Source organism: Leuconostoc miyukkimchii, from assembly GCF_019656055.1.
Lineage (GTDB): Bacteria > Bacillota > Bacilli > Lactobacillales > Lactobacillaceae > Leuconostoc > Leuconostoc miyukkimchii.
Genome location: NZ_BPKY01000006.1, coordinates 115,343 through 230,685 on the forward strand (window position 1 = coordinate 115,343; position 115,343 = coordinate 230,685).

The 115,343-nt window shown below is 37.4% G+C and carries 112 protein-coding genes, 1 tRNA gene, 1 other RNA gene and 1 other annotated feature (2 of these 115 running past the window's edge); of the genes, 16 read left to right on the forward strand and 98 right to left on the reverse strand.

Going from position 1 to position 115,343, the window contains the following annotated elements; all coding sequences use genetic code 11:
- The 5 genes from tilS to pth form a co-directional block, all read right to left on the reverse strand.
- A protein-coding gene (gene tilS / locus K5Q13_RS06550) for a tRNA lysidine(34) synthetase TilS (protein WP_220740910.1) crosses the window boundary here: on the reverse strand, positions 1–362 show its 5' portion. Its footprint begins 946 nt before the window's first position; the window shows 362 of its 1,308 coding nt (coding positions 1–362); the start codon lies at positions 360–362; the stop codon falls past the left edge of the window.
- 38 nt (positions 363–400) lie between these two features.
- Positions 401–790 (reverse strand): FtsB family cell division protein, encoded by a 390-nt coding sequence (locus tag K5Q13_RS06555; RefSeq protein ID WP_220740911.1) that lies wholly within the window; start codon positions 788–790, stop codon positions 401–403.
- A gap of 61 nt (positions 791–851) precedes the next feature.
- Positions 852–1,148: an RNA-binding S4 domain-containing protein gene (locus tag K5Q13_RS06560; protein ID WP_220740912.1), complete on the reverse strand. Its 297-nt coding sequence runs from the start codon at positions 1,146–1,148 to the stop codon at positions 852–854.
- Between the two features lie 39 nt (positions 1,149–1,187).
- On the reverse strand, positions 1,188–4,706 hold the full coding sequence (mfd, locus tag K5Q13_RS06565; protein ID WP_220740913.1) for a transcription-repair coupling factor: 3,519 nt from the start codon (positions 4,704–4,706) through the stop codon (positions 1,188–1,190).
- A gap of 58 nt (positions 4,707–4,764) precedes the next feature.
- Complete coding sequence (gene pth, locus K5Q13_RS06570) at positions 4,765–5,334, reverse strand: aminoacyl-tRNA hydrolase (RefSeq protein WP_220740914.1); 570 nt, start codon at positions 5,332–5,334, stop codon at positions 4,765–4,767.
- A gap of 118 nt (positions 5,335–5,452) precedes the next feature.
- On the opposite strand from pth, the gene cbpA reads away from it, so the two are divergent.
- Entirely contained in the window at positions 5,453–6,097 is a 645-nt protein-coding gene (gene cbpA / locus K5Q13_RS06575; RefSeq protein WP_220740915.1) for a cyclic di-AMP binding protein CbpA, read from the forward strand.
- A gap of 32 nt (positions 6,098–6,129) precedes the next feature.
- Here the strand turns inward: cbpA and K5Q13_RS06580 are convergent, their stop codons facing one another.
- The 14 genes from K5Q13_RS06580 to K5Q13_RS06645 form a co-directional block, all read right to left on the reverse strand.
- The gene (locus K5Q13_RS06580; RefSeq protein WP_220740916.1) at positions 6,130–7,017 is read right to left on the reverse strand and encodes a prenyltransferase; all 888 of its coding nucleotides are present in this window, start codon (positions 7,015–7,017) and stop codon (positions 6,130–6,132) included.
- 211 nt (positions 7,018–7,228) lie between these two features.
- Positions 7,229–8,848: a chaperonin GroEL gene (groL, locus tag K5Q13_RS06585; protein WP_220740917.1), complete on the reverse strand. Its 1,620-nt coding sequence runs from the start codon at positions 8,846–8,848 to the stop codon at positions 7,229–7,231.
- 72 nt (positions 8,849–8,920) lie between these two features.
- Positions 8,921–9,205, reverse strand: a complete 285-nt coding sequence (gene groES, locus K5Q13_RS06590) for a co-chaperone GroES (RefSeq protein ID WP_220740918.1) — start codon at positions 9,203–9,205, stop codon at positions 8,921–8,923.
- 139 nt (positions 9,206–9,344) lie between these two features.
- Positions 9,345–10,178, reverse strand: coding sequence for a YitT family protein (locus K5Q13_RS06595; RefSeq protein ID WP_220740919.1), 834 nt, complete (start codon positions 10,176–10,178; stop codon positions 9,345–9,347).
- Positions 10,178–10,555, reverse strand: a complete 378-nt coding sequence (locus K5Q13_RS06600) for a DUF956 family protein (RefSeq protein WP_220740920.1) — start codon at positions 10,553–10,555, stop codon at positions 10,178–10,180. Before K5Q13_RS06600 ends, K5Q13_RS06595 begins: the two co-directional genes overlap by 1 nt.
- 102 nt (positions 10,556–10,657) lie before the next feature.
- Positions 10,658–11,569: a PTS system mannose/fructose/sorbose family transporter subunit IID gene (locus K5Q13_RS06605; protein WP_220740921.1), complete on the reverse strand. Its 912-nt coding sequence runs from the start codon at positions 11,567–11,569 to the stop codon at positions 10,658–10,660.
- A 14-nt stretch (positions 11,570–11,583) separates the two neighbouring features.
- A complete protein-coding gene (locus K5Q13_RS06610) occupies positions 11,584–12,393 on the reverse strand; it encodes a PTS mannose/fructose/sorbose transporter subunit IIC (RefSeq protein WP_220740922.1) in 810 nt (269 codons plus the stop codon).
- A gap of 33 nt (positions 12,394–12,426) precedes the next feature.
- Positions 12,427–13,377 (reverse strand): mannose/fructose/sorbose PTS transporter subunit IIA, encoded by a 951-nt coding sequence (locus K5Q13_RS06615; protein WP_220740923.1) that lies wholly within the window; start codon positions 13,375–13,377, stop codon positions 12,427–12,429.
- A gap of 204 nt (positions 13,378–13,581) precedes the next feature.
- A complete protein-coding gene (gene manA / locus K5Q13_RS06620) occupies positions 13,582–14,562 on the reverse strand; it encodes a mannose-6-phosphate isomerase, class I (RefSeq protein ID WP_220740924.1) in 981 nt (326 codons plus the stop codon).
- A gap of 194 nt (positions 14,563–14,756) precedes the next feature.
- Complete coding sequence (locus K5Q13_RS06625; protein ID WP_220740925.1) at positions 14,757–15,485, reverse strand: phage tail tip lysozyme; 729 nt, start codon at positions 15,483–15,485, stop codon at positions 14,757–14,759.
- A gap of 21 nt (positions 15,486–15,506) precedes the next feature.
- The gene (locus tag K5Q13_RS06630; protein WP_246574210.1) at positions 15,507–17,156 is read right to left on the reverse strand and encodes a hypothetical protein; all 1,650 of its coding nucleotides are present in this window, start codon (positions 17,154–17,156) and stop codon (positions 15,507–15,509) included.
- Positions 17,157–17,361: 205 nt separating this feature from the next.
- Positions 17,362–19,269, reverse strand: a complete 1,908-nt coding sequence (locus tag K5Q13_RS06635; protein WP_246574211.1) for a glycosyltransferase family 2 protein — start codon at positions 19,267–19,269, stop codon at positions 17,362–17,364.
- 8 nt (positions 19,270–19,277) lie between these two features.
- Entirely contained in the window at positions 19,278–20,330 is a 1,053-nt protein-coding gene (locus tag K5Q13_RS06640) for a bifunctional glycosyltransferase family 2/GtrA family protein (protein ID WP_220740927.1), read from the reverse strand.
- 77 nt (positions 20,331–20,407) lie between these two features.
- A complete protein-coding gene (locus K5Q13_RS06645) occupies positions 20,408–20,620 on the reverse strand; it encodes a helix-turn-helix domain-containing protein (RefSeq protein WP_220740928.1) in 213 nt (70 codons plus the stop codon).
- A gap of 157 nt (positions 20,621–20,777) precedes the next feature.
- On the opposite strand from K5Q13_RS06645, the gene K5Q13_RS06650 reads away from it, so the two are divergent.
- The gene (locus K5Q13_RS06650) at positions 20,778–21,167 is read left to right on the forward strand and encodes a helix-turn-helix domain-containing protein (protein WP_220740929.1); all 390 of its coding nucleotides are present in this window, start codon (positions 20,778–20,780) and stop codon (positions 21,165–21,167) included.
- A complete protein-coding gene (locus tag K5Q13_RS06655) occupies positions 21,167–21,595 on the forward strand; it encodes an ImmA/IrrE family metallo-endopeptidase (protein WP_246574212.1) in 429 nt (142 codons plus the stop codon). Before K5Q13_RS06650 ends, K5Q13_RS06655 begins: the two co-directional genes overlap by 1 nt.
- A 38-nt stretch (positions 21,596–21,633) precedes the next feature.
- Here K5Q13_RS06655 and K5Q13_RS06660 read toward each other — a convergent pair whose 3' ends face one another.
- Positions 21,634–22,374 (reverse strand): nitroreductase family protein, encoded by a 741-nt coding sequence (locus tag K5Q13_RS06660; protein ID WP_220740930.1) that lies wholly within the window; start codon positions 22,372–22,374, stop codon positions 21,634–21,636.
- Positions 22,375–22,499: 125 nt separating this feature from the next.
- Between K5Q13_RS06660 and K5Q13_RS06665 the strand changes: the two genes are divergently transcribed.
- Positions 22,500–22,988, forward strand: coding sequence for an FUSC family protein (locus tag K5Q13_RS06665; RefSeq protein ID WP_220740931.1), 489 nt, complete (start codon positions 22,500–22,502; stop codon positions 22,986–22,988).
- Between the two features lie 5 nt (positions 22,989–22,993).
- Here K5Q13_RS06665 and K5Q13_RS06670 read toward each other — a convergent pair whose 3' ends face one another.
- The 16 genes from K5Q13_RS06670 to K5Q13_RS06745 all read right to left on the reverse strand — a co-directional run bounded on the left by K5Q13_RS06670 (position 22,994) and on the right by K5Q13_RS06745 (position 36,659).
- Entirely contained in the window at positions 22,994–23,812 is an 819-nt protein-coding gene (locus K5Q13_RS06670) for an HAD-IIB family hydrolase (RefSeq protein WP_220740932.1), read from the reverse strand.
- Entirely contained in the window at positions 23,809–24,231 is a 423-nt protein-coding gene (locus K5Q13_RS06675; protein ID WP_220740933.1) for a GtrA family protein, read from the reverse strand. Before K5Q13_RS06675 ends, K5Q13_RS06670 begins: the two co-directional genes overlap by 4 nt.
- A 68-nt stretch (positions 24,232–24,299) precedes the next feature.
- The gene (locus tag K5Q13_RS06680) at positions 24,300–25,337 is read right to left on the reverse strand and encodes a lipid II:glycine glycyltransferase FemX (protein ID WP_220740934.1); all 1,038 of its coding nucleotides are present in this window, start codon (positions 25,335–25,337) and stop codon (positions 24,300–24,302) included.
- A 6-nt stretch (positions 25,338–25,343) separates the two neighbouring features.
- Positions 25,344–25,994 carry a redox-sensing transcriptional repressor Rex gene (locus K5Q13_RS06685; protein ID WP_220740935.1) on the reverse strand — a complete coding sequence of 217 codons (651 nt, stop codon included), beginning with the start codon at positions 25,992–25,994 and terminating at the stop codon, positions 25,344–25,346.
- Between the two features lie 161 nt (positions 25,995–26,155).
- Positions 26,156–27,181 (reverse strand): tRNA (adenosine(37)-N6)-threonylcarbamoyltransferase complex transferase subunit TsaD, encoded by a 1,026-nt coding sequence (tsaD, locus tag K5Q13_RS06690; protein WP_220740936.1) that lies wholly within the window; start codon positions 27,179–27,181, stop codon positions 26,156–26,158.
- On the reverse strand, positions 27,178–27,630 hold the full coding sequence (gene rimI, locus K5Q13_RS06695; RefSeq protein WP_220740937.1) for a ribosomal protein S18-alanine N-acetyltransferase: 453 nt from the start codon (positions 27,628–27,630) through the stop codon (positions 27,178–27,180). Before rimI (K5Q13_RS06695) ends, tsaD begins: the two co-directional genes overlap by 4 nt.
- Positions 27,605–28,162, reverse strand: coding sequence for a ribosomal protein S18-alanine N-acetyltransferase (rimI, locus tag K5Q13_RS06700; protein ID WP_220740938.1), 558 nt, complete (start codon positions 28,160–28,162; stop codon positions 27,605–27,607). Before rimI (K5Q13_RS06700) ends, rimI (K5Q13_RS06695) begins: the two co-directional genes overlap by 26 nt.
- Positions 28,146–28,856, reverse strand: coding sequence for a tRNA (adenosine(37)-N6)-threonylcarbamoyltransferase complex dimerization subunit type 1 TsaB (gene tsaB / locus K5Q13_RS06705; protein WP_220740939.1), 711 nt, complete (start codon positions 28,854–28,856; stop codon positions 28,146–28,148). The genes rimI (K5Q13_RS06700) and tsaB overlap by 17 nt, the downstream gene beginning before the upstream one ends.
- A 153-nt stretch (positions 28,857–29,009) precedes the next feature.
- Entirely contained in the window at positions 29,010–30,038 is a 1,029-nt protein-coding gene (locus K5Q13_RS06710; RefSeq protein WP_220740940.1) for an anti sigma factor C-terminal domain-containing protein, read from the reverse strand.
- Entirely contained in the window at positions 30,035–30,514 is a 480-nt protein-coding gene (locus K5Q13_RS06715) for an RNA polymerase sigma factor (protein WP_220740941.1), read from the reverse strand. The genes K5Q13_RS06710 and K5Q13_RS06715 overlap by 4 nt, the downstream gene beginning before the upstream one ends.
- 111 nt (positions 30,515–30,625) lie before the next feature.
- Positions 30,626–32,341 carry a phosphoenolpyruvate--protein phosphotransferase gene (gene ptsP, locus K5Q13_RS06720; RefSeq protein WP_220740942.1) on the reverse strand — a complete coding sequence of 572 codons (1,716 nt, stop codon included), beginning with the start codon at positions 32,339–32,341 and terminating at the stop codon, positions 30,626–30,628.
- 2 nt (positions 32,342–32,343) lie between these two features.
- Positions 32,344–32,613 carry a phosphocarrier protein HPr gene (locus K5Q13_RS06725; protein WP_220740943.1) on the reverse strand — a complete coding sequence of 90 codons (270 nt, stop codon included), beginning with the start codon at positions 32,611–32,613 and terminating at the stop codon, positions 32,344–32,346.
- Between the two features lie 213 nt (positions 32,614–32,826).
- Positions 32,827–33,834 carry an L-threonylcarbamoyladenylate synthase gene (locus K5Q13_RS06730; protein WP_220740944.1) on the reverse strand — a complete coding sequence of 336 codons (1,008 nt, stop codon included), beginning with the start codon at positions 33,832–33,834 and terminating at the stop codon, positions 32,827–32,829.
- Between the two features lie 42 nt (positions 33,835–33,876).
- Positions 33,877–34,875 carry a peptide chain release factor N(5)-glutamine methyltransferase gene (prmC, locus tag K5Q13_RS06735; RefSeq protein ID WP_220740945.1) on the reverse strand — a complete coding sequence of 333 codons (999 nt, stop codon included), beginning with the start codon at positions 34,873–34,875 and terminating at the stop codon, positions 33,877–33,879.
- A 2-nt stretch (positions 34,876–34,877) separates the two neighbouring features.
- Positions 34,878–35,951, reverse strand: coding sequence for a peptide chain release factor 1 (gene prfA, locus K5Q13_RS06740; RefSeq protein ID WP_220740946.1), 1,074 nt, complete (start codon positions 35,949–35,951; stop codon positions 34,878–34,880).
- A 105-nt stretch (positions 35,952–36,056) separates the two neighbouring features.
- Positions 36,057–36,659 carry a thymidine kinase gene (locus K5Q13_RS06745; RefSeq protein ID WP_220740947.1) on the reverse strand — a complete coding sequence of 201 codons (603 nt, stop codon included), beginning with the start codon at positions 36,657–36,659 and terminating at the stop codon, positions 36,057–36,059.
- A gap of 350 nt (positions 36,660–37,009) precedes the next feature.
- On the opposite strand from K5Q13_RS06745, the gene K5Q13_RS06750 reads away from it, so the two are divergent.
- Both K5Q13_RS06750 and K5Q13_RS06755 read left to right on the forward strand, forming a co-directional pair.
- Positions 37,010–38,368: a Mur ligase family protein gene (locus K5Q13_RS06750; RefSeq protein ID WP_220740948.1), complete on the forward strand. Its 1,359-nt coding sequence runs from the start codon at positions 37,010–37,012 to the stop codon at positions 38,366–38,368.
- Positions 38,368–39,099 carry a type 1 glutamine amidotransferase gene (locus K5Q13_RS06755; RefSeq protein ID WP_220740949.1) on the forward strand — a complete coding sequence of 244 codons (732 nt, stop codon included), beginning with the start codon at positions 38,368–38,370 and terminating at the stop codon, positions 39,097–39,099. Before K5Q13_RS06750 ends, K5Q13_RS06755 begins: the two co-directional genes overlap by 1 nt.
- Positions 39,100–39,149: 50 nt before the next feature.
- Here the strand turns inward: K5Q13_RS06755 and K5Q13_RS06760 are convergent, their stop codons facing one another.
- The 11 genes from K5Q13_RS06760 to K5Q13_RS06810 all read right to left on the reverse strand — a co-directional run bounded on the left by K5Q13_RS06760 (position 39,150) and on the right by K5Q13_RS06810 (position 51,796).
- On the reverse strand, positions 39,150–39,329 hold the full coding sequence (locus tag K5Q13_RS06760) for a hypothetical protein (RefSeq protein WP_220741080.1): 180 nt from the start codon (positions 39,327–39,329) through the stop codon (positions 39,150–39,152).
- Between the two features lie 78 nt (positions 39,330–39,407).
- Complete coding sequence (gene kimA / locus K5Q13_RS06765) at positions 39,408–41,252, reverse strand: potassium transporter KimA (protein WP_220740950.1); 1,845 nt, start codon at positions 41,250–41,252, stop codon at positions 39,408–39,410.
- Between the two features lie 174 nt (positions 41,253–41,426).
- Positions 41,427–42,140 carry a gamma-glutamyl-gamma-aminobutyrate hydrolase family protein gene (locus K5Q13_RS06770; RefSeq protein ID WP_220740951.1) on the reverse strand — a complete coding sequence of 238 codons (714 nt, stop codon included), beginning with the start codon at positions 42,138–42,140 and terminating at the stop codon, positions 41,427–41,429.
- A 25-nt stretch (positions 42,141–42,165) separates the two neighbouring features.
- Complete coding sequence (locus tag K5Q13_RS06775) at positions 42,166–43,767, reverse strand: peptide ABC transporter substrate-binding protein (protein WP_220740952.1); 1,602 nt, start codon at positions 43,765–43,767, stop codon at positions 42,166–42,168.
- A gap of 155 nt (positions 43,768–43,922) precedes the next feature.
- Entirely contained in the window at positions 43,923–45,050 is a 1,128-nt protein-coding gene (locus K5Q13_RS06780) for a 5-methyltetrahydropteroyltriglutamate--homocysteine S-methyltransferase (RefSeq protein ID WP_220740953.1), read from the reverse strand.
- A 233-nt stretch (positions 45,051–45,283) separates the two neighbouring features.
- Positions 45,284–46,573, reverse strand: coding sequence for an O-acetylhomoserine aminocarboxypropyltransferase/cysteine synthase family protein (locus K5Q13_RS06785; protein WP_220740954.1), 1,290 nt, complete (start codon positions 46,571–46,573; stop codon positions 45,284–45,286).
- 269 nt (positions 46,574–46,842) lie between these two features.
- Positions 46,843–47,319: an S-ribosylhomocysteine lyase gene (locus tag K5Q13_RS06790; RefSeq protein WP_220740955.1), complete on the reverse strand. Its 477-nt coding sequence runs from the start codon at positions 47,317–47,319 to the stop codon at positions 46,843–46,845.
- A gap of 131 nt (positions 47,320–47,450) precedes the next feature.
- On the reverse strand, positions 47,451–48,575 hold the full coding sequence (locus tag K5Q13_RS06795; RefSeq protein ID WP_220740956.1) for a vitamin B12 independent methionine synthase: 1,125 nt from the start codon (positions 48,573–48,575) through the stop codon (positions 47,451–47,453).
- A 73-nt stretch (positions 48,576–48,648) separates the two neighbouring features.
- A complete protein-coding gene (locus tag K5Q13_RS06800) occupies positions 48,649–49,788 on the reverse strand; it encodes a trans-sulfuration enzyme family protein (RefSeq protein ID WP_220740957.1) in 1,140 nt (379 codons plus the stop codon).
- Complete coding sequence (locus K5Q13_RS06805) at positions 49,785–50,894, reverse strand: trans-sulfuration enzyme family protein (protein WP_220740958.1); 1,110 nt, start codon at positions 50,892–50,894, stop codon at positions 49,785–49,787. Before K5Q13_RS06805 ends, K5Q13_RS06800 begins: the two co-directional genes overlap by 4 nt.
- Positions 50,891–51,796, reverse strand: a complete 906-nt coding sequence (locus tag K5Q13_RS06810) for a homoserine O-acetyltransferase/O-succinyltransferase family protein (protein WP_220740959.1) — start codon at positions 51,794–51,796, stop codon at positions 50,891–50,893. The genes K5Q13_RS06805 and K5Q13_RS06810 overlap by 4 nt, the downstream gene beginning before the upstream one ends.
- Before the next feature lie 472 nt (positions 51,797–52,268).
- Between K5Q13_RS06810 and K5Q13_RS06815 the strand changes: the two genes are divergently transcribed.
- Positions 52,269–52,625, forward strand: coding sequence for a thioredoxin family protein (locus K5Q13_RS06815; protein WP_281420531.1), 357 nt, complete (start codon positions 52,269–52,271; stop codon positions 52,623–52,625).
- 81 nt (positions 52,626–52,706) lie between these two features.
- Here K5Q13_RS06815 and K5Q13_RS06820 read toward each other — a convergent pair whose 3' ends face one another.
- The 6 genes from K5Q13_RS06820 to K5Q13_RS06845 all read right to left on the reverse strand — a co-directional run bounded on the left by K5Q13_RS06820 (position 52,707) and on the right by K5Q13_RS06845 (position 58,763).
- Positions 52,707–53,561 carry a S1C family serine protease gene (locus K5Q13_RS06820; protein ID WP_220740960.1) on the reverse strand — a complete coding sequence of 285 codons (855 nt, stop codon included), beginning with the start codon at positions 53,559–53,561 and terminating at the stop codon, positions 52,707–52,709.
- Positions 53,562–53,614: 53 nt separating this feature from the next.
- Positions 53,615–54,898, reverse strand: a complete 1,284-nt coding sequence (locus K5Q13_RS06825; protein ID WP_220740961.1) for a sensor histidine kinase — start codon at positions 54,896–54,898, stop codon at positions 53,615–53,617.
- A complete protein-coding gene (locus K5Q13_RS06830; RefSeq protein WP_220740962.1) occupies positions 54,891–55,580 on the reverse strand; it encodes a response regulator transcription factor in 690 nt (229 codons plus the stop codon). The genes K5Q13_RS06825 and K5Q13_RS06830 overlap by 8 nt, the downstream gene beginning before the upstream one ends.
- Positions 55,581–55,715: 135 nt before the next feature.
- Positions 55,716–57,023 carry a DEAD/DEAH box helicase gene (locus K5Q13_RS06835; protein ID WP_220740963.1) on the reverse strand — a complete coding sequence of 436 codons (1,308 nt, stop codon included), beginning with the start codon at positions 57,021–57,023 and terminating at the stop codon, positions 55,716–55,718.
- A 4-nt stretch (positions 57,024–57,027) separates the two neighbouring features.
- Entirely contained in the window at positions 57,028–58,029 is a 1,002-nt protein-coding gene (locus K5Q13_RS06840) for a Gfo/Idh/MocA family protein (protein WP_220740964.1), read from the reverse strand.
- Positions 58,026–58,763, reverse strand: a complete 738-nt coding sequence (locus K5Q13_RS06845) for a GH25 family lysozyme (RefSeq protein WP_220740965.1) — start codon at positions 58,761–58,763, stop codon at positions 58,026–58,028. Before K5Q13_RS06845 ends, K5Q13_RS06840 begins: the two co-directional genes overlap by 4 nt.
- A 187-nt stretch (positions 58,764–58,950) precedes the next feature.
- Between K5Q13_RS06845 and K5Q13_RS06850 the strand changes: the two genes are divergently transcribed.
- From K5Q13_RS06850 to epsC, 4 genes are all read left to right on the forward strand, one after another.
- On the forward strand, positions 58,951–60,180 hold the full coding sequence (locus K5Q13_RS06850) for an aminopeptidase (RefSeq protein ID WP_220740966.1): 1,230 nt from the start codon (positions 58,951–58,953) through the stop codon (positions 60,178–60,180).
- A gap of 288 nt (positions 60,181–60,468) precedes the next feature.
- Positions 60,469–61,383 (forward strand): PLP-dependent cysteine synthase family protein, encoded by a 915-nt coding sequence (locus K5Q13_RS06855; RefSeq protein WP_220740967.1) that lies wholly within the window; start codon positions 60,469–60,471, stop codon positions 61,381–61,383.
- Positions 61,384–61,393: 10 nt separating this feature from the next.
- Positions 61,394–62,536: a trans-sulfuration enzyme family protein gene (locus K5Q13_RS06860; RefSeq protein ID WP_220740968.1), complete on the forward strand. Its 1,143-nt coding sequence runs from the start codon at positions 61,394–61,396 to the stop codon at positions 62,534–62,536.
- 10 nt (positions 62,537–62,546) lie between these two features.
- The gene (gene epsC, locus K5Q13_RS06865) at positions 62,547–63,092 is read left to right on the forward strand and encodes a serine O-acetyltransferase EpsC (protein WP_220740969.1); all 546 of its coding nucleotides are present in this window, start codon (positions 62,547–62,549) and stop codon (positions 63,090–63,092) included.
- 68 nt (positions 63,093–63,160) lie between these two features.
- Here epsC and proC read toward each other — a convergent pair whose 3' ends face one another.
- The 29 genes from proC to K5Q13_RS07010 all read right to left on the reverse strand — a co-directional run bounded on the left by proC (position 63,161) and on the right by K5Q13_RS07010 (position 83,706).
- Positions 63,161–63,928, reverse strand: a complete 768-nt coding sequence (gene proC, locus K5Q13_RS06870; RefSeq protein ID WP_220740970.1) for a pyrroline-5-carboxylate reductase — start codon at positions 63,926–63,928, stop codon at positions 63,161–63,163.
- Between the two features lie 85 nt (positions 63,929–64,013).
- Positions 64,014–64,658, reverse strand: a complete 645-nt coding sequence (locus K5Q13_RS06875) for a deoxynucleoside kinase (RefSeq protein WP_220740971.1) — start codon at positions 64,656–64,658, stop codon at positions 64,014–64,016.
- 69 nt (positions 64,659–64,727) lie between these two features.
- Positions 64,728–65,486: a M15 family metallopeptidase gene (locus tag K5Q13_RS06880; protein WP_220740972.1), complete on the reverse strand. Its 759-nt coding sequence runs from the start codon at positions 65,484–65,486 to the stop codon at positions 64,728–64,730.
- 142 nt (positions 65,487–65,628) lie between these two features.
- Positions 65,629–65,701, reverse strand: a tRNA-Lys gene (locus K5Q13_RS06885).
- Positions 65,702–65,811: 110 nt separating this feature from the next.
- Positions 65,812–66,804, reverse strand: coding sequence for a UDP-glucose 4-epimerase GalE (galE, locus tag K5Q13_RS06890; protein ID WP_220740973.1), 993 nt, complete (start codon positions 66,802–66,804; stop codon positions 65,812–65,814).
- A 41-nt stretch (positions 66,805–66,845) separates the two neighbouring features.
- Positions 66,846–67,583: an acyl-[acyl-carrier-protein] thioesterase gene (locus tag K5Q13_RS06895; protein WP_220740974.1), complete on the reverse strand. Its 738-nt coding sequence runs from the start codon at positions 67,581–67,583 to the stop codon at positions 66,846–66,848.
- A 37-nt stretch (positions 67,584–67,620) separates the two neighbouring features.
- Positions 67,621–68,499, reverse strand: coding sequence for a 16S rRNA (cytidine(1402)-2'-O)-methyltransferase (gene rsmI / locus K5Q13_RS06900; protein WP_220740975.1), 879 nt, complete (start codon positions 68,497–68,499; stop codon positions 67,621–67,623).
- 1 nt (position 68,500) lies between these two features.
- Positions 68,501–69,424: a DNA polymerase III delta subunit-related protein gene (locus tag K5Q13_RS06905; RefSeq protein WP_220740976.1), complete on the reverse strand. Its 924-nt coding sequence runs from the start codon at positions 69,422–69,424 to the stop codon at positions 68,501–68,503.
- Positions 69,424–69,753, reverse strand: a complete 330-nt coding sequence (darA, locus tag K5Q13_RS06910) for a cyclic di-AMP receptor DarA (RefSeq protein WP_220740977.1) — start codon at positions 69,751–69,753, stop codon at positions 69,424–69,426. The genes K5Q13_RS06905 and darA overlap by 1 nt, the downstream gene beginning before the upstream one ends.
- A gap of 5 nt (positions 69,754–69,758) precedes the next feature.
- Positions 69,759–70,403 carry a dTMP kinase gene (gene tmk / locus K5Q13_RS06915; RefSeq protein WP_220740978.1) on the reverse strand — a complete coding sequence of 215 codons (645 nt, stop codon included), beginning with the start codon at positions 70,401–70,403 and terminating at the stop codon, positions 69,759–69,761.
- 39 nt (positions 70,404–70,442) lie between these two features.
- Entirely contained in the window at positions 70,443–70,709 is a 267-nt protein-coding gene (locus K5Q13_RS06920; protein WP_220740979.1) for a YaaL family protein, read from the reverse strand.
- The gene (gene recR, locus K5Q13_RS06925; RefSeq protein ID WP_220740980.1) at positions 70,706–71,311 is read right to left on the reverse strand and encodes a recombination mediator RecR; all 606 of its coding nucleotides are present in this window, start codon (positions 71,309–71,311) and stop codon (positions 70,706–70,708) included. Before recR ends, K5Q13_RS06920 begins: the two co-directional genes overlap by 4 nt.
- 39 nt (positions 71,312–71,350) lie before the next feature.
- The gene (gene dnaX, locus K5Q13_RS06930; protein WP_220740981.1) at positions 71,351–73,093 is read right to left on the reverse strand and encodes a DNA polymerase III subunit gamma/tau; all 1,743 of its coding nucleotides are present in this window, start codon (positions 73,091–73,093) and stop codon (positions 71,351–71,353) included.
- Positions 73,094–73,203: 110 nt separating this feature from the next.
- An RNA gene (gene ffs, locus K5Q13_RS06935) (signal recognition particle sRNA small type) lies at positions 73,204–73,297 on the reverse strand.
- 19 nt (positions 73,298–73,316) lie between these two features.
- Entirely contained in the window at positions 73,317–73,835 is a 519-nt protein-coding gene (locus K5Q13_RS06940; protein ID WP_220740982.1) for an HD domain-containing protein, read from the reverse strand.
- Between the two features lie 67 nt (positions 73,836–73,902).
- Entirely contained in the window at positions 73,903–74,406 is a 504-nt protein-coding gene (tadA, locus tag K5Q13_RS06945; protein ID WP_220740983.1) for a tRNA adenosine(34) deaminase TadA, read from the reverse strand.
- Positions 74,384–75,025, reverse strand: coding sequence for a class I SAM-dependent methyltransferase (locus K5Q13_RS06950; RefSeq protein WP_220740984.1), 642 nt, complete (start codon positions 75,023–75,025; stop codon positions 74,384–74,386). The genes tadA and K5Q13_RS06950 overlap by 23 nt, the downstream gene beginning before the upstream one ends.
- Positions 75,026–75,156: 131 nt before the next feature.
- On the reverse strand, positions 75,157–75,522 hold the full coding sequence (gene rplL, locus K5Q13_RS06955) for a 50S ribosomal protein L7/L12 (protein WP_220740985.1): 366 nt from the start codon (positions 75,520–75,522) through the stop codon (positions 75,157–75,159).
- A 38-nt stretch (positions 75,523–75,560) separates the two neighbouring features.
- Positions 75,561–76,121, reverse strand: coding sequence for a 50S ribosomal protein L10 (gene rplJ / locus K5Q13_RS06960; RefSeq protein ID WP_220740986.1), 561 nt, complete (start codon positions 76,119–76,121; stop codon positions 75,561–75,563).
- Positions 76,122–76,148: 27 nt separating this feature from the next.
- Positions 76,149–76,265, reverse strand: a sequence feature (ribosomal protein L10 leader region).
- Positions 76,266–76,306: 41 nt separating this feature from the next.
- On the reverse strand, positions 76,307–76,999 hold the full coding sequence (gene rplA / locus K5Q13_RS06965; RefSeq protein ID WP_220740987.1) for a 50S ribosomal protein L1: 693 nt from the start codon (positions 76,997–76,999) through the stop codon (positions 76,307–76,309).
- The gene (gene rplK, locus K5Q13_RS06970) at positions 76,999–77,463 is read right to left on the reverse strand and encodes a 50S ribosomal protein L11 (RefSeq protein ID WP_220740988.1); all 465 of its coding nucleotides are present in this window, start codon (positions 77,461–77,463) and stop codon (positions 76,999–77,001) included. The genes rplA and rplK overlap by 1 nt, the downstream gene beginning before the upstream one ends.
- Before the next feature lie 128 nt (positions 77,464–77,591).
- On the reverse strand, positions 77,592–78,221 hold the full coding sequence (gene nusG, locus K5Q13_RS06975; protein ID WP_220740989.1) for a transcription termination/antitermination protein NusG: 630 nt from the start codon (positions 78,219–78,221) through the stop codon (positions 77,592–77,594).
- Positions 78,222–78,359: 138 nt separating this feature from the next.
- A complete protein-coding gene (gene secE / locus K5Q13_RS06980) occupies positions 78,360–78,533 on the reverse strand; it encodes a preprotein translocase subunit SecE (RefSeq protein ID WP_220740990.1) in 174 nt (57 codons plus the stop codon).
- 13 nt (positions 78,534–78,546) lie between these two features.
- Positions 78,547–78,696 (reverse strand): 50S ribosomal protein L33, encoded by a 150-nt coding sequence (rpmG, locus tag K5Q13_RS06985; protein ID WP_220740991.1) that lies wholly within the window; start codon positions 78,694–78,696, stop codon positions 78,547–78,549.
- Between the two features lie 54 nt (positions 78,697–78,750).
- Positions 78,751–79,341, reverse strand: a complete 591-nt coding sequence (locus tag K5Q13_RS06990) for a TetR/AcrR family transcriptional regulator (RefSeq protein WP_220740992.1) — start codon at positions 79,339–79,341, stop codon at positions 78,751–78,753.
- 97 nt (positions 79,342–79,438) lie between these two features.
- The gene (locus K5Q13_RS06995; protein WP_220740993.1) at positions 79,439–80,983 is read right to left on the reverse strand and encodes an ABC transporter permease; all 1,545 of its coding nucleotides are present in this window, start codon (positions 80,981–80,983) and stop codon (positions 79,439–79,441) included.
- Between the two features lie 144 nt (positions 80,984–81,127).
- The gene (gene hpf / locus K5Q13_RS07000) at positions 81,128–81,676 is read right to left on the reverse strand and encodes a ribosome hibernation-promoting factor, HPF/YfiA family (RefSeq protein ID WP_220740994.1); all 549 of its coding nucleotides are present in this window, start codon (positions 81,674–81,676) and stop codon (positions 81,128–81,130) included.
- Between the two features lie 81 nt (positions 81,677–81,757).
- Positions 81,758–82,432: a ComF family protein gene (locus tag K5Q13_RS07005; RefSeq protein ID WP_220740995.1), complete on the reverse strand. Its 675-nt coding sequence runs from the start codon at positions 82,430–82,432 to the stop codon at positions 81,758–81,760.
- The gene (locus K5Q13_RS07010) at positions 82,429–83,706 is read right to left on the reverse strand and encodes an ATP-dependent helicase ComFA (protein ID WP_220740996.1); all 1,278 of its coding nucleotides are present in this window, start codon (positions 83,704–83,706) and stop codon (positions 82,429–82,431) included. The genes K5Q13_RS07005 and K5Q13_RS07010 overlap by 4 nt, the downstream gene beginning before the upstream one ends.
- 17 nt (positions 83,707–83,723) lie before the next feature.
- Here K5Q13_RS07010 and K5Q13_RS07015 point away from each other — a divergent pair, with 17 nt between their 5' ends.
- Positions 83,724–84,359, forward strand: coding sequence for a YigZ family protein (locus K5Q13_RS07015; protein WP_220740997.1), 636 nt, complete (start codon positions 83,724–83,726; stop codon positions 84,357–84,359).
- A 294-nt stretch (positions 84,360–84,653) separates the two neighbouring features.
- Here K5Q13_RS07015 and K5Q13_RS07020 read toward each other — a convergent pair whose 3' ends face one another.
- The 6 genes from K5Q13_RS07020 to K5Q13_RS07045 form a co-directional block, all read right to left on the reverse strand.
- Positions 84,654–85,625 (reverse strand): aldose epimerase family protein, encoded by a 972-nt coding sequence (locus K5Q13_RS07020; protein ID WP_220740998.1) that lies wholly within the window; start codon positions 85,623–85,625, stop codon positions 84,654–84,656.
- A gap of 56 nt (positions 85,626–85,681) precedes the next feature.
- Positions 85,682–87,940 carry a glycoside hydrolase family 65 protein gene (locus K5Q13_RS07025; RefSeq protein ID WP_220740999.1) on the reverse strand — a complete coding sequence of 753 codons (2,259 nt, stop codon included), beginning with the start codon at positions 87,938–87,940 and terminating at the stop codon, positions 85,682–85,684.
- Between the two features lie 411 nt (positions 87,941–88,351).
- On the reverse strand, positions 88,352–89,350 hold the full coding sequence (locus K5Q13_RS07030) for a LacI family DNA-binding transcriptional regulator (protein ID WP_220741000.1): 999 nt from the start codon (positions 89,348–89,350) through the stop codon (positions 88,352–88,354).
- 62 nt (positions 89,351–89,412) lie between these two features.
- On the reverse strand, positions 89,413–90,225 hold the full coding sequence (locus K5Q13_RS07035; protein WP_373306370.1) for a sugar ABC transporter permease: 813 nt from the start codon (positions 90,223–90,225) through the stop codon (positions 89,413–89,415).
- A gap of 38 nt (positions 90,226–90,263) precedes the next feature.
- Positions 90,264–91,625, reverse strand: a complete 1,362-nt coding sequence (locus tag K5Q13_RS07040) for a carbohydrate ABC transporter permease (protein ID WP_220741002.1) — start codon at positions 91,623–91,625, stop codon at positions 90,264–90,266.
- Positions 91,626–91,686: 61 nt separating this feature from the next.
- The gene (locus K5Q13_RS07045) at positions 91,687–92,925 is read right to left on the reverse strand and encodes an extracellular solute-binding protein (RefSeq protein WP_220741003.1); all 1,239 of its coding nucleotides are present in this window, start codon (positions 92,923–92,925) and stop codon (positions 91,687–91,689) included.
- Between the two features lie 351 nt (positions 92,926–93,276).
- Here K5Q13_RS07045 and K5Q13_RS07050 point away from each other — a divergent pair, with 351 nt between their 5' ends.
- The 4 genes from K5Q13_RS07050 to K5Q13_RS07065 are packed head-to-tail and all read left to right on the forward strand — an operon-like array spanning position 93,277 to position 99,530.
- On the forward strand, positions 93,277–94,380 hold the full coding sequence (locus K5Q13_RS07050; protein WP_220741004.1) for an ABC transporter ATP-binding protein: 1,104 nt from the start codon (positions 93,277–93,279) through the stop codon (positions 94,378–94,380).
- A gap of 51 nt (positions 94,381–94,431) precedes the next feature.
- A complete protein-coding gene (locus K5Q13_RS07055) occupies positions 94,432–96,216 on the forward strand; it encodes a glycoside hydrolase family 13 protein (RefSeq protein WP_220741005.1) in 1,785 nt (594 codons plus the stop codon).
- A gap of 10 nt (positions 96,217–96,226) precedes the next feature.
- On the forward strand, positions 96,227–97,852 hold the full coding sequence (locus tag K5Q13_RS07060) for a glycoside hydrolase family 13 protein (protein ID WP_220741006.1): 1,626 nt from the start codon (positions 96,227–96,229) through the stop codon (positions 97,850–97,852).
- Between the two features lie 25 nt (positions 97,853–97,877).
- Positions 97,878–99,530 (forward strand): alpha-glucosidase, encoded by a 1,653-nt coding sequence (locus tag K5Q13_RS07065; RefSeq protein ID WP_220741007.1) that lies wholly within the window; start codon positions 97,878–97,880, stop codon positions 99,528–99,530.
- 215 nt (positions 99,531–99,745) lie between these two features.
- Here K5Q13_RS07065 and K5Q13_RS07070 read toward each other — a convergent pair whose 3' ends face one another.
- From K5Q13_RS07070 to rpoB, 10 genes are all read right to left on the reverse strand, one after another.
- A complete protein-coding gene (locus tag K5Q13_RS07070; RefSeq protein WP_220741008.1) occupies positions 99,746–100,717 on the reverse strand; it encodes a Ppx/GppA family phosphatase in 972 nt (323 codons plus the stop codon).
- Positions 100,714–102,846, reverse strand: coding sequence for an RNA degradosome polyphosphate kinase (locus K5Q13_RS07075; RefSeq protein WP_220741009.1), 2,133 nt, complete (start codon positions 102,844–102,846; stop codon positions 100,714–100,716). Before K5Q13_RS07075 ends, K5Q13_RS07070 begins: the two co-directional genes overlap by 4 nt.
- Positions 102,847–102,855: 9 nt before the next feature.
- A complete protein-coding gene (locus tag K5Q13_RS07080; RefSeq protein ID WP_220741010.1) occupies positions 102,856–104,334 on the reverse strand; it encodes a Ppx/GppA phosphatase family protein in 1,479 nt (492 codons plus the stop codon).
- A 28-nt stretch (positions 104,335–104,362) separates the two neighbouring features.
- Positions 104,363–104,968 carry a DNA-3-methyladenine glycosylase I gene (locus K5Q13_RS07085; RefSeq protein WP_220741011.1) on the reverse strand — a complete coding sequence of 202 codons (606 nt, stop codon included), beginning with the start codon at positions 104,966–104,968 and terminating at the stop codon, positions 104,363–104,365.
- An 81-nt stretch (positions 104,969–105,049) separates the two neighbouring features.
- Positions 105,050–106,375 carry a phosphopyruvate hydratase gene (gene eno / locus K5Q13_RS07090; protein WP_220741012.1) on the reverse strand — a complete coding sequence of 442 codons (1,326 nt, stop codon included), beginning with the start codon at positions 106,373–106,375 and terminating at the stop codon, positions 105,050–105,052.
- Between the two features lie 89 nt (positions 106,376–106,464).
- On the reverse strand, positions 106,465–107,025 hold the full coding sequence (locus tag K5Q13_RS07095) for a sigma-70 RNA polymerase sigma factor region 4 domain-containing protein (RefSeq protein WP_220741077.1): 561 nt from the start codon (positions 107,023–107,025) through the stop codon (positions 106,465–106,467).
- A 58-nt stretch (positions 107,026–107,083) separates the two neighbouring features.
- Positions 107,084–107,845, reverse strand: a complete 762-nt coding sequence (rlmB, locus tag K5Q13_RS07100) for a 23S rRNA (guanosine(2251)-2'-O)-methyltransferase RlmB (RefSeq protein ID WP_220741013.1) — start codon at positions 107,843–107,845, stop codon at positions 107,084–107,086.
- Complete coding sequence (locus K5Q13_RS07105) at positions 107,842–108,249, reverse strand: Mini-ribonuclease 3 (protein ID WP_220741014.1); 408 nt, start codon at positions 108,247–108,249, stop codon at positions 107,842–107,844. The genes rlmB and K5Q13_RS07105 overlap by 4 nt, the downstream gene beginning before the upstream one ends.
- A gap of 242 nt (positions 108,250–108,491) precedes the next feature.
- Positions 108,492–112,154, reverse strand: a complete 3,663-nt coding sequence (gene rpoC, locus K5Q13_RS07110; RefSeq protein WP_220741015.1) for a DNA-directed RNA polymerase subunit beta' — start codon at positions 112,152–112,154, stop codon at positions 108,492–108,494.
- Between the two features lie 146 nt (positions 112,155–112,300).
- A protein-coding gene (gene rpoB / locus K5Q13_RS07115; RefSeq protein ID WP_220741016.1) for a DNA-directed RNA polymerase subunit beta crosses the window boundary here: on the reverse strand, positions 112,301–115,343 show its 3' portion. Its footprint extends 572 nt past the window's final position; the window shows 3,043 of its 3,615 coding nt (coding positions 573–3,615); the start codon falls outside the window, past its right edge — the gene reads right to left on this strand; its stop codon occupies positions 112,301–112,303.

A 115,343-nucleotide genomic window follows, 5' to 3' on the forward strand; every position in this document is an offset into this window, starting at 1 on the left:
TGATCATCAGCATGATGTGCGACCACAACTGTTTGTGTGTGATATTTTTTTGCTAACTGTTCAAAAAATTGATAACGGAAATCGCGCGCCTGCTTCTCAACCCCAATATCTGACACCTTAGACCAAGATGTATGCTCAAAAATTGCGTGATATTTCTCTGCTAAATCTCGCACAAAGCTTTCATCGGCATCACTTTCTTCACGCAAATGATAATTAACATGGGCGACAATCAACTTTGTATCTGGTAACTGTTGCCGCAGCGTATGTAACAAGACGACAGAATCCACACCACCAGAAACAGCCACAATAACTGTGGCTTCCCATTTATAAGATTGTAATTGTTTTTGAATTTTTTCAACCATTTTATAGAAAAAACACCATTCAGGTGCTTTGAAGTTTATTATTCATTAGGCAAGTTGTAGATAATTTCGCCTTGTTTCGTGTAACCATATTTATCACGTAGAATTTGTTGCAAATAAGTGGGATCTTCTAAACGTTTTGTATCTGACTTTAACTTTGAATTTGTTTTTTTAGTTGCTATCAAGCGACTTTGAGCAGAAGTCAACATCGCGTTTGCCGTGTGTAATCGGACTTGACTAATGAGTAATTGTACGGCAAAAATTGTGGCAAAAATAGCACCAAAAAAAAGAATCCGCTTCTCACGATTAGCGTGGGCCTTTTGATAGTGACGCTTTGCCTGCATATTAGCTGGCTCAGAATTACGTATAATGCTCTGTATTTCTGGGTTAACGTGTTGTTTATGCGATTGTCTTCTGTTATAAGTCGACATGAATTTACCTATTCCTAGTTTGGCACGTTCTTAGTGTTTTTTCAACAATCTTTAGATTTGTTTAAACATTGGATGATGTATCTTCGTCAGTTGTCCTAAAATCTTGCGCAAAGGTTTCACTAATAATTTCATACATATCAGCTGATGCTTCTTTTTTGGTTGTTTCAACAATTTTAATAACTCTGATACGTAAAGTTTTATTACCAAAACGTACTTCGATCTCATCATTGGTAGACACATTCGACGATGATTTTGCAACCTTATCGTTAATTGAAATTCGTCCCTGATCAGAAATTTCCTTTGCTACTGTTCTTCGCTTAATTAAGCGCGACACTTTTAAATATTTATCTAAACGCATATTTTTTCTCCTTTTACCTTGGTCAATGCGATACTATAACTACACTACAGCTTGTTCATGCGCAATCACAACTAATAAGAAATCACGTAAAATATTAAGCCAGATACTACTTTCAGCAATATCATCTACGGTCAATATGACTTGTAACTTGCCAGTTTCTGTGCGAATTGCTGCTTTTAGCGGAACATTGACTAACGTTTCAAAAATTGTCTCTCCGGCTAACTGTGTTGTTGCATCAGCACTAAACGATAAGGTTAACTGTTTCTTTTGTCTTCTAATGTTTGTAATTTGCGCTTGGTCAGCCAACTGTTTAATTTGTCCAACCAAAAGTAATCTTGCAACTTCGTCTGGCATTTCTCCAAAACGATCGAGCATATCAGATTCTATTTCCTCAAATTCCTCATCTGTTCGAGCTTGGCGAATACGCGTGTATAATTCAATTTTTTGTGCATTATCTGATACGTACTCATCTGGCAAATAAGCTAACACCCCTAAAATTAATTCAGCATCTGTTTCAGGTTGTTGCTTAGTGACATCTGTCGCCCCTTGCTTTTGAGCAACCGCATCTTTCAACATCTGCGTATACATGTCATAACCGACAGAATCAATAAAGCCATGTTGTTGTTTTCCTAACAAATCACCTGCGCCACGAATGCTTAAATCACGCATAGCTATGCGAAATCCTGATCCTAATTCTGTAAAGTCTCTGATTGCTTCAAGTCTTTTTTCTGCTTCCTCACTTGGTGTTCGCGTAAACGGATAAGTAAAGTAGGCATATGCTAAACGAGCAGAACGGCCAACACGACCACGTAGTTGATAAAGTTGCGACAGACCCATATGGTCTGCATTTTCAACAATCAATGTGTTCGCATTTGGAATGTCAACACCGGTTTCAATAATCGTTGTGGTTACCAAGACGTCATAGTTTCCATTCAAAAAATCATACAAAATGCTTTCCAGTTGTGTTTCAGACATTTGCCCATGAATGGCCCCAACATTTGCAGAAGGCACTAAGTCCTCTATTTGACTCACAACACGATCAATATCGGCCACACGATTATGCAGATAAAATACCTGACCGTTACGCGCCAATTCCTTTTCGATGGCATTTCTGACAATTGTCCAATCAGCCTCTAACACATAGGTTTGAATCGGATATCGGTTAACCGGTGGTGTTTCAATCACTGATAAATCACGTGCCCCAACCATTGCCATATTCAATGTTCGTGGGATTGGTGTGGCAGTTAATGTTAGAACATCAACACTATGCCGTAATTGTTTCAAACGTTCTTTGTGTTTTACACCAAATCTTTGCTCTTCATCAATAACCAATAGTCCAAGATCTGAAAACGTCACATCTTTGCTAAGTAAACGATGCGTGCCAACAACCACATCAATTTCATGTTTGCCCAATTGTGAGATAACAGCTTTATTTTGAGCTGATGTCTGGAATCGACTTAAAACACCAATTTTAATATCTGGAAAATCGTTGAATCGTGCTAGCATTGTTTCATAATGTTGTTGTACCAATATGGTAGTGGGTGCCAAAAACGCTACCTGTTTACCAGCATGAACGGCTTTAAAAACTGCCCGCAAAGCAACCTCAGTTTTCCCAAAACCAACATCACCAACTAATAAACGATCCATTGGTTTGATTTTTTGCATATCAGCTTTAATTTCTTCAATAGAACGTATTTGATCTGGCGTTTCCACGTAACTAAAGGCTGTATCAAATTTTAATTGTGCCGTATCATCAGGGGGAAATGCATACCCTTCCTGTGCTTCTCTTTTAGCATACAACGCCAATAATTCATCAGCGATATCTTCAATTTTTGTTGACACTTGGCGCTTTGTTTTTGCCCATTCAGATCCACCTAATTTGTTTAACTTAGGCGCCTTTGCTGCATCAGATGCACCAATATATTTTTGAATGAGATTCAATTGTGTGACAGGAATAAAAATTTTAGCATTTTTTTGATAAGCAACAGATAAGTAATCTTGTTTGCCACCATCAACTGTCATCGTTTGCAAACCTTCGTAACGACCAATACCATGATTAACGTGCACAACATAATCGCCAACATTTAATTCACTATATGATTTCAATCGTTCGGCATTATTAATTTGACGATGTCTAGGTGCTACACGTCGTGCTTGCGTAAACAATTCATGTTCGGTCAAAACTATCAAATGTAGCTTGGGCCATTCAAAACCAGACGATAACTCACCAGCCATTATTTGCACTTGATTGGCTTGTATACTTCTTGTCTCAATAATTGGTATTTTAAAGTCACTTAACGATTCACTAAAACTCTGACGACGTTTCTCATCACCAATGAGTAACACAACTGTTGTGCCAGAATTTTGTGCGTATTCCAAATCAGATTTTAGTGTGTCAATTTGACCATAGTACTGATTAGCAGGCCTTGTTGTCACTTCTTCTATATTTGTAAACTTAATTTTATTCAAACCACGTTGGAAATTGGCTAAATAAAGAACTGAACTTGGCGTTTGATGCAATAATTCTGAAAAATCGGCACGTAAAATTTGATCAGGTAGCAACTGATACGTTGTCAATTGTTTTTCCAACCATTCTTGATCACGCGTCAATTGCTGTAATTGCGTTTCTTTCAGTCGTGTCAACTCATCAACGATTATTAAAACATCGCCACCCATATAATCTAATAGCGTTGTTTGCCTACCAAAAAAATGGGTTGCATAAGGTAATAACTGATTACCACGCTCACGTTCATTTAACACATGTTGTGTTAGGGTGAATCCATCTGTTGCATGCTTTTTTTCGACACCAGTTAACTGCTTACGAAAATGATTAAATGCTAACTCAATTGTTTGTTTAGCATGATCATATTGTGTTTCCGACACAATGAAATCCGTTGCCGGTTCAATTTCAAAATGTTCAAGTATGGCAGTACTTTTTTGAGTTGTAACATCAAAACTTTTTAACTGGTCTAATTCATCATCAAAAAAATCTAGGCGAATTGGTTCTTCACTCGTTAATGGGTAAATATCTAAAATTGAACCACGATGCGCAAATTCTCCAGCACCTTGAACTAATTTGGTAGGCGTGTAACCCATCATCATTAAAGTTGCTTCAATTTCACTTATACGATAAGTTTCCCCAACAGCAATAGACAGATGTGCCTCATCAAGTGTTTCAGGCGTTGGTAATAATCGCTCTACTCCAGCCAAGCTAGTCACAACGATTTTCGCATCACCACGACGTAAAGCTAACAAACACGCGATTCGCTGTAATCGTAAATCAGGTGAACTGATTGCTATTTCGGTTGCTATTGATTCTTCTGCCGGAAAGTTCAACACATTTGTCATGAGCGTAGATAAATCACTATATAGCTGATCCGCATGAACTTGTGTATCCGTGACAAGTAATATTTGACGTGGATTTGATTCATACAAGGCAGCAATACTTGCTGCACGTGCACTGCCATTCACGCCTAAAAGCAACTGAGAAGCATTCTCGGTTGCTTGATGACTCAATTGTTTAATTGTATCTGATTGTGCTAAAAAATGAGTTAGCATGCCTGACTTATATTCCCCTATCAAATCAATAGCTAGTGGCTTTTATGTAGTAGCCATACTAGCCATTATATTTATTACTCAATGTTTCCACATTATCGCCTTGAATCCAGTCTGTAATCGCCAAGGTACTTCGATCAAGCATGCTGTTGACATCTTGAGTCTCAGCCTGTGAAAACTTACCTAAGACATAATGAATGACAGCTTGTTGATCATGATCTGGATGTCCAAGACCGAACTTAAGTCTTAAAAATGTTTGTGAACCAGTATGTGCCATAATCGACTTCAGCCCATTATGACCACCAGCTGATCCTTTTGCACGAAATCGTAATTTACCAAAAGGTAGATCCATATCATCGACTAAAACCATCACGTCACTGTTAATGTCACCACCATAATAATCTAGTACTGCACGTACCGCTTTACCAGAATCATTCATATACGTCGTTGGTTTAACTAATGTTACTTGTTCACCGTCAATTGTTACCTTTGCTATCATAGCAAATTGTTTACTCGGTACAAATGTCACCTTATAGGCTGTGGCAATAGCATCAATTGCCATAAAACCAATATTATGACGTGTTTTGTCATACTTAGGTCCAATATTACCTAATCCAATAATATATTTCATGTTAATTATACGCGCTTCCTTAAAAAATTCTCAATCTTAATTACCAGTATAACAGAATTCTGTGTTATCATGATATATGGCTATTTAATGATAAAAAAACTAATTTTAGGATACGCATATGCTTCATGAAACCTTAATTACTCCAAAAGCAGAACTCACTACCGTGACGGAAAATACAACTATTGCGCAAGTGAATGATTTATTTAATTCACCAAGTGAAGCACATACACGTACAATGCCAATTCTCGATGAATCAGGCAGTCTTTTTAGAGGTAACGTTTATAAGCAACATGTCTACGAACATATTGCTAAAAATGGTGACATGAACCTACCCGTTACAGCAATTATGCGTAATTCCACTAAATTTATTTATACAACAAGTAAGTTTTATGAAGTCTTCTTTGCAATCAGAGATTTACCTTTCATCGCTGTTCTAGACGAAAACCATCATTTTACTGGTATTTTTACGCACGATGCTTTGATGGATTTATTATCACAAAGTTGGTCTGTGCACACTGGCAGCGTCGCCATCTCTGTTGCAACACATAAAGCACAAGGTGACTTGAAGAAAATTTCAAGTATTATTTCTCGCTATTCAAATATCGAATCAGTTTTAAGCTTACAACCATCAAACGACGACATTACATTAATGTTCACGCTACCACTTGCAGTTGATAGTACACAATTACAGCGACTTGTTACTCATCTAGAAAAAAAGCATTTTAATGTTACAAGCATTGAAGACTTACAACGTTTTAAGTAAAAAAATGACCCATTTAACAATGGGTCATTTTTTTATAGCATAATTCCGGCTAATAAAGTGACTGTCAAACCGAGCATAACAATCACTAAATTTTTGATAGCCAGAACAAACGTCTCGCTTTTCACAGGATGATTCACGAATTCACGCGCATAACCATAAATAATTGGGAGCAATATAACTATCGCATAAGTCGTAATAGGTAACCATCCCACAATTGTCACAATAACAATTTCTACAAAAGCGGCTATCGCCCAAAACAGATACATTCTCTTACTCTTTTCAATACCTAAATAATGCACCAACGTGTGCCTTTGGTTTTCCTCATCTTCATCATGATCAGCAATGTTATTAGCGAACATAATTTCGGCAATAAAAATAGTAAGCGGTAGACTAACAATAAACCATTGAAAAAGCACACTGGGTGTTGGTATCATTCGCGTATTAACATACACTTGTGCAATAAAAATAAAATATCCCATGGTGATACCAGAAACAATTTCACCAAACGGTGTATTTGTGATTGGCTTAGGACCGGCTGAATACAAAAAGCCAATCAAAAAGCTCACAATACCGATAATCCAAGTGATATAGTCTGTTCGCAATGCCACGGTAATACCTGCGACTGCTGCAATCACAGTCAATAACTCTGCAACATGTAACACTTGTTTATTGGTGACAACTTCACCTTGTGCCTTTTCACGTAAAAATTCATTAACCTTTTGATGTTTCGCATCTTGATAACGATTGAATGTGTTCACTGCAAGATGGACACTGACCGTTGCAATAACCAATAATAAGGTGTTCAGCCAATTCAATCGTGCATATTGCCACTGACTGTATGCTAAACCAACCAATAAAGGCGCTACACTTGGAATCACTACACGAATTTCAACTAAGTCTAAAAATTGTTTTGGTGTCATTTTAAATTAAACCTCTAATAAGATATTTTACCAGAAAACCGCCCAAAACTGGCTTTTATCTACTACACTAACCAAATCAATTTAAAAGATTCGGCAGCAGTCATTAGATTTCTAACTAATGCTTCAAGTTTGACATAATTTTTTCTTATGATAAATAAAAAGAGTGAATTTCACTCTTTTTATTTTACAAATTAATTTAAAACCAGTTTAATTACATCATACCTGGCATACCACCTTGTGGCATAGCAGGTGCAGCATCATCACTTGGCAATTCAGCAACTACAGCTTCAGTTGTCAACAACAAGGCTGAAACAGATGCAGCATTTTGCAACGCTGATCTTGTCACCTTAGTTGGATCAACAATACCAGCAGCAATCATATCCACCCATTCACCAGTAGCAGCATTGTATCCAAAGCCTTCAACTTGTTCTTTCAACTTGTTAACAATAACTGATCCTTCCAAACCAGCATTTTCAACAATTTGACGAACTGGTTCTTCTAAGGCCTTAATGACAGTGTTAATACCAGTTTGTACATCACCTTCTTCTGACAATGCAGCAACAGCTGAAATAGCATTAACTAGTGCCGTACCACCACCAGAAACGAAGCCTTCTTCTACTGCGGCACGCGTTGCATTCAGCGCATCTTCGATACGATACTTACGTTCCTTTAATTCAGTTTCAGTTGCAGCACCAACATTAATCACAGCAACACCACCAGCCAACTTTGCCAAACGTTCTTGTAACTTTTCACGATCAAAGTCAGAAGTTGTTTCAGCAATTTGTTGCTTAATTGTTTCTACACGTGTTGCCACGGCAGCTTTGTCACCAGAACCTTCAACAATTGTTGTGTTGTCTTTTGTCACATTGACTTTACTTGCTTGTCCAAGCTGGTCAATCGTCACATCCTTTAAGTTCAAACCAAGATCTTCTGTAATAACAGTACCACCAGTTAACACAGCGATATCTTCAAGTTGTGCCTTACGACGATCACCAAATCCTGGTGCCTTAACAGCAACGACATTAAATGTACCACGCATCTTATTCAAAACCAATGTTGGTAATGCTTCACCTGTAATGTCATCAGCAATAATTAATAGTGCACGTCCTTGTTCAACAACACTTTGAAGCACTGGCAAAATTTCTTGAATGTTACTAATCTTCTTATCCGTTACCAAAATGTACGGATTATCCAAGTTAGCTTCCATCTTGTCATTATCAGTTACCATGTATTGTGACATATAACCACGATCAAATTGCATACCTTCAACAACATCTAATGTTGTCTCGATACCCTTTGATTCTTCAATAGTGATGACACCATCGTTACCTACTTTATCCATTGCTTCAGCAATAAGTTCACCAACTTCTTCATTGGCAGCAGAGATAGAAGCAATTTGAGCAATTTCAGCCTTTGTATTGACTGTGTGTGACATTTCATGCAACTTTTTAACGGCTGCAGCAGTAGCTTTTTCAATACCAGTACGTATTCCAACTGGGTTAGCTCCAGCAGTAACGTTCTTCAAACCTTCGGCAACAATTGCTTGTGTCAAAACAGTAGCAGTCGTTGTACCGTCACCAGCAATATCATTTGTTTTTGACGCAACTTCGGCAACTAGTTTTGCACCCATATTTTCGAAATGGTCTTCTAATTCAATCGCTTTAGCAATTGTCACACCATCATTTGTAATCGTAGGGGCACCATATGATTGCTCCAAAACAACGTTACGCCCCTTAGGACCAATTGTTGTCTTAACAGTATCAGCTAACTTATCAACGCCAGCCTTCATCTTTGAACGTGCATCCTCTGAAAACTTTAACTCTTTAGCCATGGTTCAAATACCTCTTTAGAATTTTTATATAATATACTTTTTTACTTTTTATGTGTATTGATAAATATTGTGTTACTCAACGATTGCAACGATATCTTTTTCGTGAAGTGCAAGATAGTCATTGCCGTCAAAGGACACTTCTTGACCTGCATACTTGTCAAATAAAACTTCGTCATCTACTTTAACTGCTAAATCACGAATTGATCCGTCATTTAGAACATAACCTGTTCCTGCAGCAACAATTTTGCCAGTTACTGGCTTGTCCTTGGCATTGCTAGCCAAAACAATACCACCAACTGTTTGTTCTGCAGCTTCTGTTACTTCAATAATCACGCGATCACCTAACGGCTTCAACATGAGATAATACCTCCGAATTTTATTTTTAGCACTCTTTTAAATCGAGTGCTAATTACAACTTTAAGTATATCACGTTGCCATCTATTGTCAATAAAAAAAGTGCATGAAATGCACTTTTATACCCTAAAATTAATTTTTATTATATAAAGGTGCCACCATGCGCCTCACTGATGTCATAAGCAAATATAAAGGCCTTTGGATCAACAACATGTATCCCACGAACTAAGCGATTATACTCTTGATTATCTAGTATAACCATCAACATTTCTCGTGCATCACCTGTATAACCACCACGTACATCCATCATAGTGTAGCTGATATCATTTCTAGTGAGATATTTTTTAATATCTTCAACTTGCGTATTGCTTGTAATATAAACCATCTTTCGACGATCTAATCCAGTTTCAATGTAATTCATAACAAATGCAGTAATCATTAACGAAAACAGTGCTAGAATAAGTGCTTCAAGACCATCCGTTAGTAAGTTTCCAAGAGACACTACTGTATCAATGACTAATAATGATAATGCGGGTGCAATACGGAAGTATTTTTTTAAAATCATAGGTGGTACCGCGGTGCCACCACTAGAGGCATCAACACGATATAAAATCGCAACGCCCACAGCAAATATCGTCCCACCAACTAATACTGCAAAAGTGCGGTCTGATAATACTTGAAAACTTGGCGTCACTTTCAATAATACCGGCAATATCAGGCTACCAAAAGTAATGCGAGCAGTAGTGCCCCAATCTAGAAATACAGCAGCCAGAACAATCATAAGCAAGTTAACTACCAAAACAGTAATTGCTCTATCCAAGCCAGTGATTTCATTCATTAAAATTGCAAATCCAGTAGCACCACCAGCTGCCACCTTAGCTGGTGCATAGAAAAAATTAATACTAATAACCACAATTTCTAATGCGACCACAATAGTCAAATAACGCATAACTTGAAATTTTTTCAATAACCTCATTAAACACCTTTCTTATGCTTCCGTTTAAAGACATTTAACATACGCTTTACGAGCGTTGGATTTTTCAACACCTTATCATTACCAATATGTTCGCGAATCGTTTTTAAGACCCGACCTGATTCTGGCGAAGAAAAATCAAAATTTCCCTTATCTGTCTCAATACGAAAGCGGCGACTTATTTTCTTATTTGATGACACACTAGCATAAACGGCATTAATGTTTTTCCAAGGAATTTGAATAAAATCATCAACATTATTGTCATTAAAAAACTCAAAAGCGTTATCACCCAGCAAAAATTTGCCATACTGTGCACCAATCCCTAAAAAAGAGATTCCTTGTGCTGTCAACTCAACTTGACTATTCAATGATTGGACCATGCTTTGTCCCCTTATTTGTTTTACTTATGAATTATATCACTGTTATGTACAAAGGCGCTCGTCTGATTAGGCGGGCGCACTTTATTATTGATTTATCATCTATTACATGATGTGTAGTACACGCATCAAGATACCAAAGATAAAGATACCTACAATCATAACAATAGGTGAAACCTTTTTCTTAAGTAACCACATAGCAAAGAATGTGAGCAACAAGCCCATCAAACCTGGAATCAAACTATCTAAGTTTGATTGCAATGTGTTAGGTGCCATCTTTGTCAATGAAAGACCAGAGGCTTGATCACTCAAGATTTGTTGCAATTTACCACCAGTGACAGAACCACTAGGGAAATTAATATATGCCCCATCAGCTAATCTCTTAGCTGGTAGTTCAACGGCAAATTTGATAGAAACCCAACGTTCAACCAAGACGGCTAAGATAAACATTCCCAGAATTGAAGCACCCTTGGTAATATCTTTTAACAAACCACCAGACAAATCTTGTGTAATTGCAGATCCAGCTCTGTAACCAAATTCTTGTGTGTACCAAATGAATGATATACGAATCAAGTTCCATAATACGAAGAACAAGATTGGCCCTAGGATATTACCAGATGCAGCTAATGAAGCACCCAAAGCACCCAAGATAGGACGAACAGTGAACCAGAAGACTGGATCACCAATACCAGCCAAAGGACCCATCATACCAATCTTGACACCTTGAATGGCAGTATCGTCAATAGCGGCACCGTTAGCACGTTCTTCTTCCAATGCTAAGGTGACACCAATAATAGGTGAAGCAACATATGGATGTGTGTTAAAGAATTCCAAGTGTCGCTTTAATGCGGCTGTGCGGTCTTCTTTAGTTTTATATAACTTTTTAATTGCTGGTATTAGAGTATACGCCCAGCCCACGTTTTGCATACGCTCGTAGTTCCATGAACCTTGTAAAAACTGTGAACGCCATGCGACAGATAAGCGATCATTACGTGTTAATTCAATCTTTTCAGCCATCATATTGCTCCTTTCTAATATTGGTTCAAAATGTCGCCAACCGGATCACCCGAATTGCCACCATTTGAACCACCGCCACCATTACCACCCATTTTTGATAGGTTGATATAGATCAAGGCAAGAGCAACACCAATTGCACCAAGTGCAATCAACGTTAACTGACTAACCGCAGCCAACGCGAATCCTAGAGCAAAGAATGGCCAAACTTCACGCGTTGCCATCATATTAATAACCATTGCATAACCAACCGCTACAACCATACCACCACCGATAGTCATACCACCAGTCAACCAATCAGGCATAGCAGTCAAAGCAGCTTGAACTGCAGATGCTGGAATAGCAATCAACAATGCAGCCGGAACAGCAATACGCAAACCTTGTAGCAATATACCAACTAAGTGCAAGCGCTCAATTGTTTTATAGTTACCTTCCTTAGCTGCTGCATCGGCACCGTGAGTCAAACCAACGGCAACTGTACGAACAATCATCGTCAAGAACAAACCAGCGACGGCTAGCGGAATGGCTGAGGCAACGGCAACAGAGATACCTGTTGGCGTAAAGTTACCACCCTTAACCATGATGATGGCTGAGGCTACTGAAGCCAAAGCAATATCAGGTGCGACAGCGGCACCAATGTTTGCCCAACCAAGAGCAATCATCTGCAATGAACCACCAAGCATAATTCCTGCTGTTAAATGACCAGTAGCCATTCCAATTAATGTTGCCGAAACCAATGGTTGATGAATTTGAAATTCATCCAAAATACCTTCCATACCCGCGAAGAAGGCAATGATTACGACTAAAATCACTGCGACTATAGACATAGTTTAAACACCTTTCCTAATAAACGTTTCAAATTACTTAACGTTAGCTTTTTTAATCAAATCAAACAGATTTGCATTACTATCATTTGGTACTTTACGTACATCGAATTCAACACCCAAATCACGCAATTTTTCAAATGCTGCAACGTCTGCCTTGTCCATGGATAACACTTTGTTAACCATGGTCTTACCTTCTGAATGCGCCATTGAGCCGACATTAAGTGACTTAATTGGGACACCACCTTCTACTGCGCGTAAGACATCTCCAACTGTTTCAAACAGCAAGAAGGCATCAACACCACCAAAACGGTCATCTTTTGAAACTTCTACCATTTTGCTGATTGGTACGATATTGGCCTGAACACCATTTGGTGCAGCTTGTTGAATCAAGCTTTTACGCAATTCATCACCAGCTACCGCATCAGACACAACAATAATACGATTTGCTTTTGAATCCGGTGTCCATGCTGTTGCTACTTGACCATGTAGTAAACGTGTATCTAAACGCACCAACTTGATATTGATGTGCCCAGGTTTTAGACCTGCTGTAGAATCGGCCTGCTTAGCCACTGCTGCCTTTGGCTCTTCTGCCTCTGGCACTGATCTGACACCGTCTTTAGATACTGGTACTAAATATTTCGCTAAATCAGCTGCGGTGTTCATACCAAGTCGACCGCCATAAGCCTCAATTAGCATTGGTAAGTTTAAACCAGCTACAATCGCCTTGTGCTCTGGATCCTGTTGCTGTATCAAACTTGCGCGGTTAAACGGTGAACCACCCCACAAATCAACCAAAAACAACGTGTCGTCATCATTATCAAACTTAGATAGTGCCGTTTGATAATGCTTATCTAAGTCATCTGGTCCTTCTGTGGGTTGAAATGTAACAACTTCGACGTTCTCTTGCTCTCCGAAAATCATTGAACCTGACATTAAAATGCCTTTTGCAAAGTCACCATGACTGGCAACAATAAGATTAACCATCGATAATCTCCTTCTAAATAAATTGTTTACTTAATGATTATAACTAAGTACCCTCAAATTGTAAACGCTTCCAAGATAACTTTATATTATCCTCTACATTTATTAGTATACGCTAACTATGAAAATAAGTAAACGCTTTCATTACGACTTACACGTTGCTATTAAAAAACCTACAACGCGTTTTCTGAAAACTTCCAATATGGCCTAATTATCTAGGTAAGCCAGCTCCTGCTGATTATAGCTATTTGGTGTCACAAAGCTCACCATCACTTCCCCATGACCATCTAATGTATAGTTAGCGCTATCTTTTAACATAATAAAATTATCACCTTTTTTAAGGTAATAAGTTGTATCACTATCAGTCAATGTTATTTCACCGTCGATAACATTAAATAATTCGTACGGATGATGTTGATTAAAATGGCTTAGCCCACGAACTGATAGTTTATCAATTGTAAATTTAGGTGACGTTAACAGCCTAGTTAAAATGGTATTATCTTTGACATATGTTCGCTGATTCAAAATAGGATCAGTGTGCGGCACTTTAGTCACAGCTATTGCCTCTTTAATTTGTAATGGACGTACTTTATTTGTCTTCGCATCTACTCTGTCAAAATCATAAAAACGATAAGTTGTATCAGAACTTTGCTGAATCTCTAACGCCAGTACGCCTGCCCCTAACGCATGAAAAGTACCTGCCGGCACATAAAAAAAATCACCTTTTTGCACTGGTAATGTTCGCAACAATTTATCCCATTGTTTATCGTCAACCTGTTGCGTTAATTCTTCTCTGTTTTTGGCATGGTGCCCGTAAAAAAGTTTCGCATCAGCAGTCGCATCCAAAATATACCAACTCTCAGTTTTACCAAAGTTTTCTGATGACTGTTTATCATTTGGATGAACTTGAATAGACAAATTATCATGTGCATCAAGTATCTTAACAAGTAATGGAAATTCTTCATTGGCATCGTGACCGCCAAACAACTCCGGTCTCTCATTCCACAATTGTGTTAAAGTCTGCCCTTGGTATCGACCATTGATAATAGTTGACACGCCATTTTTATGTGCTGCTACGACCCATGCTTCCCCGACATGATCAGATGGTAATTCGTAATTAAACTGTTTGAGCTGTGTGCCGCCCCAGATTTTATCATGTAGTTCAGGTTGTAGAATTAAAACTGTCATTGATTGTCTCTCCTCATCACATTGTAACTGTTTTCGTTTTTAATTAAAACGTTTTACTGCATTTAATTGTATGCGCTTTCATTTTACCACATACAAAAGAAAAAGGCTCACTAATATATACACACATTTATCGTGTATATATTAGTGAGCCTCGTTACTTCAGCTAATTCAAATTTTTGAACACATAACTAGATTTAGTATGGTAATGTATCACCCACATATACTAATTTTTGTACTTTTGATACATCCACAGTACCATTCATATTGTTTTTTTGCATATACCGATAAACAAGTTGCGCATTTTTACCTCTTGTTTTTTCTATAATTTCCTTTTTATCTGGTGAAACTTCCCATTCATTATTAAAAATAACAGCATTCTGTACAACGTCTTTATTATTCACTAAGGCGTATTGCTTTAATACTTCGACAAAACTGCCATCTTGGTGTGTCATAAATTCCAACTGACACTGCGCAAGCCACCACTCACCATGATATTTTTGATTCGCAAATGTAATTAACTGTTGCCGCCTCTTTGCAGACCATTGTGCAAAACCTATGTCTTTATCGCCTACTGTATTTTTCTTCGTGTTTTCTAACGATCGGTAACTCCAATCCCCTTGAACCGCAATTGGATCAATACCGGATTCTTGTATCCAATTACCTAGTATGCCAGCTATACTACTGGCTGATAAACCGTATTCATCATGCAAATAAGTATATATTTGCTGAATATATTTTTCATTCCCAATAGTCCCGTCCTTTTCTTGTGTTACTTTCTCATCACTGTCACGACTCTTTTTTTGAAAATTACTACTAGCTTGATGACTATTCTCTCTTGCCTGATTAATAGTTAATCCAATAACAAAGATACAAAGAATCGCGCTGAACATCTTAAAAAAATATGTTTCCACTATTTTTCTCATCAATTCTCCCCAACTACCATGTTAATTTACAGCAACGCTATTTAACAAAAATTTTTTAGTATACATACCCTTTTCGATATTTTTATTAAGGTATTTTCGACTCATGGCTTTAAACGTATAATGTTCATCAATCACCAACACATCATCATATTTTGAAATTAGTCCAATAAACTCTGATCGACTCAGTTGACTTATATCTTCTTTAGCATCGACATGATCAGAATATAAGTAATACTTACCAACATACTGCGTAAAATAGTTATCAATTTGTTCTTGATCTGCACTAATAATTAAATATTTTTTATGATTTAAAGTCATATTATTGCCACTAATTTGTTTGATTTTTTGAGGTATGCTTGTCTGATGATCATATAAGTTATACTTAATACCATTATTTTCCGATAAAATTAATAACGTACTGATAAATAATAACAATATACTTGCATATTCATAACTATACTTATTTTGAAAACTTTTAAATGTTCGAAAGCTCCTCATATTTATACGTTGCTCATAAAATGCTTGATCAATCGCCCTGACAGCAAAAAACGCATAAATTCCTAAACCAAATATTACGACACTAGACGCATAACGATCAAAACCCGCTAAAGATAATGCTTCTTTATTTGGCATTGAAAAAATAAACATTAACAAAATACCAATATAATACAAAATAATTATCACATTCGTGATTAATAAGCCACTGACTAATCTATTTTCCTTATGCTTAATCATATACAAGGAAATAATTGTTACGATAAACAACAAGTTGATCAGTATTACACCTTGAGTTGGCAATGTAGACAAACTCAAAATATGATGCCAAAATTTTTGAATAATATGACTAACAATTTCTGATGTTTTAGACTCGTAAATATCACGATACGCTGCAACACTCACCTCATGCTTCGAAATCTGGTGACCAAATGTGTACTTAATATGCAGCAACCATGAAATATACGGCGCCATACTTAACAAAATTGTGGTAATAATTAATCTGAATTTTTTAAACACAGTCCAGTACTGTTCTTTGTATATAAGCACGGTTATCAAAAAATAAAGTAGCACAATGATAACGAAAAATATGCCATTATTTTTAATAATACCTAAAAATCCTGTTAAAATAACCGTTATCGTTGCCAGAACATACATATTGTTTTTATAAACAAATATCCCAGATATAGCAGCCAATGTGACTAATGGTAAAACAAAATCAACTAATAAGTTATTCATACGTATCGCAGTATTGAAATAGTTAAACAAAGAAATAATCAGGAATATGATTGCAAATGTTAAAACATTATTTTTATCTTTAATTACCGCAACCATGGCATACAAACACGATATAATTAAGCAAAATTGTGCAAATATCATGACGCCCTCGTTGAAACCGATAAAGTTAACAAAGTAGTAACACCAAAGTGATGTCCCAACTGGATAAGATGAAAAACCAATGATATCACTATGGACATTAGGTAAAGATTGCTGTGTAAATAAATATTTAACAATCAGTCCCCAATGTGAAAAGTTGTCATAGTGTAGTAATTTACTCTGTAATAAGGTTATGCCTAATAGCAGGCTGTATGCCAAAAATGACAAAGTAATGATATTAAGTTTCTTTAAAACGATACTGTTTCTTCGCCATTTTTCTATAACAAAGTATACTGCCAATAATAAGCCAATTCTAGGCAGTATTAAACCAAAGAAATATAACAAACCAAGCAAACTAGCTATGTATAATACGATGATTATGCCACTAGTTTCTATTATCCACACCAGGTATTTGTTGCAATTAAGCTTATTTCTCAAAAGGCTAGCATAACCATAATTTGAAAATAACAATAACAAAACTTTTATACTAATAGTTACCACTATGCTATTCCCCACGCCAGTTTTTAAAAATACTGTTCAGTCGAACAATTCGATGATTAATGTTATCAAAAAGCAAATCAAATGTTGTTATCCAGCGATCTCTTTTTTGAGGCAGTTGCTTATTATAACCATCATGAATTATCTGCAATAATATACGGTAGCTTTCTTCATCATTTGTTTTTATATCGAATAAACAATCATTATTACTCATTCTCTGATTAAATTTTGCTTGTAATTTCGCACTATATCGTTCTGTTACAATCGATATATTGTAACTTTCCTTTTTTTTAATAGCGGTTATGTCATTTATATCTAACGCCAGCAGTGATTCATTCATATATTTAATTTCTACATTGTTGTGCATAGGAATGCCATCGACAGTTCCTTCAATATAAAAGTATGGTTCTTCGTATATAGGCTTTCCGATACCCAACAACACAGAAAAAAGACTATTAACAAGATTATTTAATAACCAAAAAGTAATGACACTACCATATAATATTTCTGATCCAAATTTACCATAGTTAAATTTAATCAAACTCACAATTGTTAAAATTAAAATGATCAAATGTGGTAAAACATAAAACCAATCTTTTTTACCACTACCGCTACCATTTTTTTGAGTGACCTTAAACTTAGAATTTTTAATACCTATCGTCTCAAGTATCACTGGTAATACAAGATATGGGGCAAAAAACAATTCTTGTATTTCGCCCCACCTTTGATTTGTAATATCGCCTGAATTATTTTGCTTCACCAACATCAGCAGTAAGTACCCTGGAACCCAAATCATTAATAATAACCAAAAATTACTGTTTACCACACGAAAATTAAATAATGCGAATAATATTGGCGCAAAAACAAACAACAATCTGCCCAAAAACGACCACCAATATAAATAACCATTAAAGAAAATAGTTTTTTGTGCCCATGTTAAGTTCTTATCAGACAACAAACGCAAATTTTTCATACTTTGAATCATGCCACGAGCCCATCTAGTGCGCTGTTTAAAGACGCTACCAATATCAGTTGGCGTCAATCCACTAGCCATAGGTTCTGTTGTTGAAATACTACTATAACCTGCGCTATTAATTTGTACACCCAGTTGAAAATCCTCTGTCAATGTATTAGTAGGAAAGTACCCCGCTTTAATAATAGCTTCTCTCAAAAAAAGTGTATTAGAACCAGTGTATACAGCGCTGTTATAATGTGAGTTCAAAATATTAATTTCTTTAGAAAAAAAATCTTGCTCATTAGGAGTCACCTGGTCTGCATACAAATTTTTTTGGAATATATCTTTATTATAAAAACTCTGTGGTGTTTGAACAAAACCAACTTTTTGACCAATTAATTTAGAATAATGATCAAAAAAATAAGGAACTACTGTCATTAAAAAATTAGAATACGGTATCATATCAGCATCAAACGTTGCTACCAAAGGTGATTGACTTTTTAATAGCGCATTATTAAAGTTCCCTGCTTTAGCATGTTTATTTTTGGTCAAGCCAATATAATTAATTTTAAATTTCTTTGCCAGCATTGCCATTTCAGGTCGATTTGAATCGTCACACAGATAAATATGCACCTTACTTTTATCAGGATATGCCATGAATGTACAAGCATTAATTGTTTTATATAACAAATCAGTTGCTTCATTATGCGTTGCAATTAAGATATCAATATCAGGAAAAACATCTTTCGATGTGATACTGATCTCTGGTATCTTTTTAAAAGTACTTTTATTCCATATCAGTATAAAAGCCGTTAAAGTAGACAATATTTCACTCAGTAATAAGAGAATACCATATATTAATTCAAAAATTGACCTATTAAATGGTAAAGTGAATACACCACGCCATGTTAGATACATAATTGAACAAATTAACGTCACACTATAAACGATTTTTTTCATAGTACTCATCAGTGATCACCACTAAATATCACTTTTTTCTGCACCTGATAGCTAATAATAAATAGACAGGTATCCACGACAACTTTCAATATAGTGACATTGATAACTGTTATATGTTCACTCAAAAGTGTTACGATTAACGAAGAAAGTAATATTTGCACCAAAACCAACAGATAATATTTTACGATACTCATTCTCGTATCATTTTGAAATACTAGTTTTTTATTGATATAGTAGTTAAATATTGAAGAACATAATCTAGAAACAATTGATGCAATAAGTATCATGCCAACTGGAAAATCTTTCAGTAATTTAATGCTTAACATAAAAATAGTAATATCAACAATAAATGAGCCCATGGCAGCAAGTATATATTTAGCGAATATTGTATAAATACTAACCGAATCGTAAAACATTCTAAAGTGTGATGACTTATTTTCTTCTAGATAAATTGTAGTGATTGGCACCTCAATAATGTCAACATGATTGTCTCGTGCTTCTATTATCATATTCATTTCAAACTCAAATCGCTCACCCGCCATATTGGCTAATGCTTTGAAATAATTTCTAGGAATAATGCGTAATCCTGTTTGTGTATCAGATATTTTTACCCCTGTTGCTACTTGTGTCAATTTAGCAGTTAATAAATTACCAAACTTACTACGAAATGGTACATTATTATCAAATGAACGTGTTCCAAGCACTAGTTTCCTACTGTCTTTTAAAAATACAGTTTGACATTCTTTCATGTCATATACAGTGTGCTGACCATCAGAATCAATTGTAATCAAACCAAGTGCATCTGGCAGTTCTGCCATCACATAGTTGATAGCTGTCTTCAATGCCCTTCCTTTACCTAGATTGGTATTGTGCTTTAAAATCGTAACCTTAAACTGTGTTGCAATATTTTCAAAAATATTATCATATGTCTCTGAACTACCATCATTTATAACAATAATTTGTTGCGCAGATTCAATTGTGTCATTTATAAGTTCTTTGATTAATTTAAAAAGTCTTCCGTCCGGATTTAAAGACGGAATAACAATTGGTATACAACTCATTTTGTTTTCCCCTTACCACTACCCCTAGTTAGTTAATCTACTAAGTCTCATCAATTTAGTATCACTTTTGCAAACGCTTATGCAAAAAAAATATCTACTATTTCTACTCTTAGGCCATCAGCTATTTTCTTTGCCGTTGGTGGTGACGGAAATTTTTTACCGTTTAAGTACTCGATCATCAATGAGTAATTAACCTTAATGCGCCTGGAAAAACCTGCAACACTTTCACCCCCCATTGCAATTTTTTCCTTTATATTATCCGGATTACGAAATTTTAACGTCAACGCCATATCTATGTATCTTCCTTTTATATTATTATGTTGTTATTATACATTTAACGTATCACATCGTCAAACACTTTTCGCCATATTTGTTTTACATTTGTTATATGTGTGTTTTATATTTGTATATAGTAAAACATATATTACAACGGAGAACTTTGATACGATGACTACTAAAGAACAATTTGGTTCACAAATTAAAAAAAATCGAGAAAAAAAGCATTTTACAGTGCGACAAACGGCTTTACAAGGTGGTTTTTCTTCAGCTTATTTATCTCAAATCGAAAATGGCAATAAAAATATTCCAAAGGTTGAAACATTATATAAAATAGCTAAGGGGTTACGACTTTCTAAAAATGATATCTTAGCGCTTGCAGGAATAACAGAGCCTGAAAAAAAACCGCTAAAGGATAAAATAGATCTTGGTGAACAGCTAGAAAATAGTGAGTTACTACTTTCATTTGAAGGTAAAGAACTCTCACCTGAATATCGTCATGCTATTCTTTCTATTTTAAAAACGTTACCAGATGCTGACAGTACGTCTTCTAAAAACTAATGCCTATGTGTGCTCATACAACCGTTTTGGATTATCTCGAAGAAATTATACAAATCAATCACATCACATTAATTCACGTATCGGGAACTATATATGACCCTGATGTTGTTAATTCTCAAAAAAGAGTGATCATTATTAATCGTAGCTTTCAAACCAGCTTTAGTTATTACTTTCGAATTGCCCATGAAATTTCGCATTTGTTATCAGATAGGCAACATGACACTTACAATTTTAGTCAATTATCCAAATCAACTGCTGAAAGACAGGCAAACTTACAAGGTATTAAAATTTTAGCTGATTATTATTTCACCGATGAACAATCGCAAAAGGCGTGTTGGGAACGAAGATTCGCATTTATTGAAACATTCAAACTCGGACCACTGACACATCTAGTTGAAAAAGTCTTAAATCCAATAAAAAAGCAGTAGAATTTTCCTCTAATTGAGTCATAAATTCTACTGCTTTTTTATTTTAAGCTAAAACCTTTTTGTTTAGGATACTCACCCAGTTTAGTATAATCTTGTTTACGTGTAAACATTTTAATGTTGTTACCTATCCATGAGCTTTCTATGCCTCGCTTTGCATAGTATTTAACCATGGTCTTATCATATACCTTAACCGCATCTACCATTTGCTGTTGTTTATAGTGATCTGTCATCAGTACACCATTAATTGGTAACTTTGGTTTAATACCTGGGTTATCGGCTGGATAACCAATGGAAAATCCCATGACCGCTTTAACTAGTTTTGGTAATTGGAGCTTTTCTTCATAAAGTTCAAATGCTCTCAAAGCACCAGCCATCGTGACACTACCTAGCCCAAGCGACTCTGCAGCAACTTGTGCCCGTCCCAAGGAAACACCAGCGGAAACGATACCCCCTTCAAGCATTGCATAACTAGCGAGCTTTTCTTCAGCAATTTCACGTAGTTCCGGCGACAATCCAATTAAATCTTTATTAAAATCAACCGTCACAACAAAATAACGCATCGCAGTTTCAATGTATGACATGCCAACTTGCGCTGTTATTTCAGCCTTTAAAGCTTGATCAGTAATTTCAATGAACGTTACTGGTTGATAATTATTGATATTAGGACCAGCAACAGCAGCGGTCAAAATTGTCTCAACCATCTCATCTGTCACTTCCTGATCTGTGAACGCACGAATAGACTTATGATCATTTAGTAATTTTAATGTTGAATTTTGCATGATTTCATTTGTATCGCATACAATATAAAAGTATATTTATCGACACAATTCCTTTCTATCTATGTGATACATAGATTTTACCATTTTTTTATGATAAAATAATAAGAATATTAATGGAGGCTTTTATGCAGTTCGGTCGATTTCGTGTAGGCTTGCGCACTTTAAAAACAGCAATGTCAGTGATGATTATTATCACAGTTTTTTACTTCTTTCAACGTCCACCCTTTGTTGCAGCCTTGGCGTCAGTCTTTGCACTACGAGAAAGTTGGGATAAAACAATTAGCTTTGCAAAAATCCGACTCGTATCAAACACAGTTGGTGGCCTCCTAGCGCTACTGTATTTTTTGGTACATATGCATACCCACGGTGCAACCTGGGTATCCATGATATTTTTACCTTTTCTTGTTGTTGTTGCTATCGTATTCTTGGACGGCTTTAACTTCAACGGTGGTGTCATCGGTGGACTCGCAGCGTTACTGATGATTTCACTCAATATTCCTGCAGGTGCAACGGTACTTTATGTTATCGACAGAATCATTGATACTTTCATTGGTGTTCTTGTATCGATCGGGGTTAACCGATTTGCATCACCCAAGCCTAAATCCAAAAGTTAAAAATTTCAAATACCTAAATATGTTTCAATTGTCTGCAACACACCATCATTTACATTTGTGTTGAGGGCTTTTTTTTGTATCGCTTCGAGCATGAAATTATCTGCATTTGGCATCACATAACCATAATCATACTTTTTTAACATTTCTAAATCGTTGTCATTGTCTCCAAATGTCATGACTTCACTGTCCAAAACATTATAATAGTCCTGAAGAACTTGTAGACCTGCTGCCTTATCAACACCTTTCCCTAGGACATCAACTGACCCAAATCCAGATCCTGTCGCATGTAATTCATCACCAAATATCTCTCTCAATTCTGAAACATGCTGCTGTACTTCATTATTTGGCCACACAAAAGTTATCTCCAAAATATGATCATCGACTGCCATAAGCTTTTCAACTTGTTTAACATTAGGATAAAATTGAAATACCATTTTTGCGACAGGACCAGTAGCGTGATTGGACACATATGTCGCATTATCGCCAGTCATGATAATAATATTTTCAGCAGACTCTGGATTCCTTGCATTCCAATCAATCACCTTATGTAATTGTTCTGGTGATAGGTGCACCGAATAGAGTTGCTCCTGATGTGTTGCAACCATTGCGCCATTTGACCCAACGTAATCAATTTCATAACCTTTTGAGGTCGTTGGTGCAAAAAGATCCTGCAAATTTTTTACTTGTCTACCTGAAGCAGCAATAAATCGAATATCACGTGTCTTTAAATTGTCTAAAATACGCTCAAAACGCCTCTGACTATACATATCATTTGCTGTCAGAAATGTACCATCCATGTCAGATGCAATCATTTTAATTGTCATACGTTGTTGTCCTTCTTAAAAATAATTAACTTACTCAATACAAAATTAGAAACGATTACAAATATATTTTGTATAACATTCCAAATGTTCGCATCTTGTTTTAATAAATCAACACCAAAATTCAAGATGAAATAGCCAATAATGCCTGTCAAAATACGTGCCAAATAAAATTGCCAAATTTCTTTAGTAATATCAGCGAACGTCGTATTTTTGGAATGAAACACCCAAACACGGTTGGTTAAGTAAGCAAAAAATACCGCCCAAAACCATGCAACAATGTAAGCAATATTATGATCTGTATGTAACAGATTATAAAAAACGAAGAAAACAAGAATATTAACAATTGTCGTTAATACACCAAATACGGCATACAACAAAACTGACTGGTATTTAATACAAAAATTTTTAAAATGCAACATAATCACTCCAATATAATTCATTAATTATATCATAATGAGCCAAAAAAAGCCGCCAACTGGCGACTTACTTAATTAAATTGCTTAATATATTCTTGGTAACCAGCATCATCAACTACCCAATCTAACTCGCCGATATACTCAGCATGTGGGTCATGATAGGCAAAACCATGTTTAAATTTATAAAGTCCATCTTCTGGTACAAAATCACCAACACCACCAAAATCATATTCAACTTTACCTAGAGACAAGCCCCATTTTAGCATTTCCCATTGTACTGCATAAGGTCCATAATGCTTTGCGTACTGGCGATCTGATCCGGCATACATATACCAGATTTCATCACCATAACTAAACCCAATGCCACTGGCAATCACACGGCCTTCAAAATGTGCAAGAAATACTTTAAATAAGCCTGTTCCTTGCCACAACTCTTGCATACGTAAAAAATAGCTTAAAGGTCGATGTGTAATGTTTTGTGCCGCAGCCATCATCACATATGTATCAAAAAATGATTCAATATCTTCTTGCGTATCACCACTCGTTACCACAACGCCATCTTTTGCTGCACGACGAATTTGATTACGATAATCACGTTTAAAGTGTGTCATTAATTCAGTTTCACTAGTTATCGGTGCTGCACCATCACCACGGCCATCATAATATAATACAACATTTTTTCTGGGTTGAATATTACCATGCATGTTTTCAATGGCTCGATTACGTGTTATAAATCCGGCTTTTTGGTAGGCATCGTTTAATGTGTCACTATACGCCACTTCAGGATCTAAACGAATTAAAAATACATTATCTGGCAATGCCTGAAGCGCCTCTTGAATCATTAATTTAATCATGCCAATATTTTCGACATCCCCAATTGGTCCCCTACCGGCATAACCTAACAATTTACCCGCAACAGCTTCAACAGTTAACACCGTTAATACTGCATCAATCTCACCATCTGTTTCATGATACACATATACATGGCCCCAATTAGATTTCAATTCACCCCACAAAGGGTCTTGTGTCACTTGCCCACGCGGATCTTCCCGTACAAATTTTTGATAGGCAATCACTTTTTTTGTATCATCTAAATTTAAAATAGCCATGCTTTTTTATAATCCTGTTGTAATTGATCCATAATTATCAATGAAATAAACGAGCGTTTGTAATTCATTTGTCAAATCAACGTTTTGTACACGAACACCTGTTGGCACAGTCACCCGCAATGGTGTAAAGTTTAAAATTCCCTTCACACCAGAATCTACCAGTTGGTCGGTGATATCTTGTGCGACGTCTTGTGGCACCGTTAAAATAGCAATATTAATACGTTGCGCCGTGATTTGTTCTTTTAAATCGCTCATCGCATAAATTGGTACACCGGCTAAAATAGTACCCGCACGTGATTTATCCACATCAAATGCTGCTGAAATACGCATATTTGATGATTGATGGAAGTTAAAGTTCATCAAGGCTTGACCTAAATTACCTGCGCCAATTAAAGCCACATTAATGAGACTATCTTGATCTAACACATTAGCAAAGAAGTCGAGAAGTGCCTTAACATCATAACCATAACCACGCTTACCAAGTGCACCAAAATAAGAAAAGTCACGACGAATTGTAGCTGCGTCAAACTTGATGGCATCACTTAGCTCGGCAGATGAAATACGATCTGTCCCTGCATCATGCAAAAATGTGAGATAACGATAATAAATGGGTAATCTTTTTGCTGTTGCCCGTGGAATTTTTGGTTGTTGTGTCATAAGTTTCTCCAGTTTATCATGATAGCACGTTGTTTAGTTAAAACTAACCTACCGTACCCATATATCAAAATCTATATATCAGTTCACTTTGTGAACTTTTGCATAACTATTATATCACAAAAATAGGTATTTCACCAAAAGATAGTGAGGTATTCACAAACTTAATTCTGCTCTAGCAAATCAAAATCTAATCCTGGTGCTGTGTTAAGATCCAGCCCAGCAAAGTGTCCTTGCTTATAATTCCAATACCCTGCTGCACCAATCATCGCAGCGTTATCTCCCGTATATTGTCGCGGTACAGGAATAAATTTAATCGCTGCAAAAGCGTCTTTTTCCAATAACTCTGCTAACGTCTGACGTAACTGTGAATTTGCTGCGACACCTCCAGCTACCACAAAACTTTTAACTGGAAAATCTGATAACGCACGTTGCGTTCTGCCAACTAAGGCGTCCACTACCGCATTTTGAAAGCTCGTAGCTAAATTATTATGATCTATTGTTTCCCCTTTTTGTTCGGCATGGTGGACATAATTAATCACCGCACTTTTTAATCCTGAAAAGCTAAAATCATAGTTATCTTCATGTGCCATCGCTGTTGGGAATTTAATTGTTGCCTGGCCTTTGTGTGCCATTTCATCAATTGTTTTTCCTGCTGGATAAGGGAGTTTAAGTAATCGACCAACTTTATCGAAGCTTTCTCCTGCAGCATCATCGCGTGTTTCCCCGAGAACTACAAAAGAATTTTCCGTTTTCATCAAAACAAGCTCAGTATGCCCACCAGATACCATTAAGGCAAGCGCAGGATATATAATTGGTTCATTAAAGTTAGCTGCAGCAATATGTCCTGCCAAATGGTTTACTGGTATAATTGGCAGATTATGTGCTAAAGCAAAAGTTTTTGCGCCCATCAAACCAACTAGTAGCGAACCAACCAAACCCGGTCCATAAGTGACCGCAACTGCATCCAATTCTGATGGCTTCACGTTCGCCTGTTGCAGCGCGTCATCTAAAACACGTGTGATCCATTCAATATGGTGACGACTTGCGACTTCTGGAACAATACCCCCAAAACGTTGATGTGAATTAATTTGTGTGGCAACGGCATTGCTTAATATTATATGCCCGTCTTCAACAATAGCAACACTTGTTTCATCGGCACTTGATTCAAAAGATATGATTTTAGTCATAACATCATTGTGTTGACATCATCAGATTTAATTTCTGTCAACATTTTCCTCTCCATCATAATAGCAGCATGGCCGTTTTTATAATACTTTTCACGACGATAATATGCGCTAAATCCTAATTTTTCATATAAATAGATAGCAGCTAAATTGTTCTCATCTACTTCTAACAAAAAACGTTCCACGTTTGGTAATGTGATGATTTTTGTTAAAAGTGATTCAGCAATACCTTGATGTTGCATATCAGGATGAACCGCAACACTACCAATTTCAACTTCATCTAGTATTTGCGTGATGCCTACAAAGCCACCTTCAGTTATAAAATATTGACTTCTTGGACTCACAAGTTCGTGTTCAAACATTGATTGTGGCCAGGGAGAAGGTGCAAAGGCAGCCTCAGCAATATTAAATATTTGCTCACTATCTTCAATTGTTGCTAATCTTATTATCAATTTTTTTTACCATTGAAACTGCATCTTCGTGATCGCCCATATAATATCCCGGTTTAATGCCGCTTTTTTGAAAACCTAACCTCTGATATAAAGTAATTGCCCTATGATTGGAAGCGCGTGCCTCTAAACTCATTGTGACAATACCCACATGTTGTGAGAAGTCAGCCATTTCATTGATCATAATTGTACCTAGACCAGCGTTTTGCCAGATTGGTACAACGGCAATATTGGTGATATGCATGTCTTTTTTATCACGTTGATAAGCGCCACCTGCAAAGCCAATAACTTGACTGTGGCGCTCTACCACTAAGTATAAACGAACTTGAGTTCTTGACAATTCGCTTAAAAAATCGCGCAATAGCCAAGGCGCGGAACCAGCATACACTGCTTCTTCTATACGTACTAAGCTATCAATATCTTCAACCGTCGCATAACGTAATATGAAAGAATAGCCTTTTGAATCGACTACTTTTTCTTGAAATTTTGGTAATGTCGCTGGCAATTTATTAGATTTGTTAAATTTCAAAAACATAATTTTCAGGGTTATCCTCACCTGGATGTGCTGCAATCCAGTTCAACTCTGCTTGCGTTTTGCGCAAATACTTTGGATTAAAATGATCATGGTTTATAACAGGTGATGCCTCATTACCCAAAGACACAATACCTTGACCATCCGGCAAGCTTTCGCTCGGACTTAATATACGAGCACGAGAACCAAATGTTTCATTAATAGCTGTAGAAAAAATATCAGTATCACCCAAAAAAGTGATAGGTTCATTTTGCGTTTTTAGCCAAGCAAACAAGTTTGCAATTGGCTGATGTGCATCTGCAAAAACATTTTGCCCATTTAAGTAAACGCCAGCAAAAACATTATCATTACGCGCATTAAATAACGGCACAACCAACCCTACATGATTAACCTGTTGCGCTAAAATAGCTAGACTAGAAATACCCACTAATTCCGTAGATAAAGTGCTAGCCAATACCTTAGCCACCGTGACACCAATTCTCAAACCAGTAAATGATCCTGGACCTTGTGCTACGATAATACGATCAATGTCACCCAATTGCCAATTTTGTGCAGCTATTGTATTTTGAATGGCTGGTAGCAACTGAATTGAATGGTTCCGTGCCTCGTTAGTTGAAAAAACACGCAGGACTTTATTATCTTCCGCCAAACTCACTGTCAGTGGTTGGTTACTTGTATCAAATGCTAAAATCTTCATAAGTTTAATTTTAACATAAAAAAGCTACCATACGGCAGCTTTAATTCATCCTCGATGTAATCGTTAAAGACTATGATATTTTCAACATATTTAATTAAACATCATACAACTTAACTAAATTTTGACCATTTTTTATCTCATCCTAATTGGTTGTTATTTAATTGGTTTTTGATAAGGCATAATAGGTGTCGTGACACCTACATTTGTTGCGTAAACATAAGATAAATTGTCTAATTTTGCTAGATTTTCTGTCCGACCTGTCACAATGACCCCAGCAAATTTAGCTGTTTTTAAAGTCGGTGCTAATTGTTTCTGGGCATCCTTTGCAACATCAATATCATTAATAACCCCTTTATTAGTTTCTGATTGTAATGCTTTTTTTAATCCCTGATAACCAACATACTGATTGCTATCAAGCTCATCACTAAACTTATCCACTAGCTCTCCACTCCCATCATCTTTAGCATTCAAACCAATATATGCATCAATACCACTTAATGTATCTAAACGTGGCGTATGTAAACCAAGCCAATAGTAATTAATCATTACATTTTTTGGTATCATTTTTAAAATATCATCATACTTGTACCGCTTATCAAATGTGATTGCAATCTCACCTAATGTATTAGGTAAGTCATTTAAAGTTGATGCCTCATGTGTTGGTTTGATTGGGGTCAGTAATTTTGATTTTTTCTGCTGTTTGTCATACCATTTTGGATAGGCACGGTTAAAAAAAATAGGCTCCTTTTGTTGTGTTTTTCGATTTGTTGCCATAATGTTAACATTTTTTGTGTTTTCGCTCGTATATATATTAGGTGATATGTCATTTCCACCTTCTCTGCCACTTAAATTAAAACTCACACTTTTTTCTGGATAAGCTACATGATAACCATCGACATTTTTTTCACGATCACTTGATAGTGTTGATCTTGTCATAGCCGTTAACGAATAATGCTGAGAAGTTGATATAATGTTAGGTGAATAGATCAAATCTTCAATATTAAACTGTTCAATCTGCTGGTCGGCTTGCTTTTGCATTTGTTTTCCAATTATATTTCTTGTCAGTAGAGTCACACTACCACCAATTAAAACTGTCATCATACCCGAAATCAATGCAGTTTTAATCCACTTCTTACGCTTTTCTTTTTTAATTATTTTTTCAAAATTTTGATTGTCACTCATGTTTGTTCCCTTTCCATTCTATGTTTAAGTTGTTGCCTTGTTCGATATAAATCAACTTTTATTTTAGATTCGCTTACATCATATATTGTAGCAATCTCTCGAATTCGTTTGCGGTCATCATAATATAACAATACCAGTGATTTTTGATAGTCATCTAACTCATCTAATGCTTGCTGCAGCACCGTATGTTTTATCATATCTGGTGCAATGTCAGAATACTGTGTATATTGTGCTAATAAAATATCACGATATCTTTTTTGACGACGATATAAATCATAAAACTTTGACAAAGCCACCCGATATAACCAAGGTCTTAATTTATTAGGTGGTAAAACAAGATCAGTTTGAATGAGTTTAACAAACACATCTTGTACAATATCTTCTGCATCTTGCTTTTGAATTTTTTTATTAATCAAAAAGCCAGTGAGTTCATATGATATGTCAATTAACAGTTGTTCATAGTAATCGATCTTCATTTTTCTCCCCCCTTCTATAGATATAACGAATAACTCACAAAATGGTTACAAATAAAAAATGCAAGTATGACTCGTAGCGAGCGATACTTGCATTTTAAACAAATAACCATTTTATTTCGTTGCTGCTTCAACCAATGCGATAACTTCTTCATTTGTTTCAGCATCCAAAGCCTTTTCAGATAACAGCTTCATGTCAGCTGTACTTAGCTTTTTCATCAATGAACGGGTCTGCAGAACAGATGGTGCGCTCATTGAAAATTCATCTAATCCCATACCCATCAAAATAGGTACAGCAATAGGATCACCGGCCATTTCACCACACATAGCAACAAATTTACCTTCGTTATGAGCAGCGGAAATAACAGTATTAATTAAGCGTAAGATTGATGGATTGTAAGGTTGATAAAGATATGCTACCTTATCATTTCCACGATCTGCAGCCATAGTGTATCCAATTAAATCATTTGTTCCAATTGAGAAAAAGTCAACTTCCTTAGCAAATTTGTCAGCTAATACTGCAGCGGCAGGAATCTCAATCATAATACCTAATTTAATATCACCTATTTTCACGTCTGCTTTTTCAAGCTTAGCACGTTCTTCTAGGTAAATGCTTTTGGCAGCACGGAATTCCGCTAATGTTGCAATCATTGGAAACATAATCCACAAATTGCCATAGGCAGATGCACGTAGTAAGGCACGCAATTGTGTACGGAATATTTCTGTTTGATCTAATGAAATACGAATTGCACGATACCCTAAGAACGGATTTTCTTCTTCAGGTAACTTCCAATAGCTCAGATTTTTATCGCCACCAATATCCATTGTACGAACAGTCACCGGCTTACCAGCCATTTTTTCGACAACAGCTTTGTATGCTTCAAACTGTTCATCTTCTGTTGGTAAGTGATCTGATTCCATATACAAGAATTCAGTACGGTATAATCCTACACCTTCTGAGCCATTCTCCAGTACTGCGTCCATGTCTTTAGGTGAACCAATGTTAGCACCTAACACAAAATTTTTACCATCTGCGCTAACGGACTGTTGATCTTTTAACAAGGCCCATTCAGCACGTTGTGCCAAATAGTCTGCTGCTTTTTGTTGGTAAATTGCCAACGTATCAGCGTCTGGATCAACAATCACATTACCAGTCAAACCATCAACAATCACAGTCACACCAGCAGTTACCTCTCGAGTGGCTGATTCAGTGCCTACAACTGCAGGAATTTCAAGCGTACGCGCCATAATAGAAGCATGTGCTGTTCGTCCGCCCAAGTCTGTCAAAATACCCTTAACAAACTTACGATCAAGTTGTGATGTATCAGAAGGTGTTAAATCCTTAGCTACCAAAACAACTTCATCTGAAATTAACGCAGGATTAGGTAATGCTATGTTCAAAAGATGAGACAAAATACGCTTAGTAACATCACGAATATCTGCTGCACGTTCTTGCATATATGCGTTATCAGTCATCGCTTCAAACATGCCTATATACATGTCCGTTACTTCTTTAACTGCTTGTTCAGCGTTAACTTTGTCATCAGCAATTTTTTGTTTAATTGCACCTGACATTTCTGGATCGGATAAAACCATTAAGTGCGCTTCAAAAACCTGAGCTTCATCAGCACCTAGATTTTTTTCAGCTCTAGATTTAATGATTTCAACATCAGCGCTAGCAGCCTTCAAAGCATCGTCGACACGTACTTGTTCAGCCGTTACATCTGTAATTGTTGTCTTATTAAAAGACAAATCTGGATCAACTAACAAATATGCTTTAGCAATTGCTATACCATTACTTGCCGCGATTCCTTTGAAGTTATTAGACATTTTTATTCTGCAAGTCCTTCTGTTTCCATTGCTTCAGCAATTGCTTTAATTGCAGCTTCTTCATCTTCACCATCTGTCTTGATCGTTACGTCAGCACCTTGACCAACACCCAATGACATTACACCCATGATTGACTTCAAATTAACATCCTTGCCTTGATAAGACAAAGTAACGTCTGAAGTGAACTTTGATGCTGCTTGTACCAACAAAGTTGCTGGACGCGCATGGATACCTGTTTCTGCTATAATATGAAAATCTTTTGATTGTGCCATGATTGATTTCTCCTTTTTAGCTGTTAATCAGCTTCTGATATAAGTTTATCAAAGCGCTTACAAAATATCAAGTGAATTATCGTGTACATCATTGATATATCAAGCACCATCGTCTAGAATGCCTATTTATCAACGTTTTAAATGTAAACGTTTACATATTATTTGAGATTTGTTTTCTGTAAATAAAAAATGAGCGTATCTACACGCTCATTTTCACACGTTAAATTCTTGATTACCCGCTGCTTTCGCTAAACGATTATTAAATGCCTTTCCTATACCAATTGGTGGCATTTTTTCAACATAAATCACGCCAACATGAGGTTCGTCGTCATAAAAACGCAAACCTGCAAACAACTGTTCTGTGGCATTTTCCAACGTTTCACCAAGAGACCATGTTTGATCTAATGGTATCTGCATAATCGAAATTGTCACATCTTGAGCCATCACAACATCGTTTCGTCGCAAAGCTGTTTTCAAATTTAGGACATCTAATCGATCAAACATTATAACTTGTTTGTCTGGCGCGTAATGACGATACTTCATCCCCGGTGCTTTTGGTGTAACATCACTTGCTACCGATTCTGTACTCGTGGCATCAATCACGGACACCTTCAAGACATCTTCAAGTTGCTTCTGTGTTATAGCCCCTGGCCGTAAAATGGTTGGTGTCGCAACAGACATATCAACAACCGTAGATTCAACGCCAATTTGAGTTGGTCCATCATCAACAATTGCTGCAATCTTTCCTTGCATATCATGCCAAACATGTTGAGCAGTTGTTGGTGATGGTTTACCTGAGGTATTGGCACTGGGACCAACAATTGGTACCCCAGCCGCACGGATAATGGTGCGCGTTGCTTCATTATCTGGTAAACGAAAAGCCACTGATTGGAGACCGCCTGTTACAATCATTGATACTTTTCCAGGTTTAATTGGTAGGATAATTGTCAAAGATCCTGGCCAAAATGCTGACATTAATTGGCGTGCGGCATTTGATACAACCACAAATTGGTCTAATTGTTGTTCATCAGCTATAGTCATAATTAAAGGATTGTCAGCTGGCCGCCCTTTAGCAGTAAACACTTTTTTAACAGCCGTTTCGTCAGTTGCATTCGCCCCTAAACCATAAACCGTCTCAGTAGGAAAAGCAACAACTTCACCTGACTTCAGTAACTCACCTGCGTGCTGTACATCTTTATTTGTTAATAATTCCGTTTTCATTATCAAAAGTGTATGCTAATATCTATATTAAAATTAACACATCTATCCTTTCACCACTCGTACCATTCTATCCAGGCCAGCAAAATCTTTTTTTAACGTGACTTCCGCATTTGGGAGCGCACGTTGCATCATGTCAACAATCTGTTGCCCTTGCTTATAACCAATTTCAAAATATGCGCGACCATGATCTGACAAATGTTGATTTAACCCATCTGCAATTTTTTCATAAATCGCTAGTCCAGCATGATCAGCAAATAATGCTGTATGTGGTTCATATTCTAAGACATTGGTATCTATTTCGTTTTCATCCGCCATGGCAATATAAGGCGGGTTACTCACAATTATATCAAATTCGAGATCATCTAAAGCATCAAACACATCGCTTTCAACCAAGTGTAAGTAATTTAAACCAAAACGTTGCGCGTTAAGTTCAGCAACTGCTAGGGCATCTGATGAAATATCTGCCGCAAAGCCTCGTACACGTGGATTTTCTAACATTAAAGTTTGAATAATTGCACCCGATCCAGTGCCAATATCTAATACAGATATTGGCTTGCCAGTTGTTTCTCCAGCATCTTTTAAAACCCATTCAACAAGTTGCTCAGTTTCAGGTCGAGGTATCAAAACACGATCATCAACCATAAACTCACGACCATAAAATGGTGCATGTCCTAATATATACTGTACTGGCTCATTATTCATGAGTTTAGCAAGCCATTGTGGCCAAATAGCTGCTAGATCTGCAGGCATTTGGCGTGTAATATTGGCACGTAAATAAGCATAATTAATATTTAACGCACCACTCAACAAAAAATCTACATTATCTTGCGCATCATCTTTTGGCATACCAATACCAGTCAACTCTGCTATTGCCCACTTACGACCTTCAAGTAATGAAATCTTAACATCGCTTGGTTGAATTGGTTTTTGAATATCATCCCAGTCAAACCATTTTGGTGCCGTCAATTTATCTGACATTATTTTACGTGTCTCTGTGTTTGGCTTAAACTGTTTTGGCGTTTCAAAATTTTTTTTATCCATAATTATGCTTTATTAAGCTCTGCCAATTTAGCTGTTTGATCAGCAATCACTAATGCGTCAACAATCTCACCCAACTCACCATTCATAATACGGTCAAGTTTATTAAGCGTTAGACCAATTCGATGGTCAGTTACACGGTTTTGTGGATAATTATAGGTACGAATACGCTCTGAACGATCTCCCGTACCAACTGCTGATTTACGTTTTTCAGCATAATCTGCTTCATTTTGTTGTGCATAAAAATCATAAACTCGGCTGGCAAGCAATTTACGTGCTTTATCACGGTTTTTAATTTGCGTACGCTCTTCTTGCATTTTAACCATAATACCTGTTGGTTTATGAACCAAACGAACAGCGGTTGAAACTTTATTGACGTTTTGACCACCAGCACCACCAGAACGGAAAAATTCTTCTTCTAAATCAGATTCTGCTAATTCAAAATCAATTTCTTCAAACTCAGGCATCACGCCAACTGTTGCCGTCGATGTATGTACTCTACCTTGTGTTTCTGTTGATGGCACACGTTGCACACGATGCGCACCAGATTCAAATTTTAATTTTGAATAAACATTGTCACCTGTAATCATAATGGCAACTTCTTTATAGCCACCCACTTCAGTAGTTGCCTCATCAATAATACTTAAAGTCCAACGTTGCTTTTCGGCGTATCGTCGATACATATCAAGCAAATCTGCTGCAAACAGTGACGATTCATCACCACCTGCAGCACCACGAATTTCCATAATAATGTTTTTATCATCATTAGGATCTTTTGGTAACATCAAAATTTTAAGTTTGTCTTCTAATTCAGCTCTTTCAGGTCTTAACGTATTTAAATCTTCTTTTGCCAACGGTGCCATCTCTGAATCATCTAGCATTTCTTCCGCCTCAACGATAGCTTGTATAACTTTTTGATAACGCGTATAAACTTCAACAGTTTCACGCATTTCCCCCGCCTCTTTCAATAACGCCATATATTTTTGACCATCACCAGCTACTTCTGGGTCAGCAAGTTGTTCATTTAGCTCATCATACCGATCAACAACTGTTTGTAACGATTGAAATATTGGATCCATTTTTATTCTCCCAGATGTGAATTAGCATCTTTCACTTATCTATTTTTGTATCAAAAGCAAGCAACTATTTGTTGCTTATCATTTAAAAGTGTCTTGTTACATGACCTATTTTACTGGAAACATTGCCCTGATTTTGTCTAAATCCGGATTATACCAATGCTTACGACACGTTGGAATATATGCTTCGTCACCACCAATAAAAACTTGCGCACCTTGACGTTGTGGCTTACCATCAACAATTCTCAGCTGTGTTGTCGCTTTTTTACCACAAAATGAACAAATTGTTTTCATTTCTTCTAACTTATCTGCCAACTCAAGTAATCGCTTTGATCCTGCAAATAAGTTATTAAAAGCATCCTGTTTTAATCCAAATGCCATTACTGGAATATGTAAAGAATCAACCACATAAGCTAATTGGTCTACTTGCTCTGGCGTCAAAAACTGTGCTTCATCAACTAAAACAACAGCTAAATCAGCGTCCTTCATACCTGCAATCAAAGTGAATAGATCATCTTCAGGTTTAACTGCCAAAGCATCACGTGACAATCCTATTCGACTTGCCACAATCCCTATGCCAGCGCGTGTGTCAGTAATTGGCGTCATTAACAAAACTTGACGACCTTGTGATTCATAGTTATGCGCGACCTTTAAAATCTCAATAGATTTGCCTGAACTCATTGCGCCATATTCAAAGAATAATTGTGCCATATTTTTTAAAGTACTCACGCTAAAGAAATTTATCTTACGCTAAACACATTCAATAATATTACTTATGTATGTGCGTGAACACCTGTCCTTCCCATCATTAAATTTCAAAATATACTGTTTCATTGTTCATATCATGGTAGCCAAAATGTTTTTGACATTACTATATACTATTATAGCAATTTTCCATACAACAAAAAACCATGATTATTGCCACAAATATAACAATGCTATTTTTGCGTCAAATTTGTTTACCATATTTAATATGATTGCATTTTGAATTAACTTTTAAGTAAAAATCCCCACCATGTGCCTACTCATGGTAAAATTATACTCATGAAAGTGGGGACATTATGACGCTTAAAAGCACAATCGCACGCGCTACTGCAAAAAGCGCTTATTGGTTTTTACATACCATATTACACCGAGGTGGCACAAGCCTGCCTGGTAAATTGGCAGTATCAATCGATCCGAATATTTTAACAACAATTCAAAAAGATTTTGATCTTGTCATCGTGACTGGTACAAACGGAAAAACACTGACAACTGCACTCATCACACGTGTATTAGAAGCAGGTGGTTATACTGTTATCACCAATCCGTCTGGTTCAAACATGGTGCAAGGTATTACTGGTACACTTGTCACAACAAAAATAAAACCATCACCCAATGGCAAAAAACCAATTGCTGTGTTAGAAGTGGATGAAGCTAATGTGGAAACAATTGCAGCCGCAATTAAGCCAAAAATGTTTGTTTTAACCAACCTTTTCCGTGATCAACTAGATCGTTATGGTGAAATTTATACCACATACGATAAAATTATTGCCGGTATAAACCATGCACCGGAAGCCGTAGTCCTAGCTAATGGTGACTCGCCCATCTTTTTACGTGGTGATTTTCCGAATAAACGTAAATACTTTGGTTTTAATCATATCCAAGCAGCTGACTATCAACCCGAAGTTGCGCCAATTAACACGGATGGTATTTTATCCCCCACTGATGACTCTGTACTAACATATGATTTTATAACTTACGCTAATTTAGGTAAATATTTTAGCGCAACTGATGATTTTGCGCGACCAAAATTACAATATCAAGTGACACATGTCGACACTCTAACACCGCGATACTCGACATTCAATATTGATGGTACACCACTTCGCATTGAAATAGGTGGTCTATATAATATTTACAACGCGCTGACAGCTTTTGCCGTTGGACGTGAATTTAATGTGACACCTGAACAAATTAAGACAGCTTTTGAATCTAACGCCCAAATTTTTGGCCGCCAAGAAGCCATCAAAGTTGAAGACAAAGATGTTACCATTGTTTTGATTAAAAATCCCGTGGGTACAAATTCTGTCATTGATATGATGAAAACGGAAAAAGATGATTTTTCTTTGTTAACCTTGTTGAACGCTAATTATGCCGATGGCATTGATACCAGCTGGATTTGGGATGCTGAATTTGAAAAACTACATGATACTAATATGAAAGCAGTCGCTACCGGTGGTGAACGTTATCAAGATTTGCGTGTCCGTTTGAAGATGGCTGGCTTTCCTGATCAAGCTGTTTATGAAGACCTTAAACAAATCGTAACCGCAATCAAAGCATTCCCAACACGTAAAGTATATATTGCTGCAACTTACACGGCAATGCTGCAACTACGCGAGCAATTGGGCGCAGCCGGTTACATCAAAGGAGGTTTCTAATGACAGATTACAACATTTCCGTAGCACATCTTTATGGTAATTTAATGAATACGTATGGCGATTATGGCAATATCATTGCACTAACCTATTATGCCAAACAAATCGGTGTATCTGTCAACTATCAGCTCGTGTCATTGGGTGATCATTTCGATAATGAAAATTTTGATTTTGTTTTATTTGGTGGTGGTCAGGACTACGAGGAAACAATTGTCGCTAAGGACTTGAAAAACAAAGCTCAACAAATCAAACAATATATTGAAAACGATGGGCCTTTGTTAGCTGTTTGCGGTGGTTTCCAGCTGCTCGGGCATTATATGGTCATGGCTAACGGTCAAAAGGTCGATGGTATCGGTGTGATGGATCACTACACCACGAATATGCACGACCAAAAATTAACGGTATTAAATGATAAAAGGCTTACCGGTAATATTGTCATAAAAAATAATGACACTGATGAAACCTACCATGGTTTTGAAAACCATCAAGGACGTACTTTCCTGGGCGCAGGTGAACGTGCTTTGGGAACTGTTGTTTCAGGTAATGGCAACAATGGTATGGATAAAACCGAAGGTGTTATCTATCGCAATGTTTATGGTTCATATTTTCACGGTCCTATTTTTACTCGAAATGGTAACTTAGCTAAACGTGTTTTAGCTACCGCCCTTTCCCGTAAATATCCAGAAATTGATTGGACTGATAAATTAAATCAGATTGAAACAGAAACATTCTAACCAAAAAGACGACACTGCAATATGCAGTGTCGTCTTTTTGGTTGAATCAATTATATATCTTCTTTTTGCTTCTTCAACTGATCATCACGTTGTGCTTGCTTAACTTTAGTTACTTCACGATGATACCAACGCATGATCATAACTAACCCCACTGTTGAAATCAGCATGGCAATCACTACCCAAATAAAAAATAATATTAATTTCGTTTCCTGTGACATAATGTCCAACATGCATGTATTTATCCAACTACAACATGCATTTACCTTTCATAATTAATCTTGATTCATACCTGATTTAACACTTTTGATTTATTCTGATAAATGATAGTAGTACGTCGACACAGAAATATCTTTACGTGCTGCAAAGGCGGTTCTTAAACGTAGTGAATTTTGATTGTGCAAAATATTTTGCCAGGGTTTTTTAGGTACGAATTGCGGTACTAGCACTGTGACTGAATGATTACGTTTGCCAGCCTGTTTCACAACTGCGTCCACAAAACTAAGTGCCGGTTTCACAATTGATCGATATGAGGAATGAATATCAACGTATCGTACATCTGGGAAATCTACTTTGAATTGATTAGACGTCTCTAATTCTTTTTTAGGATTAACATCAAAACTAACATGCATTGCAACAACGTAATCACCAATTGACAAAGCATAATCTATCGCTTCTGTGGTTACTTTGGTCACATTTGAGACTAAAACAATGACAGTAGCGCCATCATAATGATGCCGTACGGCATGGTCGTTTTTAGCATATGCCAGACGTAATTGACGTGCAATACTTGTATAATGACGTTTAATTTTCAAGAAACCATACATCACAACAGGCATAATAAATAAGTATGGCCACACATGTTCCATGCGCGTAGTAAATAATGTTATTACTAGTACAACTGAAATAAAGGCACCAATAAAGTTGATAATTGCTTTAATAACCCAATTTTTTGGTTTCTTACGCCACCAATGAATAATCATACCAGACTGTGATAAAGTAAATGGCACAAATACACCAACAGCATATAACGGAATTAAAGCATCCGTTGAGCCATGGAAAATCATGAGCAAAACAATTGCTCCAAATGCTAGCGATAGAATACCGTTAGAGTAACCTAATCGATCCCCTTTATCCATGTATAAATGTGGTAAATATTTATCACGTGCCAAGTTCAGCGCAAGCATTGGAAAGGCAGAAAAACCAGTATTAGCAGCTACCGCCAAAATAAGCGCAGTAGCTAATTGAATCACGTAAAATCCAACACCATGACCGCCAAAAGTAATAGCTGCAATCTGTGACAAAACAGTAGAATGTGCATCGGGTATAATACCATACCAATAACTTAGGAACGTAATGCCACCAAAGAATGTAGCCAAAATAATGGCCATTGTTGTCAAAGTTGCAGCCGCGTGTGTTTCTTTGGGCTTTTTAAAATTTGGTACAGCATTCGAAATGGCTTCAACACCTGTTAAGGATGACGACCCACTTGAAAATGCCCGCATAAATAACACAAACGATAAACCAGAAAAACCAGTCCCTACCTTTGCAGCAGCGTGATATGGTAGTTGCCCAGTGGCGGCTTGAAATACACCCCATAAAATCATAATCGCTAAAACAGCGACAAAGAAATATACAGGAAACATCAAAAAATTAGCACTCTCACGTAGACCGCGTAAATTCATCCCTGTCAATAAAATAACAATAATAATTGACAACGGTACGACAAATGGTTGCAACGCTGGTATGGCAGCCGTAATGGCATCTGATGCGGCTGATGCTGAAACAGCGACCGTCAACATATAATCAACTAGCAAGGAGCCCCCTGCAACTAGACCAGCTTTAGCACCCCAATTTTCACTAGCGACAGCATATGCGCCACCACCTGATGGATATGCATGTATAATTTGTCGATAACTGAGGACAATCGCTGCCAACAAAACCAACACAAGTAATGCGATTGGCAATTGCAACCATAAGGCCACTGCTCCAGCAGCTAATAACGCTGATGTAATTGATTCTGTTCCATACGCCACAGATGATAAGGCGTCAGAGGATAGTAATGCCAACGCTTTGGTTTTAGAAAGTGATTGTCCACCTTCATCTAACGTTTTAAGCGGCTTACCAATCAATATTTTTTTAACATATTGAAACATATAATTCTCCAAAGTATTTAGACATATTGATAAAACACAAACGGTTATTGTTTGATGTTAACCATTGTCTTAATACATCTCCAAAAGCATTTTCTATATTACTCATCACATTGTACGCCATTTTAACACGTAAAAAAAGTCGTCAACATGACGACTTAATAACAAATTTATAATCTAAATCTTTTCATGAAATGCGTGAAAAACTTTTTGGGCTTCTGGATCTGTCATGAGTAACATTTCAGGATGCCATTGTACACCATAAATGTGACGCTGATCATCAGAGAATGCTTCAATCACACCATCTGAACTTGTAGCATCTAGGCTTAAACCAGGTGCTAGATCCTTGACTGCCTCATGATGAAAAGAGTTAACCAACGTATGGCGATCAATTACGCCATCAAGCCAATTCGGACGTTGCCAATCTAATCGATGGGTCGGTGTTGACCATTTAGTTGGATATTGGTCATGCTTAACAGACAATGGTTGATACTGACTATTCAAGTCCTGATATAATGTACCACCCAACGCCACATTAATAATCTGTGCACCTCGGCAAATACCAAAAATTGGTTTACCAACACGGACTGCCTCAATCACCAAAGCTAATTCAAATTCATCACGATAACGATCAATTTCACCAAGTTGTGGTATCGGATCTTCACCAAAATAGTCGGGCGAAACATCCTGACCACCTATCAAAATTAAGGCATCAACTGTTGCAATATAAGCTTGGGCTAGTTGAGGTTTTGCAATAGGCAAGATAACGGGTAAATCCCCTTCATCTAAAATACCATCTATATAATTTTTCTGAACATAGTCCACATAATTTGTACCAAATTTTGGATTAGCATGAATTGCATGATTACTAGCAACCCCAATTTTTTTCATAACAAACTCCTTGTTGTGCACTAATCTATTCGGCATACTTATAATTTTGATAACCCACAACTGGATAGTTCAAGTTACGTACACTCTTTTTCAACAAATGAACGTTGGCAGCTTGGTACAGTGGTGTCACACCGTTTAGATCATTATTTAATTTAGCTGCCTGTTTTTCTAGCTTAAAGCGCTGATCGTTCGCTTCGCCTTGTTCACTTATTTTACCAATAAGTGCATCATATTCTTTATTTTGCCACTTTGTAAAGTTAATAGCACCGTCAGAATAGGCCATATCTAAGAAATCGCTAGGATCATTATAATCAGTAGACCAGCTCAATGTTCCTGCTTGGAAATTACGATTGTTAAAGGCACTAATTTCAGCAGTTAAAGGCATACGATTTAAGTTAATCGTTACATCTGGTAGGACACTTTCAATGCGTTGTTTCAAGTAAACACCAAGTGCTTTATAAGCATCTGTGTCAGCCATATTCAACGTTAACGTTAATTTCTTTTGACCAATTTCTTGCTGTGCTTGCGCTAAGTACTGTTGTGCCTTCGCTTTATCAAATGGCAAATTTAGACCATCGTTGAAATCTTTACCACCAATTTTCACTTCGCCACTAGGAACAATTGATTTAGCTGCTGTTGAACCATCTTGTAGTGTTTGCTCCGCCAAAACTTTGCGATCAATTGCGTAACTGATTGCGCGTTTGAAGTTAGTATTGCCAGCGATTTTATCCTTTGAATTCCATGTAATAAATGCAACACGTCCAGTTTGCTTAGATTGAATATCTGCTGCATTTTTTTCTTTTAGTTTTGCTATAATATCACCTGAAATAACAGCCTCGTCTACTTTACCAGACAAGTATTGCTTACTAGCCAGTGTGGAATCTGTTACAACAGTTGCTTTAATCGTCTTATAGTGTACTTTTTTTGCATCAGCATAGTATGGGTTTTTTTCAAACTGCCAAGTTGTAGCAGATTGATTCCATTTTTTTATGCTGTACGCACCATTAGAAACAGTCGTTGCGGCAGTTTGTCCATACTTTTTACCGTAAGACTTCACTTTGTCAGTGTTAATTGGATACAACTGATTTGCTAAAATAAAATTAAAGTATGGTACTGGATGTGACAATGTAATTTTTACAGTTTCTGAATCTGGGGCACTGATACCTAATTGCTTAACATTTGCACCCTTGTTGTGAACTGCATCATAATTTGCAATATCTTTGAAATGGTTAGCACGTGTTGACTTGTAGACAGGATTAACTTGACGCTGTACAGATGAAACGAAATCCTTGGCAGTCACCTTTTTACCATCAGACCACTTTTGATTTTGTTTCAACTTGATTGTATAAACTGTATTATTCTGCGTTGGTTTTACAATATTTTTTGCTACACCAGCTACAATGTCGCCATTTTTACCAGTCGTATATAAACCTTCAAGCGTTTGAACTTCTGCCCAATTTGAACCAACGTCATCAGCAAAATTGGGATCAAGAGTAGTGATCGGGCTTTGAACTGTAATATTCAAAGTGTTACCCACTGACTCCTTTGAATGTCTATTGAAAATAGTATAGCCACCTACCACTACGACAATAGCCAGTATCGCACCCGCTGTTAATTTTTTATTCATCTGTTTCTTCCCTCACTCAAATTCCCCATACTTTTTACTGATGCCTTCATAAATTGGTATAAAGAGCAGATTCATGCCCAGTCAATTATACGCCACTTAACAGTTAACCGATACCACACAACAAATTAATTGCTATTTGATACTAAAACAAACTATTAATTACCCCAAACTGTCTTTTGAATATCACGAACTAATGCTAATTTATTCCATTGTTGTTCTTCTGTAATAACATTACCTTCTTCAGTTGAAGCGAAACCACACTGTGTTGATAACCATAAACGATTCAAAGGCAAATATTTTGCTGCTTCATGTATACGATCAATGATTTCTTGCTTATTCTCTAATTCACCTGTTTTTGTTGTGATTAAACCAAGAACAACACGCTTATCACCAGATACTTTGGCCAAGGGTTCAAAACCACCTGCACGATCAGAATCGTATTCCAAGAAATAATTTGACACGTTTTCTTTACCAAATAATTCTTCGGCAACATTTTCATATCCACCAGCAGCAGCCCAATCAGAATGGTAGTTTCCACGGCAAACGTGTGTATTGATTGTTAAATCATCTGGCAAATCAGCGATTGCACCATTATTTAAATCTAAGTAAAGTGCTTTTAATTCATTTACATCAAACCCAGCACCAGCCATAGTTTCCCAGAAGTTAGAGTCAACAAGCATTCCCCATGTACAATCATCTAATTGCACTGTTCGAGCACCTGCCTCATACAATGCCAAAATTTCTTCACGGTAAACGCGCTTAATATCAGCATAGAAGTTATCTAATGAATCATAAAACTTTGATATCAATTCAGCATTAACGCCTCGAGACAATTCAGCATAAAATTGCGATGGTGATGGGATTGTTATTTTTGCTTCAACATTTTTTTCATCAGCAAGTGCCTTCAAAAATTTAAAATGCTTGATAAATGGATGCGTTTGCGCATTAAATCCCAATAAACCAGTTAAACGGGCAGAATCATCACGTGTTTCTTCATGAGAAAACTGATATCCTTCACCATAATTAAATTGTTCTACACCGTCAAATCCCCAAAAATTATCTAAGTGCCAATAAGAACGGCGGAATTCACCATCTGTTATGACATCTAATCCAGCAGCAACTTGTTGATCAACAAGCTTTGTAATTGCTTGGTTTTCAACTTCTTCTAGCGCCTCGTGTGTAATTTTTCCTGATTCGAAATCTTTACGAGCTGCTTTTAAAGTATCTGGGCGTAAAAATGAACCAACGTGTTGAAATCCAATTTTTTTAAGTGTGACTGTCATGTATTTTCTCCTAATATTAAGTAACCGTTATTTTAAAATCTACGTCATTTTAAGGATGGTAACTTCGTACTATGTTACCATCTCTGAAATCAACTAAATTTATCAACTGCACCGCTCCCCCGCAATAAAACAGCAGTGGTAATTTTTTTAGCATGCAAATAATAAATTTTTTGATAATTAACATGCATGTTGCTTTCCTCTTAATTGATTAAATTACCAAAGAATTAATCTTTTTATACTTCTTCTAATGCTGAATCTAAGGCTGAAATCAAATCATTAACATTTTCAATACCAATTGAAACGCGAATCAAATCTGGTGAAATACCTGCATCAGCTAATTGTGCATCACTCAATTGTGCGTGCGTTGTAGATTTTGGATGGATAATAAGTGATTTAGCATCCCCAACATTGGCAAGTAGGGAAAAAATATCTAAATTATTAATCAATGTCTTTGCACCTTCTTCACCTTGCTTTAAACCAAAGGTGAAAATAGAACCCGCACCATTTTTAAAGTATTTATCAGCTAAAGGCTTATATGGTGAGTCTGGTAATTCTGGATAACTGACCCAAGCAACTTTTTCATGATTATTTAAAAATGCCACAATTTTACGTGCGTTTTCAACATGTCGTTCAACACGAAGTGACAATGTTTCTAGTCCTTGAAGGAAGTAGAACGCTGATTGTGGTGATAGTGTTGCACCTGTATCACGCAAATGTTCTGCTCTAATTTTTGTAACGAATGCGCCTGCGCCAAGGTCAGCCCATACGAGGCCATTATATGATGCTGTTGGTGTTGTAAAATCAGGGTATCGACCAGACTTCTTGTAATCGAAATCACCCTTTTCAATAACAACCCCACCCAAAGTGGTACCATGTCCGCCAATGAACTTGGTTGCAGAATGGACAACAACATCAATACCATGAGCTAATGGTTGCGCCAAAAATGGTGTTGCAAATGTTGAATCAACAATTGAAATGATACCGTGTTTCTTGGCAATTGCTGCTACCGCTTCAAAATCAATAATATTTAGTTTAGGGTTACCTAAACTTTCAAAAAATATTGCCTTTGTATTGTCTTGAATTGCTTTTTCAAAATTGCTTGGTTCATCTGGATCCACAAACGTTGTTTCAATACCCAACTTTTTCAAGGTTTCTGAGAATAATTCAACTGTTCCACCATATAATGTTGACGCAGCAACAATATGATCACCACTACCAGCAACATTTAAGACTGCTGCTGTAACAGCTGCTGCACCTGAAGCCAAAGAAATAGCTGCAGCGCCACCTTCTAGAGAAGCGATACGTGCTTCAAATGCTGCATTTGTTGGGTTTGTTAAACGGCCGTAAATATTACCAGCATCAGTTAGTGCAAAACGACCAGCTGCTTCTGAAGTATTCTTAAAGACATATGCCGCCGTTTGATAAATTGGTGTCACACGTGCACCTGTTGCTGAATCAGGTTCTTCTTGCCCTACATGTAATTGGCGCGTTTCAAAAGCGTATTGCTTATCTAGTTTAGTCATTTTTCTTCCTACTTTCATTCTTCATATTGACAGTGACAACGTACAGCGTTTTTAATCGTCACATTCGACACCAGACCAAACCTGTTCCTAAGAGCGTACTCAAAGCGCGCGTTATTTCAAAAAAACGTTGAGGTGTAATTTTTTGCATTGAGACGTTCTCCTTTAATATTATGTACGACGCAAAAATCATGCGTCCTGTTGCTATTACAATGCTTTATAAACGTGCTTGCTTTTTGAACAAACCTCGTCAATTAACGTTTAAATGCTAATTAAACAACTTTTCTTTCAAAAGCATCACTAGAAATACCTTGCGCTAAAATAATTTTGGCCCATTCTTTGGCTGAGTGTAAACTGTGATCCTTGAAGTTACCACAACTCTCAATTTCAGCAGCAGGAACTTCAGTTACATCGTCACTTACAATTTTTTCTAATACTTTTTTGAATACTTTGGCAAGTGTTTCAGCGTCATAATTAATCCATGAAATGACGTGGAACCCTGTCCGACAACCAAATGGTGAAATATCAATAATACCATCAATTTCATCACGAACAAGGCCAGCAAACAGATGTTCCAATGTATGTAGACCACCAGTTTCAATAGCTGTTTCGTTAGGTTGTGTCAATCGTAGATCGTAATTTGTAATACTACCACCTTGCGGTCCATTTTGTGATTCAATCACACGTACATAAGGTGCTTTCACTTTTGTATGATCCAATGTAAAACTCTCAACGACTGTCTCTGCCATTACTTTTCTCCTTTAAAATCACTATTCATCTTATAACTTTGAGTATGCTAAAATAACTACATTTACATCGATTTTTTGACGACACTCAGTATTTTCTAAAATTCTTTAAACCGTTGACTCTCCGGTTGATGTTAAGCTAATTGTTCATCAGCAATTTTTTTAACTAATGCTAGCTTTTGCCATTGATCAGGAATTGTTAGCACATTTCCCTCTTCAGTTGAAGAAAAACCACATTGCGTTGACAATGCTAAATTCTCAACTGGCACATATTGCTGTGCATCATGAATACGTGCAATGACATCGTTCTCATTTTCTAAATCAGCCGATTTAGACGTCAATAATCCCAATACAATTTCCACATTTTCGCGTCCATTCCAGATGTCTGTTAATGGTTTGAAATCTCCAGAACGTGCATCATCATATTCTAAGAAAAAGCCATCATAATTTAATTGCCCTAAATATTTAGCAATTGGTTGGTATCCACCTTCAAATAAGTAAGTCGATTTAAAATTACCGCGACAAATGTGGGTAGACAGCTTAAGATCATCTGGTAACCCTGCTAGCGCCTTATTAATGACATAAACATCGTCTTCAGCTAACTTTTCATACTTGGCACGCTCATCTGGGTTGTCCTCGTTAGCGTTCAGTTGCGCAATGAGATATGCCCATGTTGTATCGTCTAGTTGAATATAGCGCGCCCCTAAGTCATAAAAATGTTGCAATGTATCATGATATGCTTGTGCCAAATCATCCAAAAAATCAGTCCAACTATCGTAATATTTTGACCACAAATCTGAACGATGGTCTCGGTTAATCACTAACGTAGGTGATGGGATAGTTTGTTTTACTTCAACACCTTCGGGAACAATTGACTTCAAATAGGTAAAATCATCAAAAAACGGATGTGCAAGATTAGCATGAACTTTTCCTGTCAAACGGACATTAGTTGTCCGTGTATTTGCGCCATGAAACTTATATGAGTCTTCTTGTTCATAAAATTCAAAACCACCGAGTTGCCCCAAAAAATCTAAATGCCACCATGATCTATTGAATTCGCCGTCTGTTACAGCTGGTAAACCAACTTTAACTTGCTCATCAACAACTTTTTTAATTTCATCGTGTTGAATTTCTAATAATACCTCCCTTGATATATTACCATTTAGAAAATCTTCACGAGCTGCTTTTAAATGATCAGGACGTAAATACGAACCGACATGATCAAAATGATAGTGTAATTTTGTTTGAATTGTTGTCATAATATTTTCCCAATACGCCAGGGTGTGTCAAGCACTCAACATACTTTTCCTTTTTTGATTTTTAGTAGTTTGATTAAATTAATGCCAACGCCTGTTCTAAATCAGCAATCAAATCATTTACATCCTCTAAACCAACTGAAAATCGGAGTAAGCCTGGTGTGATTCCCGTATCTTTCAACTCTTCTACGTTTAATTCTGCATGACTCATTTTTGGCGGATAACTAATAATTGTCTCCACAGCACCCAAACTGACTGAAAAAATCGGTATTGTTAGTGCTTCAACAACTACTTTGGCGTTATCTGCAGATCCAACATCAAAACTCAGAACAGCACCACCTGATTTAGATTGCGACTGATGAATCGTATACCCTTCATGAGTTGCCAACCCCGGATACAAAACACGCGCCACTTTATCATGCCCTTCAAGGTATTGCGCAATTTTTTGTGCTGACTGACTTGACTGCGTCATGCGCACGCCAAGTGTTTTGATACCTCGTAGTAATAACCACGTATCCAAAACACCCAAGGTTGCGCCAACTGCATTTTGAATAAAATATATTTTGTCAGCCAAATCTGAATTATTAGTAACAACAGCACCGGCAAGAATGTCAGAATGTCCAGCTAAAAATTTAGTTGCTGAATGAACAACAATATCAACACCCAAGTCAAGTGGGTTTTGTAGAAATGGTGATAAAAAAGTATTATCTGCAATGGTAATCAAATCGTTATCTTTTGCTATAGCAACAATCGCACGAATGTCCGTGATTTTTAATACTGGATTTGAAGGTGTTTCAATATATAATGCTTTTGTTTCTGGTTTAATAGCCGCCTTAACAGCATCTAAATCACCAAAATCAACTAAGGTATGCGTAATTCCCCAACGTGGTAAAATATCTGACAATATACGGAAAGTGCCACCATAAACATGCTTGCTCACAACAATATCGTCTCCAGCTGACAATGTAAACAATACACTGCTAATTGCTGCCATACCTGTACTAAACAAGTAACCATATTTACCATGTTCCAATGCTGCTACTGCTTTTTCACCTGATTCACGCGTTGGATTACCTGAACGTGCATAATCGAAATGACCAAAATGATCAAAATCTGTTTGATTAAATGTTGAGCTGAGTTGAATTGGGGTATTCACAGCGCCCGATAGTGGATCATGTATTGTTGCGGCCTGAATTACATTTGTCCAATCACTCATAATTCTGCCCCACTTATTGCTTGTTTGAGATCAATTAATAAATCATTTTTATCTTCTAGACCAGCACTAACCCGAATCAGTTGCTCCGTGATACCCAAGGCAAGTCGTTGGCTCTCACTCATATCATGATGTGTCTGCACTGCAGGAATTGTGATGAGTGTTTCCGGTCCACCCAAACTCTCAGCAAATGAACCAATATGTAGTCCCTTCAAAAATAAATTAACATCGTAACCGTCATCTAAATAAAAACTAATCATGCCACCAACACCAGGATAATGAATCGATGATACACCTGTAATTGTTTTTAAGTTTTCTGCTAGAAATTTTCCGTTTTCATCGTGTCGCTTCATGCGTAAATGTAGGGTTTTTAAACTGCGAATTAATAACCAAGAACTAAATGAATCAAGTACTTGCCCCTGTGTTAACAAAGTTGATTCCAATTTGGCCGCTAGTTCATCATTTCCAGCGATGACGGCACCTGCTAAAATATCATTATGACCACCAAGATATTTAGTTGCTGAATGAACGACAACGTCTGCACCTAATTTCAATGGTTGTTGAAATATCGGTGTCAAGAAAGTATTGTCAACTGCAATCAAAACATTTGGAAATTGTAATTGTAAACGCTCACGCAATTTTTTGATGTCAAATATTTTCATCATTGGGTTTGAAGGTGTTTCTATCCAAATCAGTTTCGTTTCTGGTTTAATTTTTTGAGCAAAATCATCTATGCTACTACAGACATCGTAAGTTACACCTCTTTGTTCAACAATTCTGTCAAAATAGCGAAAAGTACCACCATATAAGTCATCACTTGTTAGAAAATGATCCCCTGTTTTAAGTACTGCAGAAAAAACTAAATCAATTGCTGACATTCCCGAACTAGTCGCAAAGGCTTGTACGCCTTGCTCCAAAACTGCTAATTGCTCTTCTAGGATGTGGCGTGTTGGTGTGTTTAAACGCGCGTAGTCAAATCCGGTTGATTCTCCCAAACCCGGATGCCGGTAGGATGTTGAAAAATACAATGGTGTCACAATTGCACCAGTTTTTGTATCGTCAGTGCCATTGCCCCCCTGTGCTAGAATCGTATCTATGTTACTCGTCATAAAGTTTTTCCTTCCTCATACAAATTATCTATTGTTGTTATCTGATCAACGGTTTTCGTACTTTCATAACGCGTTGCCAATAACGCACCCCAATTGCTAAAAATTGTTTCGGCACTAGTTTGCCAACTATTTTGTGGCTTACCCTCAAAATAATAATTTTCAGGCTGACGTGTTGCTGTATCTATCTTCAGGTCACGTTGATATTCATCTTGTAGCGTGCTTGTATCATATTCCAAATGACCTGTTATATATGTTGATTGCAGGTGCTCATCGCGTAGAATGAATGCACCAAACTCATCATTTCCAGCTATCTTTAGCCGACGAGATACACCCTGAAATGGAATTGTAAAATAGCGTGAATGTGGCATAGTCACAGCCGTTAAACCAGTTGTTAATTGACTATGTTGTTTTAAAATATGTTTTATTTGATAAACACCAAAGATTTTATTTTTGTGACTACGTACTGGAAAATTACGCTCGGCATAACCAGCACCAAATGCTGCCCAGCAAGTCAGTAAACTTTCTTTGACATGTGTTTTACGCCAAGCTAATAACTTTTGAAACTCTTGCCAATAATCAATATCTTCAAATTTTACACGATCAACTGGTGCCCCTGTGACAATCAAGCCATCATAATTTTTATGCCAGACATCATTTAACGTAACATAACTGGCTTTAACTAAATCAACATCGTGTTTAATGTGGTGTGTTGCCGGTACAGCAAAAGTGACATTAACGTTGACTGGCAGTTGCGTTAATAATTTGGTTAACTGCTTCTCAGTTTGCAAGCGATTTGGCATGAGATTAACTATCAATATACTTAATGTTGGTTTTTTTAGGTTATATTTCCCCAACGTTAAGCATTCACGTTTAAGCAAACCATTTTGTAAAGTTACTCTCATAAAGTCTGGATCCCTTCTAACAAAATATACTAGAAAATAAAAAAACCGCAGTCTATTGCTAGACTGCGGGACGTTTTTTAACGTGTTACCACCCGGTGTTCATGTAGGGCTCTCGCACCCACACCTTAAACAGTACGCCTGTTAGTAATCGTCGAGAACATCTGTGAAAACCATCAAGTTATACGTTGTGCGTTAACGAGCACTGCCGACTTCAACTTACTGCGCCACACAAATGAGTGTTCGCTAGCTCGTATCTATGAAACTCCAAGACCATTTTCCAACCTACCATCTTACTCGCTTTCACCATGTGCGGGCTCTCTTATCAAGATTTTATGTCGTACTTATCTCTTCAATGTTTATGTTGTATTTACTATAACTGTCATTTGGTTAGATGTCAATACTTTTTCCAAATTTTATTTTTACTTTTCTCATTATTGACAATTGAGTATTTTTAATTATATTGTGGTATAATTTGCACAACAATAAACTAAGGAGTCTGCAAATGTACGAACCTACACATAATACAAATACCGTTATTGAGTCATATATTAATAAACCTGGTCGCAATGTGATGTTTTTGTCTGCGGATTGGTGTGGTGATTGTCGGGTGATTAAACCATTCATCCAAGATATTAAGGAAACTATCAGCACAACTGCCACTTGGTTTGACGCTGATCGTGATGAAAATCTCGATGTTGCTACAGAACACAACATGCGCGGTATCCCCTCATTCGTTCTATTTGAAGATGGTGAAGAAGTCTCTCGTATTGGTCACGGTGAACGCCTAACACCAAAGCAAATCGTTGATTGGTATCAAAGCACTTTGTAATGTTGACATCAATGAACGACAAAAAAGCAGCCCTTTGGCTGCTTTTTTGATACATATTATTTACTAACTTTTCTATAAAATTTATTTTTCCGTTTGATTAATAAATGTTTGTACAATATCTGAAGGGATTGCAAATCCCATACCTTCGACGCTAGTACCATCAGTGGACAAAGTGATCTTTGATGAATTAATCCCTACGACCTGACCAGACAAGTTAACTAGTGGTCCACCAGAGTTACCAGGATTAATTGCTGCATCTGTTTGAATCACTCTAGCAGCAGTAACACCAGTTTCTTCAGCGCTCAGTGTTCGACTTTTTGCTGAAATGATACCACTCGTCACAGAAGTCGCATACTCAGAGCCTAACGGTGACCCAATTGCCAAAACTGGCTGTCCAGACGCCAATTCATTCACAGAACCAAATTTAGCTGTTGTCTTAATCGTACTTGTGTTTGCCTTAATCAAAGCTAGGTCTTGTTTTTCATCCGTTCCAACAACTTCAGCTTTTACCTTTTTACCACTAGCCGTTATAATCTGTAACGCATCTGAATCAGCCACAACGTGATTATTAGTAATAATATAGACGCTGCCATTGGCTATTTTATAAACAACACCTGATCCCTCTGACGCTGTTTCAACTTTTGGTGATTCTTGGTCTTGTTCCCCAAAAAATGATGAAAAATCCGTATTTTGCCCTGAGTTGGTCTGTAAATTTTGAACAGTCACAACTGCATTTTTAATCTTATTATAAGCTATCGTTGCTTCATCATTACTTGTATAGGCGACTTTTGAAATTGAAGCCTGTCCAGAAATGTTAGCAGTTTTTTTCGTTACCGTTTGTTCTTGAAACCAAGAATTTGGTTGTATGCCTGAATATACGACACCACCACCGATGACAGCTGATATGATGACTACAGGAATTAATGAATGTTTCATAACATAAATCTCCTAACGTAATTAATGTACTCACAAGTCAATTCAATATAAAATTAAAGTGGCAAAGTTACTTTAAAAATAGTACCTTTAGGTTGATTATCTAATACCACAATCTTACCACCATGAGCATGGACAATCCATTCAGCAATTGATAGCCCAAGACCTGTACCACCGGTCTGTCGACTTCCCGTTTTATCTTCACGATAGAAACGATCAAAAACATGCTTCTTTGCCTCATCACTAATACCGCGTCCAGTGTCTGCCACACTCAATATGAATTTACGTTTCTCAATGGTAGCAGAAATTGAAACTGTGGCGCCTGAATCCGAGTATTTCATGGCATTATCAATCAACAAAACTAACAATTGATGAATGCGTTTTTGGTCAATAAATATTGGTTGATTGGCATGTGTTGACAATAACACTTGTTTACCATCAAATTCAGCCATTTCTTGATATGGTGCGACAATATTTGACAAAAATTCTGAGATATCGGTCGATTCTCTTTCAATTCGAGTCATATTGGAGCCTGATTTCGCCAGTGTCAACATATTATTAGTCAATGATGTTAAACGTCGCACTTCTGATAGCGATAAAATAATAGCATTGGATTGCTCACGTACTGTTGATTCAGGACGTGTAAGCATATTTTCTAGCTTTCCTTGGATAACCGCCATTGGCGTACGTAGTTCGTGTGCCGCATTATTAACGAAATCCTGTTGCTGTTGCCAAGCTTTTATAATAGGTTTCATATTCATCATGCTAATCCAGTAAGAAACCATGACCGCAAGCAAACCAAATGTTCCAAATGACCATAAAATTACTTTTTTAAATTGATTGAGATTAAAAATTGTATCTGTGACGTTAACGGTAATAATTCCGTATTTAACTGGTTTCCCATCATTATTTTTTGTGCCATCAACAAATGATACACGTGTCCCACGATAATAATTATTGCCAATTTGTACAGTTTTTGGACGGTAAGAAACAAATTTTTTACTATACTTAAACTTCTGTTTGTAGACAGTTTGCATCGCTTCAGGTATACGTTCATCAATGACTAACTTCTTTGATTTATCATACACCCAAACATCCGATAACATATTTGATTGTAATAAGAGTGGTGCTTTTCTATTCGCATCAGCAGAATTTTGTAGTGCGCCCGTCAAGTCAAATTGTTTAATTTGTTGTGAGATTGCCGTATCGGAATTTTGAAAAATTGTTCGTGTGTAAGACCAATAAATCACACTACCAAGAACTGAAAATATGACAAAAAAACTCGCAATTAACAGTAGAAAACCCCGAATTTGTTGTTGCTTGTTAATGACATTAGGCATCTTCAACCTCTAAAATGAACCCGATATTACGCAATGTTTTAATCAAGTCGTTTTGACCAACCGCCTCTAACTTTCTGCGCAAATTATTTAAATAAATATTAACAACATTAATTGTCGTATCGGAATCAATTCCCCACACACGATCAAAAATTTGATCACGTGTGACAATGATATTTTTATTTTGCGCTAAGTAAGTCAGAATATCAAATTCTTTACCAACTAGTTTAACTTGTTGTCCATGTACCTGAACACCTCTGTTTTCTAAGTTAATCAATACATCCCCAACAGCAATCATGTTATCTTCAGAGTATACGCCAGCACGCCGAAGAAGCGCTTTAACGCGTACCAATAATTCTTCACGATAAAAGGGCTTGGTCAAGTAATCATCTGCGCCAACATTGAATCCTTCGATTTTATCATCAAGCGAACTTTTAGCTGTTAAAATCAACACCGGCGTTTCCACATTATTTTTACGTAAGTTTTTAATCACCTCAAATCCGCTTTCACCGGGTAACATTAAATCTGAAATAATTAAATCATATGGGGATTCTTGACCTTCAAATTCGCCATCGAGGCCATTATTAACAACGTTGACATCGGCAAAATCCTGTAAAAACCCAACAATATTGTCTGCCAAGTTAACATCGTCTTCGATTAATAAGATTTTAATTGCTTTAGCCATTTTCATATCTCCATTGTAACGTTTTATTCTTTTAATTGTAATGCTTTCTGATTAATAGGAGATTAAATACCGCTATTTTATTCACTTAAACGCTGCAATATTTTTTTCAATAAAATAAAAAACGATGCTACCGCATCATTTATCATCAGATTTTTTCGCCCACTTTGGCTTACCCTTGTCTTTTGAAGCTTTCAATCGTTTTTTCTTCTTTGGTTTTTCAACAACTTCAATCACAGTTTTTTTCTTAACAGTGGGTTCGATTGTGTTACTTTTGGGTTCATTTTTAACACGCACATCATCACGTAAATGATGTTCTACTCGTGTAGGTGTGGCATTCTGTGAGTCCGCTACCTTTTTATCAGTAAACGCTTTTTCCGCCTTAACTAATTGGAAATCTTCACCTAATTCACGTTTCAAATCACGAATGTCGTGATCATTTCCCAAATTAAGCACACGCCCTACCTTACCCATACGTCCTGTACGTCCTGTACGATGGATGTATGTTTTTTTAGTTTGTGGTAATTGCGCATTGACCACTAATGGTAAATCTTCAATGTCTAATCCACGCGCAGCAACATCAGTGACTAATAATAAGTCTACCTCACCTTTTTTAAATAGACGTAAGGCATCTGCACGTTGAACTTGGCGTTTGTCGTTGCTCCCAATACTCATCACACTAACATGGGCATGACGTAATGTAGCTTGCATATTAACCAAACCACTAATTGTATTGAAGAAAACTAATGCTTGTTTTTTATTTCGTGCAAGTTGAATCAACATATTTGCTTTTGCTTTTTGATCAACATACTGAAATTCATGCTTTATTGCTGTTGGCGCATCTGTTCCAACTGATATCGGTCTGACTTCTTGCTGAAATGTATCAGACACATATTTCAAATTCACGCCAGACGTTGCTGAAAATAAACCTAATTGTACATTATCTGGTAATTGCTTCGCTAGTTCTTGTAAACTCTCATGACGTTCTTCCGTCAGCATCGCGTCGGCTTCATCAAAAATAACTGCCTGAACAGCATTAAGTTTCAGTGCACCACCTTCAATCATCGTTAACATACGACCAAGTGTACCAACAACAATATGCGGCTTTTCTTTTTTGAGTTTATCTGCCTGTCTGCGCCCGTTAGCACCGCCAATTAGACTTGTTACAGAAACACCAATTAGTGCGCCCCATTCACGAGCTACAGCTGTTGTTTGCATCGCTAGCTCTTGACTTGGCGCTAGGATTAATACCTGTGTTTTTTTTGCTTTGACATCAATACGTGACAACATAGGTAGAATAAATGCCAACGTCTTTCCCGTTCCAGTAGGTGCCAAACCAAAAATATCTTCGCCATTTGAAAGTTTTTCCCAAACAGCATCTTGTATTGGTGTTGGTGCTTCAAATTGTAAATCAAACTTTTCTGTTAGTTCTGATCTTATCGCCATTAAATTAATATTCTTTCTGGTCTGCAGGAAATTCAATTCCAGCCGACGAACGTAAATCAAACAACGTTTGATTTACTTGTTTAGCAAGTTGGAACCACTGGTTATATTTTGTGTGATTGCCAACTGGGTCATTAATAACATTGGCAAAATCCAATGCTTCATGCACCATTGGATTACTATCTGGTTTCTGACCAATGTTGTCAGCATTACCGTTACCATCATAGTATGTTACTGTTTCTAGTTCCGCAATATTTGATATTGCAATTGTTTCTTTTAAACCATATATTTCACTTGGCAAATATGAATTGATACTCTTACCAAACAAAACAGTGACATTAAAATCATCATAAAACAAGTTAGCTACACCTTTCCCATCAGCCCCATTCGCTAATAAGGTTGGTAGATATTGTACAGCTTTTGGTGCGCCATATAAAGCAATTGCTGCATAAATGGGATACACACCCAAATCATATAACGCCCCTGCGCTAAATTCACGCGTCAAGACATTTGGTTGTTGCCCATCCAAATAGGCATCATAACGAGAAGAATATTTCTGGTAAACTAAAGTCGCCCCTTGTAGTTCCGGCAACTCACCCATTGTTTGCTGAATAATCTTGAAATTGGGTTGGTGAATATGACGTGCTGCTTCAAAATAGCGCACATCGGAATGACTGCTTAATAATCGTTCAATTTCTGCAAATTCTGTTGGATTACTCGTTGATGGCTTTTCAACAATGACATGAACACCTGCCTCAATGGCTACTTTTGCTTGCTCGAAGTGGAATGAATTAGGTGATGCAATGTAAACCACATCAATATCTGTGTATAAATCACTTAAAGTAGTGACAATATCCACATTATCGACCGTCAACGTCTCTAAAAACGCCTCGCCTTGATCTTGTGTACGAGAATATATTTTGGATAACTCATACTCACCTGTTATAACTGCTGCTTCGATGAACATTTTGGTAATCCAACTTGTACCAATAACACCAAATTTAATCATTTCATATCCTCAAATTCTTTTTCTGTACCATTGAACACACTCGTTGGCATCTTAATTGCTTTCAAACCGCTACCAATTGTGTGATCTTCACTATATTGAATAAATTGATTCCTACTTGCTTTATCAGTCGTATTATTACTAATTAACCAATACTTAGTTTTTGAAATTGTCGATGATAGTTTTTTCTGTACGTTTGCTGTGGTATAAATTACTGTTGGTCTATCATAATGACTATTCAAAATTTGTAACAGTGTGACAAGGCGATCGATACTGGCTTGTGTACTCACTGCTGTGTCTACAACATAGACAGCAATAGGTAATTGACCAATATTATTACCAACATTATCAATAAAATACTGTGCTTGAGTTGACGCGTCCGTGGTCGAATCATAAACTTGTATGCTACCCAATTTCAATTTAGCAGATTTTGCACGATTATAGCTCGACTGGTACCCATCATCAGCAAATGAATCCCCTGTTGTTGCACGTAAATAAGCATAATCAATACCATTTGATGCTAGATTGTTATAGTCGACATAACCTGATGCTTGACTGATTGCCACACCCTGTATTGAAAACCCTTCTGGCGATGGATTCGTTGCCACTACAACCGGTTTAGTAAAAAACCAAACAAATATGGTCGCCAAAAGACCACCAAATATGAGTAGGTATGTGATTGCTGTTAATGTTTTTTTAGTTTTAATTTTTGGCGTCACTGCAGAATCATTTGTCATATTTCTATTATACAAAATATATTAGCAAACCGCTCGTTAAATATACTAAACTTACTGTAATAATAATTTTGATCACTTTCCTGACATATTATTTGAAACACCATTCTGTTCATGAGATAATTAACACATTATTAAATTTTAAAGAGGAGTATGCTAGACAAAACAATTGTTTAGCCAATAAAGCACTATGTCGTTAGAAACTAAATTAGATAAGTACGCAGAGTTAATTGTCAAACGTGGTGTCAACGTTCAACCAGGACAAACAATTATTTTATACGCAGAAGTTAATGAAGCCTATTTTGCACGTAAAATTGTTCATGCAGCCTATCAAGCTGGTGCTCGAGAAGTTGTCTTGGAATGGTCAGATCAACAAGTATCACATGATTTCTTAACCTATACTGCTGCTGATCGCTTGGAAAACATTCCTAACTATGAAGTAACCAGAGCTAATGAGCTCATGGATATCTATGCTTCACGGATCTCACTCCTATCACAAGACCCTGACGGTCTAGCAAATGTTGATTCTGAGCGTCTTAGTAACTTCACTAAAGCAAAACAAAAAGCGTTAGGCCGCGTACGTGAAGCTACCATGAAAGATGATATTTCTTGGTTAGTTGCTGCCGCTGCTGGACAATCTTGGGCCGAAAAAGTCTTTCCTAGCTTAAAAGGTCAAGCTGCTGTTGAACGTCTTTGGGAAGAAATCCTTAAGGATGTGCGTATTGACGATACCTCAGATGCTATCGAAAATTGGCATACACACGTCGAAACACTTAAAGAAAAGGCCGACTGGTTAAATAAACAAAACTTTAAAGAACTACGCTATCAAAATACCAAGTCTAACTTCACTATTGGTTTAGCAACAGGACATATTTGGGAAGCGGCCAATTCATATGATAAGGCTGGTAATAACTTCATTCCAAATATGCCAACAGAAGAGGTTTTCACAGCCCCTGATAACCGTAATATTCATGGTCATGTTGCTGCAACGCTGCCACTATCGTATCAAGGTACATTGATTGAAAACATCGAATTAGATTTTGAAGATGGTCGTATCACTAAAGCAACTGCAACCAAGGGGCTTGATGTTTTACAAAAATTAATCGATACGGACGCAGGTTCAAAATCATTGGGCGAGGTATCGCTCGTGCCAGACGCTTCACCAATTTCACAAGGTGGTGTCCTATTTTACAATACATTATTTGATGAAAATGCCTCTGATCATTTGGCTATCGGTGCTGCTTACGCTTCCAATATTTCTGGTGGAAAGACTGATTCACCAAAGGATTTAGCTGCTCGGGGTTGGAACATTTCAGATGCTCACGTTGATTTCATGATTGGTTCAGCTGATATGAACATTGATGGTATCACCCAAGATGATAAAGTGATTCCCGTATTTCGTTCCGGCAATTGGGCCTAAAAACATCACATTGAGCTGTTATTGACATATTTAGAAATACATAGTAAACTTATGTCAATTAAGTTTTAGGAGATAAAAATGGCATCAAGCTACTTAACAATGCAATTTGAATGCTGCAGTACAACACGTTTTCGATGTTGTACTGCTTGTTAAGCATAGACTTTTGGTGAACCATAACCAACTAGTTAATTTGCTCTTCGAGTGGTTTAACTGTTGAAGGCGTGTAAAATTCTTACGAATTTTTGCGCCTTTTTGTTTGGTTCTAACATAGAAAAGGAATACGTATTCATGTATATTACTCATGTTTCTCAACTAATTGGTCATACACCCTTAATTGATTTGCAAATTGATGTGCCAAATAATAGCCACATTTTTGCCAAATTAGAAATGTTTAATCCTGGGGGCAGTATAAAAGATCGTCTAGGCCAGTTTCTCATTGCTGACGGGCTAGAAAAGCATCTCATCAATCAAGATACGACCATCATTGAACCGACTGCTGGTAACACAGGTATTGGTTTAGCCCTAGCTGCACAAAAGTATCATCTACGCACCATACTCGTCGTGCCAGAAAAATTTAGTTACGAAAAACAACAACTCATGCAAGCATTAGGTGCCACACTTATTAACACGCCATCTAGCGAAGGTATCAAGGGTGCGATAGAAAAAGCAAAATCCTTAGCACAAGAAATTGATAACAGTTATTTACCAATGCAGTTTGCAAACGCTGCTAATCCAAAAACTTATTATCAAACACTGGCGCCTGAAATCATACAAGATTTAGATAATCAAAGCATTACCGCTTTCGTAGCAGGTGCTGGAAGTGGTGGTACCTTTGCAGGTGTAGCAACATACCTCAATGAGTACGATAATCAGATTAAAAATGTTGTTGTTGAACCTGAAGGTTCTATTCTGGCTGGTGGCCCTGCGCATTCACATCGCACTGAAGGCATTGGTGTTGAATTCGTACCACCGTTTTTTGACAATATAACAATAGATAAAATCATGACAATTAGTGATTCGGATGCTTTTTATCAAGTACGTGAAGCAGCAAAAAAATTAGGATTATTTATTGGTAGTTCGAGTGGTGCTGCACTCGCAGCTAGTTTAAAATTAGCTGAATCTCTACCTGAAAACAGCAATATTGTTACTATTTTCCCAGATAGCAGTGAGCGCTACATGAGCGATCAAATCTATTCAAAATGAGGTATATAAAATGAAATTTAATACAAAACTTATCCATGGCGGCGTTAGCATTGATGAAGCTACTGGTGCAGTGTCTATTCCTATTCACATGGCTTCAACATTTAAACAAAAACATATCGGTTCATCAAAATATGAATATTCTCGTTCTGGTAACCCCACACGTGAAGCAGTTGAAAAATTAATAGCTGATTTAGAAGATGGTGATGCTGGTTTCGCCTTTGCATCAGGTTCAGCAGCCATTAGTACTATTTTTTCACTATTTTCAAATGGTGATCACATTATTGTTGGTAATGATGTTTATGGTGGTACATTTCGACTCATTGACAATGTTTTAAAACGTATGGGTATGACATTTACAACTGTAGATACTCGTGATCTTGAGGCTGTTTCAGCAGCTATTCAAGCTAATACAACTGCTATATACCTTGAAACACCAACAAATCCTCTGTTACGTATCACAGATATTGCAGCTATCGCAAAGATAGCGCAACAACATAATCTACTCAGTATTGTTGATAACACTTTTGCAACACCATATATCCAAAAACCGATCGCATTAGGCATTGATATTGTTGTTCACAGTGCCTCTAAATATCTAGGCGGTCATAGTGATCTCATCGCCGGACTGGCCGTTACAAAAAATGCTGAATTAAGCGAAAAACTTGGTTATTTACAAAATGCAATCGGTGCCATTTTAGCACCACAAGAAAGTTGGTTGTTACAACGCGGTATTAAAACCTTGTCATTGAGAATGCAACGACACCAACAAAATGCACAAACCATCTTTGAATATCTTAATCAACAGCCGTTAGTGGCTAATATTTACTTCCCTGGAAACCCAGATAATTCTGACTTTTCATTAGCCAAACAACAGATGGCTGGTTTTGGTGCAATGATTTCATTTGAATTACAGCCAGGTATTGACCCGGAAAAATTTGTTGAAAATCTCAAGCTAATCACTTTGGCTGAAAGTTTAGGCGCACTAGAAAGTTTAATTGAAATACCTGCAAAAATGACACACGGTGCAATACCTCGTGATATCCGTTTAGCTAATGGTATTCAAGATGAGTTAATTAGATTATCCGTAGGTGTAGAAGATATTGATGATTTAATTACTGACTTGGATCAAAGCTTTAAGCAACTCAAATCATAATGGAGAAACCATGTTTAACACTGCCAAGGCCATACTAAAACGAGATCCTGGGGCACATAGTTTGATGATAGTTATTTTAACTTATCCAGGACTCCATGCCCTAGGATATCATCGCCTATCTCATTGGTTACATATACATCACCATCCACTATTAGCCGCACTTGTCGCCCGTTGGTCAGCGCAACGAACAGGCATTACAATTGCACCTGGCGCAAAAATTGGTCAGCGCGTTTTTATAGACCATGGTATAGGTGTCGTTATTGGAGAAACCGCAGTCATTGAAAACGACGTGACTATTTTGCATGGTGTGACATTGGGTGCACGAGGATCAATAGATAGTCCTCGTCATCCCCATATCAAACATCATAGTTTCATCGGTGCGCACGCTCAGATTTTAGGGGCTATTACTATTGGCCACCACAGTAAAATAGGTGCTAGTGCAGTCGTTCTAGATGACGTGCCAGATTATACGACAGCTGTCGGTAACCCCGCACATTTGGTCAAACATGTACTAGTTGATAAAAATCTCAGGCTTTACAAAGCCATATCAAATTAACATCAAAATGATATAATATTTTTTTATCATATGATTAAATAAGCGTTTATAACCTTTGATTGAGTGACTTATAAGTGTTTGTGTTCTATAGTTGCTTTAATCGCATGAGACACTACATGATCAAAATTTTGATCATTAAAATCATCTAACCCGGCTCTGGTTGATCCGCCTGGTGATGCAACTGCGTTTTGCAATTCTTGTGCTGTCTGTGATGATTTCAACAGTGTTGTAGCAGATCCTAAAACCGTTTGTGTCGCAATTTTTGTTGCCAATGCTGCTTCTAAGCCATTATCAATCCCTGCTTGTGCCAGCGCATCAATAAATTTGAATACATACGCTGGTCCAGAACCTGCAATTGCTGAAAAAACCGGAAATTGTGATTCTGCTAATGCCACAGAATCACCAAGATAATCTGAAAATATATTAAATATTTTATCGTTTGTGCTTGTTAACGTTTCTTTGGCAAAAGCTGTAAGTCCCTGATTATTTGCAACATTGACATTAGGTAAAGTGCGTACAATTTGAGTTGTACCTGTCGCAGCTACTAATTGGGCAACATTAATGCCAGCTAAAACCGAGACCACTAATTTATTGTGAAAATCTACGTTTGCTGTGATATTGTCTAATTGATTAGGTAAGAAGGCAAGCACAACTAAATCACTTTCGTCAATTAATTGTTGCACTGGTAGTGCTACTACGCCCCATTTTTCACTCAATTTAGCAGCAGAACGTGGTGAGGATACTGCAATATCACTGGGTAAAATATTCTTATGAATTAAACCTTGTATCATTGCTTGTGCCATACTACCTGTACCAATAAAACCGTATTTTACCATTTTTATCCTCCAGCTCATTCAAACATCATGAGTCTTTATTATTTTAATTAACGAAAAGCGATGAGTTATAATCACTCATCGCTTTTTATTTTTCATGAACCTCTGATAACTTCGCATCAATCATATCTAGAACTTTATCACGAGCCTCATCATCCATAACAAAGTCAAAACGATCCCCATCAATTTGTACCTTTGGTGAACGATCATATGATTCAAACCATGCATCGTAACGTTTATTTAATTCTTTATAGTATTCATACAAATCAGGATTTTCCGCAACCTGTTCAAATGACCGTCCGCGCTTTTCAATACGTTCAAGCATTGTTTCAAAACTGACACGTACATGAATTAACAAGTCTGGGTTTTTAATATCATTAACCCCATCAATATCGGTCATCATATTATCAACTAACGACTTATAGATATCTACTTCAGTTTGGGTCGCACGATTAAGATCTGCAGTTAATTGGAACAATAATGCATCTTCATAAATTGAGCGATCTAAAATATTATTTGTCCCTGATTCTTGAGCAGATTTTATTTGTGCTAAACGCTTATTTAAAAAATAAATTTGAAGTAGAAAACCATATTTTTTAGGGTTTTCATAGAATAATGGCAGAATTGGATTATCATCGACACTTTCGTAAAATGCCTTCGAATCTAAATGTTTCGCCAACGTCTGTGTTAAACTTGTTTTGCCAGCGCCGATAGTGCCTGATAATACAATCATGCCTTTTCTCCTAATTTCAGTCAATTTAATACACATATAGTATATCAAAAATCACCATGTTTTTCAGTGCTAATTTTTATCTGCTTTTTGCAGTTCATCAATATATGCTTCTAATGTTAAGTGATGTTTTGTTATATATTTAGCGTTTGCTTTACCAACGTAACGAAAATGCCAAGATTCGTAATCAATTCCTGTTTGTGAACGTGCTATTGGACTCGCTAAGTAACGTAAAATAAAACCATAGTCCGGTGCATGTTTAATCAACCATTTTTGTGATTCAAATTCATCCATTTGAGCCATTAATGCAGGATACTTTGCTAAAGCATCTTTTCCTGCTAGATCAACCGCCAACCCTGTTTGATGCTCTGAAGAACCCGGTGTTTGAATAACACTCTGTGTTAAATTCTTAGCATCATTTTCATTCATACCATTAGCCTCATTTTGTGTTAAAGAGTTATTATACACCTGCGTTTGATACTGAATTGAACGATATCCTGAGACTAGCGTTGTCGTATAGCCTGCTTTTTGAGCACCATCTCTAAAATTAGCCAGTGGTTTTTCAATTCTTTTATCCAGCTGTACCCCATCAACTGTCGCCTTGTTAAAACTAATTTCTGACGTATGACTATGTTGCTTGTTTACCAAAATCAATTGCCAATCAGATGGCTTAGCGCCTCCTGGTAAACTATTTTTGTTCGTCTGCCTGACTTTTTTTTGTTCACCAACTTGCTTGTTAGTTTTTGAATGATGGGTGCCCTGAAACAGTATCACTAAGATCACACCAAAAACAATCACAATGCCGGCTATTAACTTCGAACGTGTTTTCATAACAATATTCCCCCCAATATAATCACTATGGTTATCTTACCATGATGTATTCAAAATAACGCAATATTTTAACGTATTATGGCTTAGTTGCTCAACATTTCCGACAAAAAAACCAATGCAATCACTGCATTGGTTTTTTTAGTGGACAGCCAGGGGCTCGAACCCTGGACCCACGGATTAAGAGTCCGTTGCTCTACCAACTGAGCTAGCTGTCCATTTGTCGCTTTCACAACAAAAATTAGTATATCATGTATTTGTTATTTGTGCAATAACTGAATTAAAAAAGCGATAATAATTAAAGCATATTATCACCTACTGTCATGATCTATTTATCACTATAGCCCGTTGGGTGGTTTTTATGCCAATTCCAAGCTGTCTTAATAATATCTTGGACATTATCATATTTTGGTGCCCAACCCAAGACATCACGAGCTTTATCTGAATTAGCAATTAAAATATCTGGATCACCGGCACGACGTGGACCAATTTTGGCTGGAATATCAACGCCTGTTGCCACACGCGCAGCTTCAACCATTTCCTTAACTGAAAAGCCAGTGGCTGAACCTAAGTTAAATTGGTTCGAGTCATTACCATCTGCCAAATACTGCAAAGATCGAATATGTGCATCCGCCAAATCCAAAACATGCACATAATCACGTACATTGAAACCATCTGGTGTGTTGTAATCATCACCAAACATTTCAATATATTCACGTTGTCCAAGACCAGCTTGCAAAATGATTGGTACAAGATGTGTCTCTGGTTTATGATCTTCACCGATTGTGCCATCTTCAGCCGCACCAGCAACATTAAAGTAACGCAATGCAACCCATTTCACACCATCCGCTTGATCAGACCATGCCATGATTTTTTCCATCATAAGTTTTGATTCGCCATAAGGATTGATTGGGTTCTGTGGATCAGTTTCCTTAATTGGAATGTTCACAGGGTTACCATAAGTCGCTGCTGTTGATGAAAAGACAATCTGCTTCACATCATGTTCCTTCATCACTTCAAGTAACGAAATCATGCCACTTGTATTGTTGTCAAAGTACTTCAGTGGATTAGCCACTGACTCCGGTACGATAGAAAAAGCAGCAAAATGAACAACCTGCTCAATATTTTCGTGATCAAACACTTCTGATAATGCCGCTTTATCACGAATATCAACCTGATAAAACTTGGCAGCAGGGTTTACTGCTTCACGATGACCAGTAAACAACGCATCCACAACCACAACTTCACGACCAGCTTCCACCAGCCTTTTAACCATGTGTGAACCTATATATCCAGCGCCACCTAATACTAATACTGACATAGCAGGTACTCTCCGTCCTAAATTTATACTTCTAGTTTACACTAAATCGTCGTGTGACGCCACTTAAACTCGGCTTCTGCATTGACAACGTCATCGACCATAATACGATGTTTACTAAAATTATCTTGCAACACGACTTGCGATTGAACCATATGACCCAAGCGCACCTCTGCTTCATACTTTAAATTAAGATAGGTAATTTCATGTGTTGATAAAAAATTTGGTGATAAAACATCCTGCATCCATTCAAAATATTTAGAATTATTGACATGTTTGTTGGCATCGATATCAAGATATCTGACATGATAGCTCTTTTCTTCAAATACCTCATCAACACCAACTGCTGTGGGTTTGGCAATACGTGGGATCTGCTTAACTCGCTCAGCTTGATATGCGTCAACTATATCTTGTGGCAATCGTGCCATTCGTCGGTTATCAATATCTATCATCGTCCAAATAGATTTAACATGAATAATCTCATGTCCTTGACTATCAAAAAATGTAAATGGTCGACTAACAAAAAAAGGATTGTACTTAGCGGCAAAAGTCTTAATTGTAATTTCTTCATTAATTTCTGGTCGTCTAACAATATCAACTTCGTACTGTAAAATAACCCAACCCAATCCACGACTCATATATGACTTTGGCCCAACACCTAATGTATCGCTTTGCTTTTTTGATGCGAGTACCGCCCAATTTAGAATCATTGGCAGTGATAACTTTCCAGTTGTGTCAGCTTCGTAATATTCAACATGGCGTTTAATCTCAAATGTCCGCATATCCATCCCCTTATTTAAACATATCTACTCTAAACGACTAATCATCAATCCCATGATAATCTGAGTAAACTGACTGTCGATCTAATCCGCGCAATTTAGCAATTTGTTTAATCGCAGCATTAGGCTTCAAGCCTCTATTAATCAGGTTGTTAACGGCTTCTTGAACAGACAAATTCCGATCATCTAACGCTTCTTCCTTTTCAACAACGCCTTGATAACCGGCAATCATCATAACAAATTCACCACGTATTTCATTATTTTGTGCCCATTCAACTAGTTCCTTCGTTGTTCCACGAAGAAATTCTTCATAGCGTTTGGTCAATTCGCGAGCAAGTACAACACGTCGTTCCTCTCCCATTATTTTTTGAATGTTTTCTAATGTTTTTTTGATACGATGGGGTGATTCATAAAAAATAATGGTATCTCGAATTGTTGATAACTGTTGTAATTCTGCTATTTGATCACTACTCTTTCGCTGTAAAAAGCCATAAAAATAAAATGGCTGTGGTACCAGCCCACTAGCAATAAGGGCAGTTATTCCTGCTGTTGCTCCTGGAATAGGGACAACTGTTAGACCAACCTCAACAGCTGCAGATACAAGTTCTTTACCTGGATCAGAAATAGACGGCATACCCGCATCGCTAACTTGCGCAATATTTTTACCGTTTTGCAAATCTATAATAATGCTTTGAAGTTTATTCTGCCAATTGTGCTCATGAAAGCTCGTTTGTTTTGTTTTAATATCAAAATGATTAAGAAGTTGTTGCGTATGGCGTGTATCTTCAGCTGCAATTAGGTCAACCTGTTTCAGTGTTTCAATGGCACGTGGTGTCATATCCTGCAAGTTGCCTATTGGTGTTGGTACTAAAAATAACGTTCCTGTCTCACCCTGTTCAAAACTTTTTTGTTGCTGCATGTTATTCTCCTAATGCAATTGTCACGTCGAGCACAATTTTTTCAAGTCGTGCTTGTAGTGACACGTTTGTTTGCCGTATTTTATCATCGAAAAAAATAGCATCACTTGCATCAACTAATTGCTTTTTATTGTAGCGTTGTACTAAAGTTTTGTACAGTCCAACTAGTTTGGGAAACAACAACATATCATCAGGAATTTGTCCATAAACGACGGTATCCCTAGATAATTGATGAAGCCAGACTAAAAACAACTGTTGTTGCTTATTATCTTTTAATTGATTAACAAGTTTTGTTTGTACGTAGACAAAAGCTTCAATACGGCGTTGCATCAGTAATTCAAACCATTTAAATAATAGTAACTGTGTTGCCTTGCGCCACTCTTCATCAACAGTATCAGTAGAATTATCTAGTGTTATTTCGGGTATTAAATGAATAATCTGTGCACGTGACTGAATGGTTGTCATTACTTCATTCAAATTTTCTGCCAACATAATAATCAGTTGTGGACCCGTAGGTTCCTCAATAAACTTTAGTAAAGCATTTCCTGACTCTGCTTGAAGACTTTCTACAGCATCAAAAACAAAAATTTTTTGATTACTCTCTTGAGCAACCGTTACAAATTCTGGTTTCAAGGACCGAATTTGATCAACTTTCCAAGTGCGGTTTGTCCCACTACCACTTTTGGGTAAGCTAGGTCGCGTTATCTTGACATCTGGGTGATCGCCCTCAGTAATTCTGATAATATTACGATCAGTTGCGCCAATCAGTTGCCAAGCTAAGTATTGCGAAAAAGCCAGCTTTTCTGGCTGGCTTGGTCCGACAAACAAATATAAGTGACTTAATTGTTTTTTTTCAATTAAAGACACAAAACGTGATACTTGTGTTGGGTAAACTAATTTTGCAATTGTTGTAAAATCTGACTGCATTAGAATTGATGGAATGATTCGATACTCTGAGTGTATACTGTTGCACCGCCAACCTCAACTTCAACTGGATACGCACCAACATGTGCACCACCAGCATCTAAACTTACCGGCGGTACCATATATTGCTTCCGCTTTTTAGAAACAGATTGAATAATATCAAGTACTGCTTGCACACGTTCATCTTCTATTGCTATCAAAAATGTCGTGTTCCCTGATCGTAAAAAGCCACCAGATGTTGTTAACCGTGTTGCACGTACATCTGCCTTAACAAATGCATTACTTAATTTTGTTGTATCTTTATCTTGAACAATAGCTGTGATTAATTTCATAAAAATTACCCCTTTCGAGTTTTAAGTAACTCTAACAATAATTCACGTGCATCATCTACGACTTTATCTAATGGCTGTGTCGCATCGATTGTTTTAATTCTATCAGAAGATTGATGTTGTAATTCCAAGTAAGTTTCACGTACTTTTTGATGAAAAGCCAAGTCTTCTTTGTCTAAACGATCAATTTTGCCTTGACGATTAGCCTTGACACGAGATAAACCAAGTTCAGGTGGCACATCAAAATAAATTGTTAAATCAGGCAATAAACCATCAATGGCAAATTGATTAATTTGCCATATATTGTCAATACCCAAGCCGCGTCCACCACCTTGATAGGCTAAAGAACTATCTACATAACGATCAGAGATGACTACTTTACCTGCTTTCAACGCAGGTAACACAATTTCTACCAAATGCTGACGACGCGCTGCAGTATAAAGTAACGCCTCTGTTCGTTCATCCATACCATTATCATCTTCTGGTTGCAAAATAGCACGAATTGCTTCAGATATTGGATTACCACCTGGTTCACGTGTTGTAATTAAATCATCACCTAGTATCGGTTTCAGTTCAGAAATCAACGCTTTTAACACGCTAGTTTTACCTGCACCCTCTGGCCCTTCAAATGTGATAAATAATGGTTTTGTCATGGTTTGTTATACCTACTTTTCGTGTTTGAATGAGTCATATCAGAATTGATTACGGTCTGTTTTCAAAACATGCGTCTGCATATGCCCAACAGTTTTACGACGACGTGCCTCACGATATAGATAATTAAATTTTGCTTTTTGCAGCGCTGTTTGAGACTGAATTAATCGAACATTCACCTGTCCATCTAATAGTGCTTGTTCAGAATTTTGTGCCGTATCCCAGTCTATTTTAGCCTTATCAATCTGAAATACAAGTGCTTGATCGTATTCTTGCCGTAACTCACGTTTTTTTCTACCAAATATCATAATTCTGTTCGTCCTTGTACAGCTTTAATCAATGTTAATTGATCTGCATAGTCAATATCAGACCCAACAGCCAGCCCATGTGCCAACCGTGTGACTTTAATTCCTGCCGGCTTCAAAAGCCTGGCAAGATACATTGCCGTTGCTTCACCTTCAGCAGTAACATTTGTGCCAACGATTACTTCGTTGATTTCTTGATGATCTGATAAACGACGAATGAGACTAGGTAAGTTAATATCTTCAGGTCCAGTACCAGCACTCGGGGAGATAACACCATTTAAAACATGATATAGGCCATGATAATCACGTGTGTTTTCCATCGCCATAACATCACGAGAGTTTTCTACAACAAATATTGTTGACTGATCTCTTGACGAATCACGACAAATAACGCAAGGATTAAGAGTATTTTCCGTAATATTACCACATATATCACAAAATGTCAGATCTTTTTTAGCAGACATTAATGACCTTGAAAAACTCGCCACATCTTCCTCACCCATACCCAACGTATAAAAAGCTAAACGTGTCGCTGTTTTTGGTCCGATACCCGGTAGTTTTGTATAACTATCTATTAATTTTGCAATAGGTTCTGGATAATCCATAGATTAAAAGGCTATACTAGCCTATCCCTTCTTTATTAGTCAATCAATGACAGTGACAATATCATCGCCAAACATTTTTTTTGCTTCTGTCACGACAGGTGATTCGGTTGTTTCCACTTTTGACATTGGCTTTTCGCTTGTTGGCACGGCCTGTTTATTAGTAACATGTGGCAAATCAGTTAATGTTATACGTTGTATTGTACCCGTTTTGAGTTGTGTAACATATGATGCACGTTCCTGATGCCATTCATCTTGAGAGATAAACACCATTTCTGTTGGTAACTGCTGATCGCGCAAAACTGAGTCCAACTGACGTTGCATACTATTATCATATATTGCCTGCTCAAGTAATGCAGGATAGTCAAATGCCAACACCACGCCTTCGTCGCTAGCAGCTACAGGCTCAGCAATTGTCAACATAGCTTGTTGTGAAATATCAAATTGCTTAATCAACGTTGACCATGCCGATTTGATACGGCTAAGTGATTCACGCTTTGCATTTTGTAATACGGCAAACACTGCTTGTTGTCCAGTTCTTACCAACAAGCTGGCTTCTCCAACATCTGAATGTTGATTATTAGTTGCAACTTCACTCTTGTCAGTAACAGGGGTAGCCTCTTGATTTTCTTCACAGACTACCTGTTGCGGCTCTAATACCTGATGTCGATCAACCACATCAATTGTGACGTTTGATTTTTTTGGTATTTCTACGTTTGGTTCTGTAATTGCTTGGCTATGCTCTGATTCTGATATCATACCCAATTTGACAGTCAACAATTCCAAGTAAATATCACTTTGCGTTGTTTGCATCAACTGCTTTTGCGTATCGTCAAGCATAACCATCATTTTTTCAATGTGTTTCATATCGAGCTTTTTTGCTAACAATTGTAAATCTGCTAGCTGGACTGTTGATTTAATTAATTCTGGTGCAAGATTTGCAAGCATAACATCTCGTAACAAACCAAGCAAATCAATCACAAAACGTTGCGCATCTTTACCCTCAATTAAAATACTATGTAGTATTTGTAAGCTTTTAGGTATTTCCCCATCACTAAGTGTCTTAACATAGGACAGGAGTTGTGTTGCTGTTGTTGAACCTGTTACCTGTAGTGCATTATTAGCAGTTACAACACCAGTATTAAATGAAATGACTTGGTCAAGCACTGATAAGGCGTCGCGCATGCCACCTTCCGCAACATTTGCAATAATGCGCAATGCGTCTTCTTCATAATTAATTTGTTGTTTCTCTAATATATCTACCAATCGTTTTTCAATCACTAGACTATCAATGCGTTTAAATTCAAAACGTTGTGTCCGTGACAAAATGGTAACTGGTACTTTTTGTGGTTCTGTTGTTGCTAAAATAAACTTTACATTTGCTGGGGGCTCTTCTAATGTCTTGAGTAATGCATTAAATGCACTATTTGACAGCATGTGCACCTCATCAATGATATAAACTTTAAATTTTGATTCAATGGGGGCATAATCAACATTTGATAAAATATCTCGTATATCTTCAACACGACTGTTCGAGGCTGCATCAAATTCAATAATATCAGGAATTTGAGAATCATCAGTTTCTGAATCTATGCCATTTATTTCACGTGCAAATATTTTAGCTGCAGATGTTTTACCTGTTCCACGTGGGCCGGAAAACAAGTAAGCATGACCTGTTTGATTAGTTTCAATGGCGTTTTTCAGTGTTTGCGTAATAACCTCTTGTCCAACCATATCATCAAACGTTCGAGGTCTGTAAACACGATATAATGCTTGATATGCCAATGTCCCCACCTCCATTATGTTTTGTCACCTTACTGTAAATAACAGTATATCCATGCTTCATTTATACCATAAACCATACGTTACTTACAAAAAAAGACCGCAATGCGGTCAACTATGTACACAAGCACAACATCGAACAACCTTAGGGCTGCTACATTCCTGTCCTGACCCGGTTCGAGAGCCAATGCTTGCCTGCTTTACTATTATATCTAATTTTTAAAATTTACGCAAATACTTCGGCAATTTTTTTAGTCCATTTTGTATGCCATTTAAAATATGACAAATATGCTTTTGGCACCAAGTATTCATTTACCGCAGCAAAATCGTCCACAATTGACACAATCCAGCTCTCACGATATTTTGGCAATGCAATAGTTGCTCCAAACATATGTTTTAAAATAATATCTGCTTCTTTTGCATTAATATGTGTAATTTTTTGTGCATTCTTCAACGCGACACGGGGATGTACATAGGCATGCGATCCCTCTTCAAACTTTGTTACACGCCAATCATAGTAAAACATATCATGCAAAAGACCTGCACGTGCCGTGGCTGTTGCATCAGCACCAATTTTTTTTGCAATAATATAAGACTGATATGAAACTGATATAGAGTGACGTAACCTGTTTGAAAAGTGATGTTGTGTGTACTGTGAAAGTTGTTGCACTTCTTTATGTTGCAATAAATCATCGACAATATTTAAATACTCTTGGTCATTACGCCAAGCATTCGGATCTTGCATGTATGCTATTCCTCTTTTGATTAGTCTTATTATATTATAGTACGAAATGTTAAATAATAATAGTCTATTATTTATTTTCGTTCTTTTTTTTACGACGTAATCGTACTTTTCTAAAGAAGTTTTGCAATAATGCACCGCCCTCTTCACTACGAATGCTCGTATGTACATCGACGCGATGATTTAAACGCTCATCTTCTAATAACCGGTACAACGATCGGGTGCCACCACCTTTAGCATCTTCAGCACCGTAGTAAACAGCCGGAATACGTGCATTTATAATTGCACCAGCACACATAATGCACGGCTCTAGTGTTACAAAAAGAGCCGTGTTTTCTAGACGCCAGGACTTTAATGTTTGATTAGCATCTTCGATGACCAATAATTCTGCATGTGCTGTTGCTAATTGATACGCCTCCCGATGATTATGTGCCCGAGAAATTATTTGGTTATCTTTAACGATAACTGCACCAACTGGCACTTCGCCATCTTTTTCAGCAATTTTTGCTTCATTTAGAGCAACTTGCATAAAATAATCAATTTGATCTTGACTAAATATTGGTTTTTGGAACATATATACTCTCCAAGATATAATATCCCTTGTTTTTATAAATAGTTCTAGCGTTACCAAATGCAATGGTCATATTTTTTTGTGCAGAAGGCGCACCTTGCTTCTTTTGTAGTACTGCTATTAATTTACCACCCGACAGTAAGTGCTTGCTGGCGTCTTGTAACATTGCCGTAACGACATTTTTACCAGCTCGAATTGGTGGATTAACTAATATTAAAGCATATTTATCTGAAATATTATCATATACATCAGATTGAAAAACATTAACTAGCTTAGAAACGTGATTTTGCTCTGCATTTTTACGCGCAAGTTCTAAGGCACGCTCGTTCACATCAACCATATCCACTTCACGTTTAAAAGCTTTTGCGACAGCAACACCAACTGGCCCATACCCCGCACCAAGATCTAGTACTTTTCCTGCTATAAATGTTGTCTTTTTTAATGAATCCAACATCACGCGTGTACCAAAATCAACAGTTGATTTTGAAAAAACGCCACTATCTGTCGTAAAATGTAGATGCTCACCCAGTAAATCAAAATCAAAATTTTGATAATGATGTTCTGAATTAGGATTGGCAGTAAAATACATTTCTCCAGCCACTTTTTTGTTAGATGTGTCCATAATTGCTCCTTTGGTTTATGTACAAAAAAAGAAGTACCGAAGCACCTCTTTTAATATAGTGAATCAATTGTGAAATGAAATAATAATATATTAAGTCAATAACACTGATTCGTAATTTCGAAAAAAAGAAATTACTTCAATGTAACTGCTGCGCCTGTTTCTTCCAAGGCTGCCTTCAATTCATTGGCTGCTGCTTCGTCAAGACCTTCCTTAACGATTGAAGGTGCGTTATCAACTAATGTCTTAGCTTCCTTCAATCCAAGACCAGTTGCTTCACGAACTGCCTTGATAACCTTAACTTTAGCAGTTCCTGCTGAAGTCAATTCTACATCAAAGTCTGTCTTTTCAGCAGCGGCACCGTCAGCACCACCAGCAGCTGCTACAGGTGCTGCAGCTGAAACGTTAAATTCTTCTTCGATTGCTGAAACCAAATCAGCCAAATCCAAGATTGTTGCATCCTTCAATGATGCGATAATCGCGTCTTTATCAAAAGCCATGATTAAATCCTCCAATTTTTTGTATGTTTTTTTTAAAATTATTCAGCATCTGTAGCTGCTTCAGCAACAGGAGCTTCTTCGGTAACAGTAGCAGTTTCGCCACTTTCCTCTTCCAACTTTTCTTGCAAAGCTTTAACAGCATATGCAAATGAACGGATTGGGAATTGGAACTCGGCCAACAATTGTCCAAACAAACCTTCGCGTGATGGCAAAGATGCATATTTGTTAATGTCATCCAAGTTAGCAATGTTGCCATCGACAACACCACCCTTGATTTCCAACTTTTCGTTGGCGTCAGCAAATTTCTTCAAAATACGTGATGGTGCAATCGCATCATCATTTGAGAAAGCAACGGCTGAAGGTCCGGCAAAAATGTCGTTCAATTCAGCAAACCCAGCTTTTTCAGCAGCACGTGTCAAAATTTTATTTTTGATCACTTCAAGTACAACACCTTCTTGACGCAATTGATGACGTAGGTCTGTAGATTGAGCAACTGTCAATCCACGAGCATCGACAACAACGGCTGAAGCAGCGTTTTTGAATTGATCAGCAATTTCTTCAACTTTTTGTGCTTTAACTGCAATAGCTTTTTCACTCATGATATATATTCTCCTTTCATAATATTATTTTGCAAAAGAAATCCCGCGTACCAAAAGACACGCGGGAAAAGTTTTTTAAACTTCCTCGGCAGGATATTAAGGTACAAGTACCACCTGAGTCTTAGGCAAAATGATTTAATTCACTTAATAAGTATATCAAACGAAGTTGATATCGTCAAACAGTTTTATAGTGCATTAAGATCCAATGAAACTGATGGACTAACTGTTGATGAGATAGATGCATGTTCTACATACGCACCCTTAACAGCTGCTGGACGTGCCTTCAAGATAGTTTCAGCAATTGTCTTGATGTTTTCAGCCAACTTACCTTCTTCAAATGACACACGACCTACAGGCACGGCAACGTTTCCGTCACGGTCTGTACGGTATGTTACTTGTCCGCCCTTAGCATCTGAAACAGCCTTGGTAACATCGATTGTAACTGTGCCAGTCTTTGGGTTAGGCATCAATCCCTTAGGTCCCAAGATACGTGCAACACGACCAACTTGAGCCATCATATCAGGTGTAGCGATGGCTGTATCAAAATCTAACCATCCACCTTGGATTTGTGCAACTAAATCAGCAGCACCAACAACGTCAGCACCAGCAGCTTCAGCTTCCTTAGCCTTGTCGCCTTGTGCAAAGACAATAACTTTCTTGTCCTTACCTGTACCATTTGGCAAAACAACAGCACCACGCAATTGTTGATCAGCTTGACGTGTGTCAACATTCAACTTGAAGACAACTTCAACAGATGCATCATAGTTAGCATAATCAATTTCTTTAACTAACGTTACTGCATCAGTTAAAGCATAGCTTTTTTCAGCTTCAACCTTAGCCAAAGCTGCAATATATTTCTTACCATGTTTTTGAGTCATTATTCTGCGTCCTCCTTGATTGCTGTACCTTCAACAGTCAAGTCAACACCTTCAACAGTAACACCCATTGAACGTGCTGTACCTTCAATCATACGCATAGCTGCTGTGATGTCATTGGCATTTAAATCAGCCAACTTGTTTTCAGCAATTGCACGAACTTGATCCAAAGTAACGTTTCCGACCTTCTTGGTATTAGGTTCACCTGAACCTTTACCAACGATCTTACGTAATTGATCAGCAGCAGGTGGTGTCTTTGTAACGAATTCGAATGAACGATCATCGAAAACAGAGATTTCAACCGGAATGATTGAACCCGCTTGATCTGCAGTACGTGCGTTAAATTCCTTTGTGAATTGCGCAATGTTAATACCTGCTTGTCCTAAAGCTGGACCAACTGGTGGAGCTGGTGTTGCTTTAGCAGCGGCAATTTGTAGTTTAACTACTGTTGTAACTTTTTTAGCCACGATTTTTTCCTCCTCGTGTTGTGGTAGACGCAGCTTAAGTGCTGCTCCCACGCATGTCGATGACATACCCATTAATTATACAAAAACATGTTCTAATTAGCAAGTATTTATTACAAATTAATCACTTTTCAGGCGTTGTCCAATACTGTATCAACGTCAGCAAAGTCTAATTCTGTTGGTGTTTCACGACCAAACACTTCAACTGTTGCTTCTAGCGTTTGCTTTTCGGTATCAACAGCTGTCACTGAACCTTCCATACCAGAAAATGGTCCTGCAATAATTTTAACTGTTTGTCCAACTTCAACAGCTAACTCGACAACTTCTCGTGTCACCATGCCCATACGCTTCATTAACAAGTCAACTTCTTCAGGTAACAATGAATTAGGCTTTGATCCAGCACCGTGAGAACCTAAGAACCCTGTAACACCAGGCGTATTACGCACGACATACCAAGCCTCATCAGTCATATTATAATCATGAGGTGTAGCCATTTCTACCAAAACATAACCTGGAAAGTCATTTTCAACAGAAGTTTTTGCTTCACCATCTTGAATTGTTGTTACTTCTTGTTCAGGGACTAAAATACGAAAAATTTGTTCCGTCATGCCCATAGTTTGTGTACGAGATTCTAGGTTCGCCTTAACCTTATGTTCATAACCCGAATAGGTATGAACGACAAACCATGACTTTTCAATATTATCTGTATTAGGTGTCGTTACTTCATCATTTTCTTGTGGTGTTTCATTATTTTCTGACATTATATTAAGCGCTCAAGATTGAAACAAAGATTTGTTTGTTCCTGAGCCATCCCTTCATTATTTTTACACAAAAAAGAACTTCTCCATGGAAGTCCTTGTCGTTAGTAATAGTATACTATATTTTTAATTATTTCGCTATTAATTTATGATGAAATTAAAGCCACTTTGTAAGAGCCAATCAACACCACCCAGAAATAGCGCAAAAATAACAGACACGGCAATCACTGTCACTGTTTCTTTTGATGTTTGTTCTTGTGACAGCCAAGTCACATTTTTCATTTCTGTTGCAACATTTCTAAAATACTTCAGCATGTCTCTATAACCTTTACTTTGTTTGTTGATGCAATGTATGTTTTCCACAAAACGCACAAAACTTTTTAACCGCAAGACGTTCTGTGCGATCCTTTGATAATGTTACTGTATAGTTGCGTGAGCCACAAACTGTGCACGCGAGTGATACTTTTTGACTAGCCATATGTGTTGTCTCCGTTAAATTCTCATTCTAGCATACCATCAACTGGTATAAAACTCAACGTTCCAATACACCATATAATATGAGATCAAGTAATTGTTCGATGCGTTTTTTCATACTCACATCGTTACCTAATTTATGGAAGTCACCAAACAAAGGGGCTAGACTTGTTATGTAAAATGAACTCGCCATACGTGCATCCATGTTTTTTCTCAATTTAACTGCCTCTTTAGCGAAAAATTGTGCAATCGGGGCAACATAATCACGGCCAAAAATAATGCCCAAAGCTTTTTGGTTATCTGATGACAGCGATATAAAACTACTATGAATCAACGTAAAAACATCACGCGGGTGATATGTCACTATAATTTCTGTCATTGCGACAAGTTGGTCGCTTGGTTGATCATATGATTGCTGCAAAACTAGTCGCATACCCTCAGCCACTTGTTTACCCACCCGGTCAATCACTTCAACAAATAATGTCTCTTTATCCCCGAAATAATGGTACAAGGCTGGCTGCGTGATATTTAACATTTTCGTAATGTCACGTGTCGTTGTCTGCTCATAACCACGCGCTAAAAACAATTCCGTTGCAGCTAAAAGGATTCTTTCACGTGTCGCTTCACTTGTACTTGATTTCATTTCCATACTAACAGTTTACACCCTTTTCAGTCATAAAAAAGTATGACTTACGCCATACTTTTAGTGTGCTATTAAATGCTTCTATATTAATACTCATTGCCATTTAATTACTAAGTGTTGCCTTGAAATTTCGCCGCTGTTTTATACGATAATAAGTGACTAATAAAATCGTAAATACTAATAACCATAATACTAATACGATAAGATTTTGTTGTACATCACCACCAAAAATGATCTGATTAATTGCCCGATTAAAGGTAGCTAACGGCCAGACTCTTTGCAATAGACCAAAAAAACCAGTTGTCATAGTGCCAGGTATAGCAATAACTGCAAAAATTGTTTGTAAAGTCATTAATAAACTAGCAAGCCACCAACCTGCTTGACCAAGTACTTGTTTCAAATACCAGACAATGCTCATCACAACCCAAGAAGCCAACAAAGTTGTGCCAGCTACTGCCCAAAAATTTTCGATTGATATCTGCCAAAATCCTGCACCAAATACCATAAGCGCAACAGCGATTGCGCTAAATACGCCACCGATTTGGAATGTTTCCCACCACTGTTCTAGCGCAAATGCTTCTTGTTTAGTCGACTTGACTGGCAACATCAAACCAAATAGAAGTGATAAAATAGTGACCCCAACAACTAATACATTAGGTAAAAAGGATTGCCCATCTTGCTTTATTGGTTGCAGATCTTTAATATTAAAAATCAACGTTTGAGTAAGTGGTGACTGATTGTTACTGGATGTTTGCTGACCAAGCGACTCTTTGAGTTTATCAGCAATGCTCGATTGCCCATTTTGAATATCGTTTGCACTTGACTGAATAATACCAGACTCATCACTCATTGCCTTAACGTTATTCAAATTAGCCACAATACTGTCTACACCGCCAGCAATTGTCGTTTGCATGGTATAAGACACATCGTTAATTTCCGAAGCCATCTCACTTATTTTTTCTGTATCATTTGCACTAATAGCTGCATTAAGTTGTGCGGAATAGTTGGCTAGTTTAGTCGTTTGATCTCGTACCTTATCTTGCAAATCACTTGCTGTCTGTGTATCAACGCCATTCCCCACTGCTTGTAAGTTCACCTGTAAATCTTTTGCTTGTTTTGATAAACTTTGACTTTGGTTGGCTAAACTACTCAATATTGAACTATCGGCTGTCCCTGATATGAGTCGTGTGTTTTCACGATTCAATGCTTGCATTAATTCTGTTTGTATATATTGTGTAGCAATCTTACTTTGTCCACTTGCAACTAATTGCTGTATGCTGATGTTTTTACCAGATTTATTTAAACCTGGTAATTGTCTCGTTAGATTTGCTGGTATAATGACAACAGCACTTACCTCACCATGAGACAGTGCTGTTTCTGCTTTCTGTCTTGTCGCATACGTCACAGCTCGAAACGTCTTTTTTTGACTTAATTCACCTGCAAAATTAGCACCAATGTTTTGTTGTTTTCCGCGATATTGTCCACCTTTATCTAGGTTCACGATTGCCACACGTAACCCATTAAGTTGCTGCGTTTGATAATTTATAGTACCTAAAAATCCCACAACTAATAAGACAGGAATCAACACTGCCAGCAACCATTTTACTAATTGTCTCTTATTTTTTAACAAATTCTGCCAACTTGACATAAAAAACCTCTTCTATTTACGATATTCATTAACTAGCATAACGATAAAAGCGGCATTTGTGACTGACTTTATAAAGTTTTATGACTTTTACAACATTCTTTTGAACATAAAAAAGCCAAACTAACGTTTGGCTTTTACAATAACTTAATTTTCTACAGTTTCAAGCAATCCATATTTTCCATCTTGACGTTTGTAAATAACTGAATCAGTATTTGTTTCCGCGTCCTTGAAGATGAAGAAATCATGTGCCAACAGATCCATTTGCAATGCTGCTTCTTCTGGTGACATAGGTTTCAAATCAACTTGCTTTGTGCGTACAATTTGTAAAGCTTCATCATCAACATCTGCATCTGGGATTTCATCGTTTGAATCAATACCCTTAAAGCCAGTTTCTCGTGACTTGCGATTAATCTTAGTCTTGTACTTACGAATCTGACGTTCCAACTTTTCGGAAACAGCGTCCACAGCAGCATACAAATCAGGATTTGTATCTTCCGCACGTAACACAACATAAGGTAATACAATTGTTACTTCAGCTTTACCAGAATTATCTGATTTATAGGTGCGCAAGTTGACATTAGCACTTGATTTTTCCTCGATGTAACGGTTCAACTTTGTCAAACGCTTCTCCACATATTCGCGAAGTGCATCAGTCACTGCGATATTTTCGCCACGTACATTATAATCTAACATAATTAATTCCTCCATTGAGTTACTAGATTCATTATACCATATGTGTAAGCGTTTTCTGTAAAAACATTTATTTTCTCATATTCATCTTGCTAAAGATATACTTTTCACATTTATAGCGCCTGCACTATACAATAAGTCAGCCGCATGATAAAGCGTATTTCCTGTCGTATAAATATCATCCACTAACAAAACGTGCTTTCCTCGCAAGGATATGCTGCTCTCTTTCAAAGTGAAAGGCTGTTGTCTTAACATGCGTGCTTTACGATTAAATTGAGATTGATGGGATTTTTTTATTGTTGTCACTTGAAGCAATTCTTGATAAATAATGCCTTCAAGTAACCCCGTTGTTTGATTAAAACCACGTGTCTTCATTGTATTTTCACTGACTGGTATTGGTACAATGACATCTTTTGATAACGACTTGATTATCTGAATAAACTTAGAATTAAAAATACCACGTAACTTGTAGTCACCATTAAACTTATATTGTTGCATGAATGAACGCATAGCATCATTATATTGGTACAGTGCTGTGTGCTTAAGTAGTATTTTCCCTTGCTGCTGCCAACGCCGACAATCCCGACATAACTGCGTTGATTTTTGTTGTCTGCCACAGCCTGAGCAGGACATTGTAATGACTGCAAAATCTGATTCACAGGCTTGACATATTAGTTTTTTTTGATTTTTTAGTAGACCCAGTGTTTGTAACAAGGATAATTCATTATCAATATAATTTTGGCACATCTGACAATTCATATATGTCCTCCCAGTCGTCGACCGCGTTGATTCATTTTCTTAATTTGATTTTGTGCAGCAATTACTTTGAGATTGGTATGCCGGATATAAGCTTGAACTAATCCAGTTGGCCTGTCATGATTACGTCCAACACGCCCAGCAATTTGCACTAATGCGTTTTCACTAAAAATAGGCTCATCTGCTCCCAAAATTAAAACATCAATTCCTGGAAATGTCACACCTCTTTCCAAAATAGTGGTTGTCACCAAATATTGAATGTCCTTATCGCGCATTTTTTGTACTTTCTCTTGCCTTTCTGGATCCGAAGCATGTACATAGTCACCAGCAATATCTGGTAAACATTGCTTAATACCCTGATAAACTCGTCTTAAGTCAGAAACCTTTGGCACAAAAATTAAAAACCGCCTATCTTCTTGATAAAATTTTTTTAGCTGTCTTAAAAATTTTGACGGTAACTTCTTCCGCCAATGACCAACGACTGTTGTTTTCAATAGTGGTAATAAATGTTGATGAAATCTGAGGGGTAAATATGATACCGTTAAATCTTTAGATGTTACACGCTTTTGTAATTTTTTAGTTGGTGTCGCACTAAGATAAATTAATGCGCTGCTTGCTTTTCTAGCATGTTTTACAGCATGCACCAGCATTTTATCCCCATCATAAGGAAAACTATCTACTTCATCAACAATTAGTAGATCAAAAGCTGATTTAAAACGAAGCATTTGGTGCGTTGTGGCTAAAACAAGCTGTGTGTAGCGGTAGTCTTCTGTCTGCGCACCATGTAACACAACCATATCTGTCTCTGAAAAGGCAGCGCGAAAACGTGGTGCCAATTCTATAATAACGTCAACTCGTGGTGACACAATCCCTACACGGTACTTTTTCTGCAATGCATGATGAATTACTGGAAATAGCATCTCTGTTTTTCCTGCACCCGTAACAGCCCATACCAGATGCTCTCGTTTGTATAATAATGTTTGAATGAGTTCATCACTGACAACTTGTTGCTGTGCGGTTAATTGCCCTTGCCATGATAAAGCTGCTTTGCCATCAAATTCATTTGGTTCTGGTAAATGCAGCAAGACATCATGTGAACTGACACGTCCCAATGTCAAACATCCGCAACAATAATAATGATTATTCGGTAACTTTTCAGTATTTTTTTGTCCACATCGTTGACAAACGCTATCTATAAAAGTGGGCAACGTGATTAAGTTTTTGGGTCTTGCCTCGATTTTAGGATTAAGAAGTTGACGACCATAATATGCTTTCATACTGTATAATACGATTTATGATCAAATATCTCACAATCGCACCAAATACTTTTACTTGGACACAAGAAATCCAAAAATCACGTTTTATTTTAAATCTTGCACGAATTGATTCTGAAGAGTCTGCGCGTGCATTTATCGATCATATATCTAAAACACATTACAAGGCCAACCATAATGTCTTTGCTTATGTCCTAGGGAACAATGATGATATTAAACGTTATTCTGATAATGGTGAACCAAGCGGAACAGCAGGCATACCTATGTTAGAGGTATTACAGAAAAACGAAGTACATGACGTTGTTGCTGTCGTGACGCGTTATTTTGGTGGCACTAAACTTGGCGCTGGTGGATTAATTCGCGCTTATGCCGGTACCGTAGCTGAGGGTATCAAGGCAGCCGGTCTTGTTGCTCGTTTAACACAACTGCGCGTAACTATCACAATCGATTATAAAAATTCAGACATTTTAACTTATTGGTTAACCAACCATGATTACAAGATTATAGCTACTCAATATGACGTTTCCGTACATACCACTGTTCCCGTGTCAGCCAGTGTAGTACCTGAATTTCAAACAGAAGTAAACAATCTACTCGATGGACATGCAACATTTCAAATTGGTGAAGAAACGTTCTTTGAAATTCCAGTAAAATAGGCTATAATTGAATAGTTATGATCTGCTAGTGTAATGGATCGCACGCAAGATTCCGATTCTTGAAATCCGGGTTCGACTCCCGGGTAGATCATCTTATCCATTGGTATAACGACGTTTACAGATATCTGGAACACTATTATAGTACTGCACACAAAAAGCCCGACTAGATTAATTTCTGGTCGAGCTTTTTGTTTTATTTAATTATAATTGCAAAGCCTTATCTGCGCTAAACCAAACCATTCTGTCATATCCGAATCCTTTAATGTCTGACAATTTAGGCATTTTTACTTATCATCACTTTCTAATGTGATAGGCCACCGTATAAGTTTTCGTATTTTCAGCTGGTAACACGATGTCACCGAAACTGGCATGATTCACAGCATCAGGCAGTGTTTGCATTTCAATAGCCAACGCTGTTTTAATTAGACTATTGTCATCAGGATTAGCAGTGAAGACCACAACACCGTTGCGATCAGAGTCAAGAGTCAATGTCAATTTATCATCAGGTGAAGTCAGTACAATCCCTTCGCCTTGGCGGGTTGAGTCTAGTACCCAAGCGTCATCATAATGTTCTTGTCCCAACGCATGTAAATACGAAAAATCAAATTTGGTATTTTGATTTTCAACTATTTTACCTGTTGGAATCATGTTTCCGTCAACTTCAAGGTGTTGCTGTGAAATAATTTGTAATTTGTGTTTACTGATATCTTGATCTCTGCCAACTAAGTTAAAGTAAACGTGTGTCATAGGATTAAACAATGTATTTTCATTTGAAACACCACTAAATATAATTTCTAGACGATCCTCATCGTTCAGCCGATAAGTCACTTGAGCAGCTAATTGACCGGCAAATTCATCATCAAAGGTGCACGTAAAATTGATTTCCGCCACTGTTCCCAAATTTTTGACCTCACCATGCCAATTAACCGCATTAAAACCATTAAACCCAGAATGTAAGACATTGCCACGATCATTTGGCGTCAATGTAAACTGTGCACCATCAATATTATAGTCAGTTTTTGATAAGCGACCACCAACGCGACCAATTGTATTGCCAAAATGAAACGGATTATCTAAGTATGACGCTAAGTCATCAAATTGCACCAACAGTTCTTGTTTTACACCATCACGTTCAACGGAAAATGATTGCCACGTTGCCCCGTATGAAATCGCAGTAATTCGTGTGTGATTGATATTTTCTAAGGTAAATGCCGTCACAACTTTTCCGTCAGGTAATTGGCCAAAATTCTTCTCTACTACTTTCATGATACCCTTTCCTGCTATACAGCAAATGAGCGATTTCTCGCTCATCATCATGCTTACTATTTTGTCAACGTCACATCTTGACCTAATAAGCCAATCACTAGTGGTTCACCTGAAATCAAGTCAACATGGGCTCCTTGACCATCGACTGTTACTTCCAAAACATGACCGCGGAATACCAAACGGAAGGCATATTTTGTCCAATTTTTTGGTAAGAATGGCTTCAAGTGTAGTTTACCATCACGCACACGCATGCCGGCAAATCCTTGCACAATTGCTAACCACGAACCTGTCATAGCAGTTATGTGCAAGCCATCTGACGTATCATTGTTATAATTATCTAAGTCCAAACGAGCCGCACGTTCGTACATTTCAACCGCTTTATCTTCCATTTGTAAGTCAGCAGCCAAAATTGAGTGAACGGATGGCGACAATGATGATTCATGCACTGTCAATGGTTCATAAAATTCAAAGTTGTTACGCTTTTCTTCTTCTGTGAATGCGTCTGGGAAATAGAACATGGCATGCAATGTATCAGATTGCTTAATATATGGTGAGCGCAAAATGCGATCCCATGACCAATTTTGGTTAATTGGTCGAATGTCTTGTGCCATATCAGCAATTGGTGTCAAGTCTTTATCCAAGAATGTATCATGCTGGACAAAAATATGCTTTTTACCTGTCTTTGTTTCAACATCAGCCTCAGGCAGATACATTTTATCAACAATTTCTTGCCACTTTACTAATTCATCATCAGTCAAAGCTAGCTTATCTTTTTCATCAGAATTGATTTCATCAAGGTGTTCAAGTGAGTATTGCAAAACCCACTTGGCCATCCAATTTGTATAGAAATTGTTATTAACATTGTTTTCATATTCGTTGGGACCGGTAACACCATGAATCATGTACTGATCGTTTCGCGCAGAATAGTGAACACGATCTGCCCAGAAACGTGCGATATTATACAAAACTTGTGCGCCATCACCGTCAATCCATGAGTGATCGCCTGTGATGTTTGTATAATTATAAATCGCATAAGCAATTGTTGAATTACGGTGAATTTCTTCAAAGGTAATTTCCCACTCGTTGTGCGATTCAATACCATCAAAGGTCACCATTGGGTACAAAGCACCTTTTAAACCTTGTTCTTTGGCATTATGGAATGCACCATCCAACTGATCAAAACGATATTGTAGCAATGAACGTGTCACAGACGGATCAGCAACACCGAGATAAACAGGAATGGCAAATGCTTCGGTGTCCCAATAAGTGGCACCACCGTACTTCTCGCCAGTAAAACCTTTTGGTCCGATATTCAAACGTGGATCATTACCATAGTAAGTTGAGAATAACTGGAATAGGTTGAAGCGAATACCTTGCTGCGCTGCGTCGTCCCCTTCAATTTGCACATCAGCTTTTTCCCAACGATTAGCCCATTCCTGCACATGTGCACTGTAAATGTCATCATATGTTTGCGTCCCAATATCTGCAGTTAATGTCTCACCGGCTTTAATCACTTGATCCAAACTATCATAATCACGTGAAGTTGTCACAATCACACGTTTTTCAAAACTTACTGAGCCTTTGTCTGGTATTTCAATATCAAAATAATCAGTCACTTCTTTTTCAGAGTGGTTCACACCATGTTTTTGGCCACCGACAAAACTTTGACGCGCAACAACGCTAAATTGTGGTACACCAAATGTGTTTTCGATTGTTTGCGTAGCGACATATGATGACTCCGTTTTATTGCCAACATCCAAAACTTGCCAGAACTTCTCATCATAGTTAGAGTCCTCGTTGACCACATCAGCGTCAATACTAGCATCAAATCGAATTTGGTGCTTTTGACCATCAGCTGATGATAAATCATAATGAATCACTGCCAATTCCTTAACTGTTGCTGAAACTAGTCGCGTAATACTAAATGTTACGCCAAATACAGTGAAAGTACGCTTCAAGACACCACCTCTCATGTCTAAAGATACTTCAAAATCAGTGATATCATTTTTAGCCAAGTCAACTTGATTACCATCTACATGAATATCTGCTTTGACATAATTCAAAGCATTGATTGCCTTACCAAAATAAAGTGGATACCCATTTTTCCACCAGCCAACACGTGTTTTGTCTGGAAACCAAACACCACCAACGTATATACCTTGATGCGTGTCACCAGAGTACACCTCTTCAAACATACCACGCATACCCATGTATTCATTACCCAAGCTTGTCATAGATTCTTGGAGACGCTTGTCTTCAGGATTCAAATCATGTGATGTGACTGTCCAAGGATCAACTTCAAAAATTCGCTTCATAAGAATTTTTACCTCTTCAATTTTTCTGATTTTTAGCTTCAGCGCTAATATCTATAATTGTTAACCCTACATATTAACGCCAAAGCATCAAAATTATTTGATTGATATCATAATGTAACCGTTTACATTATCTAGTATAAGACATTTTTAATTTTATTGAAAGCGCTTGCATAATAAAAAATTTGTTTATCGAATAATGACATTTAGTGAAATGTTGTTAATTCAAACCATACCAGTTTTTTGGACATATTTTCAAATATTTTTTCGACATTTTTGATGATTTTTAGGAAAACGTTTGTCTAAACATGACGAAATAATTTTATCAATGAACGCATAATCAAATTAATTAACATCATAGGCACTGACAACTTGGTAAGTATCGCGATATTCTTATTACATTCTATCAAGACGCTACCTACACTCATCATCACCCAAATCCGGTAAACAATAAGGAACAATCACACTTGTGGCCTTGGTTTGTTCAAGTAACGACCGTTGATCATTAAATAATAATCGAACCGCTTCACTACCCAAACTGCGCGGTAGTACATCCACCGAATAGAAATACTTACCACCTAAACGTGCATATTCAGAACGATTAAAAGCAATTGTTGGTAGTTTAGAATGTCGCTTTAAATGCGCCTGTGCTTGTTGTCGAGCCAAATAACCAATTTTATCGTCGCTAGCAATTAGACCATCAACTTCTTGATGCTGTTCAAAATAATGTTGCAGTACTTGTTTTTGTTCTTGAAAATCCACTGGTAACGACAATACGTGTCCATCAGGAACAACCACGTGAAATCCCAATTCACGATTTCGTTCGTAGCGCCAGTCAGCCAATGTACGAACAAATAACGGTGCCTTTAAATTGAAGTGTGACACCAAGAGATTACTCGCATCTTCCCCTGCCCTGCGATTATCGTTATCGACATACAGCACATCATTTGCCTGTTCTGGTTCACCCGTCACGACTACACGAGCGTTATTTTCTCGTAATAATTCAGAAATCGGATCATTTTCAACAGTGTAGAGTAAAATGAATCGTCGAACCTGACCAGCTTCAACCATCATTTTAACGGCATTATAAACCTCAGACCAGTTACTACCAGTAGCAGTAGTTAATAAGTATTGACGCGCTACTAATTGCGAATTGATGCCAAATAATAATTGCATCGCAAAGTCATTCTCTGCACTACCAGATGCTTGTGGTTGAAAGACGACACCCACAGTGTTGCTTTCACTTTGAGTTAAGTTCCGTGCGGCAAAATTGGGTGTATAACCCATATCTTTGGCAATTTTTTTAATGCGCTCCTTCGTTCTAACGCTAATTTTTGGTGAATCAGCTAACGCACGTGACACTGTTGAAATAGCCACACCGGATTTATTTGCAATATCTTGTATTGTTACCATACTGACCTCCTGTACACGTTATTTTAACATGAAAAAGATTGAGACTGATGCCCCAATCTTTTTCAGCCCTTAACTGAGCCGCTCGTTACACCGGAAACGTAAAATCTTTGCAAAACAATAAACAAAATGGTAATTGGAATCGCAATAATCACTGCCCCCGCAGCGAAACTCATGAACAATGAGTTAGCCGTTTCTTTGGTCATCATCGAATAGAGCCCGATAGCAACTGTATAATTTTTAACATTATCACCCATAATAACCTGTGCAAAAATGAAGTCCATCCACGGACCAGTGAAGGCCGTCAATGCTGTAAAAACAATGATTGGTTTAGACAATGGCAACGTAATTTTGGTGAAAATTTGCCACTTAGTCGCACCATCCAACATGGCACTTTCATCTAATGAATAAGGAATAGTGTCAAAAAATCCTTTCTGAATATAGAAAGCCAAACCTGCACCAGACACATAAACTAAAATTAAGGCAAACAAACTTTGTGTGAGACCCGCTGCCTTTAAAATGTAATAAACGGCAAACATGGCCATGAAACCCGGAAACATATTCAAAACCAAGGCCACCTTTAAAAATGGGCCTTTTAGCTTGAATTTCAAACGACTTAGTGAATATGCCATTGCCAACACCAAAGCAGTGGAAATAAGCCCGCTAACAATTGAAACGAATAAGGTATTCAAAAACCAACGTCCAAAAGGATACTGAGAATTGGTAAATAGCTGTATATAGTTATGAAAAGTATACGTTTTTGGCCAAAAATAGTTGACAAACGCCCCACCCTCACCACGAAAGCTGGTCAGTATAATCCATAGAATGGGCACAACCCAAACAATTGCCATCACAATCAATAACACATACAGAATCATTGTATTACGACGTTTTACGCCTTTTAAACTATGCATTGTTATGCCTCCATTCCAGAATTTGATATTTTTTTGTAAGCAACAAGCGAGAACGTTGCGGACAAAATGAAGATTAATATACCAATGACAGAAGCCAAATTATAATCAGCCGTATTCAAAGTCAAGTTATACAACCAGGTAATCAATAAGTCTGTTGAACCAGCGCCATAGTAATTTGAGTTAGTGGGTCCACCACCTGTTAACAGATAAATCACATTGAAATTATTGACATTGCCAATGAATTGTTGAATCAGGCTTGGCGCCATAACAAAAACAATTTGTGGAAATGTGATCGACTTGAAAATTTGGAACTTATTCGCGCCATCAATTTCAGCTGCCTCAATTTGCTCCTCAGATTGATTTTGCAAAATACCGGTAGTTACCAACATCGTTGCCGGAATACCAATCCATAAGTTAACAATAATAATGGTGAACTTAGCAAACAACGGATTAGTGAAAAATGGTAAGGAAGTTTTAATCAGGCCAGAGTTAATCAACATCGTATTCACGAGACCACCATCAGCGAACATATTATTCATAATTAATAAACTAATGAACGCTGGAATCGCCATGGTCAAAATAAAGATTGTTCGAAATACCTTTTTACCCTTGATTCCTTTAGCATTAATCATCATTGCCAAAATGACACCGAAGAAAAATGATGTCACAGTCGCTGCTACTGCCCAAATAAGCGTCCATGCTAATACTGGGAAAAATGTGTGAGCCATTTGTCCAGATATCACATTACTGAAATTAGCAAAACCAACCCAACTAAATAAATTTTTTGGGGGTAAATGATTATGGTCGTAGGATGTAAAAGCAATTGCAATCATGTAAATCAATGGCAAAATGGTGAAAAACAAAACGCCGGTCATAGGAATAGCCATTAAAGTGACATGAAGTTTCTCATCAAGCAATGAACCTAGATCTTCTCTCAGAGTAGGCAACGGGTCTCCAGCCTGTTTCAATTCCCAAATTTTACGTGCCGATGCCAGACTAGCACGATATAAAAGAACGAACAGTATGGTAATGATGACCGCTAACATTCCCCACAGCAGTAATAGCATTGAATTATCACCTGCTTTTAATACAGAAATTCCTATTTTTTTATCATAGACCAATCCTTGTGCACGTGTACCCAAGGTGACCATATTATAATAAGCTTTCAGGCCAGCTGTTAATAACCAAGCAATCCAAGTAACTTCTAATAGTAAAAATACAAAACCCTTGAGATATTGTTTGTTTGCAATATTAGCAGCACCCATGACAACATAAGATGCTTTAGTTACGCCATCTGCTTTTTTAAATAACTTCGTTAATGGTATATGCGTTTCAAAGGTCGAATGCTTTTTTCTTTTAAACATTTTTCTTCCCATCCTCCATAAGTATGTACACAGTGAAGTGCTGCATTTCACTGTTTTACTTTCATTTCACTGATTTTGAGGCATTTTTAACCAAAGTTGTCAGTTTTGATGGCATTTGACTATCTGAAATTTTACCTTTATATGTGTCATTAAACAAAGCATCAGCCGATGTCCAGAAGTTGGCCATCGCTGGTGACTTAGGCATTGGTGTTGAGAATCCCTTCTTTGACATATCAACGACGGCCTTAGCTAAAGCATCGTTTTGAATATCTGTTGATGCTTGCACTTTCTTTGATGATGGAATGTAATGTGAATTTTTGAAGCCAAGTTCCTGGGCTTTATCACTTGATAAATACTTTGCTAATTTCATCGCAGCCAATGGTTGCTTAGTATCTTGTTTAACACCAAACAGCTTAACTCCTAAGAATGCTTGCATTTGTTTTTCACCAGAACCAAGATTAACCGTTGGGTACGGTGCGATACCTAAGTTGTCACCAAGTGCCTTTTTATAATCGTTATATGACCATGGTCCAGACAATGTTGCTGAAATTTTCCCAGATTGTAAGAGACTCAATGTATTAGTGTTAGCTTGAACAACTCCGGCGTTGTCTTTTTGCGCTTTCACCCATTTCAGAACTGAAACACCCTTTTTGTTATCAATGTTAGTTCCTTTTGCTTTTTCACCATTAGCGCCGTATAACTTGTCACCAGCTGTGTAGAACAATGAAGAGAAGACGTAGTTAGCACCAGCCGACGCCATATTTGTACCAATCTTACCCTTTTTTGTTAAGCTATTCCAAGACTTGATGTCATCACTATTAAGTTGCGTCTTGTTGTAATACAAGACTTGAGACTCAATACCATAAGGATATCCGTAAACCTTACCTTTATACGTAGCACCTTTCATTGCGTTAGCAATTTGAGTTGACTTTAAACTATTAGCGTACTTGGTGTTTTGATAAATTAATCCTTGAGATGCTAACGAACCAATTTGATCATGTGGAAACATAAAGACATCGGCGGCTGCCGAAGGATCCTTTTGTAGATTCTTAAGTGCATCCGTTGAACTTGTATACTTAATAGTTACTTTGACATTGGGATTAGCCTTTTCAAAATTTTTTACGGCTTGGACATAAGTTGGTTTTGTATCTGTGTCAACCCACAACTTCAATTTTTTCGTTTTTGCTGTCGTTTTGGCAGCACTTACTGTTGGCGTGTCAATTAACAATCCAACGACGGTTGAAGCCGTCATTAGCGTTACCAGTGCACCAGTTGTCACGCTCATCATTTTTTTCGTCATGATTTTTTTTCCTCCAGAAAAAATTCTCTTTGTTTTTTTATTACGCAATCATCATAAAACATTTATGACCGTAATGCAAGCGCTTACATTTTTTATTTTTTTAAACGTAGGAGACAGTTAAAAATATTTTACTTGATCAAAATTGAGCATATAAAGGGATAATTTTAATCAAATTTGACTTATTCAATATTTTTCGCTTTCTTTAAATTAAGTTTTCTACCAGAAAGTATAATGTAATATAATACTTTTGTGGAAGCGCTTGCATTTATTTCAAAATATGCTAATCTAAGTAATGTAAGCGCTATCATTTAAAATAATCATGACATCGTATATTACAAAACGAGGAAAAAAATGGCTGAAATACGTTTGGAACACATCAATAAAACATATCCACATATGGCAACGCCATCCGTGGCAGATTATAATCTTCAAATCCATGACAAAGAGTTTATCGTGTTTGTTGGTCCTTCTGGTTCAGGTAAATCAACTGTGTTACGTATGATTGCTGGTCTAGAAGAAATATCTGGGGGTGAATTTATCATAGATGATAAATTAATGAACGATGTACCACCCAAAGATCGTGATATTGCAATGGTTTTTCAAAACTATGCACTTTATCCTCACATGAGTGTATTTGACAACATTGCATTTGGTTTAAAATTACGAAAAGTGCCAAAAACAGAAATCGCACAACGTGTCAAGGATGCTGCTAAAATTCTTGGTATCGAAGACTACCTCGATCGTAAACCTGCCGATTTGTCTGGTGGACAACGTCAGCGTGTCGCAATGGGACGTGCCATCGTTCGCGATGCAAAGATTTTGTTAATGGATGAACCTCTCTCAAACCTTGACGCCAAGTTACGTGTGGAGATTAGAGCTGAGATCACCAAAATTCACAAGCGTATTGGCGCCACTACAATATATGTGACACACGATCAAACAGAAGCCATGACTTTAGCTGATCGTATTGTGATTATTGATCATGGTGATATTCAACAAGTTGGAACACCACAAGAACTTTACAATGAACCTGCCAACATTTTTGTGGCAACCTTCATTGGCATGCCATCAATGAACATGATTAGCGGTCAATTCAGTAAAGAAATTTTGACAACAAATGATGGCTTTACCTTGAAAATCCCACTGGGATTGGCTAAGCAACTTATTGCCCGTGGCTATGAAGGCAAAAAAGTTGTTTTTGGTATTCGACCAGAAGATATTCATTCTGAACAAGTTGCCTTGGATACTTATCCCGAAAGTAAAGTAACAGCAACAGTCTCCATAGCTGAACTCATGGGTGCAGATTCCATGCTCTACACACAAGTGGGATCACAACAACTCATTGCTCGCGTTAATGCACGCGACTATAATCAACCTGGCTCATCAATTGAATTAGCTATTAACACCAATAAAGGTCATTTCTTTGATGTTGAAACAACTAATCGCATTGTATGAGGTTACGCCTTATACACTCTAAACAATCAAGTATTAACGAGGTAACTATTCATGAATAAAGCAGCAATTTACCATCGCCCTGACTCTGAATATGCTTATTTATATACAGCACATGAGATGCGATTACGTATACGAACAGCTAAAGACGACCTTCAATCCATTACTGTTATCGCCGGTGATCCTTATGATTGGCAAAATGGTTCATGGCAAAAATCAATCGATACAGTCATGACCAAAACTTTAGCTACTGACATACATCAGTATTGGGAAGCCTCATTAACAGCACCTTTCAACCGCTTAAATTACGGTTTTATCATGACTGACACCACTGGTCAACAACTTTTCTATGGTGATCAAGGTTTTGAATCAGTAACACCTTCTTCAAACGATAATAACGGCTTGATGGGAGCTAGTAATTACTTTAAAATGCCCTATTTTCAAGAAATTGACCGTTTTAAAGCGCCCGAATGGATTAAACAAACAGTTTGGTATCAAATTTTTCCTGAACGCTTTGCTAATGGCGAGACACAAAATGACCCGAATGGTAGTCTACCATGGCAGGCGGATGACCATCCGTCCGCTGACAGCTTTTACGGTGGCGATTTGCGCGGTATTATCAATCATTTAGATCATTTTATTCAACTTGGAATTAACGGTTTATACCTCACACCTATTTTTAAAGCGCCTACCAATCACAAATATGACACGCAAGACTATTTTGAAATTGATCTACACTTTGGTAATAAAGAGGATTTCAAAGAATTAGTTGAAAAAGCACATGCTTCCGGTATCCGTATTATGCTTGATGCTGTCTTCAATCACATTGGCGATCAAAGTCCACAATGGCAAGATGTGATCGCTCATGGACGACACTCTAAATACGCTGATTGGTTCCACATTCGTGATTTTCCTGTCCACTATACACCAACTGACAATTTCGAATTTACTGCTGATGCTAACTATGACACATTTGCATTTACGCCGCATATGCCAAAACTCAACACTGCCAATCCAGAAGTTCAAAATTATTTAATTTCAATTGCGACCTATTGGACTAAAGAGTTTGGTATTGATGGTTGGCGTTTAGATGTAGCTAACGAGGTAGATCATCATTTTTGGAAAAAATTTCGTGACGCAATGACATCCATTAATCCGGAAATTTACATACTAGGTGAAATTTGGACAAGTGCACAATCATGGCTACAAGGCGACGAATTCTCAGCTGTGATGAATTATGCTTTTACAGGATCAATTATTGATTTCTTCGCTAAACGTCAAACTAAACCATCCCAGCTGGTTCATAAACTCAATACACAACTTATGTTAAACCGTGACCAAACAAATCAAATGATGTTTAATTTACTTGATTCACATGATGCTCCACGTATTTTAACAGTAGCGCAAAATAACAAAAATATTGTTAAACAAATGTATACTTTTATGTTTTTACAACAAGGAACGCCTGATATTTATTACGGTAGCGAGTATGCCATGACAGGTCAACAAGATCCGGATAATCGCAAACCAATGATTTGGCAAAAAGAGAAACAAGACGAAGATATGTATCAATTCTTGAAGCAACTCATTCAATTACGACATAATTATCAAAACGTTCTTTCAGAAGGAACTTTATCTTGGCAGACTGATGATGAAAATGGCATCATTGGACTCACTCGACAGTTAAATGAAACTCAAATAGCCGCACTGTTTAACACCGGAACAACTAATTATGACGTTTCATCAACATACCACTCAGCAAAAATTATTGCACATGAGTTTTATGCTAATCAGATCATTCAACCAAACGGTTTTATTGTCACAGTTATCAATCAATAAGGAGATTTTTATGAAAACACCTTGGTGGCAATCAGCCGTCATTTATCAAATTTATCCCCGTTCTTTTCAAGATAGCAACCATGATGGTATCGGTGATATTCAAGGTATTATTTCTCACCTTGATTACCTAAAAAAATTAGGCATTGACGCGATTTGGTTGTCACCAGTTTATGCCTCACCTAATGACGACAACGGTTATGACATTAGTGACTACGAAAATATCATGTCTGAGTTTGGCACAATGGCCGATATGAACGCGTTAATTGCCGCTGCTCAGGAAAGAAATATCAGAATTATTATGGATCTTGTTTTAAACCATACTTCTGATGAGCATGCGTGGTTTATGGAATCTAGAAAAAGCCTTGACAATCCTTATCGAGATTTTTATATTTGGCGAAATTCAACCAATAACACAGTTCCCAACAGTTTGCAGTCTACCTTTGGTGGAAGCGCTTGGACGTTTGATCCCCAAACAAACCAATATTATCTTCATTTATTTAGCCAAAAACAACCTGATTTAAATTGGGAAAATTACTCTGTTCGACAAAAAATCTACAAAATGATCAAATTCTGGATTAATAAAGGTGTTGGTGGTTTTCGTTTAGATGTAATTGATTTAATTGGCAAAATTCCAGATGATGAGATAACTGATAACGGTCCCAAACTTCACGATTATCTTCAAGAAATGAATCAAGCAACATTTGCTAATCATGATTTGATGACAGTCGGTGAAACTTGGGGTGCGACGCCTGAAATTGCAAAACTTTACACCAATCCTGATCGGCATGAATTATCCATGGTCTTTCAATTCGAGCATATTAGTTTGGACCAAGAAGATGGCAAAGATAAATGGTTTTACACACCACTTGATATTTCAAAATTAAAATCCGTCATGACCAAATGGCAAACAAACTTGAATCGCGATGATGGTTGGAATTCTCTTTTTTGGAACAATCATGATTTACCAAGAATTGTGTCCAGATGGGGCGATGATTCAAAGTATCGCATAATATCAGCTAAAATGTTGGCTATTTTACTACACATGATGAAAGGTACCCCATACATTTATCAAGGAGAAGAAATTGGACTGACGAACACACCCGTCAATAATATTGCGGCACTACGTGATATTGAATCCTTAAACTATTACCATTCAGCGCTCAAGAATGGTTTAAGTGTTGACACGGTTCTCAATCAAATCAATCATAAAGGACGCGATAATGCACGTCGCCCTATGCCTTGGCGGAACAGCACTAATGGTGGGTTCACAGATGGTAGCCCTTGGATTGACCTCAACGAAAAATATCCCGAAATAAACGTCGCGGCAGCTCTTCATGATCCAAATAATGTTTTTTATACTTATCAAAAATTAATTACCCTTCGTCACAATAATCCAATTGTTATCTATGGTGATTTTGATCTTGTTGAAACTGCTGAGGAAGTTTTTGCTTATTACAGGCACTACGAAGGCATTACTTGGCTCATTGTTACTAATTTTAGTGGCCAACCACAACTGTTTACAAGTAATGATCACATCGAAAAGGTTTTGATAACTAACTATGAATCCCCAACAAGTTTACGACAACTATACCTCAAACCTTATGAGGCATTCGTTGTCCAAATCACACACAAATAAATCATAATAATTGAGGAATAGCATCATGGTACTCGCAAAAGATACTGACCAACTATGGTGGCGATCAGCAATTGGCTACCAAATTTACCCACGATCATTTCAAGATAGCAATCACGATGGTATTGGTGACCTTAAAGGTATAACCAGTCGTTTCCCTTATTTAAAGTGGCTTGGTGTTGATTTTATTTGGTTGAATCCTATTTATACATCTCCCAACATTGATAATGGCTATGATATCGCTGATTTTCAAAATGTTGCATCAGAATACGGCACGTTAGATGATCTCAAAACACTCATAAACAGCGCACATCAGCAAAATATTCGTGTCATTATGGATTTGGTCGTCAATCACACCTCTAATCAGCATTTTTGGTTTCAAGAGGCACAGACCAGTCGTGATAACCCTTACCACGATTTTTATATCTGGCAACCAAATCATAATGATCAAGCACCTAATAATTGGACTAATTTCACTGGTGATAGTGTATGGACTTATAATCAAGCAACAGATGAATGGTACTTTCATCTATTTGCACCGGAACAACCAGACCTGAACTGGGAAAATCAGTCGGTACAAACAGAAATCATCAAAATAATTACTTGGTGGTCTGAGCAAAACATCGATGGTTTCCGGCTAGATGCACTAAGTCACTTAAAAAAAATGCCATTTGATACGCTACAATCAACCGACGACTATCAATTTGAAATATTTGCTAATAATCCGGGCATTGAAGTATTTTTATCTCTACTACATCAAACATTTCAATCACTTCATTTAATGACTATCGGTGAGGCTGGTGGTGTACATGCCGACACTGCTAAATTTTGGACCGGTTCGCAAGGATTTATTGATATGATTTTTGAACTAGAACACCAAGTACGGCAAACTCAAGTGCCACCGCGTGCTAACCGTAATCATTTACTTACTCGTCTCACAGCGTGGGAGAATACTTTGAATACAGATGGTTGGTTAGGATTATATCTTGAAAATCATGATCAGCCAAGATCCATCACCGTTTATGGTAATGATAATCCCCTTGCAGCCAAAAGTTTGGCAACTTTATTGCTTTCGCTTCGTGGCACACCTTTCATTTATCAAGGTGAAGAATTAGGTATGACCAACATGTTATTTACCACACCTGATCAAATTGACGATCCACCAACATACCATGACTATCAACGTTTCTTGGCAGCTGGTATTTCAACAGACGTAGCATTAAAACAAGCTACTAGCTGGTCACGAGACAATGCCAGAACACCTATGCAATGGACAAATTTTGGATTCTCTGACAATGAATTAAATTCAAAAAACACATGGATGGTAACTAATCCCAATACAACATTCCTCAACTACCAAAAGAATAGGCAAGATCCGAAATCAGTACTTAACTATTACCATAAATTAATTCATCTTAGGCGAAAAGATGAGGTTTTAAAATCAGGCCGTTTTCAATCATATGACATTGGTCATCCCGATATATTAATATTTACCAGATATTTATTACCAGACAAACGACTAATTCTGATTAATTTAGCGAGCACTCCCCAATCTATTTCCATCCCTCACAGTATACTGTCTGAAAACTGGCATACAATAATATCAACCATTGAACCCACACCAGAAATATCACCAACTATGCAATTACAACCATTTCAATCTATAATCTGGTACAATTGATATTTATAAAGTAGCCAAACTAAGTAATGATGGTATATACCACTACTTTTTTTGCCAATCGATTACAGACAATATTATTCTTAGCTGGGTAGATCATCTAAAATACCACTGTTTGTAAAAAGATAGTACTTCATTACGAAGTACTATCTTTTTACATTCACCACAAAAATTTAGACGTTAATAAAATCGTTGCAATAATTTAACTCTCTTTTCACTCAATCAACTGTTAATGCGTCTGGTTCTGGTGCGATGACATCATGACCAGTTTGTTGTTTAATTGTTTCAAACAAAATGCCCTCTCTTAATCCAGCTTGTGAAAAGATCACCTGTTGTCCACTTAATAAAATTAATAATTCGATTAAAGGCAAAATGCCACCAACAATAATATCTCCACGTTCCTTAGCTAGACCAGGTATTTTTTTCCGTGCTTCAAGATTCTTGCTCAGAATCATTTGATAAATTCGAGTCGCATCTTGCGTACTTAGGTGGTAACCATGAATTGGTAAATCAACAATCTTTTTCTGACGACGTGATATCTTAGCCAATGTTCGATTACTACCACCTAGCGCTACCAATGGTAGATTGGATGCTTCACTAAGCCATGATACATCCCCAAACATACGACGTAAAGCCACAGTCGCTTCAAAAAGCGAGGCTGCACTAATCACATCGTTTTCTAAAAATTCTTCACTGATTGTAACAGCACCGACTGGTAAACTCACTTCGTGTATCGCTTCTTTATTGCGAACTAACACTAATTCTGCTGAAGCACCACCTGTGTCTAGTATCAGCGCATCATTAATATTAAGCGTATTGACAATACCGATATAATCGTAGTGCGCTTCTTCTTCACCTTTAAGTACTTCCAAAGGCAGTGTCATTTCCTCTTGAAATGCTTTTAAGAAAGCCGCTTGGTTTGTTGCTTGCCGCACTGCAGCCGTAGCAACTGCACGTATCTTAATATCATCTTTAGGATATGATGATAAAGCTTTTTTGAAATATTTCAATGCCTCTAACGTACGTGCGATAGCATCCGGCTGTAAAATTTTATCATTTCCCATGCCCTCAGAAAGACGTACCATTTCTTGATAGCGTTCTAGTATTTCATAATGACCATCATGGTGATACTTACTAACTGTCATTCGTACTGAATTCGATCCAAGATCAATCACTGCCAGTAATGTCATGCTTTTTCTCCTGTAAATGGATTATTAATTGGTTCAAAATCACGTTGTGCGTGTTGTTCTTTTTCACGTTGCTGCTGTTCAACTTGTGATGCCAACGATTCTGCGATAAATATTTCTTGCGCATTAATCGCTGATAATCCGCGACGATCAATTTTTTCAAATACACCATTTGGTTGTAAAATTCTTGTTTTCACGTTATCATCCCACATTGTTTGGAATATTGTCAGCACCCGCTGTCGAAGATTATGATCTCTAATTGGAAAGAATAATTCAACACGGCGGTCTAAATTACGCGTCATTAGATCAGCCGATGATAAATAAACTTCCGGATCACCATCATTGTCAAAACTATAAATACGACTATGTTCTAAAAAGCGACCAACAATTGAATGTACAGCAATATTTTCGCTGACGTTCGGTATACCAACCCTCAGCATTGTAATACCTCGAACAATTAGTTCTACTGGTACGCCTGCTTCACTAGCTTCATATAAACGTCGAATCATACGTTCATCTGATAATGAATTGAATTTCATTTTAATACCTGCTGTTTTACCGGATTTCGCATTGGTAATTTCGTTGGTGATTTTATCGTATATAAAATCACGAATACCATCAGGTGACATATGTAATTGATGAAAATAAAGCGGATCAGAATAACCAGTTAGAATATTAAAAATAGAGGCAACATCAGCGCCTAACTCACTGTCACTTGTGAATAAACCTAAATCAGTATAAAAATTGGCTGTCACATCATTGTAGTTACCCGTTCCTAAGTGGACATAGCGTCGAATGGCATCATCTTCACGACGTACAATTAAGACAACTTTTGCGTGTACCTTTAATCCTCTCAGACCATAAACAACATGTACGCCTTCTTGTTCCAATTCTCGCGCCCAATGCACATTATTTTTTTCATCAAAACGCGCCTTAATTTCAACTAAAACCGTCACTTGTTTTCCACGTTGGGCTGCATCCGCCAAGGCCTTAATGATTGGTGAATTACCAGACACACGGTATAGCGTCATTTTAATAGCTAAAACGTCATCATCACGTGCTGCTGCTTGTACAAATTGCACAACAGGTTTAAATGTATCATAAGGATGATGTAAAAGATAATCATTTTTTTTGATACTATCAAACATCTTATCTGGTGCTAACGCTTGTTCTTCATATCCCTTAAAAGCAGAAAACTCTAATGATGGCGCATTTATCAATTTCAACCAAGCATCAATAAACGTTAAATCAATTGCCCCGTTAACATCGTAAACTCGCTCATCCGGAACTTCTAAAGCCTTAATCAATTTAGTCATTAATGTTTTGCTCGTATTAGCACTGACAATAACACGTATGACACGTCCACGTTCTCGTTCTTGCAACTTACTTTGTACTTCTTGTAAAATATTTGGTGTATCTTCATCATCAGCAACGTCTAATTCCATGTCACGTAAAATATGGAAAACTGTTGATTCCTTGATTGTATAACCTTGAAATAATGCATCCAAAAATAACTGCACAACTTCTTCTACTAAAATCACTTGATTGGATTCTGGTAGAGAAATAACACGCCCTGATGTTTCTGGTACTTGTAAAACAGCAATGTGTTTTTCAGATTTTTCATCATCTTTTTTTAGTCTCACTCCAATATTAAGCGTATCATTGGCCAAGAATGGAAATGGTCGTGTACTGTCAATTGCCATTGGTGTTAGAACCGGCAATAGCTCTTCGTCAAAGAAACGCTTTAAAAATTTGATTTGATCCTCGTTTAAATCTGTTGAATGTTGTAATGCAAAACCATGTTTTTTCAAAGCAGGAATGATACTACGATTCAAAACTTGATACTGACTTCTAATTTGCTCACCGGCTGCCGATGATATTTCTTTTAATTGCTGTTTTGGCAACAAACCAGAGGCGTCCACTCTGTCATGCCCCACAAAAACCTGTTGCTGTAAGCTAGCCACTCGTACCATGAACCATTCATCCATATTTTTTTGCGTTATTGACAAGAACTTCGCACGTTCTAATAAAGGGTTTTGAGTATCACGCGCTTCTTCCAGCACACGATTGTTAAAAGCTAACCAACTGATTTCTCGATTAACATAATATTTAGACTGTTTTAATTGTGTCATAATATCCTTTTAACTCCGTTTCCCTTGTCTTTTTAGCGTAATCGGCATGCCAAAAACCGCTTCGAAGAACCGAGATTTTTTTGCGAATACGTAAATTTCCAACTGCAAATCAAGCGTTGTATGACCAACAACAACTATTTTTTCTGGTTTAATTGAAACTGTTAGTTTCGTAATCTTTTGTAATCGACTATCATCCAAAGCATCTGCCAAACGCAACAAGGCTGCCATTTTAGCAATTCGTATACGTTGTCGTGGTGAAAATTCTTGTGTCGCACGTAGCGCATTATCTGGTGTCTCAGCACTGTGATATCTCGCAATTGCAGCAATCATACGCTGTTCTGAAGTTGATAAGCCATGGAAATCTATACTTTCCAATATTTCTTCTGAATATTGATAATGGCGCTGAGAATTAATAAAACTACCGACATCGTGTGTTAAAGCCGCAACACCCAACAATAAACGATCGCGTGTGTCTAATCGATGATATTTTTTCAAGCGGTCAAACAATCGCCACGCATATTGCAAAACAATTTCACGATGTTTTTCTTCAACCATATAACGATCAGCAATACCTCTTGCAGCAGTGATAATATCTTCTTGTGCTGTCGTATCTGTGACTATCAATCCATCTAACACTGTTAAATTACTGATATGTACATATTTAGCATCCACAGCATCCATCACATTCATGACTAGAATTGCTTCCATAAAAATCATCCACACATCTTTAGTAAGCACATCATACTGATCCGAAATGGATTGATTATTAGTCTGATCGAAATTAGTAATTAATTTTGCAACTTCCTCTTTACTAACAGTCACATCTTGCTTATGTCCCAAAAACATCTGATTAAAAACATCTGCTCCGAGTAGCACCATAGTATCACTTGCCTGAAAAGGTGGCAACATATGCCAAAAATCAGCCAATTTACTATTAATAAATTCTGGTAGTAAATCCGACATCTGCGTTATTTCTGCAGTCATCTGTCGAATAGACTGTGTTAAACGTACCGGACCAATCGCTGAATGTTGTGAAAATTTAAATTGATCGTTTTCAAAATAGGATAAATCAATTCTCGTAGAACTAACACCTAAAACAAATGTATTGCCATTACTTAATACTTTTTTGTCATGAATTCGCAAAGCTAATTGTCGATAATAATTTTCCTGATTAGCATTTAACCAATAAAGTTCAAGTCCGGTAACATTTTCCACTTGATCAACAAAATATACTGCATTAGGCATTTTAGATAAATTTTCACTACCAAAAAGGCGCACATCACTGACTGAATAGTCCCGCAAAAGCTGTTGAAATCTTTGTAGCTGCAATAAAGCGCGTTGCATAACATCAGTTGAAAATGTTGCGAGTTCCAAATCATTTTCACTGTATTCTCGTTTGACTGTTTCAATTTGCTGCCCACTACCATCAACAATTTGTAGTTCTGCAACACCTGAACTAAGTAAAATAATACCCTTCAATTTTGCCATCACCACCGCCCCCTTGGCTTGTAGTTTATTAATTAGGATTAAACGAGCAAGTTAATTCGTGATCATTTATAACACCCATCGCTTGTAAATAGGAATAAATTGTAACAGGACCAGTAAACTTGAAGCCCCGTTTCTTCATATCTTTAGCAACAGTTTGTGATTGTTCATTTTGCACCGGGATGTCACTTGCTGATTGAATATGATGATTAATAACTTGCCCCTTAGTAAAAGACCACATATAATTTGAAAAACTACCAAATTCTGCCTGCAAATTCTTGATAATTTGCGCGTTATTAACTGTTGCTGCAATTTTTAAACCATTGCGTATAATTTGTTTATCTTGTTTTAAATGTATCACATCTTCATCTGACATGCTTATAATTTTATCAATATCAAATTGATAAAATGCGTTATTTAAGCCCGCTCGTTTTTTTAAAGAAATTTCCCAACTTAATCCTGCCTGAAAAACTTCCAGTGTCAGTAACTCAAACAACTTAACATCGTCATCACGTAAGGGATGCCCCCACTCTTCATCGTGATACATAGTCATAATATCAGACTGTGGATAATTACTTACCCAAGCACAACGCTGTTTGTTTATATGCTGCAACTCATCATCATTTTTAAAAGGCATATACATCATTACCACTTTCTTCAAGAGAAATAAATTTAATAAAAAACCACCTCTAAAAGAGATGATTTCAAAATACCAATATTACTTATTTTCAATAGCTTCACGTGCATCAGCTGATAAGTTATAAAATGAATGAATACCCTTATACTTAGCAGTTGTGTCCAACAATTCTTCGATACGGATCAATTGGTTGTACTTCGCGATACGATCAGTACGTGACAATGAACCTGTCTTAATTTGACCAGCATTTGTAGCAACAACCAAGTCAGAAATTGTTGTATCTTCTGTTTCACCTGAACGGTGTGATACGATAGCTGTGTAACCAGCTTCCTTAGCCATTTCGATAGCTTCGAAAGTTTCTGTCAAAGTACCAATTTGGTTAACTTTGATCAAAATTGAGTTAGCAGCGCCCATGTTGATACCCTTTTCAAGGTATTGTGTGTTAGTAACGAAGAAGTCATCACCAACTAATTGAACCTTCTTACCCAATTCAGTTGTAATTGTAGCCCAATCTTCCCATTCATTTTCATCAATAGGATCTTCAATTGAAATAATTGGGTAACGATCTGCCAAATCTTCAAGATACTTGATAAATTCAGGTGTTGTGAATTCTTCACCAGTTGACCAACGTAACTTATATGTCTTTGTAGCAGCATCATACAATTCTGATGAAGCAACATCAACAGCGATAGCGATATCTTTTCCTGGCTTGTAACCCGCAGCTTCGATAGCACGGATCAAGTACTTCAAAGGTTCTTCGTTATCAGCGAAGTCAGGTGCAAATCCACCTTCGTCACCAACAGAAGTAGCCTTACCGTCAGCTTCCAACAACTTCTTCAAAGCATGGAAAGTTTCGGCACCATAACGGATGGCTTCCTTGACAGTTGGTGCGCCAACAGGCATAATCATGAACTCTTGGAAATCAACCTTGTTAGCTGAGTGTGCGCCACCGTTGATAACATTCATCATTGGTGTAGGCAAAACGTATGAGTTTGCGCCACCCAAGTATGAGAACAAAGGCACACCTAACTCATCAGCAGCAGCACGAGCAGCAGCAATTGACACAGCCAAAATTGCGTTTGCGCCCAGCTTACCTTTATTTTCTGTACCGTCGAGTTCGATCATAGCTTGATCGATTGCACGTTGGTCAGTTACATCGAACTTACCAACCAAAGCTTTAGCGATAGCATCGTTAACATTGGCAACAGCCTTTGTTGTTCCCTTACCACTAAAGCGTGACTTGTCACCATCACGTAATTCAACAGCTTCATGTTCACCAGTTGAGGCACCTGAAGGTACCATACCGCGACCGAAACCACCTAATTCTGTGATAACTTCTGCTTCAAGTGTAGGGTTTCCACGTGAGTCAAGGACTTCACGTGCGATAATATCAGTGATTAAAGACATATGTCTATTTCTCCTTTGGTTTATGGTTTTATACCATGTATATTATATCACACAGAGATGACTGAAACACAACTTGTGTTTCAAGTTTTTCATGATAATTCAGAAATTGCAGTTTTCATTGCTTTTTTAAAACGATACTGCATTTGCTCAAAACGTCGTGAACTAATCTCTGAATTGTGACTTTCAATGCCTAAAAGTTGTCGCACCATTTTTTTGAATTCTTCTGTTTTAGCAATATCTGTTGTATGCAATAACTCTCGCAATATGTATAGTTGTTCCGGATTATAAGTATCAGTCCCTAGATTAAATAAATTACCTGACTCATCATTATTTTCGGACAAAACTGTTTTTTCAAACTCTGATTTAGCCGTATAATACGACCGCACGAGATCGGTAGCATGATTGGTTAATGCAGTAATAAAATAAGTTGAAAATTTAGCGCGTGGTTTTACCGTATCAAATTTTCTAACACATTTAATTAAAACCTCCAACCCATCAGAATACCATTCATCTGATGTGATACGACTACTAATTTTACGCCGATGAACATCATAAACTGCACCACGTAAATGTTTAATCAGTACATTGTATGCGAATTCGTGTCCGTTTTGTGCAGCACGGACTACTGCTACTAATCTATCTTTCCCCAATTTTTTCCACCATAGTTCTGTATGAAGCAGCATTTACATACCCTACTTCACACAATTCTTACAATGGATTACGAGAACTAAATCCTTGATAAATTAACAAACTTGCAGCAACACTGGCATTTAAACTCTGAACATGCCCAACCATCGGAATTGTCAACATGCTATCTACTTTTTTCTTCAGTAATGGTGAAATTCCCTTTCCCTCATTACCAATTACTAATGCAGTTGCACCTTTGGCATCCCAATGGCGATAGTCTTCACCAGCCATATCTGTCCCAAACACCCAAATACCACGATCCTTTAATTCACTCACAGTATTAACTAGATTTGTCACACGTGCTACAGGTACGTGCTCAATGGCACCCGTTGATATTTTAGCGACTGTGGCAGTTAATTGTACTGCGCGTCTTTTTGGAATAATAATACCGTGAACACCTGCAGCATCAGCCGTTCTTAATATTGAACCGAGATTATGAGGGTCCTCAATACCGTCTAAAATTAAGAAAAAAGGTTCAGCTTGGTGTTTTTTAGCATTTGAAAACAAATCATCAATTGTCGCATAATTAAATGCAGCAACGCTCAAAACAACCCCTTGATGATTTCCGCCATCTGTCAACTCATCTAACTTTGATTTAGGCGCTTGTTGAATGACCAAGCCCTTTTTCTTAGCAAGTTGTGTCACTTCATTACGTATTTTATCTTGTAATCCCGTTTGGAGCCAAACTTTATTAATTTCTTGCGTGCCTTTTAAAGATTCAACACTGGCGTAGTGTCCATAGACAAATTCTGTTTGGTCTGGTGTTTGTTGCTCTTGTTTCATGCGTTTGCTCTCCCTGATTCTACTTGTTCAAAAATCCAATTCATTAATGTGCTGATTCGCTCAGTTTGCCCTGATAAATGTAAAAAACCAAATAATGCCTCAACACCAGTTGATATACGATAAGTCACAACATCAGTGTTTTTCGCCTTTGTATGTGATTTTGCATTGCGACCGCGTTTAAAATATACCAATTCACTGTCTGTTAGCAAATCATCAGTCATCATTTGGGCAAATAGCGCAGCATGCGCTTTGGCAGACACATAATGCCTACTATGCTTTTGCAAATCGTTGACTTTTGTTAATCCTAATGAGAGTAAATGCTGACGCACTTCAAGCTCGTAAATTGCATCGCCAATATAAGCTAACGATAATCCATTCATCTGTTCGTATTGTAAATTTTGCATATCTCCATTATACGCGAGATTTGACATGTACGTATCATTTTTGTGTGTTCTGCAGAACTATTTTAGTTTATACGAAAAAACCATTTATACCAATATTTTTTGCCTAATTGGTATCTTTTTTGTCCTAACTGGTTTTAAAATATGCGATTAACAGCCCGATACTATTTATCACGACAAAAAAAGTTCACGAAAATTCGTGAACTTTTGCCATCAATTATAATAATAAAGTGAATCGATATAACTTATTCTTCAAATGTCTTAGCGACATCATCTAACTTAGGAATATCTGATGACGATTCTTTAGCTACTTCTGGTTGTGCAATGACATCGCCAACAACCTTACTCTTAATCTTACGGTATTCAGCCATACCAGTTCCGGCAGGAATAATCTTACCGATGATAACATTTTCCTTCAAACCAACAAGTGGATCATTCTTACCGCGAATAGCAGCATCAGTCAAGACACGTGTTGTTTCTTGGAAGGATGCAGCAGATAGGAATGAATTCGTTTCCAACGCAGCCTTTGTAATTCCAAGCAGCACTGGACGAGCTGTTGCTGGTACTTGACCCGCAAACAGAGCTGGTTCATTTGCACGTTGGAAATCAGCAATATCCATTAACATTCCTGGTAGAAGATTTGTTTCACCTGGATCCATGACACGAATTTTACGTAACATTTGGCGAATCATAACTTCGATATGCTTATCAGAAACTTCAATACCTTGCAAACGATAAACCTTTTGAATTTCCGTTAGCATGTATGATTCAGTTGTTAGCGTATCAGTGACAGCAAGCAATTCCTTAGGATCAACAGGTCCTTCATTAATTGCATCCCCACGTTGAATATTATCACCTTCAGCAAAACGCATACGCGCTGCCAATGGCAAAGTATAGGTACGTGTATCTGTTTCACCTTCGATTGTCACAGCTTTTGTTCGCTCAGCTGGATTTTCTTCAATGGAAACAACGACACCAGTAACTTCTGAAATTTCTGCACGTCCCTTTGGAATACGTGCTTCAACAATTTCTTGCACACGAGGCAAACCTTGTGTAATATCGTTACCACCCGCAACACCACCCGTGTGGAAGTTACGCATGGTCAATTGTGTACCTGGTTCTCCAATGGATTGTGCAGCCACTGTTCCAACTGCTTCACCAACTTCAACTTCTTCACCAGTAGCCAAGTTGCGACCATAATCAAGCACAGCAACACCGTGTTCTGTCGTTGATGTGAAGACAGAACGAATCGTTACTTCTTCAACACCTGCAGCAACAATAGCCTTTGCAACATCTTCATCAATCATTTCATTACGAGAAACAATCTTTTCACCAGTTGCTGGATCAAAGACAGACTTCATGGCATAACGTCCTAAGATACGGTCATATAGCGGCTCAACAACTGATGTACCGTCCATAATTGCCTTAACAGCAACACCACGATCAGCATTGTTGTTCCACTCACGAACGATAACATCTTGCGCAACGTCAACAAGTCGACGTGTCAAGTAACCTGAGTTAGCAGTCTTCAAAGCCGTATCAGACATTCCCTTACGCGCTCCGTGAGTAGAAATAAACATTTCCATCACTGTCAAACCTTCTCGGAAGTTAGCTGTAACAGGCAATTCAATAATCTTACCACCAGGTCCAGCCATCAAACCACGCATACCAGCCAATTGAACGAAGTTAGAGATGTTACCACGTGCCCCTGAATCCTGCATCATAAAGATAGGGTTTGTTGGTTCAAACAAATCAATCAATTTATCTTGAATAACATCTTTAGCTTTGGTCCAGATTTCAGTCACACGTTGATAACGTTCTTCATCTGTAATCAAACCACGTCGGAACTGCTTTGTAACAGTCGCAACTTGCTTATGTGCATCTTCCAAAATTTCTGGTTTCTCAGTTAATTCTGTTACGTCGTTCATTGAAACAGTCAAACCAGATTCTGTTGACTTTTCATAACCAAGATCTTTCATACGATCCAAAAGCAATGATGTTTCTGTTACTTTATAACGCTTATAGACTTCAGCAATAACATCTGATAAGAAACCTTTTTTAAAGGCACTAACAGTCGCTGTATCTGCCAAATAGTCATGGATGTTTTCACCTGACTCGATGAAGAAATCATCACTAATACCCTTGAAATTGTCTTCAGATGGTTCGTTAATATAAGGGAAATCAACAGGTAAAATTTCGTTAAAAATCAACTTACCTACTGATGTTACCATAATCTTTGAACGTTGTTCAGCCGTAAATGGCTTTGCTTCTGGGAATGACGATGTTTGAATACCAATACGTGTATGGTAATGTACAACTTTACTTGCAAAGGCAATTTCAGCTTCTTCAACTGATGAGAATACCATACCTTCACCTTCACGGCCAACTTCTTCGGCTGTCAAGTAGTAGTTTCCAATAACCATGTCCTGAGATGGGGCCACGATAGGCTTGCCATCTTTTGGTGCCAAAATGTGTCCAGCAGCAAGCATCAACAAACGTGCTTCAGCTTGTGCTTCATCTGATAATGGCACGTGAATAGCCATCTGGTCACCATCAAAATCGGCATTATAAGCTTCAGTAACTAGCGGATGCAAACGCATGGCCTTACCTGAAACCAAAACTGGTTCGAAAGCCTGAATACCTAAACGGTGCAATGTAGGTGCACGGTTCAAAAGTACTGGATGTTCCTTAATAACATCTTCCAAAACATCCATCACGTCTTCATCAGCTTTGTCAATTTTACGCTTAGCAGACTTGACGTTACCGGCCAATTTACGTGTTGTCAATTCTTTCATGATGAACGGACGGAACAATTCAATTGCCATTGGACGTGGCAATCCCATTTGGTTCATTTTCAAGAAAGGTCCAACATCAATAACTGAACGACCAGAATAATCAACACGCTTCCCCAAAAGGTTTTGACGGAAACGGCCTTGCTTACCCTTCAACATGTGAGACAATGACTTTAATGGTCGGTTACCAGGACCAGCCACAGGACGACCACGACGGCCATTATCAATCAAGGCATCGACAGCTTCTTGCAACATACGCTTTTCGTTTTGCACAATGATGCCTGGCGCATTTAAATCAAGCAAACGCTTCAAACGGTTATTACGGTTAATAACACGACGATACAAATCATTCAAATCAGAAGTGGCAAAACGACCACCTTCAAGTTGAACCATTGGACGTAGGTCTGGTGGAATTACTGGAATAACATCCATAACCATCCACTCAGGCTTGTTATTTGACTGGAAAAATGCCTCGATAATATCCAAACGACGTACAGCACGTACACGTTTTTGACCGGTTGCCTCTTGTAATTCGCGCTTTAATTGATCTGCTTCAGCAGCTAAATCAACATTGGCTAACAAATCTTTTATTGCTTCAGCACCCATGCCAGCTTTAAAGCTCGCACCATATTCACGCTTCAATTCACGGTATTCACGTTCTGTCATTAATTGCTTTTTTTCAACAGGCGCGTCACCAGGTTCAATGACAACGTATGAAGCAAAGTAAATAATTTCTTCAAGTGAGCGAGGTGACATGTCTAGCACAAGACCCATACGTGATGGAATACCCTTGAAGTACCAAATATGTGTAACGGGTGCAGCTAATTCGATGTGACCCATACGTTCACGACGAACTTTTGATGATGTAACTTCAACGCCACAGCGATCACAAACAATTCCTTTATATCGGATTCGCTTATATTTACCACAGGCGCATTCATAATCTTTTGTTGGTCCGAAGATGCGTTCGTCGAACAAGCCATCTTTTTCTGGCTTAAGTGTTCGATAATTGATCGTTTCTGGCTTCTTTACTTCCCCGTAAGACCATGAACGAATCTTATCAGGAGAGGCCAAACCGATTTGCATGCTTTCGAACTTATTAACATCAATTGCCATCTATTTGCTGTTCCCTTTCATCATTTATTACATCAGTTTATAAGTACAATTACCACGTTTGCTATAAGCTATCATCAATAGTCATTACCATTGAAAATACCTTACAACAAACGTGCAATAACTATACTTACACGCTGTATATTATATTAAATTCCATCAGTTGTTGGCGTAACGTCTTGAGATTCTACCTTCAAGAACGCTGCAGCAACTTCTTCATCATCTTTGTTCAATAGATCAGGATTTGAACGTACTAACTTTTCAAGTGCGTCAACTGGCAATATTGTATCATCTTCATCCATTTGGCGAAGTTCAACTTCATCACCACCGCCATCCAAGACCTGCATGTCCAAACCAAGCGCTTGTAATTCTTTAACAAGCACACGGAATGATTCAGGTACACCTGGACGTGGAATTGGTTCACCCTTAATAATTGATTCATAGACCTTAACACGACCAGCAACATCATCTGACTTATATGTCAAAATTTCTTGCAATGTGTATGCGGCACCATAAGCTTCAAGGGCCCAAACTTCCATTTCACCGAAACGCTGACCACCAAATTGTGCTTTACCACCCAAAGGCTGTTGTGTAACAAGTGAGTAAGGTCCGATTGAACGTGCATGAATTTTATCATCAACCATGTGGGCTAACTTCATATAATGCATGACACCAACACCAACACGCTTATCAAATGCTTCACCGGTACGACCGTCATAAACAACAGACTTACCATCTTGTGGCAACCCAGCTTCACGCAAAGCAGCTTCGATTTCATCATCGCTTGCACCATCAAAAACAGGTGATGCAACATGAATTCCTAACTTTTTAGCGGCAAATCCTAAGTGTAATTCAAGTACTTGACCAATGTTCATACGTGAAGGCACACCCATGGGTGACAACAAAATATCAATTGGTGTACCATCTGGCATGTAAGGCATATCTTCTTCAGGGACAACAACGGAAACAGTTCCTTTGTTACCATGACGCCCGGCCATTTTATCACCAACTTGTATCTTACGCTTTTGTGCAATATAAACACGAACCATCATGTTTACACCAGGCGCTAATTCATCACCATTTTCAGGGGTATAAATACGTACGTTTTGAACAACACCACCACCACCGTGGGGAACACGTAATGAAGTATCACGTACTTCACGCGCTTTTTCACCGAAAATAGCATGAAGCAAACGCTCTTCAGCTGATAATTCTGTTACACCCTTAGGTGTGACCTTACCAACCAAAATATCACCATCATGAACTTCAGCACCAACACGAATGATACCATCAGCATCCAAATCTCTTAACTGATCTTCACCAGTATTAGGGATTTCACGTGTCATTTCTTCCGGTCCAAGTTTTGTGTCTCGTGCTTCTGAATCATATTCTTCAATATGAATTGATGTATAGACATCTTCTCTTACTAAACGTTCATTCAAAACAATGGCATCTTCGAAGTTATAACCTTGCCAAGTCATGAAGGCAATTAATGGGTTTTGACCCAATGCTAATTCACCTTGTTCCATTGATGGGCCATCAGCCAAAACTTCATCAGCTTCAACATGTTCCCCTTCATGGACGATTGGTTTTTGGTTATAGTTTTTTCCACCGTTAGAACGACGGAACTTCATTAATTCATAACTGTCTAATTGACCATCTTCACGACGTACGCGAATTTCACGACCGTCAACGTATTCGACCAAACCAGCTGCACGTGAAATCATGGCAACACCAGAATCATGTGCTGCTTTGTATTCAATACCAGTTCCAACAAGTGGTGCATGTGGATCAAGCAATGGCACAGCTTGACGTTGCATGTTGGCACCCATTAAGGCACGGTTAGAATCATCGTTTTCCAAGAAAGGAATAGCAGCAGTTCCAACAGAAACAACTTGCTTAGGCGAAACGTCCATATAATCAATTCGATCGATTGGTGTTTCAATGTTTTCTTCACCAAAACGGGCCATCACTGTATCATGTACAAAACTACCATCTTCATTCAAAGGTGAGTTAGCTTGTGCGACAATAAAGTTATCTTCTTCATCTGCTGTCAAATAGTCAATCTTGTCAGTGACCATGTGTGTTGTCCAGTCGACACGACGATATGGTGTTTCAATAAAGCCATATTTGTTAATACGCCCATAAGTAGCTAGCGAATTAATCAAACCAATGTTTGGACCTTCTGGCGTTTCAATTGGATCAATACGACCATAGTGTGTATAGTGCACATCTCGCACTTCAACACCAGCTCGATCACGTGTCAAACCACCAGGTCCAAGAGCTGACAGACGACGCTTATGGTTCATTTCACCTAACGGGTTCGTTTGATCCATGAACTGTGACAACTGTGATGAACCAAAAAATTCTTTTACAGCTGCAACAACGGGACGAATGTTAATTAATTGTTGTGGTGTTACTGTATTCGCATCTTGAATTGACATGCGTTCACGGACAACACGTTCCATACGCGTCAAACCAATACGGAATTGATTTTGTAACAATTCACCAACTGAACGAATACGACGGTTTCCCAAATGATCTATATCATCAACATTTCCAATACCTTCTTGTAAGTTCAAGAAGTAATTCATACCTGCCAAAATATCGGCCGGGCGAACTGTACGATCATTTTCATCAATATGACCATTACCGATTAATAGCAAAGTCTTTTCAGGATTTTCAGGTGATTCAATTTTGATTCTTTGAAGCACAACTGGTTCTTCAAGTACAGCATCCCCAGAAGGCGTATATGTTGTTGTTTTAAAATCTTCACGTTCCAAGAATGGTGATAGCTTTGACATTACTGTCTTATCAACAGTTGTGCCTTTTTCTGCAATCACTTCACCAGAATCAGGATCAGCTAGTGTCTCAGCTAATGTTTGGTTCAACAAGCGTGTCTTAAGTGATAGTTTCTTATTAATTTTGTAGCGACCAACTGAAGCCAAATCATAACGCTTTGGATCAAAGAAACGTGCAACAAGTAATGCACGTGATGAATCAGCAGTCTTTGGTTCACCTGGACGTAGACGTTCATAAACATCTTTCAATGCTTCTTCAACACGTGAATCAGACATATCTTTGTGCACATCTTTTTCCAAAGTCATGTTCAAAGCGTCATATTGATCAGAGAAGATATCAAGAATATCTGAATCTGAACCAAAACCAAGTGCACGTACAAGTTCAGTCATC

What these genes read in the sequence shown, in the direction of transcription:
- K5Q13_RS06555 (WP_220740911.1), bottom strand. Translation starts at nt 790, where the DNA reads ATGTCGACTTATAACAGAAGACAATCGCATAAACAACACGTTAACCCA.
- K5Q13_RS06560 (WP_220740912.1), bottom strand. Translation starts at nt 1,148, where the DNA reads ATGCGTTTAGATAAATATTTAAAAGTGTCGCGCTTAATTAAGCGAAGA.
- mfd (WP_220740913.1), bottom strand. Translation starts at nt 4,706, where the DNA reads ATGCTAACTCATTTTTTAGCACAATCAGATACAATTAAACAATTGAGT.
- pth (WP_220740914.1), bottom strand. Translation starts at nt 5,334, where the DNA reads ATGAAATATATTATTGGATTAGGTAATATTGGACCTAAGTATGACAAA.
- cbpA (WP_220740915.1), top strand. Translation starts at nt 5,453, where the DNA reads ATGCTTCATGAAACCTTAATTACTCCAAAAGCAGAACTCACTACCGTG.
- K5Q13_RS06580 (WP_220740916.1), bottom strand. Translation starts at nt 7,017, where the DNA reads ATGACACCAAAACAATTTTTAGACTTAGTTGAAATTCGTGTAGTGATT.
- groL (WP_220740917.1), bottom strand. Translation starts at nt 8,848, where the DNA reads ATGGCTAAAGAGTTAAAGTTTTCAGAGGATGCACGTTCAAAGATGAAG.
- groES (WP_220740918.1), bottom strand. Translation starts at nt 9,205, where the DNA reads ATGTTGAAGCCGTTAGGTGATCGCGTGATTATTGAAGTAACAGAAGCT.
- K5Q13_RS06595 (WP_220740919.1), bottom strand. Translation starts at nt 10,178, where the DNA reads ATGAGGTTATTGAAAAAATTTCAAGTTATGCGTTATTTGACTATTGTG.
- K5Q13_RS06600 (WP_220740920.1), bottom strand. Translation starts at nt 10,555, where the DNA reads ATGGTCCAATCATTGAATAGTCAAGTTGAGTTGACAGCACAAGGAATC.
- K5Q13_RS06605 (WP_220740921.1), bottom strand. Translation starts at nt 11,569, where the DNA reads ATGGCTGAAAAGATTGAATTAACACGTAATGATCGCTTATCTGTCGCA.
- K5Q13_RS06610 (WP_220740922.1), bottom strand. Translation starts at nt 12,393, where the DNA reads ATGTCTATAGTCGCAGTGATTTTAGTCGTAATCATTGCCTTCTTCGCG.
- K5Q13_RS06615 (WP_220740923.1), bottom strand. Translation starts at nt 13,377, where the DNA reads ATGGTTAATCTTATTGTTGCCAGTCATGGTGACTTTGCAAAAGGCATT.
- manA (WP_220740924.1), bottom strand. Translation starts at nt 14,562, where the DNA reads ATGACAGTTTTAATTCTACAACCTGAACTACATGATAAAATCTGGGGC.
- K5Q13_RS06625 (WP_220740925.1), bottom strand. Translation starts at nt 15,485, where the DNA reads ATGAGAAAAATAGTGGAAACATATTTTTTTAAGATGTTCAGCGCGATT.
- K5Q13_RS06635 (WP_246574211.1), bottom strand. Translation starts at nt 19,269, where the DNA reads ATGAAAAAAATCGTTTATAGTGTGACGTTAATTTGTTCAATTATGTAT.
- K5Q13_RS06640 (WP_220740927.1), bottom strand. Translation starts at nt 20,330, where the DNA reads ATGAGTTGTATACCAATTGTTATTCCGTCTTTAAATCCGGACGGAAGA.
- K5Q13_RS06645 (WP_220740928.1), bottom strand. Translation starts at nt 20,620, where the DNA reads ATGGCGTTGACGTTAAAATTTCGTAATCCGGATAATATAAAGGAAAAA.
- K5Q13_RS06650 (WP_220740929.1), top strand. Translation starts at nt 20,778, where the DNA reads ATGACTACTAAAGAACAATTTGGTTCACAAATTAAAAAAAATCGAGAA.
- K5Q13_RS06655 (WP_246574212.1), top strand. Translation starts at nt 21,167, where the DNA reads ATGCCTATGTGTGCTCATACAACCGTTTTGGATTATCTCGAAGAAATT.
- K5Q13_RS06660 (WP_220740930.1), bottom strand. Translation starts at nt 22,374, where the DNA reads ATGCAAAATTCAACATTAAAATTACTAAATGATCATAAGTCTATTCGT.
- K5Q13_RS06665 (WP_220740931.1), top strand. Translation starts at nt 22,500, where the DNA reads ATGCAGTTCGGTCGATTTCGTGTAGGCTTGCGCACTTTAAAAACAGCA.
- K5Q13_RS06670 (WP_220740932.1), bottom strand. Translation starts at nt 23,812, where the DNA reads ATGACAATTAAAATGATTGCATCTGACATGGATGGTACATTTCTGACA.
- K5Q13_RS06675 (WP_220740933.1), bottom strand. Translation starts at nt 24,231, where the DNA reads ATGTTGCATTTTAAAAATTTTTGTATTAAATACCAGTCAGTTTTGTTG.
- K5Q13_RS06680 (WP_220740934.1), bottom strand. Translation starts at nt 25,337, where the DNA reads ATGGCTATTTTAAATTTAGATGATACAAAAAAAGTGATTGCCTATCAA.
- K5Q13_RS06685 (WP_220740935.1), bottom strand. Translation starts at nt 25,994, where the DNA reads ATGACACAACAACCAAAAATTCCACGGGCAACAGCAAAAAGATTACCC.
- tsaD (WP_220740936.1), bottom strand. Translation starts at nt 27,181, where the DNA reads ATGACTAAAATCATATCTTTTGAATCAAGTGCCGATGAAACAAGTGTT.
- rimI (WP_220740938.1), bottom strand. Translation starts at nt 28,162, where the DNA reads ATGTTTTTGAAATTTAACAAATCTAATAAATTGCCAGCGACATTACCA.
- tsaB (WP_220740939.1), bottom strand. Translation starts at nt 28,856, where the DNA reads ATGAAGATTTTAGCATTTGATACAAGTAACCAACCACTGACAGTGAGT.
- K5Q13_RS06710 (WP_220740940.1), bottom strand. Translation starts at nt 30,038, where the DNA reads ATGAGTGACAATCAAAATTTTGAAAAAATAATTAAAAAAGAAAAGCGT.
- K5Q13_RS06715 (WP_220740941.1), bottom strand. Translation starts at nt 30,514, where the DNA reads ATGAAGATCGATTACTATGAACAACTGTTAATTGACATATCATATGAA.
- ptsP (WP_220740942.1), bottom strand. Translation starts at nt 32,341, where the DNA reads ATGTCTAATAACTTCAAAGGAATCGCGGCAAGTAATGGTATAGCAATT.
- K5Q13_RS06725 (WP_220740943.1), bottom strand. Translation starts at nt 32,613, where the DNA reads ATGGCACAATCAAAAGATTTTCATATTATAGCAGAAACAGGTATCCAT.
- K5Q13_RS06730 (WP_220740944.1), bottom strand. Translation starts at nt 33,834, where the DNA reads ATGAAAACGGAATTATTAACAAATAAAGATGTACAGCACGCAGGTGAG.
- prmC (WP_220740945.1), bottom strand. Translation starts at nt 34,875, where the DNA reads ATGGATAAAAAAAATTTTGAAACGCCAAAACAGTTTAAGCCAAACACA.
- prfA (WP_220740946.1), bottom strand. Translation starts at nt 35,951, where the DNA reads ATGGATCCAATATTTCAATCGTTACAAACAGTTGTTGATCGGTATGAT.
- K5Q13_RS06745 (WP_220740947.1), bottom strand. Translation starts at nt 36,659, where the DNA reads ATGGCACAATTATTCTTTGAATATGGCGCAATGAGTTCAGGCAAATCT.
- K5Q13_RS06750 (WP_220740948.1), top strand. Translation starts at nt 37,010, where the DNA reads ATGACGCTTAAAAGCACAATCGCACGCGCTACTGCAAAAAGCGCTTAT.
- K5Q13_RS06755 (WP_220740949.1), top strand. Translation starts at nt 38,368, where the DNA reads ATGACAGATTACAACATTTCCGTAGCACATCTTTATGGTAATTTAATG.
- K5Q13_RS06760 (WP_220741080.1), bottom strand. Translation starts at nt 39,329, where the DNA reads ATGTTGGACATTATGTCACAGGAAACGAAATTAATATTATTTTTTATT.
- kimA (WP_220740950.1), bottom strand. Translation starts at nt 41,252, where the DNA reads ATGTTTCAATATGTTAAAAAAATATTGATTGGTAAGCCGCTTAAAACG.
- K5Q13_RS06770 (WP_220740951.1), bottom strand. Translation starts at nt 42,140, where the DNA reads ATGAAAAAAATTGGGGTTGCTAGTAATCATGCAATTCATGCTAATCCA.
- K5Q13_RS06775 (WP_220740952.1), bottom strand. Translation starts at nt 43,767, where the DNA reads ATGAATAAAAAATTAACAGCGGGTGCGATACTGGCTATTGTCGTAGTG.
- K5Q13_RS06780 (WP_220740953.1), bottom strand. Translation starts at nt 45,050, where the DNA reads ATGACAGTCACACTTAAAAAAATTGGATTTCAACACGTTGGTTCATTT.
- K5Q13_RS06785 (WP_220740954.1), bottom strand. Translation starts at nt 46,573, where the DNA reads ATGACTAAACTAGATAAGCAATACGCTTTTGAAACGCGCCAATTACAT.
- K5Q13_RS06790 (WP_220740955.1), bottom strand. Translation starts at nt 47,319, where the DNA reads ATGGCAGAGACAGTCGTTGAGAGTTTTACATTGGATCATACAAAAGTG.
- K5Q13_RS06795 (WP_220740956.1), bottom strand. Translation starts at nt 48,575, where the DNA reads ATGACAACAATTCAAACAAAATTACACTATCATTTTGATCATGTCGGT.
- K5Q13_RS06800 (WP_220740957.1), bottom strand. Translation starts at nt 49,788, where the DNA reads ATGAGTGATTGGACAAATGTAATTCAGGCCGCAACAATACATGATCCA.
- K5Q13_RS06805 (WP_220740958.1), bottom strand. Translation starts at nt 50,894, where the DNA reads ATGACGAGTAACATAGATACGATTCTAGCACAGGGGGGCAATGGCACT.
- K5Q13_RS06810 (WP_220740959.1), bottom strand. Translation starts at nt 51,796, where the DNA reads ATGAGAGTAACTTTACAAAATGGTTTGCTTAAACGTGAATGCTTAACG.
- K5Q13_RS06820 (WP_220740960.1), bottom strand. Translation starts at nt 53,561, where the DNA reads ATGAAACATTCATTAATTCCTGTAGTCATCATATCAGCTGTCATCGGT.
- K5Q13_RS06825 (WP_220740961.1), bottom strand. Translation starts at nt 54,898, where the DNA reads ATGCCTAATGTCATTAACAAGCAACAACAAATTCGGGGTTTTCTACTG.
- K5Q13_RS06830 (WP_220740962.1), bottom strand. Translation starts at nt 55,580, where the DNA reads ATGGCTAAAGCAATTAAAATCTTATTAATCGAAGACGATGTTAACTTG.
- K5Q13_RS06835 (WP_220740963.1), bottom strand. Translation starts at nt 57,023, where the DNA reads ATGGCGATAAGATCAGAACTAACAGAAAAGTTTGATTTACAATTTGAA.
- K5Q13_RS06840 (WP_220740964.1), bottom strand. Translation starts at nt 58,029, where the DNA reads ATGATTAAATTTGGTGTTATTGGTACAAGTTGGATTACCAAAATGTTC.
- K5Q13_RS06845 (WP_220740965.1), bottom strand. Translation starts at nt 58,763, where the DNA reads ATGACAAATGATTCTGCAGTGACGCCAAAAATTAAAACTAAAAAAACA.
- K5Q13_RS06850 (WP_220740966.1), top strand. Translation starts at nt 58,951, where the DNA reads ATGTCGTTAGAAACTAAATTAGATAAGTACGCAGAGTTAATTGTCAAA.
- K5Q13_RS06855 (WP_220740967.1), top strand. Translation starts at nt 60,469, where the DNA reads ATGTATATTACTCATGTTTCTCAACTAATTGGTCATACACCCTTAATT.
- K5Q13_RS06860 (WP_220740968.1), top strand. Translation starts at nt 61,394, where the DNA reads ATGAAATTTAATACAAAACTTATCCATGGCGGCGTTAGCATTGATGAA.
- epsC (WP_220740969.1), top strand. Translation starts at nt 62,547, where the DNA reads ATGTTTAACACTGCCAAGGCCATACTAAAACGAGATCCTGGGGCACAT.
- proC (WP_220740970.1), bottom strand. Translation starts at nt 63,928, where the DNA reads ATGGTAAAATACGGTTTTATTGGTACAGGTAGTATGGCACAAGCAATG.
- K5Q13_RS06875 (WP_220740971.1), bottom strand. Translation starts at nt 64,658, where the DNA reads ATGATTGTATTATCAGGCACTATCGGCGCTGGCAAAACAAGTTTAACA.
- K5Q13_RS06880 (WP_220740972.1), bottom strand. Translation starts at nt 65,486, where the DNA reads ATGAAAACACGTTCGAAGTTAATAGCCGGCATTGTGATTGTTTTTGGT.
- galE (WP_220740973.1), bottom strand. Translation starts at nt 66,804, where the DNA reads ATGTCAGTATTAGTATTAGGTGGCGCTGGATATATAGGTTCACACATG.
- K5Q13_RS06895 (WP_220740974.1), bottom strand. Translation starts at nt 67,583, where the DNA reads ATGCGGACATTTGAGATTAAACGCCATGTTGAATATTACGAAGCTGAC.
- rsmI (WP_220740975.1), bottom strand. Translation starts at nt 68,499, where the DNA reads ATGCAGCAACAAAAAAGTTTTGAACAGGGTGAGACAGGAACGTTATTT.
- K5Q13_RS06905 (WP_220740976.1), bottom strand. Translation starts at nt 69,424, where the DNA reads ATGCAGTCAGATTTTACAACAATTGCAAAATTAGTTTACCCAACACAA.
- darA (WP_220740977.1), bottom strand. Translation starts at nt 69,753, where the DNA reads ATGAAATTAATCACAGCTATTGTTCAAGATAAAGATACAACAAAATTA.
- tmk (WP_220740978.1), bottom strand. Translation starts at nt 70,403, where the DNA reads ATGACAAAACCATTATTTATCACATTTGAAGGGCCAGAGGGTGCAGGT.
- K5Q13_RS06920 (WP_220740979.1), bottom strand. Translation starts at nt 70,709, where the DNA reads ATGATATTTGGTAGAAAAAAACGTGAGTTACGGCAAGAATACGATCAA.
- recR (WP_220740980.1), bottom strand. Translation starts at nt 71,311, where the DNA reads ATGGATTATCCAGAACCTATTGCAAAATTAATAGATAGTTATACAAAA.
- K5Q13_RS06940 (WP_220740982.1), bottom strand. Translation starts at nt 73,835, where the DNA reads ATGCAAGATCCGAATGCTTGGCGTAATGACCAAGAGTATTTAAATATT.
- tadA (WP_220740983.1), bottom strand. Translation starts at nt 74,406, where the DNA reads ATGTTCCAAAAACCAATATTTAGTCAAGATCAAATTGATTATTTTATG.
- K5Q13_RS06950 (WP_220740984.1), bottom strand. Translation starts at nt 75,025, where the DNA reads ATGGACACATCTAACAAAAAAGTGGCTGGAGAAATGTATTTTACTGCC.
- rplL (WP_220740985.1), bottom strand. Translation starts at nt 75,522, where the DNA reads ATGGCTTTTGATAAAGACGCGATTATCGCATCATTGAAGGATGCAACA.
- rplJ (WP_220740986.1), bottom strand. Translation starts at nt 76,121, where the DNA reads ATGAGTGAAAAAGCTATTGCAGTTAAAGCACAAAAAGTTGAAGAAATT.
- rplA (WP_220740987.1), bottom strand. Translation starts at nt 76,999, where the DNA reads ATGACTCAAAAACATGGTAAGAAATATATTGCAGCTTTGGCTAAGGTT.
- nusG (WP_220740989.1), bottom strand. Translation starts at nt 78,221, where the DNA reads ATGTCAGAAAATAATGAAACACCACAAGAAAATGATGAAGTAACGACA.
- secE (WP_220740990.1), bottom strand. Translation starts at nt 78,533, where the DNA reads ATGCTGAAGTATTTTAGAAATGTTGCAACAGAAATGAAAAATGTGACT.
- rpmG (WP_220740991.1), bottom strand. Translation starts at nt 78,696, where the DNA reads ATGGCTAGTCAAAAAGTATCACTCGCGTGCACAGTTTGTGGCTCACGC.
- K5Q13_RS06990 (WP_220740992.1), bottom strand. Translation starts at nt 79,341, where the DNA reads ATGGAAATGAAATCAAGTACAAGTGAAGCGACACGTGAAAGAATCCTT.
- K5Q13_RS06995 (WP_220740993.1), bottom strand. Translation starts at nt 80,983, where the DNA reads ATGTCAAGTTGGCAGAATTTGTTAAAAAATAAGAGACAATTAGTAAAA.
- hpf (WP_220740994.1), bottom strand. Translation starts at nt 81,676, where the DNA reads ATGTTAGATTATAATGTACGTGGCGAAAATATCGCAGTGACTGATGCA.
- K5Q13_RS07005 (WP_220740995.1), bottom strand. Translation starts at nt 82,432, where the DNA reads ATGAATTGTCAGATGTGCCAAAATTATATTGATAATGAATTATCCTTG.
- K5Q13_RS07010 (WP_220740996.1), bottom strand. Translation starts at nt 83,706, where the DNA reads ATGAAAGCATATTATGGTCGTCAACTTCTTAATCCTAAAATCGAGGCA.
- K5Q13_RS07015 (WP_220740997.1), top strand. Translation starts at nt 83,724, where the DNA reads ATGATCAAATATCTCACAATCGCACCAAATACTTTTACTTGGACACAA.
- K5Q13_RS07020 (WP_220740998.1), bottom strand. Translation starts at nt 85,625, where the DNA reads ATGAAAGTAGTAGAGAAGAATTTTGGCCAATTACCTGACGGAAAAGTT.
- K5Q13_RS07025 (WP_220740999.1), bottom strand. Translation starts at nt 87,940, where the DNA reads ATGAAGCGAATTTTTGAAGTTGATCCTTGGACAGTCACATCACATGAT.
- K5Q13_RS07030 (WP_220741000.1), bottom strand. Translation starts at nt 89,350, where the DNA reads ATGGTAACAATACAAGATATTGCAAATAAATCCGGTGTGGCTATTTCA.
- K5Q13_RS07035 (WP_373306370.1), bottom strand. Translation starts at nt 90,225, where the DNA reads ATGATTCTGTATGTGTTATTGATTGTGATGGCAATTGTTTGGGTTGTG.
- K5Q13_RS07040 (WP_220741002.1), bottom strand. Translation starts at nt 91,625, where the DNA reads ATGTTTAAAAGAAAAAAGCATTCGACCTTTGAAACGCATATACCATTA.
- K5Q13_RS07045 (WP_220741003.1), bottom strand. Translation starts at nt 92,925, where the DNA reads ATGACGAAAAAAATGATGAGCGTGACAACTGGTGCACTGGTAACGCTA.
- K5Q13_RS07050 (WP_220741004.1), top strand. Translation starts at nt 93,277, where the DNA reads ATGGCTGAAATACGTTTGGAACACATCAATAAAACATATCCACATATG.
- K5Q13_RS07055 (WP_220741005.1), top strand. Translation starts at nt 94,432, where the DNA reads ATGAATAAAGCAGCAATTTACCATCGCCCTGACTCTGAATATGCTTAT.
- K5Q13_RS07060 (WP_220741006.1), top strand. Translation starts at nt 96,227, where the DNA reads ATGAAAACACCTTGGTGGCAATCAGCCGTCATTTATCAAATTTATCCC.
- K5Q13_RS07065 (WP_220741007.1), top strand. Translation starts at nt 97,878, where the DNA reads ATGGTACTCGCAAAAGATACTGACCAACTATGGTGGCGATCAGCAATT.
- K5Q13_RS07070 (WP_220741008.1), bottom strand. Translation starts at nt 100,717, where the DNA reads ATGACATTACTGGCAGTGATTGATCTTGGATCGAATTCAGTACGAATG.
- K5Q13_RS07075 (WP_220741009.1), bottom strand. Translation starts at nt 102,846, where the DNA reads ATGACACAATTAAAACAGTCTAAATATTATGTTAATCGAGAAATCAGT.
- K5Q13_RS07080 (WP_220741010.1), bottom strand. Translation starts at nt 104,334, where the DNA reads ATGGCAAAATTGAAGGGTATTATTTTACTTAGTTCAGGTGTTGCAGAA.
- K5Q13_RS07085 (WP_220741011.1), bottom strand. Translation starts at nt 104,968, where the DNA reads ATGCCTTTTAAAAATGATGATGAGTTGCAGCATATAAACAAACAGCGT.
- eno (WP_220741012.1), bottom strand. Translation starts at nt 106,375, where the DNA reads ATGTCTTTAATCACTGATATTATCGCACGTGAAGTCCTTGACTCACGT.
- rlmB (WP_220741013.1), bottom strand. Translation starts at nt 107,845, where the DNA reads ATGAAACAAGAGCAACAAACACCAGACCAAACAGAATTTGTCTATGGA.
- K5Q13_RS07105 (WP_220741014.1), bottom strand. Translation starts at nt 108,249, where the DNA reads ATGCAAAATTTACAATACGAACAGATGAATGGATTATCGTTAGCTTAT.
- rpoC (WP_220741015.1), bottom strand. Translation starts at nt 112,154, where the DNA reads ATGGCAATTGATGTTAATAAGTTCGAAAGCATGCAAATCGGTTTGGCC.